The sequence below is a fragment of the Serratia sp. GW822-FHT06D09 genome (assembly GCF_058799515.1).
In genome coordinates, this window is sequence record NZ_JBXALO010000002.1 from 396,402 (window position 1) to 511,744 (window position 115,343).

Sequence of the window (115,343 nt, forward strand, 5' to 3'; positions counted from 1 at the left end):
TCTGGCCCATGGCTGCATCCCGCTGACGCTGGGAGGCGATCACACGCTGACGTTGCCGATCCTGCGTGCCGCCGCCGGCCGTCATGGCCCGGTCGGTTTAATTCACGTGGATGCGCATTCAGACACCAATGAGGAGATGTTTGGCGAGCAACTGGCGCACGGCACCACTTTCCGTCGCGCTTTTGAAGAGGGGCTGTTGGCACCCCAGTGGGTTGTGCAGATTGGGCTGCGGGGCAGCGGCTATGAAGCTGCCGATTTCGACTGGTCGCGCCGGCAGGGGTTTCGCGTGGTGCAGGCGGAAGAGTGTTGGTATCGCTCTTTAGCGCCGCTGATGGCCGAAGTGCGCGAGCAGATGGGCAGTGGGCCGGTTTATCTCAGCTTCGATATCGATGGGCTGGATCCGGCGTTTGCTCCGGGTACCGGCACGCCGGAAGTTGGCGGGTTGTCGGTATGGCAGGGCCTGGAAATTGTCCGAGGATGCCGGGGGCTGAATCTGATCGGCGCCGACGTGGTGGAGGTCTCACCGCCTTACGATCGTTCCGGTAATACCGCGCTGCTGGCGGCCAACCTGCTGTTTGAAATGTTATGCGTGCTGCCTGGGCGATAAGACGTCGCCATACCTGACCGGCGGAGCCGTTGCGCCTGGATCCAATAACAATAATAAACATGCGGAGTGACTCATGAATCTCGATCTGCTGGTAGTGGTGTTTTACTTTTTGGTGATAGGAGCGGTGGGTTGGTTAGGCGTTCGCCGGGCGACGACCAAAGAGGATTATCTGGTTGCCGGACGTAATCTGGGGCCCTGTTTGTATCTGGGCACCCTGTCTGCGGTGGTGCTGGGCGGGGCGTCAACCATCGGCAGCGTCAAACTGGGTTATACCTACGGCATCTCTGGCGTGTGGCTGTGCGGTGCGCTGGGGGCGGGCATCGTGGTGCTGAGCATGGTGTTGGCAAAGCCGTTGCTTAAGCTAAAGCTCTACACCGTCAGCCAGGTGCTGTCGCGTCGTTATCACCCAGCGGCCAGAGTCACCAGCGGCGCTATTATGTTGGCCTACGATCTGATGGTGGCGGTGACGTCGATCATTGCCATCGGCAGCGTGATGCAGGTGATGTTCGATCTGTCGTTTATCACGTCGATTTTGCTCGGTGGCGGTTTGGTGGTGCTGTATTCAACGTTGGGCGGCATGTGGTCACTGACGCTGACCGACATTATCCAGTTTATCATCATGACCGTTGGCATGATGTTGGTGCTGATGCCGATGAGCATCGTCAAAGCCGGGGGTTGGACGGCGTTCAGTAGCCAACTGCCGGATAGCTACTACCGGCTATCATCCATCGGGCTGGATACTATCGCGGTGTTCTTCCTGATCTACTTCTTCGGCATTTTGATTGGTCAGGATATCTGGCAGCGGGTATTTACCGCCCGCAGCAACACTATTGCTCGTTATGCCGGATTAGGGGCCGGCGTGTATTGCGTGCTGTATGGCGTAGCCGGTGCGTTGATCGGCATGGCCGGCAAGCTGGTGCTGCCGCAGTTGGCTAATACCGACGGGGCTTTTGCCGCCATTGCGCAGGCGGTGCTGCCGCCGGGCGTCAGCGGATTGGTGGCCGCCGCCGCACTGGCTGCGCTGATGTCGACCGCCAGCGCCTGCCTGCTGGCGTCATCGACCATCGCGCTGGAGGACGTATTGCCGGCGATTCGCAAGCGCCCCTCGGGCGGACTGGCCGCCGGGCGATTTACTACGCTGATCATGGGCTGCATCATGCTGGGGTTGGCGTTTGTGGTGCGGGACGTGATGGCGGCGCTGACGCTGGCTTATAACCTGCTGGTGGGCGGCATGCTGATCCCGCTGATTGGCGCGATTTTCTGGCAGCGGGCCACCAGCACCGGCGCTATCGCCAGCATGCTGACCGGCAGCCTGAGCGTTTTGGGGCTGATGTATTATCAGGGTATTGAAGCCAACAGCCCTATCTACGGCGGCTTGCTGGCGGGCGGCGCGGCCTTCGTGATGGGCAGCTTATTGACCCGGCCAAGCCCACAGCCGCAGGTACAGCCCGAGTAACCGGTAATCAGGGGCTGCCATGCGCAGCCCCATCCTCGTTTAAAGCCAGCCGGAGCGCTTCAGCTTCTGGTAGAGGAAGAAGCAGCCGACGACGGTGACCCCCAGCGTGGCGTGGTAGGCCCAGGGGAACTTCAGCTCTGGCATGTCGGCGAAGTTCATGCCGTACAGGCTGAAAATCACCGTAGGGATCGCCAGGATCGCCCCCCAACCGGCCAGGCGTTTCACCACTTCGTTCTGTTTTACGGTGACCAGCGCCAGATTGACGTGCATCGCGTTGGTCAGCATTTCGCGCATATCGTCGATATTGCTGACCACCTGATGCGCATGGTCTTGCACGTCGCGTACGTAGGCGCGCAGCTCTTTCGGGATCACTTCTTCATGCAGGCGGATCAACTGATTGCAGATTTCGTCCATCGGCATCGCGGCATTGCGCAGCGCCAGCAGGTGCCGCCGCAGGGTGTAGACGTTCTCGATGGCGGCCTGATCAAATTCCGATTTGAACATGTTGGCTTCAATGCCTTCAATGGTCGCCTCGAACTTCGCCACCACGCTACGGTAGTTATCTACTACAAAGTCCAACACCGAATACAAGGCAAAGCCCGGGCCGCGGCACATTTGCTTATGGTTCTCTTCGGCCTTGGCGCGGATTGGGGCGTAGCTCGGTGATTCGCCGTGGCGTACCGTGATCAGGAAGTTCTTGCCCACGAAGAAGTGTGTTTCGCCGTACTCAATTTCGTCATTGCCCCATTGCGCGGTTTTGACCACGATAAACAGCGAGTCACCGTAAGCTTCAAGCTTCGGTCGCTGGTGGGCGCACAGCGCATCTTCAATCGCCAGATCGTGCAGCCCGAACTCCTCTTGCACTTTGCGCATAAAGGCGTCTTCCGGCTGCCACAGCCCGAGCCAGACGAAGGTATCCGGCTGTTTGACCACCTCGCTGATATCATCAATGGTCACTTCGCCCAGCCGTTCACCGGCCTTGTATGCCACGCAATTCACAACCATGGTTGCGGTTTCCATCAGGTCACCTGCTATTCAATTAGGGTTTTGGTGAGAAAGTAACATTCATGTTCCACCGGGTAATTCTGCAGCGTCATCTGCAGTTGATAACCGAGTTTTTCGTAGAACGGCCGCGCCTGAAAACTAAAGGTATCCAAACGAACATAGCGGCAGCCGCGTGCTTTCGCCTCCCGTTCCGCCGCCAGCAATACTTTACGCCCCAGGCCGCTGCCGCGTTGCGAGTCCGCTACCCATAGCCATTCAACGCTCAGCCAGTTGCCCCAGGTCTCGCCGGTCAGGCCGGCGACCACCTGGCCGGCGGTGTCCCGGGCATAAATGCCAAGCGGCTTACGCAAGCTGGGATCCACATAGGGGCTGTTGTGGGCTCTAAGCCCCTGACGAATAACGTCGAGGGTGTCTTCATTGAGCGTCTCGGTTACGGTGATGTTCATCTTTCCTCCTTGGTGAACCCTTAACTTAAGCACAGTCTGACTAAAAGGCAACACGTTGAAATTTAAAACAAACGTCAAAATCAGCCTGCTGGGCTACACTGAGTAGGTTGTTTTTTGTCCAGGAGGACGCTATGCACCGATTGACTATGATAGCCGCTTTGCTGTTGTTCAGCGGCTTGCTGCACGCCGCGCCGACGGTAACGCAATTGCAGGACAAGTTGGAACACCCGTGGTCGCTGGCATTTCTGCCCGGCGAACAGGGAATGTTAATCACCGAACGGCCGGGGCGTTTACGGCTGTGGCAGCCGGGCCAGGGGCTTTCGGCCCCTATTGCCGGTGTGCCGCAGGTATATGCCGAAGGCCAGGGCGGTTTGCTGGAAGTGTTGCTGGCGCCCGATTTTTCCACCAGCCGACGAGTTTACCTCAGCTTCTCCGAAGCGGGCGATGAGGGTAAAGCGGGGACGGCGGTAGGCTACGGGCAACTTAGCACCGACAACCGACGGCTGGAGAGTTTCAAGGTGATTTTCCGCCAGCAACCCAAGCTGTCGGTCGGCAATCATTTTGGAGGCAAACTGGCGTTTGATCGTCAGGGGAATCTGTTTATCGCGCTCGGGGAGAATAATCAGCGGCCGACGGCGCAGGATCTGGACAAGTTACAGGGCAAAATGGTGCGCTTAACCGCCGACGGCGCGGTACCGCCGGATAATCCTTTTGTCGGCCAGGCCGGCAAGCGGCCGGAAATTTGGTCATACGGTCACCGCAATCCTCAGGGGCTGGCGTTGAATCCGTGGAGCGGGGTGATGTGGGAGAACGAACACGGTCCACGCGGTGGCGATGAGGTTAATATTCCGCAGGCAGGGAAAAACTACGGCTGGCCGATAGCCACCTATGGCATCAATTACTCCGGGCTGGCGATCCCGGAGGCGAAAGGGCAGAAGGTCGCGGGCACCGAACAACCCCTGCATTATTGGCCGGTGTCGCCGGGTATCAGCGGCATGGCATTCTATGATTCGCCGCGTTTCCCTGCCTGGAAGCATTCGCTGTTTATTGGTGCGCTGGCCCAGGAAGCGCTGATCCGCCTGACGCTGCAGGGAGACAACGTGGTTTCTGAAGAAAGGCTGCTGGAGGATCGCGGTGAACGCATTCGCGAAGTGCGGGTCGGGCCTGACGGTTATCTTTACCTGTTAACCGATGCAAGCAACGGCAAGCTGCTGCGGGTAGGGCTCCAGGAGAGGATTGCGCCCCAGCGGATGCGGGGCGCAGGAAACTCAGGTTAACTCACTCATCACACCGCGCTGATAGGCTGGCCGCTCGGTCAGTTGCTTATACCAGCGCTCCATGTTCGGGCGAGCTTGGCGCTTGATCGGCATGGAGAACCAGGCGTAGGCGAAACTGCCCAGCGGGATATCGCCGATGCCGAAGTCTTCACCGGACAGGTAAGGCTGATGACCCAGGGTGTCTTCCACAATGTCGAAATGCTTTTCCAGTGTGGCAATCGCCGCTTCGATCTTCGCCATGTCACGCAGTTCCGGCTTGGTACGCACCAAACCCCAGAACACCACGCTAAAGTGACTGACAATGGTGGCCGTGGTCCAGTCCATCCATTTTTCGGCACTGGCACGCGCCTGCAGATCCTGCGGGTAGAAAGGTTCGCTACCAAACTTCGCGGCCAGATAGCGCACTATGGTGTTGGACTCCCACAGCACAAAGTCATCGTCTTGCAGCAGCGGCACCAGGCCATTCGGGTTCAATGAACGGTAGAGTTCGTCGTTCACCTTGCCGAAAGCGCCTCCGGCGTTGATATGGCTGTAACTCAGCTCCAACTCTGCGGCGCACCACAGCACTTTCCTGACGTTGTTCGAATTTTCACGACCCCAAATGGTCAGCATAGAACGCCTCTTTTACGTGGGTTAATCAACCTAACTAATTATTCCTACTCCACAATTCAGCGCTTGTCACACTGGAAGGCATTTTTTGCCGACGTGGGCGACACATTCAGCGCTCCCAGCGGCAGATCTCCCAACCATTCTCCAGCGCCAACGCGTTGAGCTCGCTGTCGGGGTTGATCACCGTGGCGCTGTCGACGTATTCCAGCATCGCCTTGTCGTTGAGGGAGTCGCTGTAGCCGTGGCTGTGCTCGAAGCTCAGTTCCGGATGTTCAGCCAACCACTTTTTCAGGCGGATAACCTTGCCCTGTTGGTAGGTCATGGTGCCGTAGGTGTTGCCGGTGAAGCGGCCGTCTTGCACTTCGACGCCGATGGCCAGCGCGCCGTCGGCGCCAAGCTGGGCGGCAATGGGGGCCACCAGGTGCTCGCCCGTGGCGGAAATGACCAGAATGCAATCACCACGCTCGCGGTGCCACAGCAGCCGCTCGCGGGCGGCAGGGTAGACTCGCGGCAGGATATCGCGGCGAATATAGCGCTGCACCCAGCCGGCCACCGTTTCGGTACTCAGGCCGGCCAGCGGCGCCAGCGTGGCCTGCATGTAGTCCTCCATGGACAGCTTGCCCTGATAATAGTGCTGCATCAGTTGCTGTTCCTGCTGTTCCAGTTCCGCCGGTGCAAACCCTTCAGTGACCAACCAACGCATCCACAGGCTGGCGCTGTCTTCATCAATCAGGGTTTCATCCAGGTCGAATAAGGCTAAATCCATCAGTATTTCTCCGGCAGGCAGGGAGGGGGAATGGGTTGTTTATAGAATAGCGGATAGCGTTAGTCGCCAGCCAGTGGCGACAACGAAATTGCGCAGAGCATAAGTCGCATTGATGACAGTTTTGCGACGCTTTGTTGAAGGTTTGCATAACTTAGAACGCAACAATATTGGCTGACGCTTGAGCCGCAGTGGTAACTATAGGGGTAATACGCTGGCTATCCAGGAGTTGAAGATGCTGATAATTCGCCTTTATACCGGCCCGATTTTTGTCGGGGATGAAGAGGAACAGGATGATGACACCCCCACTGACGCTGAAGAAGCTGCCGCTGCTGGATCTTTCGCAGCTTGATGGCGACGCCGGGCAGCGGCAGGCGTTTCTTGACGGTTTGCGTATTGCGGCGCGTGACGTCGGCTTTTTCTATTTGCGTGGCCACGGCGTTGATAGTGCCCTGAATGCACAGCTGCAACGGTTGGCGAGGCAGTTTTTCGCCCTGCCGGAAGCCGACAAACTGGCGGTGCAGATGGTGCATTCGCCGCATTTTCGCGGCTATAACCGTGCGGCGGCTGAATTGACCCGCGGCCAGCCGGACTGGCGCGAACAGTTTGATATCGGTGCAGAGCGAGCGGCGCTACCGTTGGCTGAAGCAACCCCACGCTGGGCGCGTTTGCAAGGGCCGAACCAATGGCCGGAGGCATTGCCCGAACTGAAACCGCTGTTATTGCAATGGCAGCAGGCGATGACCGCCATGTCGCTGCGGCTGTTGCGCGCCTTTGCCCTGTCGCTTTCACTGCCGGAACAAGCATTTGATTCGCTCTACGGCGACAAACCCAATGAACATATCAAACTGATCCGTTATCCAGGGCGTGAAGCGACCGCGAGCGGGCAGGGGGTTGGCGCCCATAAAGACTCCGGTTTTCTCAGCTTCCTGCTGCAGGACCGGCAGAAAGGTCTGCAGGTTGAAGTGGATGAAGGGCGCTGGGTTGACGCCGAACCGCTTGAGGATACCTTTGTGGTCAACATTGGCGAATTGCTGGAGCTGGCAACCAACGGCTACCTGCGCGCCACGGTACATCGGGTGGAGACGCCGCCGGCGGGGAGCGATCGACTGTCGATTGCTTTCTTCCTCGGGGCGCGACTGGACGCGGTGGTGCCTGTATATCAGCTGCCTGAACATCTGGCCGCGGAAGCCCATGGCCCAACCAGCGATCCGCATAATCCGCTGTTGCGCGACGTAGGCTTTAACTACCTGAAAGGACGCATCCGTTCCCATCCGGATGTGGCGCAGCGTTATTACCAGGATGTGGTTGCTTAAGGGAGGAGGCCGCATACCGCGCCCAACCGGGTGAGTCGGGTCGAACATGTTCGACCCGATTGTTTTGAATTACTCTGCCAGTGCCTGCTGCAGATCGGCGATCAAATCTTCCGCATCCTCAATCCCTACCGACAGGCGCAGCAATTGCGGCGTAATACCGGTTTTCATCCGCTGTTCCAGCGGGATAGAAGCGTGAGTCATGCTGAACGGCTGACTGATCAGGCTTTCCACGCCGCCGAGGCTCTCTGCCAGGGTAAACAGCTGTGAACGTTTGATCACCCGGCGCGCATAGGCATCATCGCCTTTCAGCCGTACGGAAATCATGCCGCCAAAGCTGCTCATCTGCCTGGCCGCCAACGCGTGCTGCGGGTGGCTCGGCAGACCAGGGTAGTAGACTTCTTCTACCTGAGGTTGGCCTTCCAGCCACTGGGCAATACGCAAGGCGCTATTGCTGTGACGCTCCATACGCAATGCCAGGGTGCGGATGCCGCGCAGCGTCAGGAAGCTGCTGAACGGATCGAGAATGCCGCCCACCGCGTTTTGCAGGAAGCCGAGCTGCTCGGCCAACTCTGGGTTATTCCCCACCGCAGCGACACCGGCGACCACGTCGGAATGGCCGTTGAGGTATTTGGTGGCGGAATGCACTACCACATCAAAGCCGAGATCCAGCGGACGCTGGATATAAGGCGAGGCAAAGGTGTTGTCCGCTACGCTGATCAAACCGTGTTTTTTAGCGATGGTGGCGATGGCGCTCAGATCAGCCAATTTCAGCAGTGGGTTGGTCGGCGTTTCAACCCAGATCATTTTGGTATCCGGTTCGATTGCCTGTTCCAGCCCGGCAAGGTCCGCCGGGGAAACATAGGTGACGCGCAGGCCTGCGGTACGGCTGCGGACCTTCTCCAGCAGGCGATAGGTGCCGCCGTACAGGTCGTCGACCGCCACCAGATGGCTGCCCTGATCGAGCAGCTCCAGCACCGTTGAACAGGCGGCCAGGCCAGAGGCAAAGGCATACCCACGGCTGCCGCCTTCCAGTTCGGCAATGGCGCTCTCCAACGCGGTGCGCGTTGGGTTGGCACTGCGTGAATATTCATAACCGGTATGCTCCCCCGGCGCCGGTTGGGCGTAGGTGGAGGTCGCATAAATGGCCGGCATTACCGCACCGGTGGCATCTGGCGTGTAACCGGCATGAACCGTCAACGTATCAAACTTGGCCATACAATCATTCCTTATTAACGTAATTTTTGGCGCCAGGCGTTAAGCACGTCTGTGCGGGTAATCAAACCGAGGAAACGCTCACCGTCGAGGACGACCGCTACGTGGCCGTGATTGAAGGTGGCCAGTAAATCCTGATAGCTGGCTTCTTTTTGCAGCGTATTGACCGAATGGGTCATGGCACGGGCGGCCGGCAGACTGAAGTGGCTGGCGTCCGCCTGCACGGCATTGAGCAGATCCCACTCGTCGATCAGGCCGACAACCCGATCGCCTTCCAGCACCGGCAGCTGCGAGATGTCATACAGCCGCATACGGGCATGAACGATAGCCAGCGTGTCTTCCGGTGCGACCGAAACGGCGGCCCCTTCGTCATGACGGTAGGCGATCAAATCGCGTAAATCCTGATGCTGCGGCTTGCTCAGCAGGCCTTGTTCCAGCATCCAGTGGTCGTTATACATTTTAGACAGGTATTTGTTGCCGCTGTCGCAGACGAAGGTGACCACGCGTTTCGGCTCTGTTTGTGCCTGGCAATAGCGCAGCGCTGCCGCCAGCAGGGTGCCGGTGGATGAGCCTGCCAACACGCCTTCTTTACGCAGCAGATCGCGCGCGGTGGTGAAGGCTTCGGCATCGCCGATACGATAGGCATTGCGCACCTGGTTAAAGTCGCTCAGCGGCGGAATGAAATCTTCGCCGATCCCTTCCACCAGCCAACTGCCGGCCTCGCCGATCTGGCCGTTATCAAGATAGTCCGCCAGGATCGAGCCGGCCGGATCCGCCAACACGAACTCGGTTTGCGGCGAGACTTCGGCAAAATAGTGGCTCAGGCCGCCGAGTGTGCCGCCGGAACCGACGCCAACCACGATGGCATCGACCTGATGCTCCATCTGCTGCCACAGTTCCGGCGCGGTGGTGCGGGTATGGGCCGCCGGGTTGGCGGGGTTGTTAAACTGATCGATATAAAACGCACCGGGGATTTCGTCGGCCAGCCGTTTGGCGTAATCCTGATAGTAAGCCGGGTGCCCCTTGCCCACGTCGGAGCGGGTCAGCACCACTTCTACCCCCAGGGCGCGCAGATGGAAAATCTTCTCGCGGCTCATCTTGTCCGGCACCACCAACAGCAGCTTATACCCCTTCAGGGCCGCCACCAGCGCCAGGCCCAAGCCGGTGTTGCCGGCGGTGGCTTCAATGATGGTGCCGCCGGGCTGCAGGCTGCCGTCGCGTTCCGCTTGCTCGATCATCGACAGCGCTACGCGGTCTTTGATGGAGCCGCCGGGGTTTTGATTCTCAAGCTTGACGAACAGGCGGCAGGGGCCGGTATCGAACTGAGTCAGTTCCAGCATCGGGGTGTTACCGATCATATCGATGACGGAATGCGGTATTGCCATGAGGATCTCCAGAATAATTCGGTTTAAAGCCGTTATCTGGATGATAGCGCTGTCAATAAGCCCATTAAAAAGAACAAATAACCACTCAATATGCTTTTTTGGAATATATTAATTCAATTTGGACGTATGGAGGCATGGATGTTCAGCGGTGCAGATGTTCAGCCGTATGGCCGTGGGCCGTTTAAAAAAACGACGCACCGTCGGCTTTTTATCCAATTTACGCGTAACAGCGTACAGTTATGTAAAAATGCTGAAAATTCGCGCTAAACCCTGCAAAAATAAGATGAATCTAATAAACTCACAGCAAGGGCATTTTCGGTACGCCGCTCAACCCGTCATGGGGCCGCAGGGAGTTTGCGGTTGGAAAACGCGTATCGGGCCACTCTCGCTGGTTGGCTGAAAACGTGAATATGTTTGAAAGTTAACGCTATTTCAATGATTTGAATGGATACTCTGGCGACGTCATGATGAAAAAAAACTTTTCCACTACCCTGAAAAAATTAACCTTTAGCGTCAGCATCCTGTTCTTGGCTGCGCCTGTCGTACAGGCGGCAGAAGCACCGGCAGCCCCGCAGGTTGATGCCAAAGCTTTTGTGCTGATGGATTACAACAGCGGCAAAATTCTGACGGAGGGCAATGCCGATACCCGGCTCGATCCCGCCAGCCTGACCAAGATCATGTCCAGCTACGTGATTGGCCAGGCGATCAAGGCCGGCAAGATCAAGCCGGAAGACATGGTCACCGTAGGTAAAGATGCCTGGGCAACCGGTAACCCGGCGTTGCGTGGCTCCTCGCTGATGTTTATCAAGCCGGGCGACCAGGTGCCGGTGATGGAGCTCAACAAAGGCATCGTCATTCAGTCGGGTAACGACGCCAGCATCGCGCTGGCCGATTATGTCGCGGGTAGCCAGGATTCGTTTGTCGGCCTGATGAACAACTACGCCAAATCGCTGGGCCTGCAGAACACCCATTTCCTGACGGTGCACGGTCTGGATGCGGAAGGGCAGTACAGCACTGCGCGTGATATGGCGCTGCTGAGTCAGGCACTGATCCGCGACGTGCCGGATGAATATGCGCTGCATAAAGAAAAAGAGTTCACCTTCAACAAGATCCGCCAGGTTAACCGCAACCGTCTGTTGTGGAGCTCCAACCTGAACGTTGACGGCATTAAAACCGGTTACACCGGTGGCGCCGGTCATAACCTGGTGGCCTCGGCCACCGACGGCCCGATGCGTTTGATCTCGGTAGTGCTGGGCGCGCCGAGCGATCGCGTCCGCTTTAGCGAAAGTGAAAAGCTGCTGACCTGGGGCTTCCGCTTCTACGAAACCGCCACCCCTATCAAAACCGACAAGCCGTTTGTTACCCAGAAAGTGTGGTTTGGCGACGTTGGCGAGGTGCCGTTGGGCGTAGCGAAAGATGCGGCGGTTACTATCCCGAAAGGGCAAATGAAAAACCTGAAGGCCAGTTACAAGCTGAACCAGCCGACGCTGGAAGCGCCATTGGCAAAAAATCAGGTGGTTGGCACCATCGATTTCCAGCTTGACGGCAAAACCATCGAGCAATATCCGCTGGTGGCGATGCAAGAGGTGAAAGAAGGGAACTTCTTCAGCCGTATCTGGGACATGGTGATGATGAAACTGACCCAGTGGTTCGGCAGCGTGTTCGGCTAGTTATCACGAGGGTTCAAAGACCACGTTATTATCAAACAGAGGGCGCATGATGGCGCCCTCTGCTTTTATCAGTTACAGGCGACCACCTTGATCGCCAGACCGCCCTGCGACGTCTCACGGTATTTGGCGTTCATGTCCTTGCCCGTCTCATACATGGTTTCAATCACCTTATCCAGGCACACCCGCGGCTCGCTGGTACGACGCAGCGCCATACGTGCTGCATTGACCGCTTTCACCGCGGAAATCGCGTTACGTTCGATACAGGGCACCTGAACCTGGCCAGCCAATGGATCGCAGGTCAGCCCCAGATGGTGCTCCATGGCGATCTCCGCCGCGATGCAAACCTGAGCTGGGCTGCCGCCCATCAATTCCGCCAGACCTGCCGCCGCCATGGAGCAGGCGACGCCCACTTCCCCCTGACAGCCCACTTCTGCACCCGAAATAGAGGCGTTCATCTTGTACAGCGCGCCAATGACGCCGGAGGTCAGGAAGTAACGGCTATAGGAATTAGGGTTCACCGGACGAATAAACTGGTCGTAATAGGCCAGTACCGCCGGGATGATGCCGCAGGCACCGTTGGTTGGGGCGGTCACCACACGGCCACCGGCGGCGTTTTCTTCATTCACGGCGAAGGCGAACATATTAATCCAATCAACGACGTTCATCGGATCGATGTTGTTCTTGTCGCCGGTCACCAGAATACGGCGCAGAGCTGCGGCGCGGCGCTGAACCTTCATTGGGCCGGGCAGCAGGCCTTCGGTATTCATGCCGCGTTCAATACCGGCACGCATCACTTGCCAGACTTCGGCGAAGTGCGCGTCGATCTCGGCCTTGCTGTGCAACGCCAGCTCGTTTTGCATCACCAGACCGGACAGCGAAAGACCGGCGTCCTTGCAGTGCTGTTGTAAGTCACGCGCCGAATTGAACGGGAAGGGCACCTGAACCGGATTCGCCTCCGACAGGCCAAAATGTTCCTCATCGACGATAAAACCGCCGCCGGTAGAGTAATAGGTTTTGCTGTGCAGCAGACGTTCGTCGGCGAAGGCGCTGATGCGCATGCCGTTTTCATGCAGCGGCAGATTATTGCTGTGGAAGTTCATGCTGGTTTGCAGCGGAAAATCCACTTCGTGATGACCCTTGGCCATCAGCAGGCGACCGCGTTGCTCAACGTCACGGATAAAACCGGCGATACCGTCGATATCCACGTCGTGCGGCAGGTTACCCGCCAGGCCCATAATGATGGCGATATCGGTGTGGTGTCCTTTGCCGGTCAGAGACAGCGAACCGTAGACGTCCACCACGACGCGGGTGGTATCCATCAACTGCTGGCTGGCGATCAACTCATCGGCGAACAGCTTGCCGGCTTTCATCGGACCGACGGTGTGGGAGCTGGATGGGCCAATACCAATTTTAAAAATATCGAAAACGCTGACCATGGTTTCGCCTCCTTCTTCAGGTGTTAGGCGTTAATGCAGGAAAGGGGGCCGTGCAGAGAAGCCGGCGCACAGGGCGCCGGCCGGGCTGGATTAGAGGCTGTACAGGATTGCGGAGATGGCGATCAGGCCCATCACTACCACGAACACGTTACTGATGTGGCCGCTGTACTTGCGCATGGCAGGCACTTTACGGATAGCGTACATCGGCATCAGGAACAGCAGCATGGCGATGATTGGACCACCCAGGTTCTCGATCATGCCGAGGATGCTTGGGTTCAGGGTCGCAACAATCCAGGTAGTCACCAGCATGAAGATGGCGGTGATGCGGTTCAGCTTGTTGGTGCTGATGGTTTTACCGCGGCTCTTCATCGATTTGGCGATCAGACCGTTAAAACCTTCACGTGCGCCCAGGTAGTGGCCCAGGAACGATTTGGTGATGGCGATAAAGGCGATAACCGGCGCGATGTAGGCGATCATCGGGTTGTTAAAGTGGTTGGCCAGGTAGGACAGAATGGAGATGTTCTGTGCCTTGGCTTCCGCCAGGTTTTCCGGCGACAGGCTCAGCACGCAGCTGAACACGAAGAACATAACGGTCAACACCATCATGATGTGAGCGAAGCCCAGAATGCGAGAGCATTTCTTCTCGGCTTCTTCCTGGCCGTATTCTTCACGTTTGGCTACCGCAAAGGCGGAGATGATCGGCGAATGGTTGAAGGAGAACACCATGACCGGGATCGCCAGCCACAGGGTGATGATCAGGCCGTGGCCCATACCGGTACCGGCGCCGGACAGGGAAACGTTGTCGAAGATGGCGGTGGACCAGTTAGGGATCAGGTACAGGGCCAGCAGCATCAGCACGCCAACAAACGGGAACACCAGGATGCTCATGGTCTTCACGATAGCTTGCTCACCGAAACGAACGATGGTCATCAGGCCCACGATCAGGATCAGCGACAGAATGGCGCGCGGTGGTGACGTCATACCCAACTGGTGAGTAATGAAGCTGTCGACGGTGTTGGTGATCGCCACGCTGTAAACCAGCAGGATTGGGTAGATGGCGAAGAAGTAGAGCAGGGTGATCAGCTTACCGGCGCCGATACCAAAGTGTTCTTCAACTACTTCGGTGATGTCTTCACCGGCATTTTTACCGGAGAGCACGAAACGGCACAGGCCACGGTGGGCGAAGAAGGTCATCGGGAAAGCGATGATGGCCATGATGATCAGGGGAATCAAACCACCGATACCGGCGTTGATTGGCAGGAACAAAACGCCTGCGCCGATCGCGGTGCCGTACAGGCCCAACATCCACATGGTGTCGGTTTTACGCCAGGTACTGGTAGAGCCAGAAGCCGCAGAGGCAATGGTGCCGGTCTGTGTAGTGTCCATAAATATCTCCGAAGTGAACACGTTAATTTAAAATTAAAGGCAAAACTTAAGGTTAAAACCGAATGTCGCAAGAGCAGATGGCGGCATCGGTAAGAATCAGGTGTTGCTTGCGGGGATAATTGGCGTCCCCCTGGTTGTTTATTATGCTAATTACCGTTGGCCAGTGTGGCGGATAATTAATCAAATGATATTCCGCTCCCGAAGGGCCTCACATCGATACTGCTGCCGGAAGGTCATGGCCTGCCGATTTTCGTTGGCGGCAAGATAACGATTTACAGTAGAAACAACCGTGATCATGCTCTCAAATGCGTAATATGTGCGGTTAATTGCTTTTTTATTGGTTTTTCATGCATATGTTGCGCACTTGTGTAAGATTTCATGCTGAAAACGCTCTCATGGATGTTTCAGGATTTATCCGGTGTGGACGATCTGTAACCAGATAAAACGCTGCCGTTGTCAGCAAGCCGAGCAATATATTTTAAGCGTGGGTTTGGATCTAGCTAAAAACCCGGAATAAGCGGTTTTAGTGACGTAGATCACATTGTGATTTTAAGTGAATTAACTTTTAATTAATTGTTTTATATGGTTTTATTTAAAATATCCCGCTAATAACGAAGGTAAACTACTTAACTGGATAGCGGATAAAAATGCTTAACCATTCATCATATAAATAAACCAAATTGGTTATATTTAAACCGAATTGGTTGCGCAATTGTTGATATTTATCTTGTAGATGTTATTGCGATTTATCATATAAAACCCCGCAGATACCGGGCATGAAAGTAATATTGTGTGGGATTTATCCGTGCTAAAGGAATAAGCAGGAAGAACTGTTGCAATTTATTAACCTGAGATTGGCTGTGGATAAAGAGTTTTACGTATCAATCGAAGATTATTTGTTCAATTTTTGCAAAGAGAAGGGAGCCAGTGAAGGGCACCGTCGGCTGGAACCGACGGTAAAATTCAGCTTAAAAACGAATGGCGATCGCGTTTTCACTGAAAAAGTCCGCAAACTGCGGCTCGGGCTGACGATCGGTAATCACCCGGTCGAACTGCGTCAGCGGACCAATGCAGGCGGGCTTGGTTTTACCGAACTTGCTGTGATCGGCCACCAGGATTTTTTGCTGTGCCATGGCCATTGCCCGGTGCTTCATTTCCAGCTCGTCAAAATTAAAGCAGGTGGCGCCATGCTGCAGGCTCAGACCGGCGGCGGAGATAAAGGCGATATTCGGGCAGATATGATCCAGCTCGTTGTGCTGGCCGACGGCGGTGAAAATGTAGTTGTTCGGCTTGAATTCACCGCCGCACAGGATCACTTTGCAGTTCGGTTTGTCCTGGAGCGCCAGAAAGGTATTTAGCGAGTGGCATACTGCGGTGAACACCAGATCGTCGGCAATGGCATCGATGATCGCCGGGGTGGTGGTGCCGCAGTCGAAAAATACGGTGTCGTTTTCGTTGATCAACGCTGCGGCCAGCAGGCCGATACGACGCTTTTCCGTGACCTGTTTGGCCTTTTGATCGGAGACAAAATAGTTGGTGACGCCATTGCTGCGGGGATCGGCGACCACATAGCCACCCAACAGCACCACGGCGGCCGGTTCCGCGCTGAGATCGCGGCGGATGGTCATTTCTGAAACGCCCAACAGCACGGCGGCTTCTTTTAAATGGATCTTGTCAGAGCGCTTTAACGCCTGGACTAACCGGTTGATTCGTTCTTCGCGCCGAGTTTCCATCTGTCTTCCCACAGGGTTAAGAGCCATTCTCCAGGGCCGAACACACAAATGCGGGGTAATAGTTGACCAGCCTAAGGCTGGACACATTACCCCGCATCAGATTATCACGGCGCGCGCCCGGTACTGAGGCGCCTCAGTTTATCAGTAGCTGCCGGCGGCAGCCTGATCACCGGAAACGATTGCTACGCCAGAGCTGGTGCCGATACGAGTAGCGCCTGCTTTGATCATCTTCTCGGCGGTTGCGCGATCGCGCACGGCGCCGGATGCTTTAACCCCCATCTCACTGCCTACTGTCGCACGCATCAGCTTGACGTGCTCTTCACGAGCACCGCCGGTGCTGAAGCCGGTAGAGGTTTTAACGAAGGCCACATCAAGTTCGCGACACATTTCACAAACCTGAACGATCTGCGCATCGCTGAGCAGGCAGGTTTCCAATATTACCTTCAACGGGATCGCCGCGCAAACCTCGCGCACGGCGGCGATGTCGGCTTTGACTTCATCCAGCAGGCCGCTTTTCAGCCAGCCTACGTTGATCACCATGTCAATTTCCTGCGCGCCGGCTGCAATCGCCGCTTTGGCTTCGAAAGCTTTGGCTACGGTCAGGCCGGCACCCAGAGGGAAGCCGATCACCGAACAGATTTTCACTTCGCTTTCCTGCAGCAGATGCGCAGCCAGCGGCACATAGCCGGAGTTAACGCAAACGGCGTAGAAGTTGTGCTGCTGCGCTTCTTCACAGAGTTTGGCGATTTGCTCTTCGGTGGCATCCATCGCCAGCAGGGTGTGGTCGACATAGCGGGCGTAATCAATGTTTTCAGTCGTCATTTCGATTCCTTGTTGAGGTTTGATCAAAGCACAATGTGAATAATGTTAGAATAATAACATTCATCTGACGGTTAGGATAGCGTGATTTTAAAAAATGAAGGACAGATCATCGTTTTTAGGCTGTGTGGTGTATAACATTGGCAGTGATGATATGTTATTTAAATAACATTTTGGTGCTGAATGCAGGTTTGACCTGCGAGAACACCCAGGGGAAAAACTATGGATATGCTAATAAATCTGGTGCCACAGCGGTTTGGGACACAACCAGATGAAGTTTTCCGCAATGCGGATTTTGTGGTTACCGCTGTTGATTGTGCTCAGGCAGGACCGATGCTGACGTTGGAAAATAGCCGCGGCTTGCTGCGGGTATTGCCCTACAGTGGGATGACGATTTGGGATGCTGATTTTGACGGCTACTCGCTGAAGTCGGGCCGTCGTAGTGTCAAGGCGGCCCGTTGCCATCCTCATAGCGGCGTTGCTTTCCATTCACCCTGGCCGTATGAGGATGGTTCATCATCAGAATTAAACATGCAGCGTGTAGCGTTGCAGCTAGAGGGGAATACCCTGACGCTGTACGGCAGTGGCGAACTTGCCGATCGGCAGTGCAGGTTGCGCCCGGCGGTGAGCTTGACGGCGGACAGCGCACAATTTTCCATTGATATGCAAATCACTAATCTCGCCGAAGCGCCTTTACCGCTGAGTTATGTCTGCCAATTAAATTATGGCTGCATCCCAGCAGCCATTTTCCGGCAGAATTTACCGGCACCGGCCTTGATGCCAACGGGGAGCATCGCCGATCGGGGCGTGCTGTGTTCGGACGATTTGTCGTTGTATGTCGATCAGGCCGAGTTTTTTATGTTGGCCTCAAAGGGCAGACGATACGTCACGCGTTTTTCCACCGCACAATTTAACTATGGTCTGCGCCCCGTCACACAACAGGGCAGCCAGCGTTTGTTCAGGTTTATCCAACCGGCCACCGGTAAGGGCGACAAACTGCCTGCAATGGTGATAGAGGCGGGGAAAATGAGAGCCTTCAGTGTCACCACCGGGGTGGTGTGAAACAGGGGCGGAGCCGCCCCTGTCTGAAGAGAGATTACTCTTTAACCCACCCTTTACGGATCGGGAAGGCGAACAGGAAACGGTACAGGCGCGTCAGTTTGGCGGCAATGATGTCGCCGAACAGGTTCCACACCAGTTGGGCAAACAGGCAGCCTACCAGACCGAGCAGGAAGCCACCCACCATGTCCAACGGCCAGTGCACACCCAGATAGACACGGGACCAGGCGATGCCAGCCGCCACGATTAACAATAAAATCCCCGACCAGACACGGTGCCAGAACAGGAAAGCCAGTGCGAAAGTAAAGATGGCGGTACCGTGATCGCTGGGGAATGAACTGTCCGGCGCATGCGCCAGGAAGGTATACCCCACACCGGCGACGAATGGCCGTTCATGTGGCAGCAGCATGCCGATAGTGGCGGCAGAAAGCATGGCAAACAGCAGAGCAATTGTCGTCTTGGCCACCACTTCACGTTGCGACACCAATTGGTTCTGCGGCCCCCACAGCCATAGTCCGATAATCAGCATCGGCACGATAGCGATCAGATCGCGCGCCAGAAAGGTGGCGACATCGATCGATCCTTCGGGGGACGCCGGGGTCGCGTTGATCCAGGCGAAAAGAAGATAATTCAACTGCTCTATCATAGTTACCTCGTCTTGCGGCGGACAAACCCGCTCGCCATGCAATAAACAGCCAGTTGGCTGAGCCAGACCCACCAACCCGCCCACAGGTTATGGGTAAGAAAATGTGCGCCGCGCATGACCTGACCAAAACCCATCAGCATGCCGAGCACAATGCCGCCGAACCAACACCAGTAAGCCAGGCGTGGGCGTTGCGGATAAAACAGGAAAAACAGCGCCATCACGGCAAAGCCGCTGGAGGCATGACCGCCGGGGAAGCAGCGCCCTGGTCCAGGTACTGCCGGTATTGCGCCGAACAGAGGGTAGGACATCGCCTTACCGCCGTATTCGATTAAATCCCAAGGGCAGGAATGTGCGCTGGTGGCTTTAAGAATCCCGACCACCAAGGGACCAATGCCGATCAGCAGCATGGTGACAATCATGCGCGGGTTACGGCGATAAATGCCCCAGAACAGCGCCAGCACCGCACCGGTAATCACGCCGATTTTCAGCAGGCGGTGGTTAATCAAGTCCAGCCAGTGATTGTTCTGCCACGGAAAATGCCCGCTGGCGGCGTCGAACCAGTAATTGCTGATGGCCCAGTCCAGCTGTTCATTGCGCGACAGCCAAAGGAACAGCAACCCACTGGCTATCAACCCAAAAACCTGCCAACGGTAAAAGGATGCCGGCAGCGAGTAAAGGGCGTTAGTCTGAATTTGGGGTGTTGTTGAGGATTGATTTAGTGAAGGTTTTGGATTCACGCAGGGCTCAGATTCAATCAGAGAGATAGAGATCCCCACTGTAATAATTCTGTCTTAAGAAAACCTTAATGCCCGAGCAAGCCTGCTGCGAGAAAGGGATAGGCGAGCTATCGGCTTTCAGTTAAGGTAATCGTTTGCTTTTTATTGGGAAGATGTGGCGATGACAAAAAAATTGAATCTTGTGCTGTTGGCGGTCTGTGGCGCGCTGTTTTCTCCTCTGACGGTGGCGCAGCAGGGTGTTGTCCCCGGGCCGATTGTGGTTCAGGGCGCAATGCCGGTGGAGGCGGAACGTTTCGCCCAACGTCTGGACAACCCGCGTGAAGAACAAATTGGCGGCTGGCGCTTCTGGCGCGGCACCGTGGACGGTTATCCGGTCGTGGTGTCGGAAACGCTGAAAGGCATGTCTAACGCGGCGGCGGCTACGGCGATCGCCGCGACCGAGTTCCGCCCGGTGGCGATCATCAATCAGGGCACTGCCGGCGGCCACGATCCTGCGCTGAAAGTGTATGACATCGTGCTGGGAAAATATTCGGTTAGCCTGGGCGCGTTTAAAACGCCGAAAAAAGCACAGGGCGAAGGCAGTGATTCACGGCAGTGGCAACCTATGGATTTGCTGGCTTCGAAAGGCAGCGCCGGTGAGGATAAAAATCCCCATACGATCCGTCAATTCCCGGCAGACGCTAAACTGTTGGCGATAGCGGAGAGCGTTAAGGGCAGCTACGCGCAGGGCAAGGTCGTTGAAGGAGTGATTGGCTCCGCCGACGTCTGGAACAGCGAACTGGATCGCATTCGTGACTTCCGCGAAAAATATCATACCTCGGTAGAAGAGATGGAAACGGCTTCCGCCGCTCAGATAGCCGCGGCTTTCAATATTCCTTTTGTCGGCATTCGCGTCCTGTCCAACAATATTACCAACCAGGGTAAATACGATCCGCAGACCGGGCTTGCGTGTCAGGATTATGTCTACCAGGTGGTGAAGGCTTATATCGCTGAAAACGCATCTCGCTGATTGCTTATCCTGATTTTTGGTCGGCATTCTGGTTGTTGTTGCTGACCATTGTCCATTGTAAAGAAGATTAAACTGCTGGCGAGCTTGTCAGGAGTGTATTAGCTTATGGGCGAAGCATTTAATCATTGTAGGGATAAAACATGAACAAGGCATCCGTCGTATTTTCCGGCCTGCTGATGGCCGTTTCCGCCAGCGCCATTGCTGCCACCTCTGCCGAAGACACCGATATCAGCAAACAGCCGCTGGAAAAGGTCGCGCCATACCCTAAAGCGGAAAAAGGTATGAGCCGTCAGGTGATTTACCTGCCTAAACAGGAACACGAAGAGAACTTCAAGGTGGAACTGCTGATCGGCAAAACGCTGGAAGTGGACTGCAACCACCACATGATCGGCGGCACGCTGGAAAGCAAAACCCTTTCCGGCTGGGGCTATGACTATCTGGTGTTGGAAAAACTGTCCGATCCGGCCTCCACCTTGATGGGGTGCCCAGACAATAGCAAACAGCAGAAATTTATCGCTGCCAATTTGGGTGACGCGTCCATGCAGCGTTACAACAGCCGCTTGCCGATTGTGGTCTACGTGCCGAAAGACGTGGAAGTGAAATACCGCGTGTGGAAAGCCGAAGAGACGGTGAACAAGGCCGAGCAGAAATAATATCGATGCGTGCTAACCATTAGCACGGCTAAGTCATTACCGGATAAAAGCCCGTTTAGGGGAGTGCATTGCGCCGTTGGCCATAGCCCCCCAAACGGGCTTTTTTTGTGTGTCGCACAGTGGGGTATAGCAATAGAAAACGGCAGTAAAAGTATGTAGTTTGGTGTCGATACACAGCAACGCAATCTACCTAACTGGGCCAACATGACAAAATTAATTGAATTTAACGCCATCATTGAAGCAGCGGAGCGTTTATCTGGGAAAGTGATTCGCACGCCGGCCATTCCCGGTTCGAAACTGGCTGAAAAAATCCTGCGGCCCGTCTTCCTGAAGCTGGAAAACACCCAGCTTGGCGGTTCTTTTAAAGCCCGAGGGGTGCTTAACAAATTTTTGAAACTGGCGGATGAGCTTAAAGATAACCGGTTTGTTGCGGTGAGCGGCGGTAATTTTGGTATTGCGATCGCCGAGGCTGCGAAAATCTTTGGCGCTGACGTCACCATTATTATGCCACCCAGCGCACCCTCCACCGCTATCGACCGGGTCCGTCTGTTGGGCAGTAGCGTCATGATAGAAACGGATGTTCATGCGGCGTTTGAGCGAGCGAAGGCCTTGGCAGCCGAAGGTTATATAGTTATCGATGACTGTAACGATTCGCTGATAGCCGAAGGGCATGGCACCCTGGCACTTGAGTTTATCGCCGATTGTCCTGATTTAACTGATGTTTTTGTTGCTGTAGGTGGCGGTGGCATGCTGGCCGGTGTGGCGACGGCGCTGAAAACCATCAAGCCGGAGATCAGAATTTGGGGTGTTGAAACTGCGGGCGCCAATTCAATGCATCAGGCGCTTGGCGCCGGGAAACCTGTCGAGATTGAGGTCACGTCCATTATTTCCACGCTGGGGGTGCCCATCATTGACGAAATGATGCTTGCGCATGCTCAAGCTTATGTCGAAGACATAGTGGTTGTTTCAGATAAGGCTGCCATCGAAGGGATGATCGCTTTTGGCGAAGAGGCTAAGCAGTGGGTCGAATTGGCTTCCGGAACGCTCATTCCCGCTGTGCTGGCCATTGCGCCCAAGCTGCCCGCCAATGCGGTGATCGGGATGGTGGTGTGCGGTGGGAATATATCCCATCAAGACATGGCGAAATGGGTGAGTTATTCGCGCAATCTTTGAGTTCATCGCAATTTTCGGATGAGTGACGCCTGCTTATAAGTCACGTCTGAGTATCAATGAATTTAATGGTTTTGTTGGGCCGAACCACCGGCTCACTTTATTTCAGGCAACAAAAAACCCGATAGTCTTGAACCTAAAAAGGCGGGACTAACGGGCTCCACAAAATGGGGACATCAAAGAAAAGCAGTGGCACTAATTCAGACTACCCCCGGCAAGGAAAGTTCTCACCGGGGATAAAAATTTCAAAATATTTTTGCCACGGATTCATCTTCATTGCTTATCGTTTAGCCGAGGATCCCCGGCCACAGCACCACAATCAGCGAACCGGCCAGGGTTAACAATACGTTAGCGATAGCATAGGTACCGGCATAGCCCAGGGCAGGGATATTGCTGCGTGCGGTGTCGCTGATAATCTCCATCGCCGGCGCACAGGTGCGGGCCCCCATAATGGCGCCAAACAGCAGGGCACGGTTCATGCGCAGCACGTAAGCGCCGAACAGGAAGCAGATCACCACCGGCACCAAGCTTACGATCAGTCCGGCAATCAGCATCTGGCCGCCAACGGCACCCAGGCTGTGGCCAATACCGGCACCGGCGCTCAGGCCAACACCGGCCATAAACACCATCAGGCCGAACTCTTTCACCATATTGAGCGCGCCCTGCGGAATGTAGCCAAAGGTCGGGTGGTTGGCACGCAGGAAGCCGAGCATGATGCCGGACATCAGCAAGCCAGCGGCGTTACCGATGCCGAACGAGAAGTTGCTGAACTGGATGGTGATCTGGCCAATCAATAGCCCGATGATAAAGAAGGCGCAGAATGCCAACAGGTCGGTGACCTGACTGTGGATCGAGATAAAGCCAATCTTCTCCGCCACGCTTTTCACCCGGCGAGCGTCGCCGCTGACCTGCAGTACATCGCCTTTGTTGAGCACGATACTGTCGTCGATAGGCATTTCAATCTGGCTACGGATCACCCGGTTGAGGAAGCAGCCATGATCGGTCAGCTTCAGCTGGCTCAGGCGCTTGTTCACCGCATTGCTGTTCTTGACCACAATCTCTTCGGTGACGATGCGCATGTCCAGCAGATCGCGGTCGAAGACCTCTTTGCCGTTGCGGAAGCTGGGATCCAGCCGTGCATGGGCATCGGGGTAGCCAACCAGCGAGATTTCATCGCCTACCTGTAGCACCGCGTCACCGTCCGGGTTTGCCAAAATACCGTTACGACGAATGCGTTCGATATAGCAGCCGGTCTGGCGATAGATGCCCAGTTCGCGCAGGTTTTTGCCATCGGCCCAGGCCACCAGCTCCGGTCCCACGCGGTAAGCGCGGATAACCGGCAAATAAACCTTGCGTTGGCTGTCCGTGTCCAGGCCACGTTCGCGGGCAATTTGCTGAGCGGAGGTGGAAAGGTCCTGGTGTTGCAGCTTAGGCAGGTAACGTGCGCCGAAAATCAGACTCACCAGGCCAATCAGATAGGTCAGGGCATAGCCGAGGCTCAGATGATCCTGTGCCGCCAGCAGCGCCGGGCCGTTGGTGATGGTATTGCGCAGCGTATCGCCAGCGCCTACCAGGACTGGGGTTGAGGTCATGGATCCGGCGAGCATGCCGGCGGTCAGGCCAATATCCCAGTGGAAAAGTTTGCCGAGACCGATGGCGATCACCATCGCGGAACCGACCATTACCAGCGCCAGCATCAGGTAATTTTTACCGTCGCGGAAAAATATCGAGAAAAAGTTGGGCCCGGCTTCCACGCCAACGCAGAAAATAAACAGCATAAAGCCGAGATTTAGCGCTTCGGTGTTAATGGCGAAATGTTGTTGGCCAAGCAGCAGCGAAACCACCAAAACGCCAATGGAATTACCGAGTTGAACGGAGCCCAGACGGACTTTACCGAGGCACAGCCCCAGTGCGAGTACCACGAACAGTAACAGGATGTAGTTACCGTTTAACAAACTAGCGACGTTTATGTTCACGGAGGATAACTTATTGTTTACCAGTAAGTACTTGATATAGATAACTATAAGATATAAATTCAGTCAAAAATCGACGTCATAAATAACTAACCAGCGGAAGGCGATTCGAACCATCGATCGGCGGCGTTTATTCTAGTCGCTATGGCGCATGACAGCCAGCATAAAGCTGAGTTCCTGCGCCGCCGAACGCATTTTTACCCGTTGTATTTCAAGCCGCAACGCCGTCGTCTGCAGCCAGAGACGTGCTCTGCCCAACGGCATAGCCGCCGGGGCCGAGGATGCGCAGCCTGAAATTTAGCGGGATAGCTCTCTTTTAGTAGCCAAGGAAAAAGTTCAGTTCAGCGTTGCCGTTCTTCGGCAAGGCGTCACCGGCTTTGTGACACGGCTGATTTCTACGGTGTGGTAACAGATTAAGGGGGAGTAGGGTATGGCGAGCGAACGGTATTGGTGGGGTATTTTGAGCTGTTTCCTGCTGTTCAGCCTGGTGTATCTCGGCCAGCAGAGCGGAGTCTTTGGCAGTACCGATCATGAGCATCGGGGGGAGACCGGCCTGTTGCTGTTCGTGATACCCGGCGTGGTTGCCAGTTATCTGTCGAGTAAAAAACGCATTCTCTGCCCGTTACTGGGTGCGCTCTATGCACTGCCGCTGTGCCTGATCATCCGCCACTTTTGGTTAACACCCTCTTATTCGTTCTGGCAGGAATTGGCTTACGCCACCAGCGCGGTATTCTGGTGCATGTTTGGCGCGCTGCTGGCGCTGTTTATCGGCGGCTTGTTGCAGGCTTATCTGCAATGTCACCGCCGCGAACGGCAATAAAAAAAGGCGCTTTGAGCGCCTTTTTTTATTGCCTGAAACTTACTGGAACAGGTTCAGGTTTTCTTTGGCATAAGCTTCGAAATCGGTGCAGCCGCCGATGTGTTTCTCATCGAGGAAGATCTGCGGAACGGTTTCTACCGGTTTGCCAACGGTTTTTTCCAGATCGGCTTTGGTGATGCCTTCAGCGTGGATATCAACATAACGGAAGTTGAAATCGTCACGTTCTTCAGTCAGTTTTTCCGCCAACTCTTTCGCACGGACACAATAAGGACAGCCTGGGCGCCCGAAGATAACTGCAAACATGCAACACTCCTTAGATTGATATTCAATAATTTAATCGCAACTGCAATGACATTCTGTCAGTCAAAAAAGACTTAAGGTTGAGCATTACCCGCATTGATGGCGCCTACTATGCCCGTTGGGTCAGCGAAAAAAAAGCAGGAATTACCTGTTAATCTGATTCATCTAACCGATTAAGCCGCCGGGGCTGTCGCCATCGGGGGGAATTCACTACACTGGAGGCAGAGCTTCTGGAGAAGAAAAATATGCGTTCATTCGGTGACTTACCCCGTACGGTGTTGGTTTTGGAAGGCCTGGGCATGCTGTCATTAGTGCTGGCTTATCTGAGCATTCACGGTCACGTTCAATTGCCAGGCTGGTTGGCTTCCCAGCAGGCAGCGGTGGGCATGATTTTCCTCGGCGTGGCGCTGATGGTCCCGGCGGCGGCCTTTTTGGTTTGGCGCGTGGTGCAAGGATTCGGCCCGCTAATGCGCGGCGGTCAGCCGCCGCAGAACGATCGGCATAAGCCTCATTCGCCGGTCGATAAAAACGACAGTGAGCCGCGCGCCTGAGTGACGGCCGTCGGTGCAGGCCTGCCTGGCAGGTGATTGCCTTTTTGGGGTGACGAGTGAAAATTGCCATTCTTTCGCGCGATGGAACGCTGTACTCATGCAAGCGTTTGGTGGAGGCGGCAGAGCAGCGCGGCCACAGCGTGGATATTATCGATCCGCTTTCTTGCTATATGAACATTAACCCGGCCGCGCCGACCATTCACTATCGCGGCCGTCAGTTGGAACGCTACGATGCGGTGATCCCGCGCATCGGCTCCGCCATCACCTTTTATGGTACCGCCGTACTGCGCCAGTTTGAGCTGCTGGGCAGTTACCCGCTGAATGAGTCGGTGGCGATCACCCGTGCACGCGACAAACTGCGTTCGCTGCAGTTGCTGGCACGCCAGGGGATCGATCTGCCAATCACCGGTTTCGCCCATTCGCCGGACGATACCGGTGATTTGATTGAGCTGGTCGGCGGTGCGCCACTGGTGGTGAAACTGGTGGAGGGGACGCAGGGTATCGGCGTGGTGCTGGCGGAAACCCGCCAGGCGGCGGAAAGCGTGATTGACGCCTTTCGCGGCCTTAACGCCCATATCCTGGTGCAGGAATATATTCGCGAGGCACAGGGCAGTGACGTGCGTTGTCTGGTGGTCGGCGGTAAGGTAGTGGCCGCGATTGAGCGTCAGGCCAAGCCCGGGGAGTTCCGGTCCAATCTGCACCGTGGCGGTACCGCCCGCAAAGTAAGCATCACCGCCAAAGAGCGAGCTGTTGCGGTTAAGGCGGCCACCACGCTGGGACTGGACGTCGCCGGGGTAGATATTTTGCGAGCGACTCGCGGCCCGCTGGTGATGGAAGTGAACGCCTCACCGGGGCTTGAAGGGGTGGAAACCACCACGGGATTGGATATTGCCGGCATGATGATCGAGTATATCGAGCCGCGCGCCAGAGCGGGATTTCGTCTCAAGTCGGGCGGCTGATGTTGCCGACCAAAATCGGCTTTGCAATCGCCAGCTTTGCGGTTTTTTCCCGGCGATATTTGCCCAAATAGCGAATTAAGCCGCATTGATCGTGGCATCGCGGGGGAATATTCCGTAAGCTATGCGCCTTTTCGCGTTTTGAATATTGTGAGGCTGGTATTATGGATTCACTCATTGTCCCTGATTTGGCGTTGTTGCGACGCTGGCTGGATCAATCGGGCATTTCATTCTTTGAGTGCGATTCCTGTCAGGCGCTGCACCTGCCGCACATGCAAAACTTCGACGGCGTATTTGACGCCAAACTCGATCTGGTGGACAACGTTATTCTGTTTTCCGCCCTGGCCGAGGTGAAGCCGACCGCGCTGATCCCTCTGGTGGCCGATCTCAGCCAGATCAACGCCAGTTCGCTGACCATCAAAGCCTTTGTCGATATCCAGGATGATAACCTGCCGAAGCTGATCGTCTGTCAGTCACTAAGTATCGCCGTGGGCGTCACGCTGGAACAGTTCACGCACTTTATGCAGCAGGGCGAAGAGCAGATCTCCATGGTGATCCTCGAGGCGCGGGCGAACGATCTGCTGTTTATGGCTGACGAAGAAGAGAACCCGGCTAGCGCCGAACGCCTGCCAATGTTGCACTGATCCCCGCTGTAGATTATGCATGTCGCCCTTCTGGCGGCATGCTGCCGTTATTCCCTTCCACGATAATATATTCTGCGTTTTACCCTCTTTTGCCCGATATTTCTCGCCGTTTATGCCATTAATGGCGTATCACATAGAGAGAAACTGCATAAAAAATCGATAAAAGCCGTTTTTGCCCCCGGAGGCTGGTGCGTTTTGGCAACAGCGGTTATGCTGCTGATTCTGCTAAGGGCTTGCGATTCCCCAGGTGACCATGCGGGCTGGGCAGTTGAAAAAGGTGTCTGCAATCAACTGCATAGCTATTCAATCCGCGGTTGCAACGATTGCGCTCGATCAGGAAAGGTTTTGTATCAGTTTGCGATACAAGTTCAATTCTATGATTCACCCCTGTTTTGGAGGAAGTTACGGATGGTCACCCAACGTAAAAAGTGGTTATCGGGTGTTGTTGCCGGCCTGCTGATGGCCGCGTCCGTCACGGCGTCAGCCGAGGAAAAAACGCTGCACGTCTATAACTGGTCCGACTATATTGCGCCGGACACCTTAGCCAAATTCCAGAAAGAAACCGGCATTAAAGTGGTGTACGACGTCTTTGACTCCAATGAAGTGTTGGAAGGCAAACTGATGGCGGGCAGCACCGGTTATGATCTGGTAGTGCCTTCATCCAACTTCCTTGAGCGCCAGTCGAAGGCCGGTATTTTCGAGCCGCTCGACAAGAGCAAGATGCCGAACTACAAAAACCTTGATCCCGAAATGCTGCAGTTGGTGGCACATAATGACAAGGACAACAAGTACGGTATCCCTTACCTGATGGTGACCACCGGCATCGGCTATAACGTCGACAAGGTGAAGGCGGTGCTGGGCAAAGATGCGCCGGTCGACAGCTGGGATCTGATCCTCAAGCCAGAGAACCTCGAGAAGCTTAAAAGCTGTGGTGTTTCCTTCCTGGATGCGCCGAGCGAGGTTTACGCTACCGTACTGCACTACCTGGGCAAGGATCCCAACAGCACCAACGCAGCGGATTACACCGGTGCGGCCAACGATCTGCTGCTTAAGCTGCGGCCGAACATCCGTTACTTCCACTCTTCTCAATACATCAATGACCTGGCGAACGGCGATATCTGCGTAGCGATAGGCTGGTCCGGTGATGTGATGCAGGCGGCCAACCGCGCCAAAGAGGCGAAGAACGGCGTGAACGTGGCCTATGCCATTCCTAAAGAAGGGGCGCTGACCTATTTTGACATGTTTGCCATGCCGGCAGATGCCAAAAACAAGGACGCCGCCTACCAGTTCCTGAACTTCCTGATGAAGCCCGATGTGATGGCCGGCATCAGCAACTACGTCTATTACGCCAACGCGGTGAAGGACTCCACTCCGCTGGTGAAAGCGGAAGTGCGTGATAATCCGAACGTCTACCCACCGGCCGATCTGCGTGCCAAGCTGTTCACGCTGAACGTGCAATCGCCGAAGTTGGATCGTGTGATTACCCGCGCCTGGACTAAAGTTAAAAGCGGACGCTAGTACTCAGGGCCCAAAATGCCGGGCCCGGCTTTCAGTGTTGTCTTGACCAGCAGGCGGGGCTACCCGCCTGCATTGCCATTTTGGGCCATGGCAATCGCCGTGGTTTTTTGTACTGTTTGCACCGGAGAGCACCCCGATTGAACGACGCTATCCCTCGTCCTCAAGCCAAGTCGCAGAAGGTCTTCACCCCTCTGCTGGAAATCCGTAACCTCACCAAAACCTTTGACGGCCAAAATGCGGTCGAAGACGTTAGCCTGACCATCTACAAAGGCGAAATATTTGCCCTGCTGGGCCCCTCCGGCTGCGGCAAGTCGACGCTGTTGCGCATGCTGGCCGGTTTTGAACAGCCGACGGAAGGGCAAATCGTGCTCGATGGGCAAGACATGTCGCACGTGCCGCCATACCAGCGGCCGATTAACATGATGTTCCAGTCCTACGCCCTGTTCCCGCACATGACGGTGGAGCAAAACATCGCCTTCGGCCTGAAACAGGACAAGATGCCGCGTGGGGAAATCACCGAGCGGGTAGCGGAAATGCTGTCGCTGGTCCATATGCAGGAGTTTGCCAAACGCAAGCCACACCAGCTTTCCGGCGGCCAACGCCAGCGTGTGGCGCTGGCGCGCAGCCTTGCCAAGCGGCCAAAGCTGCTGCTGCTGGATGAACCGATGGGCGCGCTGGATAAAAAACTGCGTGACCGCATGCAACTGGAAGTGACGGACATTCTTGAGCGCGTCGGCGTGACCTGCGTGATGGTCACCCACGATCAGGAAGAGGCGATGACCATGGCAGGCCGTATCGCCATCATGAATCGCGGCAAGTTTGTGCAGATCGGCGAGCCGGAAGAGATCTACGAACACCCGAACAGCCGTTTCAGCGCCGAGTTTATCGGTTCGGTCAACGTATTTGACTGCGTGCTGCAAGAGCGTCAGGACGATGCCCTGATCCTGCAAAGCCCCGGTTTGCGTCATGCAATCAAGGTAGACTCCGACGCCTCGGTGGTGGACGGGGTGCCGATCCAGGTTGCGTTGCGACCGGAAAAAATCATGCTGTGCGAAGAGATCCCGGAAGATGGCTGCAACTTTGCCGTGGGGGAGGTGGTGCACATTGCCTACCTTGGCGATTTGTCGATCTACCACGTGAAGCTGCTCAGCGGCCAGATGCTCAGCGCCCAATTGCAAAACGGTCACCGTTTCCGCAAAGGGATGCCGACCTGGGGCGACGAAGTGCGGCTGTGTTGGGAAGCCGACAGCTGTGTCGTGTTAACGGTGTGAATGGCGAAGGTGAGGAATAATCATTATGACAATGCTTGCTGAACGCACGCCGCCGGAACCGCCGGCCAACGGGCCCGGCCCGCTGAAAGCTTTTTTCCAGCGCCTGCAAATGGCCCACGGCCGCAAACTGGTGATTGCGGTGCCGCTGCTGTGGCTGACGTTGCTGTTCCTGCTACCGTTCCTGATTGTGTTCAAGATCAGCCTGGCGGAGCTGGCGCTGGCGGTCCCGCCCTACACTGACCTGATGAGTTGGGCTGACGGCAAGTTGGACATCGCGCTCAACTTCGCCAATTACCTGCAACTGACCGACGATCCGCTGTATCTGGACGCCTATCTGCAGTCGCTGCAGGTGGCGGCGGTGTCAACGGTGTGTTGCCTGATCATTGGTTATCCGTTGGCTTGGGCAGTGGCGCACAGCAAAGCATCAACCCGCAATATTTTGCTGCTGTTGGTGATCCTGCCATCGTGGACCTCATTTTTGATCCGCGTTTATGCCTGGATGGGCATTTTGAAAAACAACGGCATCCTTAACAATTTCTTGCTGTGGCTTGGGGTTATCGATCAGCCGCTGGTGATCCTGCATACCAATCTGGCGGTCTATATCGGCGTGGTTTACTCCTACCTGCCGTTTATGGTGCTGCCGATTTATACCGCCTTGACGCGGCTGGATTATTCGCTGGTGGAGGCCTCGCTGGATCTGGGCGCCAAACCGCTGAAAACCTTCTTCAGCGTGATTGTGCCGCTGACCCGCGGCGGTATCATTGCCGGTTCGATGCTGGTGTTTATTCCGGCGGTCGGCGAGTTCGTGATCCCGGAACTGCTGGGCGGGCCTGACAGTATTATGATTGGCCGGGTACTGTGGCAGGAATTCTTTAATAACCGCGATTGGCCGGTAGCTTCGGCGGTTGCCACCGTGATGCTGCTGCTGTTGATTTTGCCGATTATCTGGTTCCACAAGCACCAGAACAAGGAAATGGGGGGGCAGGGATGAACAACTTGCCGGTAGTGCGCTCACCGTGGCGTATCGCTATTTTGGTGCTTGGTTTCACCTTCCTGTATGCGCCGATGCTGATGCTGGTGATTTACTCGTTCAACAGTTCAAAACTGGTGACGGTGTGGGCGGGTTGGTCGACGCGTTGGTATACCGCGTTATTCCATGATTCGGCGATGATCAGCGCCGTCGGGCTCAGCCTGACCATTGCTGCCGCTTCAGCGACCGCCGCCGTAGTGCTTGGCGCGATTGCTGCGGTGGTGATGGTGCGTTTTGGCCGTTTTCGTGGTTCAACCGGCTTTGCCTTTATGTTAACCGCACCGCTGGTTATGCCGGATGTGATTACCGGTCTGTCGCTGCTGCTGCTGTTTGTGGCGATGGGGCATACCTTGGGTTGGCCGTCGGAACGCGGCATGTTCACCATCTGGCTGGCGCACGTCACCTTCTGTACTGCCTACGTTTCAGTAGTGATCAGTTCGCGCCTGCGTGAATTGGATCGCTCGATCGAAGAGGCCGCGATGGATTTGGGCGCGACGCCGTTGAAGGTGTTTTTCGTGATCACGCTGCCAATGATTGCACCGGCGCTGGTTGCCGGCTGGATGTTGGCATTCACACTGTCGCTGGATGACCTGGTGATTGCCAGCTTTGTCGCCGGGCCGGGCGCGACCACCTTGCCGATGCTGGTGTTCTCCAGCGTGCGTATGGGGGTTAATCCGGAAATCAACGCCCTGGCCAGTTTGATCCTGCTGGTGGTGGGGATTATCGGTCTGATCGCCTGGTGGTTTATGGCTCGCTCGGAAAAACAGCGATCGCGCGAATTACAAAAGGCCGCCCGTAGCTGAGTCTGATTAAACCTGCTATTTTTGCAATTATTGGTATTGCAATTGATTACCTGACTTTATATATCTCGTTTGAATATACCCTACAGCTTTAGATTTATAGCCAGGCGGCCAGCTCGCTCTTCCCCAGGCGCTTACTTAAGTAACTGGGGTGTGAGCGCAGGTAACCACGCTGCAACTTGAAAGATGAGGGTATAGACGGCGTTTTCGTTGCGGAACATGGACATGGCAGACATGCTGAACAGCAGGCAGGGAATGAGAACGACTTCAGATGCGCCAGTACCGGTGATGGTGGCCGGTACGGCGATGGTGGCTATCAAATGCATCAGCGTGCTGTTGCTGTTGGGTGAACTGGGCGTCGATGGCGCTCAGGAGTTTGTCAGCACCAGCGCCCAGGCCTGGGATTCCACCCTGATATTTTTGGCTGGTCTGGTGCTGCTGTGCCTGCAAATCAGCTGCGGTTTTGCGGTAATGCGCGGTCGCAATTGGGGGCGTTGGGTCTATGTGGCCTGTCAGTGTGCGGTGGTCGGTTATTTGCTGTTGGCGACCATCGGCAGCTTTTTGCCCGAAGTCTTTACCGTGGAGGGCGAGACCAGCGGCCAAATTCTGCACGTGTTAATCCTGCAGAAAATCCCCGATGTCGTCATCCTGGCCTTATTGTTCGTTCCTGCCACTAGCCGCCGCTATTTCGCCGCGCGCAATTGAGATTTTAAGGGCGTAGAGTGATAAACTCTGCGCCCTTAATTATTCACCCCGAACTCAGAGTCAACTTAATGCATTGCGCTTTGTATACGGCGGGCACCTGCCGTTCTTGTCAGTGGCTGGAAAAGCCTTACCCGCAGCAGCTGGCAGACAAACAGCATCACCTGCAATCCCTGCTGGCCGAACGCGACGTCGCGCATTGGCTGGCGCCGATTGCCGGCGAGCAGAGCGCATTTCGCAATAAGGCCAAAATGGTGGTCAGCGGCAGCGTAGAGCGCCCGTTGCTCGGCATGCTGCACCGCGATGGCACACCGGTTGATCTGAGTGGCTGTCCACTGTATCCCGCCAGTTTTGCGCCCATGTTCGCGGTGTTGAAAAGTTTTATCGCCCGCGCCGGTTTGACGCCCTATAACGTGGCGCGTAAGCGCGGGGAACTGAAGTACCTGCTGTTGACCGAAAGCACCCACAGCGGCGGCGTGATGCTGCGCTTTGTACTGCGTTCAGAGGGGAAATTGGCACAGCTGCGGGCGGCGTTGCCCTGGTTACAGCAGCAATTGCCACAACTCAGGGTGATCTCCGCCAATATTCAGCCGGTGCATATGGCGATTATGGAAGGAGAGCTGGAGATCCCACTGACCGAACAGCAGGCGCTGGAAGAGCAATTTAATCAGGTGCCGTTGTATATCCGCCCACAAAGTTTTTTCCAGACCAACCCAAAGGTGGCGGCTGAACTGTACGCTACCGCTCGTGACTGGGTTCGTGCATTGGGTATTGAAAGCATGTGGGACCTGTTCTGCGGTGTGGGAGGATTTGGCCTGCACTGTGCGCAGACGGATACCCGCCTGACCGGTATTGAGATCAGCGCCGAGGCGATTGCCTGTGCGCGTCAGTCAGCGAAAACGCTCGGTCTGCAACAGGTTAACTTCCAGGCGCTGGATTCCACGAAATTTGCCACCGCTGAGGGTAGCGTCCCCCAATTAGTGCTGGTCAATCCGCCACGGCGCGGCATCGGCAAGGATTTGTGCGACTATCTGAATCAGATGGCGCCCGGCTATATTCTCTATTCGAGTTGTAACGCCGAGACGATGGCGAAAGACATTGGGATGTTGCCGGATTACCGCATTGAACGCGTGCAACTGTTCGATATGTTCCCTCATACCGCCCACTACGAAGTGCTGACTCTGCTGGTGCGCCACTAAAGGCGTTTTGGGCAATAAGGATACAGTTTGAAATAGGGCGTGCATACCACGCCCTGGAGAGACTTACTGCGGGAACCACTTGTCGTTGATGGCTTTGTAGGTGCCGTCGGCCTTGATGGCGTCCAGAGCGGCATTCAGCTTGGCCAGCAGCGCCTGGTTGTCCGGACGCACAGCAATGCCCAGGCCGGTGCCGAAGTATTGGGCATCGGTAACGTGCTCGCCGACCGGCGCCAATTGCGGGTTATTCTTCAGCCACTCGTTGACTACCGCGGTATCACCGAACACGCCGTCAATACGGCCATTTTTCAGTTCGAGAATGGCGTTCTGGTAGCTGTCATAAGAGACGGTGTTAATCTCTGGGTGCTTATCCTGCATGTATTTTTGATGGGTGGTGCCGTTCTCCATGCCGATCTTTTTGCCTTTCAGATCCGCCAGCGAGCTGAATTTGCCTTTCTGCGCGATGACGATCGCCGAGTTGGCGTAGTAAGGTTGGGTAAAGGAAACCTGCTTGCTGCGCTCTGGCGTGATGTCCATACCGGAAATCACCGCGTCGTATTTTTTGAATTTCAGGGCGGCGATCAGGCTGTCGAACGCCTGATTGGTAAAGGTGCATTCGGCTTTCATTTGCTTGCACAGCGCGGTAGCCAGATCGATATCAAACCCGACAATCTTGTTGCTGGCATCCAGCGATTCGAAGGGGGGATAGGTGGCGGAAGAGGCGAAGCGAATGGTCTCAGCTGCACTGGCGTTGAAGGCGATGCCCGCCAATACCGTAGCGGCAAGTAATAGTTTTTTCATGCGTAAAGCTCCTGTCTGCAAGTCTGCGTGTTTTTATCTCTTCACCGCTTGATTTTACTGACAATAACCCAAAGGTTTTGGCGGCTGTTTATCGACGTTTACCCTGACATTTAATGCATTAATATGCAATATAAATGATTAAAAAATTACGACGAAAATAAAAAAGCCCTGCACGATGGCAGGGCTCCGAGACCTGAGGGAGCGGGCTCAGTTGCGGCGCTCGAATGCCAACGCCCGACGCTCGACCATGCGCATCAACAACGTCAGCAGGCCGTTGACGCACAGATAGACCAACCCGGCAGCACCAAACACCATCACGTCATAGGTACGGCCATACATCAGTTGGCTGTATCCCATCACTTCCATCAGGGTAATGGTGTAGGCCAGCGAGGTGCTCTTGAACACCAACACCACTTCATTGGAGTAAGACGACAGTGCGCGCTTGAAGGCAAAGGGCAGCAGGATACGCAACGACTGGGCACGCGACATGCCAAGCGCTTCGCAAGATTGCCACTGACCGGCGGGGATCGCCCGCACCGCACCGTAAAACAGCTGGGTAGTGTAGGCCGCGCTGTTCAGCGCCAATGCGATCATCGCACACAGCCACGGCTGCGACAGCAGATCCCACAACCACGGATATTCGCGGATCGCCGGGAACTGGCCGGGGCCGTAGTAGATCAGGAAGATCTGCACCAGCAGCGGCGTACCGGTGAACAGGGTGATATAGATTTTCACCAGCGGCGTCAGGATCGGCGTTTTCAGCGTCAGGATCACCGTCAGCACCAATGACAGCAGCAGTGCCACGATCAGCGCGGTAACGGTCAGCGTCAGACTGGTGTGCAGCCCTTTGATAATTTCCGGCAAGAACTCAAACATCAGGCTGGCCCCCGCTCAAAACGCGTGGTGCGCAGTTCAATGCGTTTGATGATGTACTGGCTAAACAGGGTCACCACCAAATAGATGGCCGCCGCGATCACATACCAGGTAAAAGGCTCCTGGGTGCGAGTGGCGATGCTCTTGGTCTGCAGCATCAGATCGTTAACGCTGATCAGCGACACCAGCGCGGTATCCTTCAGTAAAACCAGCCACTGGTTGCCTAGCCCTGGCAGGGCGTGGCGCCACATCTGCGGCATGATCAGGCGAAAGAAAATCGCTGCGGTACTCATCCCCAGTGCCTGGCCGGATTCCCATTGCCCCTGTGGCACCGCTTTGAGCGCCCCGCGCAATGTTTGTGACGCATAGGCGGAATAGAGCAGGGCGAGGGCAATTACGCCACACAGGAACGGGCTGACTTCAAAATTATCAATCGCCAGCTGGACGGGCAGCTGGAACAGGCCAAAGTTCAGGGTGAAGCCGTCGGACAGCATCAACAGCAGCTGCGATGAGCCGAAATAGATGAACAGCACCACCAGAATTTCCGGCAGGCCGCGCAACAGCGTAACCCAGGCGGTGCCTAGCCAACTGACCACTTTCCAGCGCGATGACTCCCAGACGGCAAACAGCATCGCCAGGATCAACCCGAGGATAAGGGCACAAACGGCAAGGCCGACGGTCATCCCGGCGGCGCTTGCTAGAGGTTGAATTTCATTCATGGGGATAGATTACTGCTGGAACCATTTTTTGTAGATGGTTTCGTAAGTCCCATCCTGTTTGATCTTGTCGAGGGCGGCATTGAACTTGCCCTGCAGATCGGTATTTTTCTGACGAACGGCAATGCCCAGCCCGGTACCGAAGTAGTCTTTGTCGGTCACCTTATCGCCTACCGCGGCCAGAGCGGCATTCTGTTTCAGCCATTCGTTGACCACTGCGGTGTCACCAAATACCGCGTCAACGCGACCATTCTTCAGATCCAAAATGGCGTTCTGATAGCTGTCGTAAGGCACGGTGGTGATTTCAGGGTGCTTATCGGTCAGGTATTTCTGGTGTGTCGTACCGTTCTGCACGCCCACTTTTTTGCCTTTCAGCGCCGCTACGTCGGCAACTTTGCCCTTCTGGGCGACAAACAGCGCGGAGTTGTCGTAATACGGTTTGGTAAACAGCACCTGTTTTTCACGTTCAGGCGTGATGTCCATACCGGCCATGACCGCGTCAAAACGCTTGAACTTCAGGCTTGGGATCAGGCTGTCAAAAGCCTGATTGGTGAAGCTGCACTCGGCCTGCATCTCTTTACACAGGGCATTGGCCAGATCGACGTCAAACCCCTGGATCTTGTTGCCGGCGTCAATAAATTCAAACGGAGGATAAGAAGCTTCGGTAGCGAAACGGATCGTTTCGGCTGCAGAGGCGGAAACGCTGATGCCAGCCAGAACGGCGGCGATTATTAGTTTTTTCATCGCAAACTCCCCAAATTACAGCAAGTAAAATTGTTAGTGTGATAAGTAATTGGCAAACTCGGTGGTCTGCGGCTGCGCAAAGTGGCTGGCATCGCCTTGTTCCACTACGTGGCCGTTTTCCATGTAGACCACGCGGCTGGCGGTTTTGCGCGCCACTTCCACTTCGTGGGTGACGATCACCTGGGTGATCCCGGTGCCGGCCAGCTCGCGAATGATGCTGACGATTTGGGCGGTGATTTCAGGATCCAGCGCGGCGGTCGGTTCGTCGAACAGCAGCACCTGCGGCTCCATCATCAGCGCACGGGCAATGGCCACGCGTTGCTGCTGGCCGCCGGAAAGGTGCAGCGGGAAACGGTCGGCAAAATCGGTCAGGCGCAAACGCTTCAGCAACTTGTCGGCACGCTCCATCGCCTGAGCCTTGGTCAGGCCAAGCACGCGACACGGCGCTTCGATCAGGTTTTGCACCACGGTAAGGTGAGGCCAGAGATTATATTGTTGGAATACCATGCCGACGTTCTGACGCAGCTCACGAATGGCTTTCTCGCCAGGGGCCTGCTTGAAGTCGAATTGATTGCCGGCGATCTGCAACTGACCCGAGCGCGGCATTTCCAGCAGGTTCAACACCCGCAGCAATGAACTTTTCCCCGCGCCGCTTGGACCCAGCAGCACTAAAGTTTCCCCTGCTGGGCAATCCAGCGTGATGTCAAACAGCGCCTGATGTGCGCCGTAATAGCAGTTGATACCGTTAAGTTGAATGCTCATGCGCCAGAATTGAATAGATATTGATGCCGCGAATGTTAACTTCCACAGAATACTTATGCAATCTTTGTGCGTTAAAATTTATTACTGCGCGGCAGGATAGTAAAAGAATAGCACAAGATACCGCGAGTCAGGTTCGAAGGGGGGATTTGTCGTGCACGCTGTGAGGTATGTAGCGAAAATTCTCAAAGTGAACGAATGTTGAGCGGAATCAAGGCATTTTTTTACCCACCGGCATCAAGCAGATGACGGTGGGGCGTGTGAGCTTACTGGTTTTCCAATACCTGACGCAGCGTCCCGCTGGCGGCATGCGGCGGCACGTTCAGATAGCGGATATCATCCACCACCCAACAGGTGCCTTCACGCACCATCAGCACCTCATCCTGCCAGTTGACCGCGCTGCCGCCGTCCTTCTGGTAGCTGAGCTGTACGCGCAATGGAATATTTTTTGCGTCGGTATTCGGGATGGTAGAAGCGCTGGCGACGGTGGCGCTGGTCGGTCCCTGCGCGTTGCCGGTAAACAGATCGCCAGTGACCTGATGTTTGCCCGGGTTCTGGTTGGCGGTCACCAGATCCTGATACAGCACTTTACTCAGGTAAGGTTGCAACTGCGCCAGACGGTTGCTGTCGGGCAGGGTGGTAGCGGCGCCCTGTTGCAGGCGTAGATCGTAAAATTTCTGTGCGACCGTATCCGGGCCGCCTTCCACACAACCGCCGGTACGGGAGCCGATATCCTTGAATGCCGGTTCGACGGTGGTGCAGGCACTCAGTAACAGCGCTAAGGGCAAAACAGCCGCAATCGTTTTTGTTTTCATCTCATTACCTTATGTGAAAGTCTCTACCATGAAGACCATTAGCCTACAGTATAAATGCGATTTCTGGCCTTGCATTCGTACTGCGTGCCATTTCAATACAGAACATAATGCCAAATCAATGGTCAGATAAGTGCGATGAATCAATCAAGCAAGGAGTTTTCATGCAGCTTTCCACTACCCCGACCCTGGAAGGGTTTACTATTACCGAGTACTGCGGCGTTGTCACCGGCGAGGCCATTTTGGGCGCGAATATTTTCCGCGATTTTTTTGCCGGCGTGCGCGACATCGTGGGCGGCCGTTCGGGCGCTTATGAGAAAGAGCTGCGTAAAGCGCGCCTGATTGCCTTCCGGGAATTGGAGGAGCAAGCGAAAGAATTGGGCGCCAATGCGGTGGTCGGCATTGATATCGATTACGAAACCGTGGGTAAAGACAGCAGCATGTTAATGGTGACCGTCAGCGGTACCGCGGTGAAAGTCAGCCGCTAATCCTTTCTTTGCCCCCGGCCAAGGCCGGGGGCATTCGTTTATCCTACTTTGTGTTCTTCCACTTTTAGCGGGCGATGTTCCTGCGGTTTGGCCGCTGGGGCAGGGTGATGCTGTGCCTGTTGAATCTGTGGCTGATGGAACGGCGTTGGTGCGCTATGTGACATCATGGCATTTGGCCGTGGTTGAACCGGCTGTGGGCGAATAACGTTAGCCTTGGGCGCGACGTGTTCGACAGGTTCAACGGCCGGCAACTGCGCCCTTTGCTGTACGCTGACAGGTGTCGGTAGATGTTGTTCAGGCGTACGAGCCGGTCGCATCTCGGCCTGATGAACGGGGGCCGTGACTGTCGCTGGGTGCGGGCGCACGGCTGCCGGTGTTGAATGAGCGAAACTCGGCAGGGTCATTGGCTGCTGAACATGGGCGACCGGTGTCATCGCATGGGGCGCTGGCGTAGCTGCATGGGCAAAGTTCGGCGCCGTCATCGGCTGGCGTTCATTGGCTGCGACGGGCGGCGTAAAATGTGGCTGTTGCAGGTTGGCAACCTTAGGGGCTGCATAAGGCGTTGGTGCGGCAAAATGCGGCACCTGATTGACTGGCGCATTGTGATAGTTATTCACCGTGGTGCTGCGATTCACATTATTGTATTGGTTGATATTGGTGACACGGTTAATCACCGTGGTGGAGTGCGAGATATAAGGCGCATTGTTATAGACCACCGGTTGACGCCGATCGTTCCAGCGCACGTCCCAGCTATGCCAGTTGTCATGATGCTGATTGATCAATGCCCCGACCGCGACGCCCACGCCAAAACTGATCACGCCTGCCGCCAGCATATCGCCACTGCTATAGCCTGAGGCACTCTGATAGTGATAGCTCGGGTAGGCCGGGACAGGTTCGCCATAGGCCACCCAGGGATCGTAACGCGGCACGTAAACCACATCCGGTTGGCTGGGCTCGATGACAATGGTTTGCGCCGGCGCAACCACGACGCTTTGCGGATAGGGTTGCGGTTCAACGTAACGGGTTGCAGGCGTGATGACCACCCTTTGTTGCGGCGACGTTTTCAGCGTGCCTTTGGCGGCGGCACGTTGGCGCATGACCTGAATGGCGTTCATCACGTCGGTAGGGTCGTTGAGATAAGCGCTGCCCAGCGCGGTGGTCCAGGGAATATTTTTAGCCATCTGATCCAGCACGTCAGGAAATTGTACCAAACCGCGCACGCTGGGGTCCCAGGGTTGAGCGCCAGCGGCTGCGGTGAGCGCGGCCGGTTGCAGCCCCCTGTTTTGCGCCAGCCAGTTATCCACCGCGCTGATTTGATCGGGATAACCCGCACCGGCCAGCACCTGCGCCAACAGTTTGTCAGGAAAAAGCGCCACCGGGCTGACCAGTTGATACAATTGATCGGCACTCAGTGGCGTATAGGTTGATGCTGCCGCGGGCGTGGCCACAGCAGGCGCGCTTCCCCCCATGGTATTGGCCACCGTTTTTTGGTCACAGCCGCTGAGCGGCAGCATGGCGATGCAGATCAGCCAGGCGACAGGGTTGAGCTTGAACATGAGCGACTCACTTTTATCAGCGCAGGTAATACTATGAAGCTATCATCTGCCATGGAGTCCGCCAGCGCGGCGCAACACTCACTTGCATATCTGGCCTCTCTGTCATCATTTATTGATTAACTTGATTATTGGATACAGATTAATCAATTTGAGTTACAAATTTGAGCCGCTCGACGGCAGGAGGGATTCGTGAAAATTTGGCCAGGGATATTTGCTGCCGCATTGCTTGCCGGCTGCCAAAGCGCACCGCAAAGCACCACCATAGACCGGGGCGACTATCAGTTGGAAACCCTGCATCAGGCGCAGGGAGCAGACCAGCGCATTCGTTTTCTGGTGATGCATTACACCGCAGAAGATTTCCATTCCTCGCTTAAAACCCTGACGGATGAACACGTCAGCGCGCACTATCTGCTGCCCGCACACCCACCGTTGGTACAGGGTAAACCGGTGGCGTTTCAACTGGTGCCTGAAGCCCTGCGCGCATGGCATGCCGGGGCCAGCACCTGGCGCGGCAGAACCAACCTGAACGATACCTCGATAGGGATTGAAATAGTCAATCGCGGGTTCAACCGCACCCTGTTGTTTACCCATTGGCAGCCCTATACGCCACAGCAAATAGCCCTGTTGATCCCGCTGAGCCGCGATATCATCCAACGCTATGGCATTCAGCCGACAGACGTAGTGGGGCACAGCGATATAGCGCCCCAACGCAAACAGGACCCGGGCCCGTTATTCCCCTGGCGGCAACTGGCGCAGGCCGGTATTGGCGCCTGGCCGGACGAGCAGCAGGTGCAGAAGCTACTGGCCGGCCGCGACAAGCAGGCGGCCGTGCCCCTGGCCCCCTTGATCGAAAAGCTGGCGCGTTACGGTTATGGTATTGACGCTCGGTGGGATGTCAGGCAGCAGAAGAACGTGCTGGCGGCGTTTCAGATGCATTTCCGGCCCAGCGATTATCGCGGTGAGCCGGATGCGGAGACGGAGGCGATCGTTGATGCCTTGCTGTTGAAGTACGGGGCAGCTCGCTAATTAAAGGCCGTGCAGTTTACCGTGTTCTTTTAGCCAGCGAGCGGTGCGGGAAATGCCTTCATCGAGCGAAACTATCGGCCGGTAATCCAACTCCTGCTGGGCACGAGTGGTGTCCAGCGTCAGATCAAAATTGAGCTTGGCGACCCCATAGTGGGTCAGTACCGGCTCTTTCTCGCTTTTGCTGCCGAGTTTCTCCATGCCGCGCGCCATCATATCGAGCATGGGATAGGGCACAGAGCGGATCCGGCACTTCATCCCCAACTCGTCAATTAACTGCTGCACCACGCTGTGCAACTGACGTGGCTGCTGATTGGTGATGTTATAAGCGCGGCCGGACGGGGTATTTTCTTTCTGGGTGGCCAGCCACATGGCGTGCACCGCGTTTTCCAGATAGGTCATGTCTACCAGAGCCGCGCCGCCGCGTGGCAGCAGCAGGTTGCCGTAGCGTTTGATCATCTGCAACAGGCGCGGCAGCATCACTTTGTCATGCGGCCCGAACAACCCCTGAGGACGCAGGATGGTGAAGTGGGTTTGCGGGTTGGACATCGCCAACTGCTGGATCACCTGTTCACCGGCGGCTTTGCTGCGCGCAAACTCGTTGGCATAGCGCGCGGGGCGGAAGTCTTCGGTAATGTTGCGATGGTGATGGTAATCGAAGTAGATCGCCGGCGAAGAGATATGGATAAACTGTGAAACGCCGTAGGCCGCTGCCCACTCGCCCAAGCGACGGGTAGCACGCACGTTGGCCAGTTCGAAGGCTTCTTCGGTGCCCCATGGCGAGGTGAAGCTGGAACAGTGCCACAGCACGTCCACGTCGGCCAGCATGGCTTTGGCCTGCGATGAGATCAGGTTGGTGAGATCGGCATGAATGAATTCCGCGCCCATTTTTTCCAGCAGACTGCCCATGGCCTGGTTGCGGCCGGTGGCACGCACTTTAATGCCCTGGCGGCGGAGATATTCAACGGCGTTACGGCCTAACCCACTGGTTGCACCGGTGACCAATACCTTCATAACGAACTCTATTCTCACCAAAAATCAGAATGCTGACGGCCTTCAGCGGCGTTCCAGCAAATAAGATGCCATTCTTCCGTTATTTCGTGCGCTATGCAATCGGAAAGGCCCTAACCGCAGCAGTAAACTGTGCGGTTGATCGACAAATAAGCGATGGTCAGGACATATTGCGCGGGTTCTCTTCGGCCAGCCTGGCGATACGGCGCGCCATACCGCGAAAAATGAACAGGTGAGCGGGCATCATGGCGAACCAATACAGCAGTCCGCTAAAACCGGCAGGGTGCCACCAGGCACGCACATCCAGGGTGCGGTGGTCGCCATGATCTTTGATGGTGAACACCAGCCGGCCCAACCCCGGTGCTTTCATGCCGAACAGCAACGCCAACTGCCGCAGTGGTTTAATGGTGATGACCTTCCAGCCATCGACCAGGTCGCCAATGGCCAACGTCTCACGCTGGGGGCGGCCATAAACCACGCGATTGCCGATCATATCGTCCATGCGGGCACGGATTTTCCACAGGATATTGGCGTAAAAATAGCCCTCTTTCCCGCCCAGTTGCTGCACCGTATGCCACAGCGCCTGGCTGGAGGCCTGGGTTTCCAGCGAACAGCCCGCCTGTTTCGGGTAGAAGCCATAGCCTGGTCGCCAGCGGGCTCGTGCTTCCGGATCGTAGCCCCAGTCGGCGGAGTCGACCACTTCTTCCTCGCGCCGCAGGGTAGCTGTCACCGCCTGATCGAAGGTTTGCAGCGTCTGCGGGATCAGAGCCTGTAGCGGTTTACCGTCGGCGGGAAGATCGTGGTTCAACCCCTGGATCAACGCATTGGCGATCGAGGTGGGCACCGAGGTGATCATGCTGATGAACCATACCGAGATAAACCGGGTGGGCAAGGGTATGGGGATCAGCCAGCGTTTTTTGCCGCTGATGGCAATGAAGCGTTCAAACATTGTTTGATAACTGATGTACTCCGGGCCGGCGACGTCAAAAATGCGGTTTTCTTCCGCCGGGTGCGCCAGCAGATCGGCCAGATACACCAGCAGATTTTCCAACGCGACCGGCGAAGATTTGGAACGCACCCAGCGCGGCGGGGTTAGCACCGGCAGGTTGTAGACCATATCGCGCATAATTTCGAAGGCCGCCGAACCGGGGCCGACAATGATACTGGCGCGCAGTTCGGTGACCGGTACGCCGCTCTGGCGCAAGATCTCCCCGGTCAGCTTGCGTGCCACCAGGTGCGGTGAACTCTCGCCTTCCGGTTGCAGCGCACCGAGAAAAATGACCTGTTTTACGCTGGCGTTGCGTAGCGCATCGCGCAGATTCTCCGCCGCCTGGCGTTCTTTTTCGATAAAGTCATCACCGTCGCCCATACCGTGGATCAGATAATAAACGGCGTCGATCTCCCACAGCGCGGCGGTCAGGGTTTCTGGTTGGTAGACATCCACATACTGGCAGTTGACCTGCGGCCAATGCTGCTCCTGAAGCCATTCAAGGCGGCGCGCGGCGGCGGTAATGCCGTGTCCCTGTTCGATCAGGTGAGGGATCAGGTTCTGGCCAATATAGCCGCTGGCTCCAAGAACCAATACGCGTTGAGGTGTCATTAGCGCTGCCTTATGCAGTGGAAGTCGATGACAGCATGCCAAACTCAGGGTTTAAATGCACTTTTTGTGTGGTTATGCGGGCATTGCATCCACCTTAAGGCAGCGTCACACTACGCACCGTTTGTCTGTGCTAAGCCGAAAAAATATGAAACTCAATGCCGTTTGTTATGCCCTGTTAGGTCTGGCGCTGATCGCCAGTTTATTTTTCCTGCATCCGATTTGGATGTGGTGGCTGTTGGCTAACCTGCTGACGTTATTGGTGTACGGTGTCGATAAACTGGCCGCGCGCAAGGGGTGGCGTCGGGTGCCTGAAAGCACGCTATGGGTGTTCGGGCTGGTGGGTGGCTGGATTGGGGCGATCGTTGCGCAGCAATTGTTCCGTCACAAAACCCAAAAACAGCCGTTCAAAAGTTGGTTTATCTTCAGCGTGGTGTTGAACGTCGTGGCAACGTTGGCGATCTGGTATTGGGTTTACGGCCGCTGGATCCTCTAAAACACGGGGCGTGTTAGCGCCCCGTTGAGGCATGCATCAGGCATGCTGCTTGAGGAATTGTTGCCACAAATCGACCACGTGCTGTAAATCCTGACGGCTGACGTCGAGGTGGGTCAAAATACGCGTCAGCGGACCGCTGCTGATCAGCACGCCGCGCTCGCGCATCCAGGGGCCCAGTTTTGCCGCCAATTCAGGGGACTGACGCAGGTACAGTACGTTGGTTTGCGCGCCCGGCTCGGCGATCTCCACGCCAATGTTTTGCAACTGCTGTTCCAGCCACTTGGCGTTATCGTGATCTTCCCGCAACCGTTCGACATTATGCTCCAGCGCATAGAGTCCCGCGGCGGCCAGAATACCGGCCTGACGCAGGCCGCCGCCGGTCATTTTGCGCCAGCGTATCGCCTGCTGAATAAAGGCTTCGCTGCCGCACAACAACGAGCCTACCGGTGCGCCCAGCCCTTTCGACAGGCAAATGGTGAAGGTGTCGCAATACTGCACGATCTCTTTCAGCGGCACATTCAGCGCAACTGCGGCGTTGAAGATGCGCGCCCCGTCGATATGCAGTGCCAGCTTGTGTTCACGGCTGAATTGCCAGGCCTGTTGCAGGTACGCCAACGGTAACACGCGGCCGCTGATGGTGTTTTCCAGGCTCAGCAGACGGGTTCTGGCAAAGTGGATATCATCGGGTTTAATTGCCGCCGCAACCTTGTCCAGCGGCAGGGTACCGTCCGGGTTGGCTTCAATCGGCTGCGGTTGGATGCTACCCAGTACCGCGGCACCGCCGGCTTCGTATTTATAGTTATGCGCCTGCTGGCCGACGATGTATTCGTCACCGCGCTGGCAATGGCTCAGCAGCGCTACCAGGTTTGCTTGGGTGCCGCTTGGCAAGAACAGCGCCGCCTCTTTACCGGACAGGCGAACCGCTTCCGCCTCCAGTGCGTTGACCGTGGGGTCATCGCCATAAACGTCATCACCGACTTCGGCCTGGGCCATGACTTCACGCATAGCGGCGCTGGGGCGGGTTACTGTGTCGCTGCGTAGATCAATAAGCATAAAAATTCCTTATCCCATTGATCTTTCAAGCTGCAGCGTTGTTGGCTGCAACTTGAAATCTATTGGGGATAGCTAATGTGAAAGAGAATGCGGTTTTCATCATAGCCAGATTTTCTGATGACAAAAGAGAAAAAATACCGGGAACAGCGATCGTTGTTCCCGGGATGGGTCATTAACGCAACCAGTTGGTTTTCGCCAGTTCGACCACTTCGTCGCCACGGCCGTTGATGATCGCCCGCAGCATATACAGGCTAAAGCCCTTGGCCTGCTCGAATTTGATCTGCGGCGGCATCGCCAGTTCCTGCTTGGCGGTGACGACATCGAGCAATGCCGGGCCGGGGTGCGCCAGCATTTCCTGCAGTGCGCCGTCCAGATCCGACGCTTTCTCCACGCGAATGCCCTTGATGCCGGCGGCATTGGCTATCGCCGCAAAGTCAGGGTTATGCAGGTCAGTGCCGTCGGTCAGGTAGCCCCCGGCCTTCATTTCCATGGCCACGAAGCCCAAAACGCTGTTGTTGAAGATCACAATCTTGACCGGCAGTTTTAGCTGGGCCAACGACAGGAAGTCGCCCATCAGCATAGTGAAACCGCCGTCGCCGCACATGGCTATCACCTGCTTGTTCGGTTCGGTTGCCTGTGCGCCAATCGCCTGCGGCATGGCGTTGGCCATCGAACCGTGGTTGAACGAACCGAGCAGGCGGCGCTTGCCGTTCATTTTCAGATAGCGGGCCGCCCATACCGTCGGCGTGCCGACGTCGCAGGTGAAGATGGCGTCGTCGCTGGCGTACTGGCTGAGTTGTTGCGCCAGATACTGCGGGTGAATAGGCTGATCGTCATTGGCGGTGGCCAGGCCGTCCAGATCTTTGCGCGCGTTGCGGTAGTGCTCCAGGGCCTTGTCGAGAAAGGCACTGTCGCTCTTGGGTTCCAACTGCGGCAGCAGGGCGGTCAGGGTGGTGTTGATGTCGCCCACCAGCGCCATATTGACCGGGCAGTGCGCCCCGATACTGCCTGGGTTGATGTCGATCTGAATGATATTGGCGTTGGTAGGATAGAAGGCGCGGTACGGGAACTGGGTACCGAGCAGCACCAGGGTATCGGCGTTCATCATGGCGTGATAGCCGGAAGAGAAACCGATCAGACCGGTCATGCCGACGCTATAGGGGTTGTCCCACTCGATATGCTCCTTACCGCGCAAAGCATGCACCACCGGTGCCTGCAACAGTTCGGCCAGCTTGACCACTTCATCATGAGAACCGGCACAGCCGCTGCCGCACATCAGCGTAATATTTTTTGCTTTGTTAAGGGTTGCGGCCAGCTTGTTCAACTCGCTCATGGGCGGCTGCACCAGCGGCAATGCCGGAGTGTGCCACACCATGCTGGCGTCTTCCGGTGCCATGCGCAGCGCCACGTCCCCCGGCAGCACAATCACCGACACCCCACGATTGAGGATCGCTTTGCGCATGGCAATCTCCAGCACCCGCGGCAGCTGTTCCGGGTTGGAAACCAGCTCGCAGTAGTGGCTGCATTCGCGGAACAGTTCTTGTGGGTGAGTTTCCTGGAAATAACCGCTGCCAATCTCGCTGGAGGGAATATGGGCAGCAATGGCCAGTACCGGTACGTGGTTGCGGTGACAGTCGAACAGACCGTTGATCAGATGCAGGTTACCTGGCCCACAAGATCCGGCGCAGACCGCCAGTTGGCCGGTAAGCTGAGCTTCCGCACCGGCGGCAAAGGCAGCGACCTCTTCGTGGCGCGTACCCAGCCATTCGATGGTGCCCATACGGTGCAGGCTGTCGCTGAGGCCGTTAAGTGAATCGCCGGTGACGCCCCAAATGCGTTTCACACCGGCCTGTTCCAGAGTTTTGGCGATCAGCGTGGCTACGGTTTGCTTCATACTTCCCCCAAACATGATAGAAATACCCTTGATTTTCAATCGTCTGAATTCCTCGGGTATGGCTTATTGATTATTGAGCAGATGAACGTAATAAAAGCGCGCAACCGGGAAAGTGTAGAAGGGGAGTGCCAAGCCTGCTTGCCGATAAATGCCCCATCATTGGCGATGGGGCGGTAAGCGTCAGGCGAGGGTAACGTCGCCCTGCAGTTGGCAACTGCAGGCCAGCACATAGCCCTGGGCGATTTCAGCCGGTGTGAGCGTCATGCTGCTGGTGGTGGTGTAGTCGCCTTCGAGGATGCGCGTTTTGCACGAGCCGCATACCCCGGCGCGACAGGCCGCATTGACCGGCAATGCGTTGGCTTCCATCGCTGCCAGCAGCGTGCTGCCTACCGGGACGTGGTATTCACCCAACGGCCGGGCGGAGCGTAGCATTAAAGTTGCACCTTGCCCGCTATCGGTTTCCGCCGGGGTATGAAACTGTTCTTTGTGAAAGCGGGAAGCCGGCACGCCAAGCTGCAGGCACAGTTGCTCCGCCTGGGTCATATAAGGCGCAGGACCGCAGGTCATCACTCTGCGTTCGGTGATATCCGGCGCGACCTGGCGCAGCACTTCGGCACTGATCCGCCCGCTGAGATACCCTGGCTGGATATCTTGTTCGGCCATCAGCGTCAGCCTCAGTTGCGGATGAGCGGCACAAAGCTCGCGCCACTGCTCGGCGAAAATGGTATCGGCAGGGGTACGTACGTTAAAGATTACGGCGACATCACAGGCCGGACGATTGGCCACCAGCCAGCGACACATGGAGATGATTGGCGTGACGCCACAGCCGGCAGCCAACATCAGGTAGCTGTCGGCCGGGTGTTGTTCACAGCTGAACTCGCCTTGGGCGTCAGACAGCCACAGGGTGTTGCCGGGTTTAACCTCACGCGTCAGCCAACGGGAGCCGATGCCGTCCGGCAGGCAACGTACGCTGATGCTGAGAAAACGGCTTTGGCCGGGGGAAGAAGACAAGGTATAGGCGCGCAGCGTCTCTTCGCTATTGCGAATGCTGACCAGCGCAAACTGGCCGGCTTGATAAGGGTAAAAAACGTCGCAGATCAGGTTTAACGTCCAGACGTCGGCGGTTTCCTGTCGGATCGAATGGACCTGCATACGGTTAGGACAAAGTGGGCTGGGTTGGGTCATAGGGCACCTCAAAAGCAAAGGGGCCGGCATCTGCGGCCCCAAAAAACGGGATCAACCAAGCAGGGCGTGCAGGTCCTGCTCAACGGTAGTAATCGGACGCATGCCGAACTTGTCGTTGAGGATCGCCATCAGGTTCTCGGTCAGGAAACCCGGTGCCGTCGGGCCGGTGACAATATTTTTCACCCCTAACGACAGCAGCGTCAGCAGGATGACGATCGCTTTCTGCTCAAACCAAGACAGGACCAGGCTGAGTGGCAGTTCGTTGACGGTACAACCGAGCGTATCGGCGAGTTTGACCGCCAGCATGATGGCAGAATAGGCGTCGTTGCACTGGCCGACATCCAGCAGGCGCGGCAAGCCTTCCAGGGTGCCGAAATCCAGCTTGTTGAAGCGGTATTTGCCGCAGGCCAACGTCATGATCAGGCAGTCTTGCGGGACGCTGCGGGCAAAATCGGTGAAATAGCTGCGTTCATCGCGGCTGCCGTCACAGCCTCCCACCAGGAAGACGTGACGCAGTTTCTTTTGCGCCACCAAATCGATCACCGTATCGGCAGCGTTGAGCAGCGTCTGACGGCCAAAGCCGACGGTGATCATATGTTCGATTTCGGTATACGGGAACCCCTTAATGCCTTGAGCCTGGGCGATCACCTGGGTGAAGTCATCCCCTTCCAGATGGTTGACGCCCGGCCAGCCGACGATGCTGCGCGTCCAGATGCGATCGCCGTAGTTGCCGACGTTAGGATCGATAATGCAGTTGGAGGTCATCACGATAGGACCGGGGAATTTGGCAAACTCGGTCTGCTGGTTCTGCCAGCCGCTGCCGTAGTTCCCCACCAGATGTTTGAATTTTTTCAGCTCCGGGTAGCCGTGTGCCGGCAACATTTCGCCGTGGGTATAGACATTCACGTCCTGCCCTTCGGTTTGCTCGAGCAACATGCGCAGATCTTTCAGATCGTGACCGGAGATCAAAATGGCTTTACCCGCCACCGGACGGACGTTAACCGCGCTTGGCAGCGGATCGCCATAGGCCTGTGTCTCGCCGTGATCGAGAATGGCCATCACGTTGAAGTTCATCTTGCCGATGCCCATCGCGTTGTTGAGCAGGGTATCCACATCGCGCGGCTGGGTGCCGAGCCAGGCCATAAAGGCGTGATAGTCGGCGTAAATCTGGTCGTCATATTGACCCAATACGTGGGCGTGCTCCATATAGGCCGCCGCGCCTTTCAGGCCGTACAGGCAGAGCATGCGCAGGCCGTGCACGTCGTCGCCGACCTCGGCTTTATCGGTATTCAGAGCGAACTGAGCCGCCTGTTGCAGCAGAGTAGGCATATCGTCACCGGCCAACTGCAACGTGGCTAGTGGATGATCGACGCTTACGCCGGCATCCAGCAGGCGGCAACGTGCCGCCAGTGATTCGCGCAGGGTGATAGTTTCGCGTGCATAACCGATGATGCGGTCAGAATCGAAGTTGACGTTGGTCAGGGTGGAGAAGAAGGCGCGCGGGGCAAAACTGTCGATATCATGATCGACGATCCCGAGAGCCCGTGCCTGCAGCGCCCAGGCTGACAGCCCTTGTAACGCTGCTACCAGCAGATCCTGCAGGTCCGAAGTTTCCGCCGTTTTACCACACATGCCCTGGGCATAAGAGCAGCCGTTGCCTGCCGGGGTACGAATGGTTTGTTCACACTGCACACAGAACATAATCGCTTCCTTTTTTAAAGTTGCATTTTAAATGCTTGTTTAAGAGCATAGATCGGCAACCGAGGCTTAAAAAGGTTTTTATGGTGTAACCAAAGGGAAGTTTGATTTAGCGCAATTTCGCTGTGCGGATGGGAATTATTACGCTTTCCGGGGGCGGTGCCCCCGGAAAAGAGGTCAGGAGAACAGGGCGATCAGTACCGGTGCCAGCAGGCTTAGCAGGAAGCCATGCACAATCGCCGGTGGCACCATTTCCAACCCGCCGCTGCGTTGCAATACCGGCAGGGTAAAGTCCATGGAGGTGGCACCGCACAGGCCCAACGCAGAGGAACGGCTGCGTCTTACCAGGCTTGGGATCAGCATAATTGCCACCAGCTCGCGTGCCAGATCGTTAAAGAAGGCTGCGCTGCCCAATACCGGACCGTAGGCATCGGTGATCAGAATGCCGGAAAGCGAATACCAGCCAAAACCTGAGGCCATGGCCAGCCCGGCTTTGATCGGCAACCCCAGCAGTTGCGCTGCCAGCGCACCGCCGGCCAGCGCACTGACCGTCACCACCACGGCCACCATCATGCCGCGTCGGTTAAGTACGATTTGGCGCAGGGTCATGCCGCTGTTGCGCAATTGGATGCCGACCAGCAACAGCAGGAAAATTAACGCGTATTCGCTGCCTTTATTGGCAAACTGCAACCATTGCCACTGGGTCAGGCCGAGCAGGAAGCCGCCGAGTACCACACCGCAGAGTTTGAGCGATTCCAGCGCCATATGCAGGCGCGAGGGCAGCTTTTCCTGTTTATGGCTGTTCCGCCACGGCATTTTATGTTCCAGCAGCGCCAGCATCAGCAGGCTGGCAGCGAGAATGCACAGGAAGAACACCGAGGCATACTGGAAAATTAGCACCAGATTACTGCTCAGATCCTCCAAAAACGCCAGGCTGATACCCATGAAAAACAGGATCACGTAAACCATCCAGCTCAGCAGACGGTTAATGGTTTGCAGTAACGTTCTGCTGCGTAATGGAACCAGGTAACCGGCAATCAGCGGTAAGAGAATAATCAGCAGTCCTGAATACATGGTGAAGCTTACGTCCTTTGTTCGGCAGATGGCGCCAGGATGACCGGCGAGGCACCACACGCTAACCAAAACGGCGACCGGAGTAAAGCGGCAGATTTGACGTCGTCCTCTTGACCTGCAAGGGGTTTTTTGACCATGCTCAGAGAAGGTCACCCCATTAAGGACGGTGGCAGCGCGCACGGGAGGCGACAGATGTTCTTAGAGCGTATCGAGATTGCAGGTTTTCGCGGCATTAACCGGCTGTCGCTGATGTTGGACGACAACACGCTGCTGCTGGGTGAAAACGCCTGGGGTAAATCCAGCTTGTTGGACGCCTTGACCCTGCTGCTGGCGCCGGAGCAAAAGCTGTACCGTTTTGAAGGGCATGACTTTCATTTCCCTCCTGGCGAGGAAGAGGCCAAAGAACGGCATTTACAGGTGGTCTTTACCTTCTGTGAGAAAGACATCGGCCATGCTCATCTCCCCCGTTACCGCCACCTTTCGCCGCTGTGGGTCAAAGGCGAAGATAACCTCAACCGAATTTATTACCGCTGTGAAGGCGAACTGGCCGATGACGGCACGGTTTGTACCTGGCGAGGCTTCCTGGATGCCGACGGTAACGCGATGCAGTTGCATCATATTGAGCAACTGGCACATGCCATTATTCGCATCCATCCGGTATTGCGCCTGCGCGATGCGCGTTTCATCCGCCGTCTGCGGCCCAGCACGTTGAACGATGAAAACCCGGCTGACAATAAGGCCCTGTCCCAGCAGTTGGATCAGTTGACGCGAGAGTTGGTACGCAACCCGCAAAAGCTGACTAACGCCGAGCTGCGGCAGGGGTTGGCAGCAATGCAGCAACTGCTGGAGCATTACTTTGCCGAGCAGGGTTCGCAGGTCTCCCGGCCGCGTCGGCAACGGTTGGATCAAGATCAGGATCAGCAGGCATGGCGCTCCCTGGACAGCATCAACCGTATGGTGGCAGAACCTAACAGCCGTAGCATGCGGCTTATCTTGCTGGGAATGTTTTCTACTCTGCTGCAGGCCAAGGGCAGCATCAAGCTGGATCCGCACGCCCGGCCACTGCTGCTGGTGGAGGACCCGGAAACCCGTCTGCATCCGATTATGCTGTCGGTGGCCTGGGGGCTGCTTAACCAGTTGCCGTTGCAACGGATCACCACCACCAACTCCAGTGAACTGGTGTCGCTGGTGCCGGTAGAGCATGTTTGTCGGTTGGTGCGTGAGTCCGGGCGCGTCGCCACTTACCGCCTGGGACCGCGTGGGCTGAGCCCGGAGGATGGGCGCCGCATTGCTTTTCATATTCGTTTTAATCGGCCATCTTCGCTGTTTGCCCGCTGCTGGTTGCTGGTGGAAGGCGAGACCGAGGTCTGGCTGTTGAGCGAACTGGCGCGCCAGTGCGGATATCACTTTGAGGCAGAGGGCGTACGCGTGATCGAGTTCGCCCAATGCGGATTAAAACCTTTGCTGAAGTTCGCCCGTCGCATGGGCATTGAATGGCATGCTTTGGTGGACGGTGATGAAGCGGGGAAAAAGTACGCCAATACCGTACGCAGCATGTTGGATAACCACGACGATAACGAGCGTGACCGACTGACCGCGTTACCGGCACCGGATATGGAGCATTTTATGTTCCGCGAAGGCTTTAGCCCGGTCTACTACCGGGTGGCCTCGGTGCCGAAGAATACACAGATGCCGGTGCGTAAGGTGATCCTCAAGGCGGTGCATCATTCCTCGAAACCCGATTTGGCGATCGAAGTAGCGATGCAAGCCGGCCAGTGGGGCACGGACTCGGTGCCGCCACTGCTGAAGAAAATGTTTTCGCGTGTGACCTGGCTGGCGCGTGGCCGCGCCGATTAGACCGAAGTAAAACGGGGCTGGGCACGAAAGTGCTCTGCCATTCCCAGTTCCAACTCGTCCAGTAGTTGATAGCGACGGCGGTATTCAGCGCGTTTCTTGCTGGCCACTTCTTCGATCGGTTTGCGGGTGATGCTCTTCGGCAATAAAAAATAGCCGCTTTCAAGCATCTGGCCGCCCATGGATACCCAAAACTGATCGTAATCGGCATGCAGCTTGTCTTTCTTTTTACTGTGATAACGCCAGTTCTGGTAGATATGGGTGGCGTTGCCGACCGCCACGATTTGCTGAATGCCCAAATGGTGGGCCAGAGCGCAAATCCCTTCCAGTGCCAGGCGTTTCGGGAACAATCCGTGACACTCCTTGGTGGCCTGCTGGATTTCAGCATGCGGTACCTGATGATTAGCTCCCTGTAACCCGCCGATAAACAGCGTCGGTTTCTGCTGATAGTGCATCAGCGAAAAGGTGATTTCCGCCAACATAATACCGTTGGCGTTACGCAGCAGCAGGGTGGCTTCGCCTTCCTTGTTCAGGTTGTCGATGGCCGCCAGTTCGAGTGACACCGCGGCGCCACTCTTGCCTTCGGCGCTGGCGAGCACAAAAGGCTTTTTCAGATGACCGAGCAGCATTTTCATTGGCATGCGTTGGGTGCTGAGATCGTAGTGGTCGCGCAGGGCAAATAAGCACTCGATTTTACTCATGTTGGCTGCCAGATACGGACGATGCAGTTTGCACGGCAGATTGGGTTGCGCGTTCAGGATCTCATCCAGCAGGGGATTGGACGCCAGCGTGCTGAGCAGGCCGCTGGTGGTGCGCCAGCAAAATAACGAACGGCCGATAAACTTCAAGCGGAATGACGTTTTTTTCCAGGCTTTACTCGGCGTCTTTTCGCCATTGATCAGCGCCGTCATCAGTTGCCAGCTGTTAAGCGGACGTGCAGATACGAGTGGGTAGCTGAGCTGTGACATGATGAAATCCTTGACTGTATTGAATGGTGCTATTTCATCAAGGCTTCACTAAACGAGAGGTCAATGCCCAACTGTAACCAAGCGTGTCTCCACATTGTGTTGAGCTAAGGTTTAGTTATTCCGCATCGTGCGTGATAATTTAGCCCCGCTGCCGCTATTGGCAGTATGAATTGCAACAGGCAGGAACCTATTTTGACGTGGTTTAAAGGACACAAACGACGCTGGATAATCGCGCTGATCGTAGCGGCGGTTATCGCTGTGCCGGCGGTCTGGCACTTTGGGCACCCGACGCCAACCCAGTTTAAAACGGTGAAGGTCACCCTGGGCAGTCTGCAGCAAAACGTACTGGCGACCGGTCAGCTCGACGCGGTTCGCAAGGTGGACGTGGGTGCGCAGGTCAGCGGGCAGTTGGAAAGCCTGTACGTCGAAATTGGCGACCGGGTGAAGAAAGGCCAGTTGCTCGGCGTGATTGATCCGCAACAGGCGAAAAACAGCATCCGCGAGGGCGAAGCGACGCTGCGTGAGCTCCATGCCCAGTTACAGCAGGCGCAAGCGGAACAACAGCTGGCGGCGGTTACGCTGCAGCGCAATCAGGCTTTGGCCAAACTGCAGGCAGTCTCGCGTCAGGATCTGGATCAGGCCGCCACGCAACTGGCAGTGAAGAAGGCGCAGGTAGGCACCATTCATGCGCAAATCGCCAAAAACCAGGCCAGCCTGGACACGGCAAAAATCAATCTGGCTTTTACCCGCATTGAAGCGCCGATGGATGGCGACGTGGTGCAAATCACCACGCTTCAAGGCCAGACGGTGATCGCGGCGCAACAGGCGCCGAACATTTTGACGCTGGCAGATCTCAGCACCATGTTGGTAAAAGCCCAGGTGTCGGAAGCGGACGTCATCAGCCTGAAGCCGGGGCAAAAAGCCTGGTTTACCGTGCTGGGCGATCCTAATCGACGCTTTGATGGCGTGCTGAAAGATATCCAACCAACGCCGGAAAAGGTCAATAACGCTATCTTCTACTACGCGCGCTTTGAAGTGCCGAACCCCGAGGGGTTACTGCGTTTGCAAATGACGGCGCAGGTGCATATTCAACTGGCGGGAGTCAATCAGGCGCAAATTATCCCTTTGGCGGCCCTGGGCGATCAAATTGCGGATAACCGCTATCAGGTTTCGATCCTCAAGCAGGGCAAGGAGGAAAAGCGCGAAGTGGCGATAGGCCTGCGTAATAATATTGACGTGCAAATCCTCAGCGGACTGAATATCGGCGACGAAGTGATCGTCAGCCGCGGCGGCGCGGAGCCTCTCTAATGGCCGCATTGTTGGAACTGAGCGGCATCAGCCGTAGCTATCAGTCGGGCGATCAGACGGTGGCGGTGCTGAAGAACGTGAGCCTGAGCATCGAGGCCGGCGAAATGGTGGCCATTATGGGCGCCTCCGGCTCCGGTAAATCGACGCTGATGAATATTCTCGGCTGCCTGGATAAGCCCAGCGCCGGCGTGTATCGGGTGGCCGGTCAGGACGTGGCGACGCTCGATAGCGACGCATTGGCTCGGCTGCGGCGTGAACATTTCGGCTTTATTTTCCAGCGATATCATTTGTTGCCGCATTTGAGCGCGGCGCATAACGTCGAAGTGCCTGCGGTATATGCCGGGCTGGGCAAGGCGGCACGACGTGAGCGTGCGGTGGCGCTGTTACAGCGCCTGGGGCTAAGCGAGCGCGTCAGTTACCGACCTAGCCAGCTTTCCGGCGGTCAGCAGCAGCGGGTCAGTATCGCTCGTGCGCTGATGAATGGCGGTCAGGTGATCCTGGCGGATGAACCGACAGGTGCCCTCGACAGCCATTCCGGTGAAGAGGTGATGACCATCCTCAAGCAGCTGCGCGAGCAGGGGCATACGGTGATTATCGTGACCCACGATCCGGCCGTGGCCCAGCAGGCTGAGCGGATCATTGAAATCCGCGACGGCGAAATCATTGCCGATTCACGCCCTGATGGGCAGAGCAACCCGAACGCCAAACCGCTGGAGATGGTTACGCCGGCGCCGTCCTGGCAGCAAACTATCGGACGTTTCCGCGAAGCCTTGGTGATGGCCTGGCGGGCAATGGCGGCAAGTAAGATGCGCACTGCGCTGACCATGCTCGGTATTATTATCGGCATCGCCTCGGTGGTTTCGATCCTGGTGATCGGCGATGCAGCCAAACAGATGGTGCTGGCAGATATCAAATCCATCGGCACCAATACGGTAGATATCTATCCCGGCAAGGACTTTGGTGACGACGATCCGACTTTCCGCCAGGCATTGAAGTACGACGATCTTGCCGCGTTGCGCGAGCAGCCTTACGTCAGCGCATTGTCGCCCAGCATCGCCAGCAGTATGCGGCTGCGGCTGGGTAACGTTGATGTTGCAGCCAACGTTAACGGCGTCAGCGAACAGTTTTTCCGCGTGTACGGCATGACCTTTACTGAGGGCGTCGGCATTGATCAACTGCAGGTGCAATCACAGTCGCAGACGGTGGTGATCGACGCCAACACCCAGCGCCGCCTGTTCCCGAATCAGAAAGAGGTGGTAGGCCGGGTGATCCTGGTGGGCAATATGCCGGCGACGGTAGTGGGGGTAGCGAAGGAAAAGCAATCTATGTTCGGCAGCAGCAAGACGCTGAACGTCTGGGTGCCCTACAGCACCATGGCCAATCGGCTGATGGGGAACGCCTATTTTGATTCGATTACCGTGCGCATTCGTGATGGTTACAACAGCCAGGAGGCGGAGCAACAGCTGACGCGCTTGCTGACGCTGCTCCACGGCAAGAAAGACGTCTTCACCTATAATATGGACAGCCTGGTGCAGACCGCAGAAAAAACCACGCGTACGCTGCAGCTGTTTTTGACGCTGGTGGCGGTGATATCACTGGTGGTCGGCGGTATCGGCGTGATGAACATCATGTTGGTATCGGTGACGGAGCGCACGCGTGAGATAGGCATCCGCATGGCGGTGGGGGCACGCTCCGGCGACGTACTACAGCAGTTTTTGATTGAAGCGGTGCTGGTGTGTCTGGTCGGCGGTGCTTTGGGAATTACGCTGTCCTTTGCCATCGGCCTGTTGGTGCAGTTGGTGTTGCCAGGTTGGCAAATCAGCTTCCCTCCGGCGGCCCTGTTGAGTGCGTTTGTCTGTTCCACCGCTATCGGCGTGGTGTTCGGTTATCTTCCGGCCCGCAGCGCGGCGCGGCTTAACCCGATTGACGCGCTGGCACGCGAATAATCAGCGAATAAAAAATGCCAGTCACACGGCGGCTGGCATTTTTTAGCGGGGTGTTTCAAACTGACTCTGTGGATGCGCGTTAGGCCAGGGCCTCGCTTTCCAGTGGCACAATAAGACTCGCATGGTTCCCTTTTGGCCCTTGGTGCACATCAAAACTGACCTGCTGGCCGGCTTTGAGTGTCCGGTACCCATCCATCTTAATCGTAGAATAATGGGCGAATATGTCTTCGCCGCCGCCTTCAGGACAGATAAACCCAAACCCTTTGGCGTTGTTGAACCATTTAACAGTACCCGTCTCCATGCTTTTACATCCCTCGCAACGCTATTTTTAGGTGAGATGAATAACTGAATTCGCACCCGCCAGAAGCAGGTAGCAGATGAGCCTGAAAGTGGTTAAAACACCACCAGCTCACGAATTTACACTCTAGAGCAAATGATCATCACGTCAAGGGATCGGCTTTTGTCGGCAGGGAGCAGTTCATCAAAGTTTGAAGCAGGTAACGATCTTGACATTGTTTGGTAACAATTCGTCAGAGATTTTTGCGCACGTTCCAGTGCGGCGGGATGATGGCGAAGATGATAAAATAGTAATGATACCCCACTTTGAATAACCGGAACCTGTCCCCATATTAAAGGACAGAGCAGAGAAGATGAGCAGCGATGGGCAATAACAACGGTTGGCTAAATTTCGAACATTTGGCCGAGGAAAAACAAATCGATGCGGTAAAACCGCCGTCTATGTATAAAGTTATACTTAACAACGACGATTACACACCGATGGAATTTGTGATTGACGTTCTGCAAAAGTTCTTTTCTTATGATATTGAACGCGCAACGCAACTGATGCTCACGGTCCACTATCAAGGCAAGGCGATCTGCGGTGTCTTTACCGCCGAGGTGGCGGAAACCAAGGTCGTCCATGTGAACCGTTATGCGAGGGAGAACGAGCATCCGTTGCTTTGTACGCTAGAAAAAGCCTAGATTTAGGCAACTATTGGGGAGGTGCTTATGCTCAATCAAGAACTGGAACTCAGTCTCAACATGGCTTTCGCCAGAGCGCGTGAGCACAGACACGAGTTTATGACCGTGGAGCACCTGTTGCTGGCGTTACTCAGCAACCCTGCCGCGCGAGAAGCGCTAGAGGCATGTACGGTGGATCTGGCCGCGTTACGCCAGGAGCTGGAAGCCTTTATTGAACAAACCACGCCGACGCTGCCCGCCAGCGAAGAAGAGCGCGACACTCAGCCGACGCTCAGCTTCCAGCGCGTACTGCAGCGTGCGGTATTCCATGTGCAATCTTCCGGCCGCAGCGAAGTCAGCGGCGCCAACGTACTGGTAGCGATTTTCAGCGAGCAGGAGTCGCAGGCGGCTTACCTGCTGCGCAAACACGACGTCAGCCGTCTCGACGTAGTGAACTTCATTTCACATGGCACACGTAAAGACGAGCCGGGCCAAGCGCCGAATGCGGAAAACCCGGTGAATGAAGAGCAGTCCGGAGGGGAAGACCGTATGGAAAACTTCACCACCAACCTCAACCAGTTGGCACGGGTAGGCGGCATCGATCCTTTGATTGGCCGTGACCCTGAACTGGAGCGTGCTATTCAGGTACTGTGCCGTCGTCGCAAAAACAACCCGCTGCTGGTGGGGGAATCCGGCGTCGGTAAAACGGCGATTGCCGAAGGCCTGGCCTGGCGCATTGTGCAGGGCGACGTTCCGGAAGTGATGGCGGACTGCACGCTGTATTCATTGGATATCGGTTCATTGCTGGCCGGTACCAAATACCGTGGCGACTTCGAAAAACGTTTTAAAGCGCTGCTGAAACAGTTGGAACAGGATAAGAACAGCATTCTGTTTATCGATGAGATCCACACCATCATCGGCGCCGGTGCAGCTTCCGGTGGGCAGGTAGACGCCGCCAACCTGATAAAACCGCTGCTCTCCAGCGGCAAGATCCGGGTTATCGGCTCCACTACTTACCAGGAATTCAGCAACATTTTTGAAAAAGACCGTGCGCTGGCTCGTCGCTTCCAGAAAATCGACATTACCGAGCCGACGCCGGAAGAGACCATTCAGATCATCAACGGCCTGAAGACCAAGTACGAAGCGCACCACGACGTGCGTTATACCGCCAAAGCGGTGCGTGCGGCGGTCGAGCTGTCGGTGAAATACATCAACGACCGTCATTTGCCGGACAAGGCTATCGACGTTATTGACGAGGCGGGCGCCCGCAGCCGGTTAATGCCGGTAAGCAAACGCAAGAAAACCGTCAACGTGGCCGACATCGAATCTGTGGTGGCGCGTATTGCGCGTATCCCGGAGAAAACCGTGTCGGCGAGCGATCGCGACGTACTGAGAAGTCTGGGCGATCGTCTGAAAATGCTGGTATTCGGGCAGGATCAGGCGATTGAAGCGCTGACTGAAGCGATCAAGATGAGCCGTGCTGGTTTGGGGCACGATCGCAAGCCGGTCGGTTCCTTCCTGTTTGCCGGGCCAACCGGCGTCGGGAAAACCGAGGTGACGGTGCAACTGGCGAAGGCGATGGATATTCAGCTGCTGCGTTTTGATATGTCCGAGTATATGGAACGTCATACCGTCAGCCGTCTGATTGGCGCGCCTCCGGGCTACGTCGGTTACGATCAGGGCGGTCTGCTGACCGACGCGGTGCTCAAGCATCCGCACTCGGTGGTGCTGCTGGATGAAATCGAGAAGGCGCATCCGGACGTGTTCAACCTGTTGTTGCAGGTTATGGACAACGGTACCCTGACCGATAACAACGGCCGCAAAGCGGACTTCCGCAACGTGATCCTGGTGATGACTACTAACGCCGGGGTACGTGAAACCGAACGTAAATCGATTGGTCTGGTGCAGCAGGACAACAGCACCGATGCGATGGAAGAGATCAAGAAAGTGTTCACGCCGGAATTCCGTAACCGTCTGGACAACATTCTTTGGTTCAACCATCTGTCGACCGAGGTGATCCAGCAGGTTGTCGATAAGTTTATCGTCGAACTGCAGGCGCAGCTGGATGCGAAGGGCGTGTCGTTGGAAGTGAGCGATGAAGCGCGTGACTGGCTGTCGGTGAAAGGCTATGACCGTGCAATGGGCGCTCGTCCGATGGCGCGTGTGATGCAGGAAAACCTGAAGAAACCGCTGGCCAACGAATTGCTGTTTGGTTCACTGGTGGACGGCGGCTCGGTGAAAGTCGAGCTGGACAAGGACAATCAGAAACTGACTTACCACTTCCTCAGCGCGTCGATGCGTAAAGCGGATGAAGGTGCGGTGCACTAAGGCCGGGTCAGATAAAGAAAAAGCGATGCTTCGGCATCGCTTTTTTTATGGGTGAATTTCACCACAACAGAAATGATTGAGCCCTCTCAGTTTACCTGCGCTCTCGCAACTCGATGTTGAACGTTGCTACGGGGGTAAACGGAAAGGGCTCCGGAGGCATTACATCCTCGGTGCCGCCATCGGCTGGCGACGAGTGAGCCGATTAACGGCTACGGAAGACAATGCGGCCTTTGCTCAGGTCGTACGGGGTCAGCTCTACAGTGACTTTGTCGCCCGTCAGGATGCGGATGTAGTTCTTACGCATTTTACCGGAGATATGTGCGGTTACCACGTGCCCGTTTTCCAATTCAACGCGGAACATGGTGTTCGGCAGCGTATCAAGAACGGTGCCCTGCATTTCAATATTGTCTTCTTTGGCCATCGAATCCTCTAGGTCTAACTACCTTAGTTTTTAACCGGCAAGATAATGCCGAAAAACCCACATTATGTAAAGAAGTGTCGGCGAACATTGCACCGTTTCCGCAAAATTAGTTTGTTGGGGAGGGTGGTTCAACCTGCTGTGGGGGTAACACTTGCGGTGCCCAACACTCTGGCGCTAATGGCTTGCGCTGAAGTTGGCTGAGCTGCTGCAAAAATTGTCTTCGGGGGATCTCTTTCGCTCCCAGCGTGGCAGTGTGAGCGTTAAGCACCTGACAGTCAATCAATTCTCCGCCATAAGCGGCAAAATGACGGCAAAAAGCAATCAAAGCGCATTTGGACGCGTTGGGGGTACGGCTAAACATGGATTCGCCGCAGAACAGGGCGCCCTGGGCCACGCCGTACATGCCCCCCACCAGCTTGTCATCCTGCCACACCTCTATCGAATGGGCGAAACCGAGGCGGTGCAGGTGCAGATAAGCGCGCTGCACCTCCGGGCCTATCCAGGTGCCTTCCTCCGGCCGATCGGCACAGGCGGCGATCACCGCCGCAAAGTCGTGATTTAGCGTGACGCGGAAGGGGTTGCTGCGCAAAAAGCGTTTCAGACTGCGGCTGATATGGCGTTCGGCAGGAAACAGCACCGCCCGTGGGTCGGGCGACCACCACAAAATGGCCTCCCCGGGGGAAAACCAGGGAAAAATGCCGCGCTCATAGGCAGCCAATAGACGAGGCGCTGTCAAATCACCGCCGATAGCCAGCAAACCGTTAGGATCGCGCAGTGCGCCCTCAGGAGAGGGGAACACCAGCGACTGCGATGACAGCTTAACAATGCGCATATAAGGTCTCAGCGTCCTCTACAGGCCCTTTTACAGCGGTATACCGCTGATACGTTGACGGAACTGGGCATAACGCCCCTGCTGACGCATCAGGCTGAGGTGATCGCCTTGCTCAACGATGCGCCCACCGTCCATCACGCAAATTCGGTCAAGGTGTTCCAATCCATACAGGCGGTGGGTCACCAGGATCAGCGTTTTTCCCTGGCAATGTCGGCGCAGCAGCGCCAGGATCTGCTGTTCGGTTTCGGCATCCAGACCTTCGGTCGGCTCATCGAGCAACAACAGCGGCGCCTGATGCAGCAATGCGCGAGCAATGCCCAGACGGCGCTGCTCGCCGCCGGAAAGCTGTCGGCCACCGTCTCCCAGCCAGGCGTTGAGCCCCTCGTTTTCCAGCAGCTTGTCCAACCCGACCTGCTGCAACACTTCGCGCAACTGTTCGTCGGTCGCCGTTGGGGCGGCGATGCGCAAGTTTTCGCGCAGCGTATCGCTAAAGATGTGTACTCGCTGACTGACGACGGTGGTCATCTGACGCAGCGTGGTTTCATCGTAAGCGGCCAAGGGATGGCCGTTGAGCAGCATCTGCCCGCTGTCGGCGTTCCAGGCGCGGGTGAGCAACTGCAGCAGGGTCGATTTACCGCACCCGGTGCGGCCGAGCAATGCAATATGTTCACCGGCGGTAATCTCCAGCGTGACGTCCTGCAACACCGGCTGCGGCTGGCCGGGATAGGTAAAGGTAACCTGTTGCAGACTTAGCATGGCACCGTTTTCGGCAGTTGGACCATCGGCAGGGAAGGTCACTTCCGGTTGTCGATCGATGACCTGCTTCACCCGCGTGGCGGAAGCTATCACCTGTCCCAGGTGCTGGAAGGCGCCGGCTACCGGCATCAAGGCTTCAAACGAAGCCAGGGCGGCAAACACGAACAACGCAATCAGCGCGCCGGGTTGGCTGTCGCCACCGATACCGGCAGCGGTGAGCCACAACATCAACGTCACGGTCAGGCCGCTGGCCAGGATCATCAAAGCCTGTGCCATGCCGCCCAACGAAGCTTGCTGCCACTGACGGCGCTGCCACTGTTTTTCAGTGGCATCCAGAGCCGCGCGGAACTGATCCACGGCACCGAATACCACCAGCTCAGCCTGACCCTGCAGCCAGGCAGTCAGATCGGTACGGTACTGGCCGCGCAGGGCGGTCAACTGGCCGCCAATCGGCTTGCCGGCACCGTAAAATACCGGCGGCACCAGCAGCAACAGCAACAGCAGGATGCCGCCCAGCGTCAGGGCCAGTGAAACGTCCAGCCAGCTCAGGCCGTAAGTCACCACGACAATCACCACGGCGGCGCTGACCAGCGGTGAAATTACCCGCAGATACAGATGATCCAGCGTATCGACATCCGCCACCAGTCGATTCAGCAAATCGGCCTGTCGGAAGCGGGCAATGCCTCCCGGCGACAGCGGCAGGATCTTTTTAAAGGTGAAGACCCGTAGATGAGACAGCACACGGAAGGTGGCGTCGTGGCTGACGACCCGTTCGGCATAGCGCCCGGCGGTGCGGAAAATGGCGGCACCACGCACGCCGGCCGCCGGCAGCATGTAGTTGAAGGTAAACAGGCCCGCCAGCCCGGCCAGGGCGGAGGCGGCGAGGAACCAACCGGACAGAGCCAGCAGGCCGATACTGGCCAGCAGCGTGATGATGGCCAGCAGAATGCCCAGACAAATCAGCAGGCTGTGACGACGGTACAGCGCCAGGAACGGCAGCAAAACGCGCATGATTATAGATCCCCGCGGCGGTGAGCGATCAGGTTGGCAAACAGGCCCGGTTGGGCGCTCAGCGTGGCGTAATCACCTTGCTGGACGATGTGTCCGCCTTCCATTACCCAAATCTGGTCGTAATCTTCGGTATCTTCCAACTGGTGAGTCACCAGCAGCGTGGTTTGTTGATGCGAAGCCGCATTCAGCGCCTGCATGACTTGCCGCTCGCTGTGGGCGTCGAGACTTGCGGCCGGTTCATCCAACAGCAGCAAACGGCGCGGGCTGATCAACGCCCGGGCGACTGCCACACGTTGCGCTTGCCCGACGGACAGGCGCGCGGCGTTATCGCCGACTTCGGTATCCAGACCCAGCGGCAGATACGGCAGGATCTCGCCGACATAGGCGTCCTCCACGGCCTGTTGCAGTTGGGCTTCGCTGGCCTGCGGATTGCCCAACAGTATGTTGGCGCGCAGCGTTTGCGCCGGTAGGTGCGGATTTTGTCCTACCCAGCCGAGTTGTTGGCGCCAGCCTTCGGCGGCCAGTTCGCGCAGTTCGATACCATTAATCCGCAGAGAACCGCGATAGGGTAAAAACCCGAGCAGCAGGTTCAGCAACGAACTTTTCCCTGCACCACTTAACCCGACCAAGGCAATGCGCTGGTTGGCGGGCAGAGTGAAGCTCAGCGGCCCGGCCAGCAGCACGCCATTGGGCGACAGGATCTCCAGATCCTGCGCTTGCAGCTCAAGCGGCGCATTGGCGTCGAGGATTTGTGTGCCATTGCCCATTTGTTCGCCCTCGGCGCAGAGAAAGGTTTCCAGCGCTTCGGCGGCACCCACGGCTTGCGCCTTGGCGTGGTAGAAAGTCCCCAGGTCGCGCAACGGCTGGAAGAACTCCGGTGACAGGATCAGCACCAGGAAGCCGGCAAACAGCGTGACGCCGGTGCCATAACTGCCGAAATTAAGTTCGCCAAGGAACGAGAAGCCAAAATAGACCGCCACCACGGCGATAGAAATGGAGGCAAAGAACTCCAGCACCGCCGATGACAGGAAAGCCAGACGGAGCACCTCCATGGTGCGGCTACGGAAGTCTTCAGACGATTTGGCAATCTGCTCGGTTTCCGCCTGCGCCCGATTGAATAAGCGCAGCGTGTCTAACCCACGCAGGCGGTCGAGGAAGTTACCACTCAGGCGTGCCAGCGCCACGAAGTTGCGTCGGTTGGCATCGGCGGCACCCATGCCGACCAGCGCCATAAACATGGGGATCAGCGGCGCGGTGGTCAACAGAATCAGACCGGCGGCCCAGTTGATCGGGAATACGGTGATCAGGATCAGCAGCGGGATAAACACCGCCAGATACATCTGCGGTAAATAACGGGAATAGTAGTCCTGCATATCCTCGATCTGTTCGATGATGATGCTGGCCCAACTGCCGGCCGGTTTTCCCTGGATCCAGGCGGGGCCGAGTTGTTGCAGTTTATCCAGCACCTGCTGGCGCATGCGCTGGCGGATCACTTGTCCGCAGATAAAGCCGACGCGTTCACGCAGCCAACTCAGCACGGCCCGCAGCGCGAAGGTGGCAGCCAACCAGATAAACGACGCAATCAACTGTTCACGTGGCGCCTGTTCGATAATCAGGGCGTGGAGCAGGGCGGCCAACAGCCATGCCTGAGCGACAATAAGCATGCCGCTGATTAGCCCCAACAACATGGAAAGGCGCAACCAACGCTGCGCCAGGGTGCTCTGAGTTTTGAGCCAACGGGTTAATTGCTGCTGTCTGGTTTTTTTCATCAGATATGAGTCTGCGTCGCCGGTGCCTATTGTTACAGGCAAGGTTAACGTACTGTTAAAAAAAGTGTTTGCCCCAACCTGAAGCGAACAAGTGAAGGCCAATGTTACCTCTTCACCCGGCAGACTGAAAATAATAAAGCGGTCAAATATCGCTATAACAGACCGCGACAGCAGGATTAGGGCACCGCTTGACTGGCTGCTTCCGCCGCCAGGGCGGTTTGCACGGATCTGCGCTGGCTAATCAGCGACATATAACGGGTTATCGATGGCCAGTATTTTAGGTCGATGGAAAACTGATCCATCCAGCGCAGTACGGTAAACAGATAGGCATCCGCGACGCTGAAAGTTTCTCCCAATAGAAACGCCGGTTCGTCCAGCGTCTGAGCAACAAAATCGAGGCGGCGTCGCAGCTTGTCGCGAAACAGCGTTTTGACCTCTTCCGGCAGAGTTGAGTTGAACAGCGGGCTGGATCCCGCGTGGATCTCGCAGGTAATGAAGTTCAGCCACTCCTGCAAGCGCACCCGTTCGAAGGTCGAGTTTGGTGGGGCCAGCCTGGCCTCAGGGCGCAAATCCGCCAGATACTGCACGATGGCAGTGCCTTCGGTGATCACCTGTCCGTCGTCCAGCATCAGCGCGGCGACGTAACCTTTGGGATTAACCCGATAGAAGTCTCCGCCGTCGGCGCTGCGCTTGGTGCGGTTATTGACGCGGATCAGTTCGAATGGCAAATCCAATTCCCGCAGCACGATATGTGGCGAGAGGGAGCAGGTATCGGGCGCAAAATAGAGTTTCATCGGCATATTCCTGAGGCAAAAAGCGACATCGCTTGGCCGTCAGAATGCCGTCGGTGCCGCCGGCAGAAAAATTAGAATCTCAGAAACCCGGTATCAGCTCAGCTACTGACGGGCAACGGCAAATGATCCTGTAGAAAGTGCAACAGAGTTTGCACTGGCGCGGAGCTTGCACCGGCGAATGAACAAACCAGGCCAAAATGGCGATAAAGTGGCGCGCTCAGCGGCAGGGCGCAAATGCCTGGCGTATCGGCCGGTATCACCGATGCGGGCACCAGCGATACGCCGATCCCTTCACGTACCAGCGTCAGCGCGGTGTTCCAGTCACTGACGGTGACGCGGACATCCGTCAGCGCCAAACCTGCCTGCTGCGCCAGCAACTGAGCATTGAGCTGGCAACCTCCGGTAGCCAAGACAAACGGCTGTTTGACCAGTTCATTGAAATCTATCGGCTGGCGGTTTCTGGCAAGCTTATGATCAGTGGCCGTCACGGCAAGCCATAGGTCTTTTCCCAGCGGGTGGCTTTGCCGTTCCGGTTTCGGATTCAACACTATGCCCACGTCGGCAGCTTCCAATGCCAGCCAGTTTTCGACCTCCAGATCGGTGCCTTCCAACTGCACCAGTTCAATGGCGGGAAAGCGGCGGTGAAATTTGCGTAGCAAAGGGGGTAACAACAGCGCAAATGCTGAAGGGAAACTGGCCAGGCGTATTTTGCCGGCGTGTGAACTTTGCGCCTGCTGCGCGCAGTGTTGGATTGCATTGAGTTCGGCCAGCATGGTGCGGGCATGGCTGACAATCTGTTCACCACTTTGCGTTAGCGTAACGCTGTGCGGTAGTCGAACCAACAACGAAGTGTTCAACGCCTCTTCCAACTGAGCGATAGCCTGACTGGCGCCAGACTGTGTCATGCCGCATTGACTTGCCGCCAGGGTGATCTTGCCGCTGTCGGCTACGGCAACCAACAGACGCCAGTGGAGAAGATTCTGCATCGAAGACCCGCCTGATGATGTTTGAGATACAAAAAAAGCGGCTAATAAATAGCCGCTTTTCAGGGTAACAGTCTGTGCCGTTACAGAACTTCTGCGTCGGCAATACCGTCCAGATAACGCTCTGCGTCCAGCGCAGCCATACAACCGGTCCCGGCGGAAGTGATCGCCTGGCGGTAGATGTGGTCCATCACGTCGCCAGCGGCGAATACGCCCGGAATGGTGGTTTGGGTGGCATTGCCGTGAATGCCGGACTGCACCTTGATATAGCCGTTTTCCAGTTCCAGTTGGCCACCGAAAATGCTGGTGTTCGGGCTGTGGCCGATGGCAATAAATACGCCGGCCAGCGCCAGTTCACGCGTTTCATTTTCCGCTTTGGTGCTGCGAATGCGTACGCCGGTAACGCCCATTTCGTCACCCAGCACTTCGTCCAGAGTGTGGTCGGTGTGCAGCACGATATTGCCGTTTTTCACTTTTTCCATCAGCCGGTTGATCAGGATCTTCTCTGAACGGAAGCTGTCGCGACGGTGGATCAGGTGAACTTCGGCCGCGATGTTGGACAGATACAGCGCTTCTTCTACTGCCGTATTGCCACCACCTACAACGGCGACTTTCTGATTACGGTAGAAGAAACCGTCGCAGGTAGCGCAGGCGGAAACGCCTTTGCCTTTGAAGGCTTCTTCTGTCGGCAGGCCAAGATAGCGGGCTGATGCACCGGTGGCGATAATCAGCGCATCACAGGTGTATTCGCCACTGTCGCCAAACAGGCGGAATGGACGGTTCTGCAGATCAACGCTGGTGATATGGTCAAACACGATTTCGGTCTGGAATTTTTCTGCATGCTCACGCATACGCTCCATCAGCGCCGGACCGGTCAGGTCTTCGGCATCACCCGGCCAGTTTTCCACTTCGGTGGTGGTGGTCAACTGACCCCCTTGTTCCATACCGGTAATCAGCACCGGGCTCAGGTTGGCGCGCGCTGCGTAAACCGCGGCGGTGTAGCCAGCCGGGCCGGAGCCCAGAATCAATAATTTGCTGTGTTTAGCCGTGCCCATGAATAACCTCTTTTCCCACAATGGCGGACAATGGATTCGATTGTAGGGAAAATGCGGCATTAAAAAAAGCGTCAGGGGATGTTGTTAACGATTTGTTTGATAGTCATTGCCTATTAATTATTGTTTTGCTGCTTAAGCGAGCGCAAAACGCAGCAATTTAACTTATGGAAGCCGCTTGCGGGCGTTTGGTACTCAAACGGCCGGAAACAGCACATCAAGCGGGTTTAAGTGCCTTGCCCACGGCGTTTTTAAGCCAGCGATTCATAACTAAAAACGGGGTGCTAACTTTTCATGACGGTACGTTCTTCTGATTTTGCTTCTTTTACTTTGACAATCCGCTGCGCATTTGCGAAAACATCATAGGAAGAAGAAATTATCCTCCCACCTGCAGTAAATCGTACGTATTTGCGGCGTTGGCGCAGGATTTTGCGCCGCTGCCGGATCTGCGTGCGGCAGGGGAGGAACATCGCGCAAGCGGATGGCACCTTTCTTCTTGCTTAAAACACCTTGTGCAGAGTTTGACAGACAGGCTGCACAGCGGTGAATGATGGTAGTGAAGCATATGACAGGCATCGGGTCTTCGCTTGGAACGAGCCCTTACACATTGACGTTGGCTAGGGTGTGGCAAGTGCAGGGAAGAAAATAAGAGAGACAATAATAATGGCAGACAATAAGAAACGCCCGGGTAAAGATCTCGATCGTATCGACCGCAACATCCTCAACGAACTGCAAAAGGATGGGCGTATTTCGAACGTTGAACTTTCGAAGCGCGTGGGGTTATCCCCAACCCCATGTTTAGAACGCGTGCGCCGCCTCGAGCGCCAGGGTTTTATTCATGGTTATACCGCGTTGCTCAACCCGCATTATCTGGATGCGTCCCTGTTGGTCTTCGTGGAAATCACGCTGAACCGCGGTGCGCCGGATGTGTTTGAGCAATTCAACTCAGCAGTTCAGAAGCTTGAAGAAATTCAGGAGTGTCATCTGGTGTCCGGTGATTTCGACTATCTGTTGAAAACCCGCGTGCCGGATATGTCCGCTTACCGTAAGTTGCTTGGCGAAACCTTGCTGCGTCTGCCGGGGGTTAACGACACCCGTACGTACGTGGTAATGGAAGAAGTGAAACAGAGCAACCGTCTGGTTATCAAAACACGGTAGGGTGCAGGTGCAAAACCTGATTAAATTGGTTACACTCCTGTTTATCCATACAGTTTCAGCGCCGGGGAAGCTTCTCGGCGCTGTTGCTATGTCAGCTAACAGGAACCTGGAGAGCCTTTCTTGAGCCAGGAATATACAGAAGATAAAGAAGTTACCTTGAGAAAACTCAGCAGCGGTCGCCGTTTGCTCGAAGCTGTGTTGATTGTGGTAGCCATATTTGCCATTTACCTCATGGCTGCCTTGGTCAGTTTCAATCCCTCTGACCCAAGCTGGTCGCAGACCGCGTGGCATGAGCCTATTCATAATCTGGGCGGTGGCGTCGGGGCCTGGTTGGCCGACACGCTGTTCTTCACCTTCGGGGTACTCGCCTATGCGATACCGCCGATCATGCTGGTGTTGTGCTGGGCGGCTTATCGTCAGCGCGGCAGCGGCGAATACATCGATTACTTTGCGCTTTCACTGCGCCTGATCGGCACATTGGCGCTGGTGCTCACTTCGTGTGGCCTGGCGGCACTGAACGTCGACGATCTCTATTACTTTGCCTCCGGCGGCGTTATCGGCAGTTTGCTGAGCAACGCCATGCTCCCCTGGTTCAACGGCATTGGCGCAACCTTGGCGCTGCTTTGCGTTTGGGCGGCGGGCCTTACGCTGTTTACCGGCTGGTCATGGCTGGTAATTGCCGAGAGGATCGGCGGCGTGGTGCTGGGGACGGCCACCTTTATGACCAACCGTTCGCGCCGTGACGATCGTTATCACGACGATGACGACCGTTATGTCGAAGATCAGCCAGAATCGGCAGAGAAAGGAGCAGCGCTTGCTGCGGCCTCGACGGCGGCTGTGGCCAACGCGGCGGAAGACGACGTCTTGTTCTCAGCGCCTTCGGTGACGGAAACCGCCAAAATTGCGGCGGAAGAGGCTGAGGATCCATTGCTCAGCGGCCTGCGGGCGAATGACGACGAAGATGCCGATGTCGCGCCTGTCGCGCCAGCGGTGGCTCGTGAACCTGTTACCGCAGCCCCGGTTGTGGCACAGGCGCCGTCGGTTACGGTAGCTCCAACGGCTCCGGCCTCGGTGAACCAGAGTCCGATGAGTACGCCAGCGGAAAACAGTGCTCCACCGCTGTATTCATTTGAAATTCCTGAAGAGACGCCGACGCCGAAGGTAACGCGTCCGGCCGATCCTTACCAGGATGATGACGAACCGCGTATGGGGAACTGGGACGCGCCGGCAGCATCACCGTCGCACGATCGTTCTCCGTTTGATTTCTCCGCCGCTCAACGCGATAGCGCTGACGTCAGTGCTCCGGCCGGTTTCAGTGCCGGTGAGCCAGCAGTGCCATCGTTCGGCAGCGTGAAACCTCAGGCGCAGGCTGCAGCAACGGCAGCTGCCGGCGCTGTTGCCGCCAATACCTTTATGCCGGCCTTTACGGCCACCAGCGACGCTAACTCGCAGGTCAAACAAGGCCTGGGGCCTGAGTTGCCGCGTCCGAATCCGGTGCGCATCCCAACCCGACGTGAACTGGCTTCTTACGGCATCAAGCTGCCTTCGCAGCGCATGGCCGAACAGGAACAGCGTAACCGTGGGGACGACGAGCCATTGCCGAATGCCAATGCTCTTCCGTCAGATCAAGACGATGAAGCTTTGCAGGAAGCGGCGCTGCGTCAGGCGTTTGCCGAGCAGCAAAACCAACGTTATGGCGAGGAGTACGCGCAGGATAACCAGGATGATGAGGCTGCTCTGCAAGAGGCCGAACTGCGTCAGGCGTTTGCCGAACAGCAGAATCAGCGCTATGGGCAGCAAGAGGCTGCGCCTTCGGTACAGCCAACTACGCCAGTAGATACTCGTAATGCGTTCGGCTTCTCGCCGATGGATGATTTGGTTGACGATGGCCCGGTTGAGCCATTGTTCACTCTGTCGCCACAGCTTGAAGATCGCATTGAGCAACAAAGCGAACGCGAGGATGATGTGCCTTTCGGCCAGTTTGAGCCAGCCGCGCCGGCTTATGCGCCGCCAACGCAACCTCAGACTCCGCCGGCACAAGCATATCAGCCTGCTCAACCTGCTTATCAGCAACCGGCAGCGCAACAGCAACCACCGGCCTATCAGCAGCCTGTAGCGCAACCTGCGCCGACGGCCCCGCAGCAGCCGGCAATGGACAGCCTGATCCACCCGTTCCTGATGCGCAACGATATGCCGTTGCAAAAACCGACCACGCCTCTACCGACGCTTGATCTGCTGACCGAAGCGCCGAAAGAGGTTGAGCCGGTGGATTCCTTCGCGTTGGAACAGAAGGCGCGTTTGGTCGAAGCCAGCCTGGCCGATTATCGGGTGAAAGCCGATGTGGTAGACATTTTGCCAGGCCCGGTCATTACCCGTTTCGAACTGGATCTGGCGCCGGGCGTTAAAGCAGCGCGTATTTCCAACCTGTCGCGTGACCTGGCGCGTTCACTGTCAACTTCCGCGGTGCGTGTGGTTGAAGTGATCCCCGGCAAGCCCTACGTCGGCCTGGAATTGCCTAACGTTAAACGTCAGACGGTTTATCTCCGAGAAGTGCTGGATTGCCCGGCATTCCGCGATAATCCATCGCCGTTGGCGATCGTTCTGGGTAAAGACATCTCCGGCGAGCCGGTGGTGGCCGACTTGGCGAAAATGCCACACCTGCTGGTGGCGGGGACCACCGGTTCCGGTAAATCGGTTGGGGTCAATGCCATGATCCTGAGCATTCTGTATAAGGCCACGCCGAAAGAAGTGCGCTTTATCATGATTGACCCGAAAATGCTGGAGCTGTCGGTCTATGAAGGTATTCCGCACCTGCTGACGGACGTGGTTACCGACATGAAAGACGCCGCCAATGCCTTGCGTTGGTGCGTCGCCGAGATGGAGCGTCGCTACAAGCTGATGTCTGCGCTCGGCGTGCGTAACCTGGCAGGTTACAACGAACGTGTCGATCAGGCCGAGGCGATGGGACGTCCAATCCCGGATCCGTTCTGGAAACCGACCGACAGCATGGACATCACGCCGCCGGTTCTGGAGAAAGAGCCTTACATCGTGGTGATGGTCGACGAGTTCGCTGACCTGATCATGACGGTTGGTAAAAAGGTTGAGGAGCTGATTGCTCGTCTGGCGCAGAAAGCGCGTGCGGCGGGTATCCACCTGGTGCTGGCAACACAGCGTCCTTCGGTGGATGTGATCACCGGCCTGATCAAGGCCAACATCCCGACCCGTATCGCCTTTACCGTGTCGAGCAAGATTGACTCGCGCACTATCCTCGATCAGGGCGGTGCTGAATCGCTGCTGGGGATGGGCGACATGTTGTATCTGGCCCCTAACTCCTCCATTCCGGTCCGTGTACATGGTGCATTTGTGCGCGATCAGGAAGTGCATGCGGTAGTTAAGGATTGGAAAGCGCGTGAGCGACCTCAATATAAAGAGGGTATCCTCAACGGCGGTGAGGACGGTGAGGGTGGTGCTGGCGGCGGTCTGGAAGGTGATGAAGAGCTGGATCCGCTGTTTGACCAGGCGGTGGAGTTTGTGGTGGATAAACGCCGCGCCTCCATTTCCGGCGTACAGCGTCAGTTCCGTATCGGCTATAACCGTGCCGCGCGCATCATCGAACAGATGGAAGCGCAGGGCATTGTCAGCGAGCAGGGGCACAACGGCAACCGCGAGGTGCTGGCACCGCCACGGCATGACTGATGAAGCTTTAGTCGTTGTTATTTAATAATAAAGGGCCGCTTAGCGGCCCTTTAGACTGATGACAAACACCCGAAAAACGTGGTTTTCGGATGTTTGGGATAAACCTGAAGACATAATCCTTTGTTTTATTAGTGCATAAAACCTAACTTTTGAGTACAGAGGACTTTGTCAGCACTCTGAAGGGCCGCTTGGCGGCCCTTGTGCAAAGAAGCGTAAACCCTCGGCTTCTCAGAACATTGGCCTATCTGCCTGCGGATAGCTTCGGGTAGAGTAAGGGTGTTAAGGGTTAATTTGACCCGCACGGCACCGCCTTGCGGTAAACGCATTTCATAAGGTATCTGGAATAATGAAAAAACTGTTAGTTGCCTGTTGTCTGCTTTCGGGATTCGCTTCCACCTCTGTGCTGGCCGACGCTGCGCAGGATTTGCAAAGTCGCCTGGCGAAAGTGAACAGTTTCCACGCCAGCTTCGCCCAGACCGTGACCAGCAGCGATGGTGCTGCGGTACAGCAGGGGGAAGGTGAACTCTGGGTGAAACGTCCGAACCTGTTTAATTGGCATATGACCTCGCCGGACGAGAGCGTGCTGGTGTCGGATGGCCAAACCTTATGGTTCTACAATCCTTTTGTTGAGCAAGTCACCGCGACCTGGTTGAAAAATGCGACCGGCAATACGCCATTTATGCTGATTACCCGCAATAACGCCAACGACTGGAAACAGTACAACGTTAAGCAGAAAGGCGATGATTTTGAGCTGACGCCAAAATCCAGCAGCGGCAACCTGAAGCAGTTCGCCATTACCGTGACCAACAGCGGCACCATCCGCAGTTTTGCTGCGGTTGAGCAGGATGGTCAGCGCAGTTCTTACGCGCTGAAAAGTCAGCAGAACGTTGCGGCTGATGCCAGCAAATTCAAATTTACCCCGCCGAAGGGGGTGACGCTGGACGACCAGCGCCAGTGAGGTCTGCGTGAGTAACATGTCGCTCGATTTTTCCCAGAATGAGTTCCAGCCATTGGCCGCGCGGATGCGGCCAACCACGCTGGCGCAATACATCGGCCAGCAACACCTGCTGGCTGCCGGTAAGCCTTTGCCGCGCGCCATCGAGGCGGGGCAACTGCATTCGATGATTCTGTGGGGGCCGCCGGGCACCGGGAAAACGACGCTGGCGGAGCTGATCGGCCGCTACGGCCAGGCGGACGTCGAGCGAATTTCCGCCGTGACATCGGGCATCAAAGAAATCCGTGAGGCGATTGAGCGGGCACGACAGAATCGTGACGCCGGTCGTCGCACCATTTTGTTTGTCGATGAAGTACACCGTTTCAACAAAAGCCAGCAGGATGCCTTTCTGCCGCACATTGAAGACGGCACCATTACCTTTATCGGCGCGACAACCGAAAACCCGTCCTTTGAGCTTAACTCGGCGCTGTTGTCCCGCGCCCGCGTGTATTTGCTGAAAGCGTTGACGGCAGAAGATATCAGCCAGGTGCTTGATCAGGCGATGCTGGACAACAGCCGGGGGTTTGGCGGCCAGAATATCGAGCTGCCGGAAGAGACCCGCCGCATGCTGTCGGAACTGGTGGGCGGCGATGCGCGCCGGGCGTTGAACAGCCTGGAGATGATGGCGGACATGGCGGAGATCGACGCCAAAGGCATTCGCGTGCTGACGCCGGAATTACTGAAAGAAGTCTCCGGCGAACGCAGCGCGCGCTTCGACAATAAAGGCGACCGTTTTTACGATCTTATTTCGGCGCTGCATAAATCGGTGCGAGGTTCCGCCCCGGATGCTGCGCTGTACTGGTATGCGCGTATTATTACCGCCGGAGGCGATCCGCTGTATGTGGCGCGCCGGCTGCTGGCCATTGCTTCGGAAGATGTCGGCAATGCCGATCCGCGCGGTATGCAGGTGGCGATCGCCGCCTGGGACTGCTTTACCCGCGTTGGTCCGGCCGAAGGTGAACGTGCGATTGCTCAAGCGATCGTTTACCTGGCCTGCGCGCCAAAAAGTAATGCCGTTTATACCGCCTTCAAAGCGGCGATGCGCGATGCTAAAGAGCGGGCGGATTATGATGTGCCCGAACATCTGCGCAATGCGCCAACCAAGCTGATGAAGGAAATGGGGCTGGGTGCAGAGTATCGTTACGCTCACGACGAACCCAATGCCTATGCCGCCGGCGAGGACTATTTTCCAGCTGAAATGGCCAAGACGCGTTACTATCATCCAACCTCACGCGGGCTGGAAGGTAAAATCGGCGAAAAGCTGGCATGGCTGGCTGAGCAGGATCAAAATAGCCAGACAAAACGCTACCGCTAGCGTTGCCGTTGCGGTAAGGTTAGCGGGTACCACTCTTCCTTTATGCGGCTTTTAAACAGCCGCATAAAACAACAAATTTTCTTTCAATAACAATAAGCACAGGATTAGCATGCTCGATCCCAATCTGCTGCGTAATGAGCTAGACGCAGTCGCCGTCAAACTGGCTCGCCGAGGCTTTAAACTCGATCTGGATCTGCTGCGTTCTCAAGAAGAGCGTCGCAAAGTTCTGCAGGTAGAAACTGAAATGCTGCAGGCAGAACGTAACTCCCGATCGAAATCCATCGGCGCGGCTAAAGCGCGCGGGGAAGACATTGAGCCGCTGCGTCGCGAAGTCAACGAGCTGGGTGACAAGCTGGATATTGCCAAGGCCGCTCTGGATCAGTTGCAGACTGAAATCCGCGATTATGCGTTGGCGATCCCGAACCTGCCGGATGATGCAGTGCCGGATGGCAAAGACGACAGCGATAACCAGGAAGTCAGCCGCTGGGGCGAGCCGCGCCAGTATGATTTCCAGGTACGCGATCACGTGGATCTGGGCGAAATGGCCGGTGGTCTGGACTTCGCCGCCGCCGTAAAACTGACCGGTTCACGCTTTGTGGTGATGAAAGGGCAAATCGCCCGCATGCACCGTGCGTTATCCCAGTTCATGCTGGATCTGCATACCGAACAGCACGGCTACCAGGAAACCTACGTGCCTTACCTGGTTAACCACGCCACGTTGTACGGTACCGGCCAGTTGCCGAAGTTTGGTGAAGATCTGTTCCACACCAAACCGCTGGAAGAGGAATCCGACAGCAGCAACTACGCGCTGATCCCAACTGCAGAAGTGCCGTTGACCAACCTGGTACGCGACGAGATCCTGGAAGAAGAATCACTGCCGCTGAAGATGACCGCGCATACGCCATGTTTCCGTGCCGAAGCCGGTTCTTATGGTCGCGATACCCGCGGTCTGATCCGCATGCACCAGTTTGACAAGGTCGAGATGGTGCAAATCGTCCGTCCGGAAGACTCCATGGCTACGCTGGAAGAGCTGACCGGTCATGCGGAGAAAGTGCTGCAGCTGCTGAACCTGCCGTACCGTAAAATGTTGCTGTGTACCGGCGACATGGGGGCAGGCTCATGCAAGACCTACGATCTGGAAGTGTGGCTGCCGGCGCAGAACACTTACCGTGAAATCTCATCTTGTTCCAACATGTGGGATTACCAGGCACGCCGCATGCAGGCTCGCTGCCGTAGCAAAACCGAGAAGAAGCCGCGCCTGGTGCATACGCTGAACGGTTCTGGTCTGGCAGTCGGCCGTACGCTGGTTGCCGTGCTGGAAAACTACCAGCTGGCCGATGGCCGTGTTCAGGTGCCGGAAGTATTACGTCCGTATATGGGCGGCCTGGAATATATCGGCTAACTTATTGCCTGTTCTATGAAAAGCGCCTGCGGGCGCTTTTTTTATAAGAAAATTATTATCCTTTTGTTCGAAAGGACTTTTTCTTTCATCTCCTTCCCCCGCTTTATTGATAGCAGACAAAGTTCACTACCCACTTCTGAGTAATATCCCTGTATAGAGGAGGGTTTTTACTCAAGCTCATCAGCAGACATCAGTTCTGTCTCCTCTGCTCGCCGCCTTGAGTCAAAGGCATGACGTTTATCAATACCAGGGTAAAACGTGGAGTGAGTTATGTCGGAAAACAAAGAAAACAGCCAAGTGTCTGCAGGCGTCAGCCGTCGCACCTTGGTAAAGTCCGGCAGTATCGTCGGGCTGGCTATGGCCGTGGGGGGTATAGCCTTACCGTTTAGTCGCCGCGCATTGGCGGATTCAATCAGCGAAGGTGTGCAAAAAAACGCGCAGGATAAAGTGGTTTGGGGGGCTTGCTCGGTCAACTGCGGTAGCCGCTGCGCCTTGCGTTTGCACGTGCGTGATAACGAAGTCTATTGGGTCGAAACCGATAACACCGGGCTGGACGCATATGGCGACCACCAGGTTCGGGCCTGTTTGCGTGGCCGTTCTATTCGCCGCCGCATGAATCATCCCGATCGTCTGAATTACCCGATGAAACGCGTTGGCAAGCGGGGTGAAGGCAAGTTCAAGCGCATCAGTTGGGAAGAAGCTTTTGATAGCATTGCCGACAACCTAAAACGCATCGTCGAACAGTACGGTAACGAAGCGGTATATATCAATTACACCTCGGGCATCGTCGGCGGCAACATTACCCGTTCGTCACCGAATGCGTCGCTGGTCGCTCGGCTGATGAACTGCTATGGCGGTTACCTCAGCCAGTACGGCACCTACAGCACAGCGCAAATCGCCTGCGCCATGCCCTATACCTATGGCAGCAACGAAGGCAACAGCACGTCTGACATCGAAAACAGCAAGCTGGTGGTGATGTTCGGTAACAACCCGGCGGAAACGCGGATGAGCGGCGGCGGCATTACCTATTATCTGGAGCAGGCGCGTGAACGTTCTCATGCGCGCATGATCGTTATCGATCCTCGTTACACCGATACGGCCGCCGGACGTGAGGACGAATGGATCCCTATTCGTCCCGGCACGGATGCGGCATTGATTGCCGGGCTGGCGCATGTATTGATCAGCGAACAGTTGGTCGACCAACCGTTTCTGGATCGGTATTGCATCGGCTATGACGAAAAAACCTTGCCAGCCGATGCGCCGGTAAATGGGCATTATAAGGCTTACATTCTTGGGCAAGGTGAAGACGGCGTTGAAAAAACGCCGCAGTGGGCGGCGAAAATTACCGGCATTCCGGCCGAACGTATTATCAAACTGGCGCGGGAAATAGGCACGGCGAAACCAGCCTACATCTGCCAGGGCTGGGGGCCACAGCGACAGGCCAATGGCGAACTGACCTCGCGTGCAATCGCCATGCTGCCTATCCTGACCGGCAATGTTGGCATCAATGGCGGCAACAGCGGGGCGCGTGAATCAACCTACACCATTACCATTGAGCGGATGCCGGTATTGGCAAACCCGGTCAAAGCGCAAATCTCCTGTTTTAGCTGGACCGATGCCATCGTGCGCGGTCCGGAGATGACCGCCAAACGCGACGGGGTTCGTGGGCAGGACAAACTGAATGTGCCGATCAAGTTCATCTGGAACTATGCCGGTAACACCATCACCAACCAGCATTCCGACATCAACAAAACCCACGATATTTTGCAGGACGAATCCCAGTGCGAAATGATCGTGGTGCTCGAAAACTTTATGACCTCGTCGGCCAAATATGCCGACATTTTACTGCCGGATCTGATGACCGTCGAACAGGAAGACATTATTCCCAACGACTATGCCGGCAACATGGGGTACCTGATCTTTATCCAGCCTGCAACCCCCGCCAAATTTGAACGCAAGGGCATCTATGAGGTGCTGAGTGAAGTGGCGCGTCGGCTGGGGCCAGAGGTGCATCAGAAGTTCACCGAAGGGCGTACCCAGGCGCAATGGCTGCAACATTTGTACGCCAAAATGCAGGACAGGGATCCGCTGTTGCCGGGTTATGAAGAGTTGCGCAGTATGGGGATTTATAAGCGCAAAGATCCCAATGGGCATTTTGTCGCCTACAAAAAATTCCGCCAGGATCCCGAAGCGAATCCATTAAAAACGCCGTCCGGCAAAATAGAAATCTATTCCTCCAGGCTGGCTGAGATAGCCGACAGCTGGCAGTTGGAAAAAGATGAAACCATCAGCCCGTTGCCAATTTACGCCTCTACTTTTGAAGGTTGGGACGATCCTCTGCGCAACACTTACCCATTGCAAATGTTTGGCTTCCATTACAAGGCCCGTACCCACTCGACCTACGGCAACATCGATGTGTTGCAGGCGGCCTGTCGTCAGGAGGTGTGGATCAACCCACTGGACGCCCAGTCGCGCGGCATTATCGGCGGCGACAAGGTGCGGGTATTTAATGGGCGTGGCGAAGTGCGTGTCGAAGCCAAAGTGACGCCGCGGATCATGCCTGGCGTTGTCGCGATGGGGCAGGGAGCCTGGCATCAGGCCGATATGCGCGGTGACCGTGTCGACCATGGTGCCTGTATGAATACCCTGACCACCCACCGGCCTTCGCCGTTGGCCAAGGGTAATCCGCAGCATACCAACCTGATTCAAATCGAAAAGGTATAACCCTGCGTACTTGAAGCCGCATCTTTGTTGGCCGCCTGCGCTTACCCCAGTCACGTACTACCTGTACGCATCCTGGGGATGCGCTTAGTTGCCGCCGCGATGCAACTCCAACTACCTCGGGTGTAAGGGAGGACCAAATGACTCAGCAATATGGATTCTTTATCGATTCAAGTCGTTGCACTGGCTGCAAAACCTGCGAACTGGCCTGCAAAGACTATAAAAATTTGACGCCGGACGTCAGTTTCCGCCGCATCTATGAATATGCCGGAGGAGATTGGTTCCAGGATGGCGACGGCTGGCAACAAAATGTATTCGCTTATTATTTGTCGATTGCCTGCAACCACTGTGAAGATCCCGCCTGCACCAAAGTGTGTCCGACCGGCGCGATGCACAAGCGGGAAGACGGCTTTGTGGTGGTGAATGAAGAGGTGTGTATCGGCTGTCGCTACTGCCATATGGCCTGCCCATACGGCGCACCGCAGTACAATTCGACCAAGGGCCACATGACCAAGTGCGATGGCTGTTATAAGCGGGTAGCCGAAGGCCATAAACCTATCTGCGTGGAATCTTGTCCACTGCGGGCCCTGGATTTTGGCCCGATTGAGCAACTGCGGCAGCAGCATGGTTCTCTGGCGCAGGTGGCCCCCTTGCCGGCGGCGCATTTTACCCGACCGTGCCTGGTGGTAAAACCCAATGCCAACAGCCGCCCAAGTGGCGACACCACTGGCTATTTGGCCAATCCAAAGGAGGTTTGATATGGGCATGGGATGGCAAGAATGGCCGCTGATGTTGTTTACCGTATTGGGACAATGTGTGGTAGGAGGGGTTATCGTCATGGGGCTCGCCATAATTGGCGGTAACCTGAACGAACAGCAGCGCAGGGCAGTTCACCGCGCGATGTTCTTCCTGTGGTTGTTGATGGGCATCGCTTTCATGGCTTCCACGCTGCACCTCGGTTCGCCGTGGCGGGCGTTCAACTCGTTGAACCGCATTGGCGCTTCGGCATTGAGTAACGAAATAGCCGCTGGCGCCTTGTTCTTCGCCGTCGGCGGTTGTTATTGGCTGTTGGCGGTATTGGGCAAAATACCGCCGTTATTGGGGCGCGTGTGGTTGTGGGTGACCATGGCACTGGGCCTGGTCTTTGTTTACATGATGACGCGGGTATATCAAATCGATACGGTGCCAACCTGGCATAACGGTTACACTACGCTGAGCTTTTTCCTGACGGTACCGATCGGGGGGCCAATGCTGGGCGTTTTGTTGCTGCGTTTTGCGGGGCTGGATGTTACAACCCGGCATTCACTGGCTACTCTGGGCGTGGTGGCGCTGTTGGTTAGTCTGGGGACCGTTATGATGCAAGGCTACGAACTGGCCAGCATCAGCAGTTCGGTACAGCAGGCATCAGCGCTTATCCCACAGTACGGGCAATTAATGGTTGGGCGTTTGGTGCTGGTGGTGCTGGGGTTCGGCTGCTGGATCTGCCCGCTGTTGCGCCGTGGTAACGCTAGCGTGATGGGAATGGCTTTAGGTTTGATTCTGGTTATCGCCGGTGAGCTGGTTGGGCGGGGCGTGTTCTACGGCCTGCATATGACCGTCGGCATGGCGGTGGCCGGTTAATATTGTAGTGAGGCGCAGTGATAAACTGCGCCCTTAAAAGGATCCTTGATTTATGACGCTTGAAAATATCGCTTTAACGGGGCGGGTGCTGGGTGTGTTGCTGTACGCGCCGCCAGAAAGTGAAGACGGCCAACAGCTGTTGGCAACCCTGTCTGAATCTGAGTGGGTCAAAGAGTGGCCGTATGGCGATGCTGATCGGTTACAGACGGCGGCTGCGCTGATTGCGACCGGTATTGAAGATCAACAGGATGAATCCCTGGCGGAAGCTTACCAACGTCTGTTTGTGGGGCCTGATACCTTACCGGCGCCATTATGGGGTTCGGTGTATCTGGACAAAGAGAACGTGCTGTTTGGTCATTCGACCCTGCGGTTGCGCAAGTGGTTACGGGCCAACGGCATTGAAGCTCAGCACGATCGCAATGAGCCGGAAGATCATATTGGCACTTTGCTGATGATGGTGGCGTGGCTGGCCGAAGAACGTCAGGGCGGGTTGGTCGAGCAACTACTGACGAAACATTTGTTGCCATGGGCACCACGCTATCTGGAACTGCTGGAAGCCAATGCGCAGCATCCTTTCTATCAGGGACTGGCGCAATTAGCGCAAATCACCCTGGGTGCCTGGGGCGCGGAATGTACGACTGAAGTTGAATCTTTAGAACTGTATTTCTGATAAAAAATGAATGGCCGTCAGGTGCCTAAAATTGCAGGCGCCGGCGGTCACTCCGCCGTTAAATAGGCCGCGTAATACAAATTGTGCGGTATACATATAAGAGCTGATTGACTTTTTTATCGCCAGTGGCATGATGCGCGCACTCTCATTGCGCGTTCGGTTTCAATCTCACTATGTCCGCATACTCCCGCCCAGTGCTCCTGCTGCTCTGTGGCTTGTTGCTGCTCACGGTCTCTATCGCCGTATTGAATACGCTAGTCCCTCTTTGGTTGACTCATGCTCAGTTGTCAACCTGGCAGGTAGGAATGGTAAGTTCCTCTTACTTTACCGGCAATCTGGTCGGCACGCTGATTGCGGGCAAACTCATCCAGCGCATTGGTTTTACCCGCAGCTATCATCTTGCCTGTGTGGTATTCGCCGTGGCGACTGCCGGTATGGCATTGTCGCTCGATTTTTGGAGTTGGATGGGCTGGCGTTTCTTTGCCGGCATCGGCTGTGCCTGGATCTGGGTGATCGTCGAAAGTGCCTTGCTGCGGAGCGGTAATCTGTCTAACCGTGGGCAATTGCTGGCGGCTTATATGATGGTTTATTACCTGGGTACGGTTGTCGGCCAACTGTTGTTGAGCATGGTATCGACCGAACTGTTGAATGTGGTGCCATGGGTCACGGCCATCGTGCTCAGTGCCACGCTGCCGATGCTGTTTGCACGGGTTAACAGTCGGCACGACGAACCCCAACAGGCTGCGGTTTGGCCAATGTTGAAGCGCCGTAGCGCGCGGTTGGGGATTAATGGCTGTGTCATTTCCGGCATTGTACTCGGCTCGCTATACGGCCTGATGCCGCTGTACCTGTCCCATCAGGGCATGAGTGATGCCAACGTGGGTTACTGGATGGCATTGCTGGTCAGCTCAGGCATTGTCGGGCAATGGCCGGTCGGGCGTCTGGCAGACCGCTATGGTCGTTTGCTGGTGCTGCGCATTCAGGTGTTTGTGGTGATCCTTGCCAGCATCGCCATGCTTGGCAACTATGCGATGGCACCGGCGTTGTTTATTCTCGGTTGTGCCGGGTTCACCTTATATCCGGTGGCGATGTCCTGGGCTTGTGAAAAGGCGTTGCCGCATGAGCTGGTGGCGATGAACCAGGCATTGTTGATGAGCTATACCATTGGCAGTCTGCTTGGCCCGTCGATGACGGCGCTGCTGATGCAAAATTATTCCGACCGCCTGTTGTTTGTGATGATTGCCGCCGTTGCCCTGGTCTATCTGATGATGCTGCTGAGAAAGCCGGATCGTCACCACACTCCGTTGGCTGCCGCCTGAGCATAAAAAACCCGGCCATCGTGTGCCGGGTTTTTTTGTTGTAGCTAACGGGCTCAGTAAATGACTTTGTGGCCGTAGCTTTCCAGAATGCTTTTCACGCGATCCATGGTTTCCGCTTTCGGCGGATGGACGCCGTCCAGCTTGTACTCTTCACCCATCGCCACCCATTTGTGCTTACCCAGTTCGTGATAGGGCAGCAGTTCGATTTTCTCGATGTTGGTCATGTCTTTGGTGAACTCACCCAGCATATGCGTCGACTTGTCATCGTCTGACCAGCCCGGCACTACCACATAACGGATCCAGGTGCGTTGATTACGTTTCGCCAGATAGCGGGCGAAATCCAGCGTGCGGTGGTTGGAAACGCCGACCAGGTTCTGGTGAATGTCGTCGTTCATCTGTTTGAGATCCAGCATCACCAAATCGGTGGCATCCAGCAGCTCATCGATCACCGGATCGTAGCGGCGCACAAAACCGTTGGTGTCCAGACAGGTATTGATCCCTTCTTCATGGCAGGCGCGGAACCAATCGCGGACGAATTCTGCCTGCAGTATGGCTTCACCACCGGAGGCCGTTACGCCACCGCCGGAGGCATTCATAAAGTGACGATAAGAGACGGCATCTTTCATCAACTCTTCAACGGTCACTTCTTTCCCGCCGTGGGTATCCCAGGTGTCACGGTTATGGCAATACAGGCAGCGCATCAGGCAGCCCTGGAAGAAGACGATAAAGCGGATCCCCGGACCGTCTACGGTGCCACAGGATTCGAAGGAGTGGATGCGACCTTTCACTGACATTGCGGGGTTTTCTCCAATATTGACTGTCAAACGCAGTCTAAAAGTAGGCTCATAACCGCCAGCCAGGGATCAGCGATGCAGCAACCGGGCAAGGCCCGACGACTGGGGTGAAACGATGCCTGTTGGCCGGTTATTACGCCGGATAACTGTTTTGCCGGATATCCACCAATTCCATTCAGTATAGCTATCTGGCAAAACAGACTCTGAGTGAGTCAGGGTAGTGCATTTGCTAAAAAGGCCGGAAAGATCCGGCCCCGAATTTCAGCTTGACTACCGGGCGGGAAACCCCGCCCGGATGGGGCAATTACATCGACTGAGTGAAAGTACGAGTAATGACGTCTTGCTGTTGTTCTTTGGTCAGCGAGTTGAAGCGAACGGCATAACCGGATACGCGGATGGTCAGCTGAGGGTATTTCTCAGGGTTTTCCATCGCGTCCAGCAGCATTTCACGGTTCATCACGTTAACGTTCAGGTGTTGACCACCTTCGATAGACGCTTCGTGGTGGAAGTAACCGTCCATCAGACCCGCCAGGTTGGCTTTACGCACGTCGTCGTCTTTACCCAGCGCGTTTGGCACGATGGAGAAGGTGTAGGAGATCCCGTCCTTCGCGTAAGCAAACGGCAGTTTGGCTACGGAGGTCAGGGAGGCTACAGCACCTTTCTGGTCGCGACCGTGCATTGGGTTAGCACCTGGACCGAATGGCGCGCCAGCGCGGCGACCGTCTGGAGTGTTACCGGTTTTCTTGCCGTAGACCACGTTAGAAGTGATGGTCAGTACGGACTGAGTCGGTACCGCATTACGGTAGGTACGCAGTTTCTGAATTTTCTTCATGAAACGTTCTACCAGGTCACAGGCGATGTCATCAACGCGAGCATCGTTGTTACCGAACTGCGGATATTCACCTTCGATTTTGAAGTCGATAGCCAGACCGTCTTCGTCACGGATGGTGGAGACTTTAGCGTACTTGATGGCGGACAGGGAGTCAGCCGCAACCGACAGACCAGCGATGCCGCAGGCCATGGTGCGATAAACGTCACGGTCATGCAGTGCCATCAGTGCAGCTTCATAGCTGTACTTATCGTGCATGTAGTGAATGATGTTCAGCGCGGTCACGTACTGTTTGGCCAGCCAATCCATAAAGTGGTCCATGCGTTCCATGACTTTGTCATAGTCCAGCACGGTGTCCATCATTGGCGCTTCTTTCGGGCCTACCTGCATTTTCAGTTTTTCATCAACGCCGCCGTTGATAGCGTACAACATGGTTTTCGCCAGGTTGGCACGGGCACCGAAGAACTGCATTTGTTTACCGACAATCATCGGGCTGACGCAACAGGCGATGGCATAGTCATCGTTGTTGAAGTCTGGGCGCATCAGGTCGTCATTTTCATACTGTACGGAAGAGGTGTCGATAGACACTTTCGCCGCGTATTTTTTGAAGTTCAGAGGCAGTTTTTCAGACCACAGGATGGTCATGTTCGGTTCCGGAGACGGCCCCATGGTGTACAGGGTGTTCAGGAAGCGGAAGCTGTTTTTGGTTACCAGAGTACGGCCGTCAACGCCCATACCTGCCAGGGACTCGGTCGCCCAGATTGGGTCACCGGAGAACAGCTCATCATACTCAGGGGTACGCAGGAAGCGCACCATACGCAGTTTCATTACCAGGTGGTCAATCAGTTCCTGCGCTTGTTCTTCAGTCAGTTTGCCTGCATCGATGTCGCGTTGAATGAACACGTCAAGGAAGGTAGACACGCGGCCAAAGGACATTGCTGCGCCGTTCTGAGATTTCACCGCGGCCAGGTAGCCGAAGTAAGTCCACTGTACAGCTTCTTGTGCGGTGGTAGCAGGACCAGAGATATCGCAGCCGTATTTGGCAGCCATTTCTTTGATCTGACTCAGAGCGCGATGCTGTTCAGCAATTTCTTCACGCAGCTGGATGGTCATTTCCAGATCTTCGCCGTTTTCCAGCTTGGTCTGCAGTGACTTGAACTGGTTCAGTTTGTCGGCCATCAGGAAATCGATGCCGTACAGGGCTACGCGGCGGTAGTCACCGATGATACGACCACGGCCGTATGCATCTGGCAGACCAGTCAGCACGCCGGATTTACGGCAGTTCAGGATGTCTTTGGTGTAAACATCGAATACGCCCTGGTTGTGGGTTTTGCGGTATTCGGTGAACACTTTTTTCAGCTGTGGATCCAGTTCGCGGCCATAGACCTTACAAGAACCTTCGACCATTTTGATGCCGCCGAATGGGATCAGCGCGCGTTTCAGAGGGGCGTCAGTCTGCAGACCTACGATGGTTTCCAGCTCTTTAGCGATGTAGCCAGCGTCATGGGAAGTGATGGTCGCGGCAACGTTGGTGTCGAAATCAACTGGCGCATGGGTGCGGTTTTCCAGTTTGATCCCTTCCATAACCTTTTCCCACAGGGTGGAGGTGGCCTGAGTTGCGCCAGCCAGGAAGGATTCATCACCCTCGTAAGGAGTGTAGTTTTTCTGGATGAAGTCACGAACGTTGACTTCGTTCTGCCAGTCACCTTTGCTGAAACCTTCCCAAGCTTTGGCTAACTTCTCGTTAAGTTCGGTCATTATACACCTACCTTTAATTGTGGAGTTCTAACTCGGCGCGCGATAACTAACAGCTTAGTGCTGTTGTTCACCACCGCGCAGATAAATTACCCAGTAAGTCAACCCAACCAGTAAACCGCCGCCAATGATGTTGCCAATGGTGACTGGGATCAGATTGTCGATGATAAAGTTGCTTACGGTCAGATGAGCAAACTGCTCGGGTGCTGCCCCTATGGCTTGCCAGAATTCCGGCGTGGCGAAGTTTTTAACCACGATACCCATAGGGATCATAAACATGTTGGCGATGCTGTGTTCGAAACCGCTGGCGACGAACATGCCGACCGGCAGGATCATGGCGAACATTTTGTCCATCAGGCTGCGGCCTGAGTAACTCATCCACACGGCCAGGCAAACCATCAGGTTAGCCAGGATGCCGAGGCAGACGGCCTCAACAAAGGTGTGATGCAGCTTGTGGTCAGCGGTTTGCAGGACGTTCAGTCCCCATTGGCCGTTGGCCACCATGTGTTCGCCGGAGAACCAGATGAGCGCGACGAAGAACAGGGCGCCGATCAGGTTGCCGATATAGACATTTAGCCAGTTGGCAGCCAACTGGTACCAGCTGATGCGGCCGCTGGCTTTGGCGATGACAATCAGCACGGTGGAAGTGAACAGGTCGGCGCCTGAAACCACGACCAGCATTAACCCCAGAGAGAAGCAGATGCCGCCGACCAGTTTTGCCAGGCCGAAAGGCACACCGGCAGTGCCGGTAGTCGCAGTGATATAAAATACGAATGCGATTGAAATAAAGACGCCGGCAGTGATCGCCAAATAAAACGTTTTCAGCGGGTGCTTGGTGGCTTTATACACACCTGCATCTTCAGCGATTTTCGCCGTTGCTGCAGGTAATATCAGATCGAAGGGGTTGTCAGCTTTCACACTAACTCTCGCTTTTAAGGGTTAAAACAACGCAATGAGATACTAGCAAAGCAGTATAGGGTAAAAATTGATTTGGATCATAAGGCGGGAAACTAAAACGGCCAAAAACCAGATAAATCGCAAGGTTTATTTGGTTAATTTATTGATTTTTAAAGAAAAACATTTTTTTAATGTTTGCAAATAATTTTGAATTTGCGACCGCGCCAACCTTGAATAGGTTAAATTTTAGCGCATTTTGTCACTTTCAGAGCGGCAAGGTTTAATTATCGGTTAATTATTATTTTACCGGTCCGTAACAACTGCTGTTTTATTTATCTTGTTTACCGTTAAGTGCGTAATTAGGCAAAAAAATAAAACAAAAAAAACGGCTATTTAACCGTCAAATAATTCTTAGTTATTTTTTCTATCTTGGTGTTGCGCCGGCAGAAGGCCGCCGGCGCACAGATACTGAGATTATGCCTGCGCCCAATGGCGACGCTTGGCGGTCTGCAGTTTTTCATAGGCCGCTAGCAGCGCCTGATGTGCCGGTAAGGCTTTCAGATCGCTATCGACAGCGAACAGGCCGTTAAAGCGTTCTTCACCGCTGATGGCCGCAGAGGCGGCATCCACTGTTTCCTGGCCGTACATTTTCACGAAGGCGGAATAGTATTGTGCCGGATCGCGTTCAGGCTCCTGCGTCAGCAGCAGCAGGGTTTGCAAACAACGGTAGTAGTTGCTGCGCGCCGGGCTCAACACGGAAGAGTTGAAGTCCTGCGTCCATTCGGCCCAGATCAGCGCCTGATCCAGATCGCCGCCGGCCAGCGCCAGCATTGACTTCAACTCGCCGATACGCAGGGTAGACCAGGCGTTGTCTTTGCCGGAAGCAATCCCCAGCAGCTCGCGCACGCGGGTGAAGTCGTCCAGGCCTTCGTCGTCCAGGCGCTCTAACAGCGCCAGATACTCTTGCGGCTCCCACTCGCTGCCCGGCAGCGCCAGCAACGTATCGCGCAGGTGCGCCCCCATGCTGTTGTTGGCCAGCAGCAGGTCTTCCGCCGGGTAGATGTCGGACATGCCCGGCACGATGATGCGACAGGCGTAGACATCCAAATGTTCATAGTCGGCGATATACACTTCAGCGCCTTCTTTGTCGAAGATGCTCATCAACGTCGCGAATTCTTCCTGCGTGCTGCCGCTGAAGCTCCAGTCGACAAACGGGTAATCCGCGTCCTGCTTGAACATATCCCAGGAGATCAAACCGCTGGAGTCGATAAAGTGGGTTTCCAGGTTAGTGTGCTCCGCCACTTCTTCGTCGTCGAAGGTCGGTGCGGTGAACACGTCCAGATCTTTCAGGCTACGGCCCTGCAGCAGCTCAGTGACGGTACGCTCAAGCGCCACGCCGAAATCAGGATGGGCACCGAACGAGGCAAAACAGGTGCCGTTAGCCGGGTTAAACAGCACCACGCAGATCACCGGATAATTACCGCCCAGCGACGCGTCGTAAGACAGGATCGGGAAGCCTTCTTCTTCAAGCTTGGCGATAGCTTCTACCACGCCAGGATAGCGGTTCAGTACCTCGGCCGGGATCTCTGGCAGGCTGATGGATTCGGCGATGATGCGATTTTTCACATAACGCTCAAACACTTCGGACAGGCCTTGTACGCGCGCTTCGTTGGCGGTATTACCCGCGGACATGCCGTTGGACACGTACAGGTTACCGATGATGTTCATCGGAATGTAAACGGTCTGCTGGTCTGACTGGCGAGAGAACGGTAGGGCGCAAATGCCGCGATCGCCATTACCGGACTGCAGATCGATCAGATCGCTTGCGTTGACTTCCTGATCCGGATTGTAGAAAGCATGCAGACGCTCATCGAGAATACCGGCCGGCAACGAGTCATCGGCTGGGATCGGGAACCACTTCTCGTTCGGGTAATGCACGAAGTCACCTTCGGCAATCTGTTTCCCCAGATAGAAGTCGGCAAAGAAGTAGTTGGTGGAAAGGCGTTCGAAGTATTCGCCCAAAGCGGAGGCCAGAGCAGCTTTTTTGCTGGCGCCTTTGCCGTTGGTGAAGCACAGCGGGCAATCGCGATCGCGGATATGAACCGACCATACATGAGGTACCGGATTCAGCCAGGAGGCCTCTTCGATATTAAAACCCAGGTCGCTTAATTTCTGTTGGAAACGGGCGATAGAGTCTTCCAGCGCGGCGTCTTTGCCAGGGATAAAAGTTTGCGTCATTGTCTTCACTTTTTGAGCGTACTAAAAACGCGCAATGATACGGGGTTTTACGCTCAAGCTCCATGTATTCCTAAAGCGGTGGCAAAGTCACAGTTTTTTTAGGGATAAGGGCCATAATTCAGCGGGTTATCTATCATGGAGAAACTCAATGAAATCAGTGAAACTCAGCGCCGTGGCGCTACTGTTGGCGGGGGCGAGCGGTTCGGCGTTGGCTTTGCCTACCATTACCTTGTTGGCGACCGGCGGCACCATTGCCGGCGGTGGCGAATCGGCGACGAAATCCAACTATACGGCGGGGAAACTGGGCGTTGACGCTTTAGTGAGTGCTGTGCCTGAGCTAAAAAACCTCGCCAACGTGCAGGGCGAGCAGGTGGTGAACATCGGGTCGCAGGACATGAACGATGAGGTGTGGCTGAAGCTGGCGAAGAAAATCAACGCCGACTGCGCCAAAACTGACGGCTTTGTCGTTACCCACGGCACAGATACGCTGGAAGAGACCGCCTATTTTCTGGATCTCACGGTCAAATGTGACAAACCGGTGGTGATCGTCGGGGCAATGCGCCCGGCAACGGCGATGAGCGCTGATGGTCCGTTCAATCTGTATAACGCAGTGGTGACGGCGGCAGATCCGCAATCGGCGAAACGCGGGGTGTTGGTGGCGATGAACGACAGCGTGTTGGATGCACGCGATGTGACAAAAACCAATACTACGTCGGTGCAGACTTTCCAGTCGCCTAACTTCGGCCCGCTTGGTTACATCCACAACGGCAAGGTTGATTACCAGCGTGCGCCGCAGCGCAAGCACACCACCGAGACCCCGTTTGACGTGTCTAACCTGACAGCGTTGCCGAAGGTGGGCATTATCTACAATTACGCCAATGCTTCCGATGCCCCTGCGAAGGCTTTGATCGCCGAAGGGTATCAAGGCATCGTCAGTGCCGGGGTCGGTAACGGCAACCTTTATAAAACGGTGTTCGATACGCTGGCGACGGCCGCACATAACGGTGTCGCCGTGGTGCGTTCTTCCAGAGTGCCCACTGGCTCCACCACCGAAGACGCTGAAGTGGATGACGCGAAGTTCGGCTTTGTCGCCTCCGGTACGCTGAACCCGCAGAAGGCGCGGATCCTGCTTCAACTGGCGTTGACGCAGACCAAGGACGCCAAACAGATCCAGCAGATGTTCAATCAATACTGAGTGCATTTTCCTCATTCGGGGGCCCTGGAGCCCCCTAGCCATGTTGGCTGAATACAGCATAAAAAACCGCGTTAACCCACTGAATTGGCCACCTTCACAGCGTTTTATTGCAGAAAATACCGGTGATTTGGCAGAGCCTGTTATCGTCACGTTCAAGGCTTTCCCGGCATCGGGCGAATAACCATTGCAGGCGGGGGGCGTGAGTGATAAAACCGATGGGTTACTTCGGGCGTATTTCGGTAGGCCAGTATCATTGGCGAATAGTGAATGTGGTGAGGGGAAATGACTCAGGTTTATAATTTTAGCTCTGGCCCGGCAATGCTGCCGGTTGAAGTGTTGCGTCGTGCAGAACAGGAGCTGTGCAACTGGCACGGCCTCGGTACCTCGGTGATGGAAATTAGCCATCGCAGTAAAGAGTTCATCGAAGTTGCCCAGCAGTCCGAGCAGGATCTGCGCGATCTGCTGAAGATCCCCTCCAATTATAAAGTGCTGTTCTGCCACGGTGGCGCTCGCGCACAGTTTGCTGCGTTGCCGTTGAACCTGCTGGGTGACAAAACCACCGCGGACTATATCGACGGCGGTTATTGGGCGCACAGCGCCATCACCGAAGCGCAAAAATACTGCTCGCCAAACACCATTGACGTGAAAACCAACGTCGACGGCCTGCTCGGCATCAAACCGATGAAAGAGTGGCAGTTAAGCGATGACGCGGCCTATGTGCACTATTGCCCGAATGAAACCATCGACGGTGTAGCGATCGATGAGTTACCTGACTTTGGCGATAAAGTGGTGATTGGCGATTACTCCTCCACCATTCTGTCGGGTCCGCTGGACGTCAGCCGTTTCGGCGTAATTTACGCCGGGGCGCAGAAAAACATTGGGCCGGCCGGCCTGACCCTGGTGATCGTGCGTGAAGATCTGCTGGGCAAAGCGCGTCGCGAAGTCCCGTCCATCCTCGATTACACCGTGCTGGCCGAAAACGATTCCATGTTCAACACACCGCCGACCTTTGCCTGGTACCTGTCCGGCCTGGTGTTCAAATGGCTGAAAGAGCAGGGCGGCCTGGTAGAGATGCACAAACGCAACCAGGCCAAGGCCGAATTGCTGTACGCGACCATCGACAGCTCTGACTTCTACCGTAGCCGGGTGGCGCATGCCAACCGCTCCTGGATGAACGTGCCGTTCCAACTGGCGGATTCTGCGCTGGATAAAGTCTTCCTCAGCGAAGCAGAAGCCATTGGCCTGCAGGCGTTAAAAGGTCACCGGGTGGTTGGCGGCATGCGTGCTTCTATTTACAATGCAATGCCGTTGGCCGGGGTGAAGACCTTAACCGACTTTATGGTCGACTTCGAACGTCGTCACGGTTAAGTCCGGCGCCTGCCGTGAGCAGGTAGCCTTCGCTGTTGTCCTTTTGCGTTAAAGCGGCTCCGGCATTATCCCGGGGCCGTTTCGTTTATCAGATTTTGGAGATTTTTGTTCACATGGTGGATTCCCTGACGTTACAACCGGTTGCCTTGGTCAATGGCACCGTCAACTTACCTGGCTCCAAGAGCGTGTCCAACCGTGCTCTGCTGCTGGCTGCGCTGGCGGAGGGGACGACGACGCTGACCAATCTGCTGGACAGCGATGACGTGCGCCATATGCTGAATGCGCTACAGGCATTAGGGGTGAGTTACCAACTGTCAGACGATCGTACCACCTGTACAGTCGAAGGTGTTGCCGGCCCGCTGGTGGCTAATCAACCGCTTGAGCTGTTCCTCGGCAATGCCGGCACCGCGATGCGCCCTTTGGCGGCTGCGCTGTGCCTGGGCAGCAATGATGTGGTGTTGACCGGCGAACCACGGATGAAAGAGCGCCCAATCGGTCATCTGGTGGATGCCCTGCGTCAGGGGGGCGCGCAGATTGATTATCTGGAGCAGACCGATTACCCGCCATTGCGCCTGCGCGGTGGCTTCCAGGGCGGTGATGTGACCGTGGACGGCAGCGTATCCAGTCAGTTTCTTACCGCATTGCTGATGACGGCACCGCTGGCCAAACAGGACACCCATATCCATATCAAGGGCGAGCTGGTTTCCAAGCCGTACATTGATATCACCCTGCATCTGATGCGCACTTTCGGCGTTGAAGTCAGCCACGACAACTATCGCGTGTTCCACATTAGCGGTAGCCAAACCTATCGCTCACCGGGTGATTATCTGGTGGAAGGGGATGCCTCTTCCGCGTCTTATTTCCTGGCGGCGGCGGCGATTAAAGGCGGTACTGTCCGCGTTACCGGCATTGGTAGAAAAAGCGTTCAGGGCGACACCAAGTTTGCCGACGTGCTGGAAAAAATGGGTGCACGTATTACCTGGGGCGATGACTATATTGAATGCAGCCGCGGTGAACTGCGCGGTATCGACATGGACATGAACCATATTCCTGATGCGGCAATGACCATCGCAACCGCAGCCCTGTTTGCCGAAGGCCCGACCACCATCCGCAACATCTACAACTGGCGGGTTAAAGAGACCGATCGCCTGGCGGCGATGGCGACGGAGCTGCGTAAAGTGGGGGCTGAGGTGGATGAAGGGGAAGACTACATTCACGTAGTGCCACCGGCCAAGCTGAAATTTGCCGATATCGGCACCTATAATGACCACCGTATGGCGATGTGCTTCTCGCTGGTGGCGTTATCGGACACCCCAGTGACCATTCTCGATCCGAAATGTACCGCGAAAACCTTCCCGGATTACTTCGAACAGCTGGCGCGCATCAGTCAATTGGCATAATTCCACAGTCAGATGCTTTTTTTTAAGGCCCTTAATTGGGCCTTTATCGTTTTTAACGCCCGCAGGCTGCGGGCGTCCACTATACTTTTGCGCGGACGTACGCTTATTTTCAACAACCAGACAGTTCCAGGGTAACAGTTAGTCGTTTGGCAGCGTATAATACGCCACCGTGACTGCCCCGACTGGGCAGGCGGCAGGGACGCTTTTAATTATGCTTTCGCATTGTGCTGACGGCAGGTTATGTCCCTGTGAGGTTTTCTACCTGAAGGAGAGAGAAATGACGGCTACAGCTCCGGTGATAACCGTTGATGGACCAAGTGGCGCAGGCAAAGGTACTTTGTGTAAGGCGCTGGCCGAATCCCTTGGTTGGCGTTTGCTGGATTCCGGTGCGATCTATCGCGTACTGGCACTGGCGGCACTGCATCATCAGGTTGATATCACTTCTGAGGAGGCGCTGGTTCCCCTGGCCGCACATCTCGATGTTCGCTTTGTTGCCGAAGGTGGCAAACTGCAGGTGATTTTGGAAGGTGAGGATGTCAGCAATGAGATCCGCACTGAAACCGTCGGCAATACCGCTTCGCAGGCAGCGGCTTTTCCGCGCGTGCGTGAAGCCTTGTTGCGGCGCCAGCGTGCATTCCGCGAGGCCCCGGGCCTGATTGCCGATGGGCGCGACATGGGCACCGTGGTATTCCCCGATGCGCCGGTAAAAATTTTCCTGGATGCCAGTTCTGAAGAGCGTGCGCACCGCCGCATGCTACAGTTGCAGGAAAAGGGCTTTAATGTTAACTTTGAACGTCTTTTAGCCGAGATAAAGGAACGGGATGACCGTGACCGTAATCGGCCTATCGCGCCACTGGTGCCGGCCTCCGACGCCCTCGTGCTGGATTCAACCAGCATGTCGATCGACGAAGTCATCCAGCGTGCGCTGACATATGCACATGAAGTTTTAGCGTTGCCGCAGCAGTAAGCGCGGCGGCGTTATTGGCTTTTTGTCATATTTGTCATGGCAGTATCGAACTATATCGGGTAAAATTTTACCCCTGTAACCTAAACCCTGTCGGCATGGAGCCAATGGCGGGGTATGTGAAACAACCCCATTCGGCGGGATGCTAAATGGACGTTAAACTATAGAACCCTGAAGATTAAACATGACTGAATCTTTCGCTCAACTCTTTGAAGAATCCCTGAAAACAATCGAAACCCGTCCGGGTTCCATCGTTCGTGGCGTTGTAGTTGCTATCGACAAAGACGTAGTACTGGTTGACGCCGGTCTGAAATCTGAGTCTGCCATCCCGGCTGAGCAATTCAAAAACGCACAGGGCGAGCTGGAAATCCAGGTAGGCGACGAAGTTGATGTTGCGCTGGACGCTGTTGAAGATGGCTTCGGTGAAACTCTGCTGTCCCGTGAGAAAGCTAAGCGTCACGAAGCTTGGATCACGCTGGAAAAAGCTTACGAAGAAGCTGAAACTGTCGTCGGTGTTATCAACGGCAAAGTTAAGGGTGGCTTCACTGTAGAGCTGAACGGTATTCGTGCGTTCCTGCCAGGTTCCCTGGTTGACGTGCGTCCGGTACGTGACACTCTGCACCTGGAAGGCAAAGAGCTTGAGTTCAAAGTCATCAAGCTGGACCAGAAACGCAACAACGTTGTAGTTTCTCGCCGTGCGGTTATCGAATCAGAGAACAGCGCAGAACGTGATCAACTGCTGGAAAACCTGCAGGAAGGCATGGAAGTTAAAGGTATCGTTAAGAACCTCACTGACTACGGTGCATTCGTTGATCTGGGCGGCGTAGACGGCCTGCTGCACATCACTGATATGGCTTGGAAACGCGTTAAGCATCCGAGCGAAATCGTCAACGTTGGCGACGAAATCACTGTTAAAGTGCTGAAGTTCGACCGCGAGCGTACTCGTGTTTCACTGGGCCTGAAGCAACTGGGCGAAGATCCATGGGTCGCTATCGCGAAACGTTACCCAGAAGGCACCAAGCTGACTGGTCGTGTAACCAACCTGACTGATTACGGCTGCTTCGTAGAAATCGAAGAAGGCGTTGAAGGCCTGGTACACGTTTCTGAAATGGATTGGACCAACAAAAACATCCATCCGTCCAAAGTTGTTAACGTGGGCGATGTAGTGGAAGTTATGGTTCTGGACATCGATGAAGAGCGTCGTCGTATCTCCCTGGGTCTGAAGCAGTGCAAAAACAACCCATGGCAGCAGTTTGCAGAAACCCACAACAAGGGCGACCGCGTTGAAGGTAAAATCAAGTCTATCACTGACTTCGGTATCTTCATCGGCCTGGACGGCGGCATCGACGGCCTGGTTCACCTGTCTGACATCTCCTGGAACGTTGCAGGTGAAGAAGCAGTTCGTGAATACAAGAAAGGCGACGAAATCGCAGCGGTTGTTCTGCAAGTTGATGCAGAGCGCGAGCGTATCTCCCTGGGCGTGAAGCAACTGGCTGAAGACCCGTTCAATAACTACCTGTCTATGAACAAGAAAGGTACTATTGTTACTGGTAAAGTCACTGCAGTTGACGCCAAAGGTGCTACAGTTGAATTAGCAGGCGGCGTAGAAGGTTACCTGCGTGCATCTGAAGCCTCTCGCGACCGCATTGAAGATGCAACTCTGGTTCTGAATGTGGGTGACGACGTTGAAGCTAAATTCACCGGCGTTGACCGTAAGAACCGCGTAGTAAGCCTGTCCGTACGTGCTAAGGACGAAGCTGACGAGAAAGACGCAATCGCTACTGTTAACAACAAACAGGAAGAGAGCAACTTCTCTAACGCTATGGCTGAAGCTTTCAAAGCGGCTAAAGGCGAGTAATGACGGGGGGCGGTTTTTTAATCGCCCCGATACGGTAGTTTAGCTGCAAAGCTTGGAGGAACTATGACCAAGTCTGAACTTATTGAAAGACTTGCTGGCCAGCAATCTCATGTACCGGCGAAAGCCGTTGAGGATGCAGTGAAAGAGATGCTAGAACATATGGCTGCTACGTTAGCCGATGGTGAACGCATTGAGATCCGCGGATTCGGCAGTTTTTCTCTTCACTACCGTGCTCCGCGTGTGGGTCGCAACCCGAAAACTGGTGATAAAGTTGAGTTGGACGGCAAGTACGTTCCTCACTTCAAGCCAGGCAAAGAGCTGCGTGACCGCGCCAATATCTATGGTTAGTCACTGACTTCCATAGAGTTGTTGCTTGTACTGAAATATAAAACGGCGCCCCAGGGCGCCGTTTTTTTTTGGCCTGAACGCTGAGATTGACCGGTTGATTCTGCACTTTTCTGCTTACCACGTCGCAACATGTTGCCCCTGAAGGTAACGGTCATCGTTATTGTGCGGCGCCTCGCGCACGTCTTTAGATTATGGCTGGTGGAACCTGGTCTTGATGTGAACAATCCCGTGATGTTGGCGGCTTGAATAGCTGCCCCAAACCGGGAGAAACCCTATCAAGACCTCGCTGGATTTGGCGATCATCGCGATTATCTGCGGCACTCTGCCCCTGCTTTTCATGCCGCATCTGCCTGACGCACGAATAATGCTATGCGTCATTTTGCCCATCTGTTGTTACCTGTGGTGCAGGAGCTCCCTATGCCGATTTATGGCATGGGGGGCGTTGGGCTTTCTGTGGGCGGTATTCACTGCCGGAAACCTGGTCGATCAAATCAACCGCCTGAGCCAGGGGCCTGTAGTGCATGCCGTGGTCAAGGTTAGCGGCATTGCGCTTGCGGCTACAGCACGCAAGCAGACGGTAATGCATATAGAACAGATTAATGGCAGGTGGTTGGTGCCATCCATTGCGTTTTCCACACTGTGGCAACCCAAAGAGCAACCTTTGTGCGCCGGACAGCGTTGGCAGATGCAACTGCGCCTGCGACCGATGCATGGCAATTTAAATGAAGGGGGCTTCGACAGCCAACGTTGGGCTATCTCGCAGCGTCAACCATTAACGGCGCAGGTAAAGAGCGCCACACTTTTGGATCCCGCCTGTAGCTGGCGACAGCGTATTATCCGCCATGCCGAAAACAATATTGGTACGGTTCGTTATCAGGCCGTTTTACTGGCTTTGGCATTTGGTGAACGCGGGGCACTAGAGCCTTCACTGCGTTCGCTAATGTTAAAAACCGGTATTGCTCACCTGATGGCCATTTCAGGGCTGCATGTGGCGATGGTGGCCATTTTGATTTGGTCTTTGCTGCGGGTAATCCAGTTTTGGTTACCTGCCCACCGAATCGGCTACCGTTTCCCTCTGATTGCCAGTTGGCTCGGGGCGCTAGGTTATATCTGGTTGGCTGGCGCGCACCCGCCGGCGGTAAGAACCGGCCTGGCGTTGACGCTCTGGATGCTGTTGCGCATACGGGGTATTCATTGTTCTTCTTGGCAAGTTTGGTTGTGGTGTATCGGCTTGATACTGATTTGCGATCCGCTGGCGGTGTTGTCCGACAGCTTTTGGCTCTCGGCGACGGCGGTGTTGTGCCTGATATTTTGGTTTGAATGGGTCCCCCTCAGTCCCCGTTTTCGCGTGGGATGGTATTGGGCACCGCTGCGTTGGCTGCATATTCAGTTTGGTATCACATTGTTGCTGGTGCCGATGCAAGCAGGCTTGTTTCTTGGCCTCAGTATGACCTCAATACCGGCCAATCTTTGGGCCGTACCCTTGGTTTCCCTGGTGACGGTTCCGCTGATCCTTCTCGCCGTGGTACTGGGGATTTTCCCTCCGTTGAGTACCGGGTTGTGGTGGGCAGCAGACCTCACGCTGGCGTGGGTTTTCACCCCATTACACTACCTGAAAAACGGGTGGCTTGACCTTGGCGCAGCATCGCTGGTTTTCAGCATTATGGGCTGGTTGATGGTGATTTTCTGGCGCTTTCATTGGTGGCTGCGCTATGTCTCGGTGCTGGTAACGCTGGCAGTGTGCTGCTTGCTGTGGCGGGAGAAAGCCCCGTCATATCGCTGGCGCGTAGATATGCTCGATATTGGTCATGGCTTGGCCATGGTGGTTGAAAAGAATGGCCGGGCGATATTGTACGATACTGGACCCCGTTGGGGGACGGGCAGCGCGGCCACGCGCAATATCGTCCCCTTTCTTAACTGGCGTGGGCTGCCGGTGGATCAAATCGTCATTAGCCACGATCATTTGGACCATATCGGTGGTCTTGAGGAATTGCAGCAGGCATTCCCGCTGGCGACGGTGAGAAGTCCGCGGCTTGGCGCTGGCCACTTACCCTGTGTCGCGGGGGAAAGTTGGCAATGGCAATCGCTGCAATTCCAGGTGCTGTGGCCACCGAAAGCAGTAAAGACCGCGGGAAATGACGATTCTTGCGTTATCCGTATCGATGATGGCAAATACAGCCTGTTGCTGACCGGTGATGCAGAGAAAAGGTCGGAAGCACAGCTGGTACGGCATCAGCGCCATTTGTTGCGCGCGACGATATTACAGGTTCCCCATCATGGCAGTAAAACGTCATCCACTCCGCCATTTTTACGTGCTGTAGCGCCGGAAGCGGCAATAGCTTCCGCATCGCGTTACAATAAATGGCGATTACCTGCGGTTAAAGTGGTCGCCAGATATCGGGAAAATGGCATCATATGGCGCGATACATCGCGCTCCGGTCAGTTATCCGTACTTTTTTTCGACAACGATTGGCAAATTAAAGGCTTTCGTGAACAAATAATGCCCCGTTGGTACCATCAGCGGTTTGGCGTAGAGGGTGATAATGAGTAAAATGGGCCGCTATTTCTTCCGATGCTGGTATTTGCATGATGAATGATAAAGATCTCTCCACCTGGCAGACTTTCCGTCGCCTCTGGCCGATGATCACACCTTTTAAGACCGGGCTGATCGTGGCCGCCATTGCGTTGGTAATGAACGCAGCCAGCGACGCCTTTATGCTGTCTTTGCTTAAACCTTTATTGGATGACGGTTTTGGGAAAACGGAAAGCACTATCCTGCTGTGGATGCCATTGGCCGTTATTGGCCTGATGGTGGTGCGCGGGGCGACGGGCTTTGTTTCCAGCTATTGCATTTCATGGGTTTCCGGCATGGTGGTGATGCACATGCGTCGTCGTCTGTTTGGCCACATGATGAGAATGCCGGTGTCCTTCTTCGACCAGCAATCTACCGGTACATTACTGTCTCGCATCACTTATGATTCCGAGCAGGTCGCTTCATCCTCGTCCAGTGCACTGGTGACCGTGGTGCGTGAAGGGGCGTCGATCATCGCGCTGTTCACCATGATGTTCTATTACAGCTGGCAGCTTTCGGTGATCCTGATCGTCCTGGCCCCGATTGTCTCTATTGCGATCCGCATCGTTTCCAAGCGCTTCCGTAATATCAGTAAAAACATGCAGAACACCATGGGGCAGGTGACTACCAGCGCCGAGCAGATGCTGAAAGGCCACAAGGAAGTTCTGATTTTCGGCGGCCAGCAGGTTGAAACCGATCGCTTCAATTCGGTCAGCAACCGCATGCGTCAACAGGGCATGAAGTTAGTTTCCGCTTCCTCTATCTCTGACCCTATCATTCAGTTGATCGCTTCACTGGCTCTGGCCTTTGTGCTGTATGCCGCCAGCTTCCCAAGCGTGATGGAAACCCTGACTGCCGGTACCATCACCGTGGTGTTCTCTTCGATGATCGCTCTGATGCGTCCGCTGAAGTCACTGACTAACGTCAACGCGCAGTTCCAGCGTGGGATGGCCGCGTGCCAGACCCTGTTCTCGATTCTGGACATGGAGCAGGAAAAAGACACCGGTACCCGCGAAGTGACTCGTGCGAAAGGCGACATCGAATTCCGCAATGTTACTTTCTACTATCCAGGCAAAGAAACCCCAGCGCTGCGTGATATCAATCTGAGCATTTCAGAAGGTAAAACGGTGGCGTTGGTGGGCCGTTCAGGATCGGGCAAGTCGACCATCGCCAATTTGCTGACCCGGTTCTATGACGTTCAGGAAGGCGAGATCCTGATGGATGGTCACGATCTGCGCGAATACACGCTTGCGTCGTTGCGCGATCAGGTAGCCCTGGTTTCGCAAAATGTGCATTTGTTCAATGACACCATCGCCAACAACATCGCTTACGCGCGTGAGGAACGCTATACCCGCGAAGAGATAGAGAAGGCCGCGCGCATGGCTTACGCCATGGATTTCATTGAGAAAATGGAAAATGGTCTGGATACGGTAATTGGCGAGAATGGCGTAATGCTTTCCGGCGGTCAGCGCCAGCGTATCGCCATCGCCCGTGCCTTGCTGCGCGATTGCCCGATTCTGATCCTCGATGAAGCCACCTCGGCACTGGACACCGAATCAGAGCGTGCTATTCAGGCCGCACTGGATGAATTGCAGAAAAACCGCACTTCGCTGGTGATTGCGCACCGTCTGTCGACGATTGAGAAAGCCGATGAAATCCTGGTGGTTGAGGATGGCCGTATCGTCGAGCGTGGCGAGCATACCGTATTGATCGAAAAGCAGGGCGCCTATGCCCAGCTGCACCGTATGCAGTTTGGTCAATAATGATCGAACGCATCTGGTCAGGCAGTTCGCTGGTTTATTTGCTGTTGTTACCGCTGTCCTGGCTGTATGGCCTGGTCAGCGGACTGATTCGGCTCAGCTACCGTTGCGGCCTGCGTAAAAGCTGGCGTGCGCCGGTACCGGTAGTGGTGGTGGGAAATCTCACCGCTGGCGGCAATGGCAAAACCCCGATGGTGATCTGGCTGGTGGAGCAGTTGCAGCAGCGTGGTTACCGGGTGGGTGTCGTTTCGCGCGGTTATGGCGGTAAAGCTGAGGCGTATCCGCTGTTACTCAATGCGAGTACTACTACCCGGCAGGCCGGGGATGAGCCGGTTCTGATATATCAACGTACCGCCGCGCCAGTCGCCATCTCGCCGAACCGTGTCGAAGCGGTTCAGGCGCTGCTTAAGCAGCACCGACTTGATATTGTGATTACCGATGACGGTTTGCAGCATTACGCCTTACAGCGCGATTTTGAATTGGTCGTGATCGATGGTGTACGCCGCTTCGGGAACGGTTGGTGGTTGCCTGCGGGCCCGATGCGCGAACGCGTTTCGCGTTTGAACAGCGTTGATGCATTGATTACCAACGGTGGCGTGGCGCAACCGGGTGAAATTGCCATGCGATTGCAGGCGCGCGAAGCGGTGAATGTTGCCACTGGCGAACGCCGGCCCGCGGTTGAATTGCCGCATGTGGTGGCGATGGCCGGCATTGGCCATCCGCCGCGCTTCTTCGCCACGCTGGAAAAGCTGGGTGTGGATGTTGAAAGAGAAGTGGCGTTTGCCGATCATCAGGAATACCAACATGACCCGCTGGCGGCGCTGGTAACCCCTGGACAAACGCTGCTGATGACTGAAAAAGATGCGGTCAAATGCCGTGCCTTTGCCCAGCCTAACTGGTGGTATTTACCGGTTGATGCGGTACTTCCCCCCGATCAGGCTGAGCAACTGCTGCAAAACATCGAAGCCCTGCTGAAGCAATAATTCAAACCGCTAGCGCGTGCAGCCCCAAGGCTTGCGCGCAGGCATCTATCGAGCGTTGCTGTGTTTGCTGATACAGCGATAGCTCATCGATCACCTCGGCTCCTAAAGCCAGTTCAAACGCCGCTTTGCTTGACGTTGCGTTGTATTGCGCTTTGCTGGTATCGCCGAGATTCGACTGGAAAATACCCGCGGCACTGACCGGCAAGAAATCTTCATACACCAATGGCTGGAAGCGGATATATTCCTTGGCAATCAACTGTTCCAGCGTGCTGTGCTGATCCAATGAGTCTTTGGCTGCCAGCCCGCATTCGGTCGGGAAATAGCGGAACCAGGCCAACTGCTGCTCTCGCAGGGTGGCATAATCATCCGGAAACGCCTGAAAATTTTGCGCCAGCAGTTGATTGTAGCGATCTGCGTTTTTCTCGTTGGGTGGTGCCTGCAGTGCATCGTTGGTAGCCTGCAGCAGACGATCGTAGAGTGCGCGGCCTTTCGTCGTCAACGCAACGCCGCGCTGTTCTATTTCACCGAAGCGGGCAGTATGGTGCCCGTGAACGGCGCTGCCGTCATGCTCAACGAAATCGACGTTTTCCTCTAGCGCTTTAAAGCTGGTTTGGCGCAGCAGGATAGGGCGGCGACGCGGCGGTGGCCCTTCAATCACCGCTTTGGGAGTGATGCCTCGGCCAGGCATTGCCTGTTGAACCAGGTCGATATTAAGGGTGCGCGGCGTCAGGTGGTTAATGTGCGGGCCTTTGAACGCGACCACGTCAGCAATCAAACGGTGTTGGTCGTGCAACTGCTGATATTCGGCTGCGCTGACCGTCGCCCGGCTGTGCCAACGGAAGGTTTCCAGCGCTTGCTCGACAAATTCGTCGGCCTGGTTCTCGTCCAACCCACCCAGGGCTTCCTGCAAGGCGATCAGCTCCAGTGCGCGCTCGGTAAATATTCTACGACGCGCCAACAGTTGTTGCGCCAGTTGACGTAGTTCCGGATTATCAATCAGCTCGAGTCGCAAGAGCGAAGTGAACACGCGAAAGGGGCTGATTTGCAGCGCGTCTTCATGCACCGCACGAAATGCGGTGGAGTGGACCGGAACGCCTGCCACGGCCAGATCGTAATAACCGACCGGGGACATGCCCATAACGTTAAACAGCCGTCGCAGGGTCGCCAGTTCTTGCTCAGTTCCCACCCGGATAGCGCCGTGACGCTCCATGGCCAGCCGTTCGATTTCGCCGGTAATTTGTAATTGATGAGCCAATGCGGCATCTTCGCGCAGGACCTGTCTGTTAGTTTCCGCTACCAGTTCGAGCAAATCGCCGTACAGAGGTACCTCTTTTTGGTACATCTCTGACATGGCGTGGGAGAATCTGGCGCGGATTTCATTCGGTGAGACGAACTGCTGGGCGGTCATGCGCATAGCTCCTTGATTCAGTATAATCTGAAAAATTATTTTTTTGACGGCATAAGTGCTGGCTGAAAGGCCATCTGCCTTGTTTTCACCTCAAGTTTAGCCATGTCGATTGGGTTTTGTTATAGCTTGAGCAAGCATATTAGATTTTTATGCGTTAGCTCTCATTTGAACAGTACAGGGCGGTAACATTGGCCGTCCAGAAGGCAATAACGCCAAGATTTTTACATAAAAAAAGATAAATTAACTCATGCACAATCATAGACATAAAAACAAATTCGAAGTAATGATAAAAATAAGGCAATAAACCTCTTGTGCAAAGAATAGATTTATGAGTAAATGCAAGTCGGCCTGTGATACAGACCTATTTATGTTCGAGTATAGAGTTAAGCAGTTCCTCCAAAAACGTTATCATCTGATTCCGCTTCAAAGACGAACCTTCTAAGTACCTCCCATAAGTAATGTTTCTAAAAACGGCCTAAATTGCCTTATGGCAGGTTTTGTATATATATTTAAAAGGTAAATGTGTAATGTCTAAGAAGACTGGTCAGGTGAAGTGGTTCAACGAAAGCAAAGGTTTTGGTTTTATTGAACAGAACGACGGTGGAAAAGATGTATTCGTACATTTCTCTGCAATCGCGACCGACGGTTTCAAAACTCTGGCTGAAGGCCAGCGTGTTGAGTATACCATCCAGGACAGCCCGCGCGGGCCGGCTGCCGCCAACGTTGTTGCTCTGTAAGAAAACAGGGAATAGCGTAAAACGATCTTAATACAACCATGATGATGCGTTAATGCTGATTCATTGCGGAAGATATTAAGTTCAACAAGCCCGCCATAGTGCGGGTTTTTTATTTTTTGCTCACGAGAGGTTTGTTACGAAAAACTTTAGGATGGGCTGGTAGCGTCCAACAATAATAAAAAAGACGTTGTTATGGATGCTCAAGTAAAAGGATATAAGTTATGTTTAAAAATACTGTGTTACAAATGGGCCGTGTGAAATGGTTTGATCAAGCCGCAGGCTATGGTTTTATTTCACCGGTAGACGGTAGCGACGAAATTTATGTAAGCCGTCGTTCTATCGCCAATACTAAAAATAAATCATTGAACGAAGGTCAGAACGTTGAGTTCTCGATCTATCGCAGCTCTCATGGGCTGTCAGCGGCAGACGTTATCGCGTTCTGACCCACCCCTTCCTCGCCAGTGCCGGTGCCGCCACCCCAAGCACTGGCGAAGATAAATTCCCCGATATCCACTATTATCAAGCGATTGTTCAGTCACTTCGGATATCAGGATGAACACCCCCGTTATTTCTCTTACTGCCGCCCGTGCGCTCCACCTTGCCGCACAGGGGTTGTTAACCCCGATAAAACGTAAAGCCAAGCCCGACGATGTGGTTGCCGCCATTCAGCGTATGGGCCTCCTGCAAATCGATACCATCAGCGTTGTCGCGCGCAGCCCCTATTTGGTGCTGTTCAGCCGCTTGGGTGATTATCAGCCCGAATGGCTGGAACAGGCGCTGGCCGGTAGACAGGTGTTCGAGTACTGGGCACATGAAGCCTGCTTTTTACCCATTGAAGATTTTGGCCTGCTGCGACATCGTATGCTGCAGCCGCAGGGTATGGGCTGGAAGTATTCCGAAGAGTGGATGCAGGACCATCGCACCGCAATTGATGCACTGCTGCAACATATTGAAGCCACTGGCCCCGTACGTTCGGCGGATTTTAGCGCCGAGAAGAAAGGTAACAGCGGTTGGTGGGATTGGAAGCCGGAAAAGCGGCATCTCGAGATCCTGTTTACCGCCGGCAAACTTATGGTGGCCGAGCGACGCAACTTCCACCGCGTTTATGATCTTACTGAAAGGTTAATGCCCCATTGGGATGATAACAGGCACGTATTGGCGGCCGATCATGCGCGGCATGAGATGCTGAAGCGTACCTGTCGCTTCCTTGGGATATTCAAGGCTGAATGGCTGGCAGATTACTACCGACTGAAGCGAGTGGCGCCGAAGGCACTCCTGGCCGGGTTACAGCAGCAGGGGGAAGTGCTGCCGGTGTTGATCGACGGATTGGACGGGGAATTTTACGTACACCATTCGCTGGCCGCAGAACTGTACCTGGCGGAGCAAGGAAAGCTGAAATCAAGCGTAACCACTCTGCTTTCTCCCTTCGATCCAGTGGTTTGGGATCGCCGCCGCGCCCTGGAGTTGTTCGATTTCGATTACCGGTTGGAGTGTTACACGCCAAAAGAAAAACGGCAGTATGGCTATTTCACCCTTCCCGTGTTGCAACGTGGAGAACTGATTGGTCGCATTGATGCAAAAATGCATCGTCGGCAGGGTATATTTGAAATCATCAGTTTCCATCCGCAGACCAAGGTTCGCTTTGGTAAACAGCGTATGCAGGACATTCGGCAAGCCATCACCCGTAGTGCAAAATGGCACGGTGCAAATCAGGTTATTTTGGGTGATATTCCGGCACCGCTGGCGACCGAATGGCGCGAGGGTTGGGAAGTGGAATAACGAACGGCGTTGTCGGCGTGGGTAAAACGAATTCCAGCGCCGCTCGTTACAAGGGGGGGCCTCAGTTGCTGAAGTTGGCAAACATGGCGATGATCTTATGAATACGTTTGATCATGAGAAATATCTTTTTGTGATATGAATCACAAAATTCTACGCCTGCGCCATTGCCAGTTCAATCCCTGCAGCAGATTAAAACGCAACAGCAAGGCAGCCGGTGATTAACCTGACGTATAGCGTTGTGCTATCCTCATCCACTTTCCTTACGTAAGATCTCCACCCTGGAGGAAGCATGGACCACCGTTTACTCGAAATCGTTGCCTGTCCGGTCTGCAACGGCAAGCTCTATTTCAACAAAGAAAACCAGGAACTGGTGTGTAAAGTGGATGGCCTGGCCTACCCGCTGCGTGATGGCATTCCGGTTCTGCTGGAAAATGAGGCGCGGGCGCTTTCATTGGATGAGAAACACGCATGAGTTTCGTCGCTATTATTCCAGCTCGTTATGCTTCAACCCGTTTGCCTGGAAAACCACTGGCCGATATTCACGGTAAGCCGATGGTGGTGCACGTCATGGAACGTGCGCGCGAGTCCGGTGCCAGCCGCGTCATTGTGGCGACCGACCACCCAGCCGTCGCCGAAGCGGTGAAAGCGGCCGGTGGTGAAGTTTGCATGACCCGGGCCGATCACAATTCGGGCACCGAACGTTTGGCTGAAGTGATCGAGCATTATGGCTTTAATGATGACGAAATCATCGTTAACGTTCAGGGTGACGAACCTCTTATCCCTCCGGTCATAGTACGGCAGGTGGCTGAAAACCTGGCGGGCAGCCAGGCTGGTATGGCTACCTTGGCAGTGCCGATCGACAGTGCGGAAGAAGCCTTCAACCCTAATGCAGTTAAGGTGGTTATGGATGCGCAGGGCTATGCGCTCTACTTTTCGCGCGCCACCATTCCGTGGGATCGTGAACGTTTCGCCCAATCCAAAGAGAGCATCGGCGACAGCCTGTTGCGGCATATCGGCATTTACGCCTATCGCGCCGGCTTTGTACGCCGTTATGTCACCTGGGCACCAAGCCAACTGGAACAAATTGAGCTGCTGGAGCAGTTGCGGGTGCTGTGGTACGGCGAAAAAATCCACGTGGCGGTTGCCAAGGCAATGCCGAGCGTGGGGGTTGATACGCCGGAAGACTTGCAGCGTGTCCGTGACAGCATGAAAAGCTGATCATTGAACGCCGGTGCGCCACACGGCGCGCCGGCGGCATTATCATTTCCCTTCTTATATCCCCATTTTGTTGATCTGCGTTGAAGAATTTATCTGCTTAGCGTTCGATGATAGCTGCGTCTCTTCCTATCTCTTGAGGCTATTTCCTTATGGAGCAGTTACGCGCTGAACTGAGTATTGTGCTGGGTGAGTCTATCAGCCGACTGGAACGCGTCAGCGAGCAGCCTTATGCACACATGTATTCACTGTACGACCAACAGGGGTACGCTATTCCGCTGATGGCGAAAAGCTTTGTCTGCCAAGGGATTGCCCAGCAGGAGGCCTATAAGCTGTCGATGCTGGCGCGCGAAGGCGATATTCGTTTGCCGACGGTGTATGGCGTGGTCTATACCCAGCAATCACCCTATAAAGAGATCTTGCTGATAGAACGTTTGCGGGGCGTATCCGCAGAAGCGCCGACGCGCACACCGGATCGCTGGAATTCGTTGATGGAACAGGTGGTCGACGGCGTATTAGCCTGGCACCGTATCGACAGCCACGGCTGCGTCGGCACGGTCGACAGCACTCAGGAAAACGACTGGTTCTGCTGGTATCAACAGCGGGTGGAAGTGCTGTGGTCAACGGTCAGCAACCTTAATTCGCCGCAGCTGACGATGGCAGACCGTCGCTTGCTGTATCGCACACGTGAAGCATTGACCCATTTTTTTGTCGGATTCGACGATCCCTGCGTGCTGGTGCACGGCAACTTGTCGCTACGCAGTATGTTAAAAGACCCCAAAAGCGATCAATTACTGGCGATGTTGAACCCTGGAATGATGCTGTGGGCGCCACGGGAATATGAGCTTTTCAGGCTGTGTGAGGCAGGAATGCCCAGTCAGTTGCTGTTTTATTATTTGCAACGTGCGCCGGTGGCGGAATCTTTCCTGGTGCGGCGCTGGTTGTATGTGGTGTGGGAGGCGGTGGGGCGGTTGATTCATACCGGCAAGCTGGATCGGCAACCGTTTGATTATGCTTCCAAACAGCTGCTGCCCTGGCTTGCCGGTTAAGCTTGTTTAGTCGACAGAAATCTCATCGGCCCCTTTAAGCCATTGCCACAGGCTGCCGAGCGTTTCATACCAGGCGCGTTCGCTGTGGCCAAGGAACATAGCCGATGGCACCACGCGATCCCAGATATTCAAACGTGAGCTGATGGCCAATTGGTTGGCCGGTGCCGGGATAGGGTGCAGCCCCTTGGCTTCAAAGAAGCGCATCGCCCTTGGCAAATGGTTAGCCGAGGTCACCAGAATAAAGGGCTGCTGCCCGACCAGCTTCGACACCTGCAACGCCTCTTGCTCGGTATCCATCGGGCGATCCAACAGCACCATGTCGCTGCCTGGCACTCCCAGGCTTTCCGCTACCTTCGCCGCCGTCGCCGCGTTACTCAGAGTATTGGGCCCCCCGGCTCCGGTGAATACCATTTTTGCCCCGGGATGCGCGAGATACAGGCGCACGCCTTCCGTGACGCGTGGCAGGCTGTTACCGATCAGGTTGGAACTGGGGGCCCAATCGGGATTAAAGGTATAACCGCCTCCCAGCACCACGATATACTTTACCGGGTCAGTGCCGCGATAGGTGACATACTCCGATTCGATTGGGCGTAGCAGCCTGTCGGCCACCGGCTGCAGGCTGAAAAGCAGTAAAAACAGCCAGCTCAACGTCAAAATGACCCTGCCGCTTTTTTGCCAACGGGTGAACCACAGCAGCAACAGCGCCAGTCCCATCAACAGCAGCAGTGCAGGTAACGGCATTAAAATGGCGCCAATGAACTTTTTCAGGTTAAACAGCATCAAAAATCAGGTCCTTTTGGGCGAAAAAACGACATCCGGGCACATTCAGGCCGCAAGAAGATTCATTCTAAGCCAGTCTGTGCCAAAATAGCAGGTTTGAATGGGCTGGCGCTTTGCCCCCAACAGAATAAGATCAGCGGAGCCGTTGTCCATGCAGGATCGCAATTTTGACGATATTGCTGAAAAGTTTGCGCGTAATATTTACGGCACCACCAAAGGGAAAATCCGTCAGGCGGTAGTCTGGCAGGATCTGACCACGCTGTTGGCCCAGTTGCCGCAGCGGCCGCTGCGCATTCTGGATGCCGGCGGCGGCGAAGGCCATATGGCCTGCCAATTGGCAGAATTAGGACATCAGGTGTTGTTGTGCGATCTTTCTGGTGAGATGATCCAACGCGCCGCATTACTGGCTGAGCAGAAAGGTGTGAGCCAGAACATGCAATTCATACAAAGTTCAGCACAGGATATTGGCCAACATTTGGAACAGCCGGTTGATCTGGTATTGTTTCATGCTGTGCTTGAATGGATTGCCGAACCTGAAGCGGCACTGCGGGCGTTGTTCGACTGCCTGCTCCCAGGTGGCGCACTGTCATTGATGTTCTTTAATGCCAATGGCCTCTTGATGCGTAACGTGGTGTTGGGTAATTTCCAACTGGTGAACCCCGAGGTCAGAAGACGCAGAAAGCGTTCGTTGTCACCGCAATATCCACATAGTCCGCCGCAGGTATACGGCTGGCTGGAACAATTGGGCATGCGCATCAGCGGGAAAACCGGCGTGCGGGTGTTCCACGATTACCTGCAAAGCAGGCAGTTACAGACGCAAAAATTTGAAGAGTTACTGGCGCTTGAACAGCACTATTGCCGGCAGGAGCCGTACGTGAGTTTGGGGCGCTATATTCACGTCATGGCGCATAAACCAAACCTGAAGGACGAACTATGAGTGAATTTTCCCAGACAGTACCCGAACTGGTCGCCTGGGCACGGAAAAATGATTTCTCTATTTCGCTCCCTACGGAGCGTCTCGCGTTTTTGCTTGCTATCGCCACATTGAACGGCGAGCGGCTGGACGGCGAGATGAGCGAAGGTGAGCTGGTTGATGCATTTCGCCATGTCAGCAAGGGTTTCGAACAGACGCATGAAACGGTGGCGGTCCGCGCCAACAATGCGATTAACGACATGGTGCGCCAGCGCCTGTTAAACCGCTTCACCAGCGAACTGGCGGACGGTAACGCAATTTACCGTTTGACGCCGCTGGGGATCGGCATTACCGATTACTATATTCGTCAGCGCGAATTCTCCACGCTGCGTCTGTCGATGCAGCTGTCGATCGTGGCGCAGGAGCTGAAACGCGCCGCCGACGCCGCCGAAGAGGGCGGTGACGATTTCCACTGGCACCGCAACGTATTTGCCCCGCTGAAATATTCGGTAGCGGAAATCTTCGACAGCATCGACATGACCCAACGGGTGATGGATGAACAGCAGCAGGGCGTAAAAGATGATATCGCTGCGCTGCTGAACCAGGACTGGCGGGCAGCCATTTCCAGCTGTGAGATGCTGCTGTCCGAAACCTCAGGCACCCTGCGTGAACTGCAGGATACTCTGGAGGCGGCAGGCGACAAGCTGCAGGCCAACCTGCTGCGCATTCAGGATGCTACACTGGGTGGCGCGGAGCTGGGCTTCGTCGATAAGCTGGTGTTCGACTTGCAAAGCAAGCTCGACCGCATCATCAGTTGGGGCCAGCAGGCGATCGACCTGTGGATTGGCTACGACCGCCACGTGCACAAATTTATCCGTACCGCGATCGACATGGACAAGAACCGGGTGTTCGCCCAGCGTTTGCGTCAGTCGGTGCAGAACTATTTCGACAATCCATGGACACTGACCCATGCCAACGCCGATCGCCTGCTGGATATGCGTGACGAAGAGCTGGCCTTGCGCAGCGAGGAAGTGACCGGGGAATTGCCGCCGGATCTGGAATTCGAGGAGTTCAGCGAAATTCGCGAGCAACTGGCGGCCATGATCGAACAGGCGTTGAAGATTTATCAGGAACAACAGATGCCGCTCAATTTAGGGGCGGTGATGCGCGATTATCTGGCGCAATATCCGCGTGCCCGTCATTTCGATGTGGCACGTATAGTGGTCGACCAGGCAGTGCGCCTTGGTGTGGCTGAAGCAGATTTTTCAGGGTTGCCGGCACAATGGCAGGCAATCAATGATTACGGAGCCAAGGTCCAGGCCCATGTCATCGACAAATATTGAACAAGTAATGCCAGTCAAGCTGGCCAAGGCATTGTCTAACGCGCTGTTCCCTGCGCTGGACAGCCATCTGCGCGCAGGTCGTCACATCGGTATCGATGAGCTGGACAACCACGCCTTCTTAATGGATTTCCAGGATGAACTGGAAGAGTTTTACGCCCGCTACAGCGTGGAGTTGATCCGCGCGCCGGAAGGGTTCTTCTATCTGCGTCCGCGGTCCACTACCCTGATCCCGCGTTCGGTTTTATCCGAACTGGACATGATGGTGGGGAAAATCCTGTGCTATCTCTACCTCAGCCCGGAGCGTCTGGCGCATGAGGGGATCTTCAGCCATCAGGAGCTGTACGACGAGTTGCTGAGCCTGGCGGACGAAACCAAATTGCTGAAGTTCGTTAATCAGCGCTCTACCGGTTCGGATCTCGATCGCCAGAAGCTGCACGAAAAAGTGCGCACTTCACTGAACCGCCTGCGTCGTCTGGGCATGATCTACTTCATGGGCAATGACAGCAGCAAGTTCCGCATCACTGAAGCGGTGTTCCGCTTTGGCGCCGATGTGCGCAGCGGTGACGATCCGCGTGAAGCGCAGTTACGAATGATCCGTGACGGCGAAGCGATGCCGGTTGAAAACAGCCTGTCGCTGACTGATGAAAGCGATGCTGAAGATTCGCAGCTTGATACCACACCGGACAGTGCAGAGGATGAACAGGAATGATTGAACGCGGTAAATTTCGCTCGCTGACGCTGGTCAACTGGAACGGCTTCTTCGCCCGCACCTTTGATCTCGATGAGTTGGTGACCACGCTGTCCGGCGGTAACGGGGCAGGGAAATCCACCACCATGGCGGCTTTCGTCACTGCGCTTATCCCCGACTTGACGCTGTTGCACTTTCGTAACACCACCGAAGCCGGCGCCACCAGCGGCTCGCGCGACAAGGGTCTGCACGGTAAGCTGCGTGCCGGGGTGTGTTATTCCACTCTCGATGTGATCAACTCACGCCACCAGCGTGTGGTGGTGGGCGTGCGCCTGCAACAGGTGGCCGGCCGTGACCGTAAAGTGGACATCAAGCCATTCACCATCCAGGGCCTGCCAACGGCAGTACAGCCGACAGAACTTTTGACCCAAACGGTGGGCGAGCGCCAGGCGCGCGTGCTGACACTGCAGGAGTTGAAAGAGCGCGTTGAAGAGATGGAAGGCGTGCAGTTCAAGCAATTCAACTCCATCACCGACTACCACTCATTAATGTTCGATCTGGGCGTGATCCCGAAACGCTTGCGTTCATCGTCCGATCGCAGCAAGTTCTATCGCCTGATCGAAGCTTCACTGTACGGCGGTATTTCCAGCGCCATCACCCGCTCATTGCGCGACTATCTGTTGCCGGAAAACAGCGGCGTGCGCAAGGCCTTCCAGGACATGGAAGCGGCGCTGCGTGAAAACCGCATGACGCTGGAAGCGATCCGCGTGACCCAAAGCGATCGCGATCTGTTCAAGCACCTGATTTCAGAAGCCACCTCCTACGTGGCGGCGGACTATATGCGCCATGCCAATGAGCGGCGTATTCATCTGGACGGCGCGCTGGCATTGCGCAGCGATCTGTTGGGCAGCCGCAAACAGCTGGCTGCTGAGCAGTATCGCCATGTGGAAATGGCGCGCGAACTGGCGGAGCAGAGTGGCGCAGAATCCGATCTGGAAACGGATTATCAGGCCGCCAGCGATCACCTTAACCTGGTGCAGACGGCGATGCGTCAGCAGGAAAAGATCGAGCGCTATGAAGGCGATCTGGAAGAGCTGACCTACCGTCTGGAAGAACAGAACGAAGTGGTGGCGGAGGCCAGCGAACAGCAGGCGGAAAACGAAGCGCGCGCCGAGGCGGCCGAACTGGAAGTGGATGAGCTGAAAAGCCAACTCGCCGACTACCAGCAGGCGCTGGACGTGCAGCAGACCCGCGCCATTCAATATCAGCAAGCGTTGCAGGCGTTGGAACGTGCGCGAGCACTGTGCCAACTGCCGGAGCTGACCGCCGAAAATGCCGAACAGTGGCTGGATACTTTCCAGGCGCGCGAGCAAGAGGCGACGGAAGCCTTGCTGATGCTCGAGCAGAAACTGAGCGTGGCCGATGCCGCGCACGGTCAGTTTGAACAGGCTTATCAGCTGGTGGGGAAAATCGCCGGCCAGGTCAGCCGCAGCGAAGCCTGGCAGTGCGCGCGCGAATTGCTGCGCGACTGGCCATCGCAACAACACCTTGCCGAACGCGTACAGCCATTGCGCATGCGCCTGAGCGAGCTGGAACAACGTCTGCGCTCCCAGCAGGATGCCGAACGCCTGCTGCAGGAATTCTGCAAGCGCCATGGTCAGCAGTATCAGCCGGATGAACTCGATGCTCTGCAACAAGAGCTGGAAGAGCGTCTGGAGTCGCTGTCGCAAAGCGTCAGCGAGGCCGGCGAACGCCGGATGGAAATGCGCCAGGAACTGGAGCAAATTCAGCAACGCATTCGTGAGCTCACCACCCGCGCCCCTGTCTGGTTAGCGGCGCAGGACGCCCTGAGCCAGCTCAGTGAGCAGAGTGGCGAACCGCTGGAAAGCAGCCAGCAGGTGACTGAGTACATGCAGCAACTGCTGGAGCGCGAACGTGAAACCACCGTTGAGCGTGACGAAGTGGCTGCCAGCAAGCGTGCGGTTGAAGCGCAGATCGAACGTCTCAGCCAGCCGGGCGGGGCCGAAGACCAACGCCTGGTTACGCTGGCCGAACGTTTTGGCGGCGTGCTGCTCTCCGAAATTTACGACGATGTCACTATCGACGATGCGCCTTACTTCTCCGCATTGTATGGCCCGTCGCGTCACGCGATCGTGGTGCCGGATCTGTCGCTGGTCCGCGAAATGCTGGAAGGGTTGGAAGATTGCCCGGAAGATCTCTATCTGATCGAAGGGGATCCGCAGTCATTCGATGACAGCGTGTTCGCCGTTGAAGAGCAGGACCGCGCGGTGTTGGTGAAAACCGCCGATCGCCAATGGCGTTACTCCCGTTATCCGGAAGTGCCGCTGTTTGGTCGCGCTGCCCGCGAAAACCGCCTTGAAGTGCTGCACGCCGAGCGTGAAACGCTGGCCGAGCGTTACGCCACGCTGTCATTCGACGTGCAAAAGACCCAGCGTTCGCATCAGGCCTTCAGCCGCTTCATCGGCTCTCATCTGGCGGTGGCGTTTGACGCCGATCCGGAAGCGGAAATCCGCAGCCTCACATCCCGTCGCGGTGAAGTAGAGCGTGCGCTGAACAACCATGAAGCGCAGAACCAGCAGCAACGCCAGCAATATGAGCAGGCGAAAGAAGGCATCTCCGCGCTGAACCGCCTGATGC

General features: G+C 55.6%; 99 protein-coding genes (2 of these 99 cut by a window edge). 56 read left to right on the forward strand and 43 right to left on the reverse strand.

The window, feature by feature from the left end; all coding sequences use genetic code 11:
- On the forward strand, positions 1-607 hold the 3' portion of the coding sequence (gene speB / locus AC1RKG_RS05640) for an agmatinase (RefSeq protein WP_493182328.1). Its footprint begins 326 nt before the window's first position; 607 of the gene's 933 nt are visible here — the last part of the coding sequence; its start codon lies beyond the left edge, outside the window; it ends in the stop codon at positions 605-607.
- Between the two features lie 73 nt (positions 608-680).
- Positions 681-2,063, forward strand: coding sequence for a sodium:solute symporter family protein (locus AC1RKG_RS05645; RefSeq protein ID WP_020826052.1), 1,383 nt, complete (start codon positions 681-683; stop codon positions 2,061-2,063).
- Between the two features lie 39 nt (positions 2,064-2,102).
- Here the strand turns inward: AC1RKG_RS05645 and corA are convergent, their stop codons facing one another.
- Positions 2,103-3,083: a magnesium/cobalt transporter CorA gene (gene corA, locus AC1RKG_RS05650; RefSeq protein WP_122077970.1), complete on the reverse strand. Its 981-nt coding sequence runs from the start codon at positions 3,081-3,083 to the stop codon at positions 2,103-2,105.
- Between the two features lie 11 nt (positions 3,084-3,094).
- Positions 3,095-3,514: a GNAT family N-acetyltransferase gene (locus AC1RKG_RS05655; protein WP_115059333.1), complete on the reverse strand. Its 420-nt coding sequence runs from the start codon at positions 3,512-3,514 to the stop codon at positions 3,095-3,097.
- A gap of 131 nt (positions 3,515-3,645) precedes the next feature.
- Here AC1RKG_RS05655 and AC1RKG_RS05660 point away from each other — a divergent pair, with 131 nt between their 5' ends.
- Positions 3,646-4,791 carry a PQQ-dependent sugar dehydrogenase gene (locus AC1RKG_RS05660; protein ID WP_493182330.1) on the forward strand — a complete coding sequence of 382 codons (1,146 nt, stop codon included), beginning with the start codon at positions 3,646-3,648 and terminating at the stop codon, positions 4,789-4,791.
- Here AC1RKG_RS05660 and AC1RKG_RS05665 read toward each other — a convergent pair.
- Complete coding sequence (locus AC1RKG_RS05665; RefSeq protein WP_129940202.1) at positions 4,783-5,403, reverse strand: glutathione S-transferase family protein; 621 nt, start codon at positions 5,401-5,403, stop codon at positions 4,783-4,785. The genes AC1RKG_RS05660 and AC1RKG_RS05665 overlap by 9 nt on opposite strands.
- Positions 5,404-5,509: 106 nt before the next feature.
- Complete coding sequence (locus tag AC1RKG_RS05670) at positions 5,510-6,166, reverse strand: HAD family hydrolase (RefSeq protein WP_020826057.1); 657 nt, start codon at positions 6,164-6,166, stop codon at positions 5,510-5,512.
- Positions 6,167-6,459: 293 nt separating this feature from the next.
- Between AC1RKG_RS05670 and AC1RKG_RS05675 the strand changes: the two genes are divergently transcribed.
- A complete protein-coding gene (locus AC1RKG_RS05675) occupies positions 6,460-7,479 on the forward strand; it encodes an isopenicillin N synthase family dioxygenase (protein WP_048761773.1) in 1,020 nt (339 codons plus the stop codon).
- Positions 7,480-7,548: 69 nt separating this feature from the next.
- Here the strand turns inward: AC1RKG_RS05675 and AC1RKG_RS05680 are convergent, their stop codons facing one another.
- Positions 7,549-8,694, reverse strand: a complete 1,146-nt coding sequence (locus AC1RKG_RS05680) for a trans-sulfuration enzyme family protein (RefSeq protein ID WP_046374031.1) — start codon at positions 8,692-8,694, stop codon at positions 7,549-7,551.
- 14 nt (positions 8,695-8,708) lie between these two features.
- Positions 8,709-10,076 (reverse strand): pyridoxal-phosphate dependent enzyme, encoded by a 1,368-nt coding sequence (locus AC1RKG_RS05685; protein WP_115059325.1) that lies wholly within the window; start codon positions 10,074-10,076, stop codon positions 8,709-8,711.
- A 464-nt stretch (positions 10,077-10,540) separates the two neighbouring features.
- Between AC1RKG_RS05685 and AC1RKG_RS05690 the strand changes: the two genes are divergently transcribed.
- Complete coding sequence (locus tag AC1RKG_RS05690; RefSeq protein WP_165366431.1) at positions 10,541-11,746, forward strand: serine hydrolase; 1,206 nt, start codon at positions 10,541-10,543, stop codon at positions 11,744-11,746.
- Between the two features lie 68 nt (positions 11,747-11,814).
- Here AC1RKG_RS05690 and AC1RKG_RS05695 read toward each other — a convergent pair whose 3' ends face one another.
- The 4 genes from AC1RKG_RS05695 to deoC form a co-directional block, all read right to left on the reverse strand.
- Positions 11,815-13,182 (reverse strand): L-serine ammonia-lyase, encoded by a 1,368-nt coding sequence (locus AC1RKG_RS05695; RefSeq protein ID WP_020826063.1) that lies wholly within the window; start codon positions 13,180-13,182, stop codon positions 11,815-11,817.
- 90 nt (positions 13,183-13,272) lie between these two features.
- A complete protein-coding gene (locus AC1RKG_RS05700; protein WP_020826064.1) occupies positions 13,273-14,568 on the reverse strand; it encodes an HAAAP family serine/threonine permease in 1,296 nt (431 codons plus the stop codon).
- A 968-nt stretch (positions 14,569-15,536) separates the two neighbouring features.
- The gene (gene deoR / locus AC1RKG_RS05705) at positions 15,537-16,301 is read right to left on the reverse strand and encodes a DNA-binding transcriptional repressor DeoR (RefSeq protein WP_046374028.1); all 765 of its coding nucleotides are present in this window, start codon (positions 16,299-16,301) and stop codon (positions 15,537-15,539) included.
- Between the two features lie 141 nt (positions 16,302-16,442).
- Positions 16,443-17,123 carry a deoxyribose-phosphate aldolase gene (gene deoC / locus AC1RKG_RS05710; RefSeq protein ID WP_020826066.1) on the reverse strand — a complete coding sequence of 227 codons (681 nt, stop codon included), beginning with the start codon at positions 17,121-17,123 and terminating at the stop codon, positions 16,443-16,445.
- Positions 17,124-17,342: 219 nt separating this feature from the next.
- On the opposite strand from deoC, the gene AC1RKG_RS05715 reads away from it, so the two are divergent.
- Positions 17,343-18,182 (forward strand): aldose epimerase family protein, encoded by an 840-nt coding sequence (locus AC1RKG_RS05715; protein ID WP_493182334.1) that lies wholly within the window; start codon positions 17,343-17,345, stop codon positions 18,180-18,182.
- A 34-nt stretch (positions 18,183-18,216) separates the two neighbouring features.
- Here AC1RKG_RS05715 and ybjG read toward each other — a convergent pair whose 3' ends face one another.
- Together ybjG and AC1RKG_RS05725 are read right to left on the reverse strand one after the other, a co-directional pair.
- A complete protein-coding gene (ybjG, locus tag AC1RKG_RS05720) occupies positions 18,217-18,822 on the reverse strand; it encodes an undecaprenyl-diphosphate phosphatase (protein WP_041415284.1) in 606 nt (201 codons plus the stop codon).
- Between the two features lie 5 nt (positions 18,823-18,827).
- Positions 18,828-19,562 (reverse strand): phosphatase PAP2 family protein, encoded by a 735-nt coding sequence (locus AC1RKG_RS05725; RefSeq protein WP_046375060.1) that lies wholly within the window; start codon positions 19,560-19,562, stop codon positions 18,828-18,830.
- A gap of 160 nt (positions 19,563-19,722) precedes the next feature.
- Between AC1RKG_RS05725 and AC1RKG_RS05730 the strand changes: the two genes are divergently transcribed.
- The 3 genes from AC1RKG_RS05730 (at position 19,723) to AC1RKG_RS05740 (ending at position 22,397) form a co-directional block, all read left to right on the forward strand.
- Positions 19,723-20,571, forward strand: a complete 849-nt coding sequence (locus AC1RKG_RS05730; protein WP_493182336.1) for a 5'-methylthioadenosine/S-adenosylhomocysteine nucleosidase — start codon at positions 19,723-19,725, stop codon at positions 20,569-20,571.
- Positions 20,572-20,711: 140 nt separating this feature from the next.
- Positions 20,712-21,224, forward strand: coding sequence for a serine protease inhibitor ecotin (eco, locus tag AC1RKG_RS05735; protein ID WP_046374026.1), 513 nt, complete (start codon positions 20,712-20,714; stop codon positions 21,222-21,224).
- Between the two features lie 204 nt (positions 21,225-21,428).
- A complete protein-coding gene (locus tag AC1RKG_RS05740) occupies positions 21,429-22,397 on the forward strand; it encodes a threonine ammonia-lyase (RefSeq protein WP_493182338.1) in 969 nt (322 codons plus the stop codon).
- 284 nt (positions 22,398-22,681) lie between these two features.
- Here AC1RKG_RS05740 and AC1RKG_RS05745 read toward each other — a convergent pair whose 3' ends face one another.
- Positions 22,682-24,370 (reverse strand): aspartate:alanine antiporter, encoded by a 1,689-nt coding sequence (locus AC1RKG_RS05745; protein ID WP_041414378.1) that lies wholly within the window; start codon positions 24,368-24,370, stop codon positions 22,682-22,684.
- A 427-nt stretch (positions 24,371-24,797) separates the two neighbouring features.
- Between AC1RKG_RS05745 and AC1RKG_RS05750 the strand changes: the two genes are divergently transcribed.
- A complete protein-coding gene (locus AC1RKG_RS05750) occupies positions 24,798-25,187 on the forward strand; it encodes an inner membrane protein YbjM (protein ID WP_048761796.1) in 390 nt (129 codons plus the stop codon).
- 39 nt (positions 25,188-25,226) lie between these two features.
- Here AC1RKG_RS05750 and AC1RKG_RS05755 read toward each other — a convergent pair whose 3' ends face one another.
- Positions 25,227-25,490, reverse strand: coding sequence for a GrxA family glutaredoxin (locus tag AC1RKG_RS05755; protein WP_012006074.1), 264 nt, complete (start codon positions 25,488-25,490; stop codon positions 25,227-25,229).
- 242 nt (positions 25,491-25,732) lie between these two features.
- On the opposite strand from AC1RKG_RS05755, the gene AC1RKG_RS05760 reads away from it, so the two are divergent.
- From AC1RKG_RS05760 to rlmC, 9 genes are all read left to right on the forward strand, one after another.
- The gene (locus tag AC1RKG_RS05760; protein ID WP_020826075.1) at positions 25,733-26,038 is read left to right on the forward strand and encodes a YbjC family protein; all 306 of its coding nucleotides are present in this window, start codon (positions 25,733-25,735) and stop codon (positions 26,036-26,038) included.
- Positions 26,039-26,094: 56 nt separating this feature from the next.
- Positions 26,095-26,997 (forward strand): 30S ribosomal protein S6--L-glutamate ligase, encoded by a 903-nt coding sequence (gene rimK, locus AC1RKG_RS05765; protein WP_046374023.1) that lies wholly within the window; start codon positions 26,095-26,097, stop codon positions 26,995-26,997.
- A 161-nt stretch (positions 26,998-27,158) separates the two neighbouring features.
- The gene (locus AC1RKG_RS05770) at positions 27,159-27,638 is read left to right on the forward strand and encodes a type III secretion system chaperone family protein (protein WP_493182340.1); all 480 of its coding nucleotides are present in this window, start codon (positions 27,159-27,161) and stop codon (positions 27,636-27,638) included.
- A gap of 408 nt (positions 27,639-28,046) precedes the next feature.
- The gene (potF, locus tag AC1RKG_RS05775) at positions 28,047-29,156 is read left to right on the forward strand and encodes a spermidine/putrescine ABC transporter substrate-binding protein PotF (protein ID WP_020826078.1); all 1,110 of its coding nucleotides are present in this window, start codon (positions 28,047-28,049) and stop codon (positions 29,154-29,156) included.
- 137 nt (positions 29,157-29,293) lie between these two features.
- Positions 29,294-30,427 (forward strand): putrescine ABC transporter ATP-binding subunit PotG, encoded by a 1,134-nt coding sequence (potG, locus tag AC1RKG_RS05780; protein WP_020826079.1) that lies wholly within the window; start codon positions 29,294-29,296, stop codon positions 30,425-30,427.
- A 25-nt stretch (positions 30,428-30,452) separates the two neighbouring features.
- Positions 30,453-31,418, forward strand: coding sequence for a putrescine ABC transporter permease PotH (gene potH, locus AC1RKG_RS05785; protein WP_020826080.1), 966 nt, complete (start codon positions 30,453-30,455; stop codon positions 31,416-31,418).
- Positions 31,415-32,260, forward strand: coding sequence for a putrescine ABC transporter permease PotI (potI, locus tag AC1RKG_RS05790; protein WP_020826081.1), 846 nt, complete (start codon positions 31,415-31,417; stop codon positions 32,258-32,260). The genes potH and potI overlap by 4 nt, the downstream gene beginning before the upstream one ends.
- A gap of 222 nt (positions 32,261-32,482) precedes the next feature.
- A complete protein-coding gene (locus tag AC1RKG_RS05795; RefSeq protein WP_116691166.1) occupies positions 32,483-32,962 on the forward strand; it encodes a YbjO family protein in 480 nt (159 codons plus the stop codon).
- 68 nt (positions 32,963-33,030) lie between these two features.
- Positions 33,031-34,158: a 23S rRNA (uracil(747)-C(5))-methyltransferase RlmC gene (gene rlmC / locus AC1RKG_RS05800; protein ID WP_493182341.1), complete on the forward strand. Its 1,128-nt coding sequence runs from the start codon at positions 33,031-33,033 to the stop codon at positions 34,156-34,158.
- Between the two features lie 63 nt (positions 34,159-34,221).
- Here the strand turns inward: rlmC and artJ (AC1RKG_RS05805) are convergent, their stop codons facing one another.
- The 6 genes from artJ (AC1RKG_RS05805) to AC1RKG_RS05830 form a co-directional block, all read right to left on the reverse strand.
- Positions 34,222-34,956 carry an arginine ABC transporter substrate-binding protein gene (artJ, locus tag AC1RKG_RS05805; protein WP_115059312.1) on the reverse strand — a complete coding sequence of 245 codons (735 nt, stop codon included), beginning with the start codon at positions 34,954-34,956 and terminating at the stop codon, positions 34,222-34,224.
- A 207-nt stretch (positions 34,957-35,163) separates the two neighbouring features.
- Positions 35,164-35,832 carry an arginine ABC transporter permease ArtM gene (gene artM, locus AC1RKG_RS05810; protein ID WP_129940212.1) on the reverse strand — a complete coding sequence of 223 codons (669 nt, stop codon included), beginning with the start codon at positions 35,830-35,832 and terminating at the stop codon, positions 35,164-35,166.
- A complete protein-coding gene (gene artQ / locus AC1RKG_RS05815; protein WP_041414381.1) occupies positions 35,832-36,548 on the reverse strand; it encodes an arginine ABC transporter permease ArtQ in 717 nt (238 codons plus the stop codon). The genes artM and artQ overlap by 1 nt, the downstream gene beginning before the upstream one ends.
- Before the next feature lie 9 nt (positions 36,549-36,557).
- Entirely contained in the window at positions 36,558-37,289 is a 732-nt protein-coding gene (gene artJ, locus AC1RKG_RS05820) for an arginine ABC transporter substrate-binding protein (RefSeq protein WP_020826087.1), read from the reverse strand.
- A 33-nt stretch (positions 37,290-37,322) separates the two neighbouring features.
- A complete protein-coding gene (gene artP / locus AC1RKG_RS05825) occupies positions 37,323-38,051 on the reverse strand; it encodes an arginine ABC transporter ATP-binding protein ArtP (RefSeq protein ID WP_020826088.1) in 729 nt (242 codons plus the stop codon).
- Between the two features lie 263 nt (positions 38,052-38,314).
- Positions 38,315-38,863, reverse strand: a complete 549-nt coding sequence (locus AC1RKG_RS05830) for a lipoprotein (protein ID WP_020826089.1) — start codon at positions 38,861-38,863, stop codon at positions 38,315-38,317.
- A gap of 161 nt (positions 38,864-39,024) precedes the next feature.
- Here AC1RKG_RS05830 and AC1RKG_RS05835 point away from each other — a divergent pair, with 161 nt between their 5' ends.
- Positions 39,025-39,348: a heavy metal-binding domain-containing protein gene (locus tag AC1RKG_RS05835; protein ID WP_020826090.1), complete on the forward strand. Its 324-nt coding sequence runs from the start codon at positions 39,025-39,027 to the stop codon at positions 39,346-39,348.
- A 38-nt stretch (positions 39,349-39,386) separates the two neighbouring features.
- On the opposite strand, the gene AC1RKG_RS05840 is transcribed toward AC1RKG_RS05835, so the two are convergent.
- A complete protein-coding gene (locus tag AC1RKG_RS05840) occupies positions 39,387-40,904 on the reverse strand; it encodes a DUF3300 domain-containing protein (protein WP_493182343.1) in 1,518 nt (505 codons plus the stop codon).
- Positions 40,905-41,093: 189 nt separating this feature from the next.
- Here AC1RKG_RS05840 and AC1RKG_RS05845 point away from each other — a divergent pair, with 189 nt between their 5' ends.
- On the forward strand, positions 41,094-41,930 hold the full coding sequence (locus AC1RKG_RS05845; protein ID WP_046374018.1) for an N-acetylmuramoyl-L-alanine amidase: 837 nt from the start codon (positions 41,094-41,096) through the stop codon (positions 41,928-41,930).
- On the opposite strand, the gene AC1RKG_RS05850 is transcribed toward AC1RKG_RS05845, so the two are convergent.
- Both AC1RKG_RS05850 and AC1RKG_RS05855 read right to left on the reverse strand, forming a co-directional pair.
- On the reverse strand, positions 41,931-42,941 hold the full coding sequence (locus AC1RKG_RS05850; RefSeq protein WP_020826093.1) for a 3-beta-hydroxysteroid dehydrogenase: 1,011 nt from the start codon (positions 42,939-42,941) through the stop codon (positions 41,931-41,933).
- A 157-nt stretch (positions 42,942-43,098) separates the two neighbouring features.
- Positions 43,099-44,538, reverse strand: coding sequence for a DUF2867 domain-containing protein (locus tag AC1RKG_RS05855; protein WP_493182345.1), 1,440 nt, complete (start codon positions 44,536-44,538; stop codon positions 43,099-43,101).
- Positions 44,539-44,683: 145 nt separating this feature from the next.
- On the opposite strand from AC1RKG_RS05855, the gene AC1RKG_RS05860 reads away from it, so the two are divergent.
- Positions 44,684-45,031 carry a DUF1294 domain-containing protein gene (locus AC1RKG_RS05860; RefSeq protein WP_122078084.1) on the forward strand — a complete coding sequence of 116 codons (348 nt, stop codon included), beginning with the start codon at positions 44,684-44,686 and terminating at the stop codon, positions 45,029-45,031.
- A gap of 36 nt (positions 45,032-45,067) precedes the next feature.
- Here AC1RKG_RS05860 and ltaE read toward each other — a convergent pair whose 3' ends face one another.
- From ltaE to AC1RKG_RS05885, 5 genes are all read right to left on the reverse strand, one after another.
- Positions 45,068-46,084 (reverse strand): low-specificity L-threonine aldolase, encoded by a 1,017-nt coding sequence (gene ltaE, locus AC1RKG_RS05865; RefSeq protein ID WP_493182346.1) that lies wholly within the window; start codon positions 46,082-46,084, stop codon positions 45,068-45,070.
- 172 nt (positions 46,085-46,256) lie between these two features.
- Positions 46,257-47,978, reverse strand: a complete 1,722-nt coding sequence (poxB, locus tag AC1RKG_RS05870) for a ubiquinone-dependent pyruvate dehydrogenase (protein WP_020826097.1) — start codon at positions 47,976-47,978, stop codon at positions 46,257-46,259.
- Between the two features lie 180 nt (positions 47,979-48,158).
- Complete coding sequence (hcr, locus tag AC1RKG_RS05875) at positions 48,159-49,163, reverse strand: NADH oxidoreductase (protein ID WP_116690830.1); 1,005 nt, start codon at positions 49,161-49,163, stop codon at positions 48,159-48,161.
- A 51-nt stretch (positions 49,164-49,214) separates the two neighbouring features.
- Positions 49,215-50,864: a hydroxylamine reductase gene (gene hcp / locus AC1RKG_RS05880; RefSeq protein ID WP_493182347.1), complete on the reverse strand. Its 1,650-nt coding sequence runs from the start codon at positions 50,862-50,864 to the stop codon at positions 49,215-49,217.
- Positions 50,865-51,038: 174 nt separating this feature from the next.
- Complete coding sequence (locus AC1RKG_RS05885) at positions 51,039-51,935, reverse strand: LysO family transporter (RefSeq protein ID WP_048761828.1); 897 nt, start codon at positions 51,933-51,935, stop codon at positions 51,039-51,041.
- 192 nt (positions 51,936-52,127) lie between these two features.
- Between AC1RKG_RS05885 and AC1RKG_RS05890 the strand changes: the two genes are divergently transcribed.
- The gene (locus AC1RKG_RS05890) at positions 52,128-53,792 is read left to right on the forward strand and encodes an ATP-dependent endonuclease (RefSeq protein ID WP_020826101.1); all 1,665 of its coding nucleotides are present in this window, start codon (positions 52,128-52,130) and stop codon (positions 53,790-53,792) included.
- Here AC1RKG_RS05890 and AC1RKG_RS05895 read toward each other — a convergent pair.
- Complete coding sequence (locus AC1RKG_RS05895) at positions 53,789-54,757, reverse strand: VirK/YbjX family protein (RefSeq protein ID WP_176983796.1); 969 nt, start codon at positions 54,755-54,757, stop codon at positions 53,789-53,791. The two genes, AC1RKG_RS05890 and AC1RKG_RS05895, sit on opposite strands and share 4 nt — an antisense overlap.
- Before the next feature lie 192 nt (positions 54,758-54,949).
- On the opposite strand from AC1RKG_RS05895, the gene macA reads away from it, so the two are divergent.
- Positions 54,950-56,065, forward strand: a complete 1,116-nt coding sequence (gene macA / locus AC1RKG_RS05900; protein ID WP_232807774.1) for a macrolide transporter subunit MacA — start codon at positions 54,950-54,952, stop codon at positions 56,063-56,065.
- On the forward strand, positions 56,065-58,011 hold the full coding sequence (gene macB / locus AC1RKG_RS05905; protein ID WP_046374009.1) for a macrolide ABC transporter ATP-binding protein/permease MacB: 1,947 nt from the start codon (positions 56,065-56,067) through the stop codon (positions 58,009-58,011). Before macA ends, macB begins: the two co-directional genes overlap by 1 nt.
- Before the next feature lie 79 nt (positions 58,012-58,090).
- Here macB and cspD read toward each other — a convergent pair whose 3' ends face one another.
- Positions 58,091-58,312 (reverse strand): cold shock-like protein CspD, encoded by a 222-nt coding sequence (gene cspD / locus AC1RKG_RS05910; RefSeq protein WP_004942590.1) that lies wholly within the window; start codon positions 58,310-58,312, stop codon positions 58,091-58,093.
- 359 nt (positions 58,313-58,671) lie between these two features.
- Here cspD and clpS point away from each other — a divergent pair, with 359 nt between their 5' ends.
- Together clpS and clpA are read left to right on the forward strand one after the other, a co-directional pair.
- Entirely contained in the window at positions 58,672-58,992 is a 321-nt protein-coding gene (clpS, locus tag AC1RKG_RS05915; RefSeq protein WP_020826105.1) for an ATP-dependent Clp protease adapter ClpS, read from the forward strand.
- 27 nt (positions 58,993-59,019) lie between these two features.
- The gene (clpA, locus tag AC1RKG_RS05920) at positions 59,020-61,299 is read left to right on the forward strand and encodes an ATP-dependent Clp protease ATP-binding subunit ClpA (RefSeq protein ID WP_020826106.1); all 2,280 of its coding nucleotides are present in this window, start codon (positions 59,020-59,022) and stop codon (positions 61,297-61,299) included.
- Positions 61,300-61,501: 202 nt separating this feature from the next.
- On the opposite strand, the gene infA is transcribed toward clpA, so the two are convergent.
- The 7 genes from infA to trxB form a co-directional block, all read right to left on the reverse strand.
- Positions 61,502-61,720, reverse strand: coding sequence for a translation initiation factor IF-1 (gene infA / locus AC1RKG_RS05925; RefSeq protein WP_002211347.1), 219 nt, complete (start codon positions 61,718-61,720; stop codon positions 61,502-61,504).
- Between the two features lie 106 nt (positions 61,721-61,826).
- Positions 61,827-62,552, reverse strand: coding sequence for a leucyl/phenylalanyl-tRNA--protein transferase (gene aat, locus AC1RKG_RS05930; protein WP_493182349.1), 726 nt, complete (start codon positions 62,550-62,552; stop codon positions 61,827-61,829).
- 30 nt (positions 62,553-62,582) lie between these two features.
- Positions 62,583-64,319, reverse strand: coding sequence for a heme ABC transporter ATP-binding protein/permease CydC (gene cydC, locus AC1RKG_RS05935; RefSeq protein ID WP_128864110.1), 1,737 nt, complete (start codon positions 64,317-64,319; stop codon positions 62,583-62,585).
- Positions 64,320-64,321: 2 nt separating this feature from the next.
- Positions 64,322-66,088: a heme ABC transporter permease/ATP-binding protein CydD gene (gene cydD / locus AC1RKG_RS05940; protein WP_493182351.1), complete on the reverse strand. Its 1,767-nt coding sequence runs from the start codon at positions 66,086-66,088 to the stop codon at positions 64,322-64,324.
- A 176-nt stretch (positions 66,089-66,264) separates the two neighbouring features.
- The gene (gene gstA / locus AC1RKG_RS05945; protein WP_493182352.1) at positions 66,265-66,882 is read right to left on the reverse strand and encodes a glutathione transferase GstA; all 618 of its coding nucleotides are present in this window, start codon (positions 66,880-66,882) and stop codon (positions 66,265-66,267) included.
- 98 nt (positions 66,883-66,980) lie between these two features.
- The gene (locus AC1RKG_RS05950) at positions 66,981-67,868 is read right to left on the reverse strand and encodes a LysR family transcriptional regulator (RefSeq protein WP_261107997.1); all 888 of its coding nucleotides are present in this window, start codon (positions 67,866-67,868) and stop codon (positions 66,981-66,983) included.
- A gap of 80 nt (positions 67,869-67,948) precedes the next feature.
- Complete coding sequence (trxB, locus tag AC1RKG_RS05955) at positions 67,949-68,920, reverse strand: thioredoxin-disulfide reductase (RefSeq protein ID WP_020826112.1); 972 nt, start codon at positions 68,918-68,920, stop codon at positions 67,949-67,951.
- Between the two features lie 660 nt (positions 68,921-69,580).
- On the opposite strand from trxB, the gene lrp reads away from it, so the two are divergent.
- The 10 genes from lrp to AC1RKG_RS06005 all read left to right on the forward strand — a co-directional run bounded on the left by lrp (position 69,581) and on the right by AC1RKG_RS06005 (position 83,812).
- Positions 69,581-70,075, forward strand: a complete 495-nt coding sequence (gene lrp / locus AC1RKG_RS05960) for a leucine-responsive transcriptional regulator Lrp (protein ID WP_004928318.1) — start codon at positions 69,581-69,583, stop codon at positions 70,073-70,075.
- Positions 70,076-70,195: 120 nt separating this feature from the next.
- Entirely contained in the window at positions 70,196-73,771 is a 3,576-nt protein-coding gene (locus tag AC1RKG_RS05965; RefSeq protein WP_493182353.1) for a DNA translocase FtsK 4TM domain-containing protein, read from the forward strand.
- A gap of 346 nt (positions 73,772-74,117) precedes the next feature.
- A complete protein-coding gene (gene lolA / locus AC1RKG_RS05970; RefSeq protein WP_020826114.1) occupies positions 74,118-74,729 on the forward strand; it encodes an outer membrane lipoprotein periplasmic chaperone LolA in 612 nt (203 codons plus the stop codon).
- 7 nt (positions 74,730-74,736) lie between these two features.
- Positions 74,737-76,080 carry a replication-associated recombination protein A gene (locus AC1RKG_RS05975; protein WP_493182355.1) on the forward strand — a complete coding sequence of 448 codons (1,344 nt, stop codon included), beginning with the start codon at positions 74,737-74,739 and terminating at the stop codon, positions 76,078-76,080.
- Positions 76,081-76,189: 109 nt separating this feature from the next.
- On the forward strand, positions 76,190-77,482 hold the full coding sequence (gene serS / locus AC1RKG_RS05980) for a serine--tRNA ligase (RefSeq protein WP_020826116.1): 1,293 nt from the start codon (positions 76,190-76,192) through the stop codon (positions 77,480-77,482).
- Between the two features lie 270 nt (positions 77,483-77,752).
- Positions 77,753-80,206 (forward strand): selenate/tellurate reductase subunit YnfE, encoded by a 2,454-nt coding sequence (ynfE, locus tag AC1RKG_RS05985; RefSeq protein WP_493182356.1) that lies wholly within the window; start codon positions 77,753-77,755, stop codon positions 80,204-80,206.
- Between the two features lie 137 nt (positions 80,207-80,343).
- On the forward strand, positions 80,344-80,961 hold the full coding sequence (locus tag AC1RKG_RS05990) for a DMSO/selenate family reductase complex B subunit (RefSeq protein WP_046374000.1): 618 nt from the start codon (positions 80,344-80,346) through the stop codon (positions 80,959-80,961).
- 1 nt (position 80,962) lies between these two features.
- Positions 80,963-81,823 (forward strand): dimethyl sulfoxide reductase anchor subunit family protein, encoded by an 861-nt coding sequence (locus tag AC1RKG_RS05995; RefSeq protein WP_493182358.1) that lies wholly within the window; start codon positions 80,963-80,965, stop codon positions 81,821-81,823.
- A gap of 52 nt (positions 81,824-81,875) precedes the next feature.
- Positions 81,876-82,493, forward strand: a complete 618-nt coding sequence (dmsD, locus tag AC1RKG_RS06000) for a Tat proofreading chaperone DmsD (protein WP_187962605.1) — start codon at positions 81,876-81,878, stop codon at positions 82,491-82,493.
- Between the two features lie 173 nt (positions 82,494-82,666).
- On the forward strand, positions 82,667-83,812 hold the full coding sequence (locus tag AC1RKG_RS06005; protein WP_122078121.1) for an MFS transporter: 1,146 nt from the start codon (positions 82,667-82,669) through the stop codon (positions 83,810-83,812).
- 53 nt (positions 83,813-83,865) lie between these two features.
- On the opposite strand, the gene pflA is transcribed toward AC1RKG_RS06005, so the two are convergent.
- From pflA to ycaO, 4 genes are all read right to left on the reverse strand, one after another.
- On the reverse strand, positions 83,866-84,606 hold the full coding sequence (gene pflA / locus AC1RKG_RS06010; protein ID WP_020826121.1) for a pyruvate formate lyase 1-activating protein: 741 nt from the start codon (positions 84,604-84,606) through the stop codon (positions 83,866-83,868).
- A 304-nt stretch (positions 84,607-84,910) separates the two neighbouring features.
- Positions 84,911-87,193: a formate C-acetyltransferase gene (gene pflB / locus AC1RKG_RS06015; RefSeq protein WP_493182361.1), complete on the reverse strand. Its 2,283-nt coding sequence runs from the start codon at positions 87,191-87,193 to the stop codon at positions 84,911-84,913.
- A 54-nt stretch (positions 87,194-87,247) separates the two neighbouring features.
- Entirely contained in the window at positions 87,248-88,108 is an 861-nt protein-coding gene (gene focA / locus AC1RKG_RS06020) for a formate transporter FocA (RefSeq protein ID WP_020826123.1), read from the reverse strand.
- A 453-nt stretch (positions 88,109-88,561) separates the two neighbouring features.
- The gene (gene ycaO / locus AC1RKG_RS06025) at positions 88,562-90,325 is read right to left on the reverse strand and encodes a 30S ribosomal protein S12 methylthiotransferase accessory factor YcaO (RefSeq protein WP_128864115.1); all 1,764 of its coding nucleotides are present in this window, start codon (positions 90,323-90,325) and stop codon (positions 88,562-88,564) included.
- 148 nt (positions 90,326-90,473) lie between these two features.
- Between ycaO and ansB the strand changes: the two genes are divergently transcribed.
- The 9 genes from ansB to lpxK all read left to right on the forward strand — a co-directional run bounded on the left by ansB (position 90,474) and on the right by lpxK (position 102,773).
- Positions 90,474-91,520 (forward strand): L-asparaginase 2, encoded by a 1,047-nt coding sequence (ansB, locus tag AC1RKG_RS06030; protein WP_020826125.1) that lies wholly within the window; start codon positions 90,474-90,476, stop codon positions 91,518-91,520.
- Positions 91,521-91,802: 282 nt separating this feature from the next.
- Positions 91,803-92,888: a 3-phosphoserine/phosphohydroxythreonine transaminase gene (gene serC, locus AC1RKG_RS06035; protein ID WP_020826127.1), complete on the forward strand. Its 1,086-nt coding sequence runs from the start codon at positions 91,803-91,805 to the stop codon at positions 92,886-92,888.
- 113 nt (positions 92,889-93,001) lie between these two features.
- Positions 93,002-94,288, forward strand: a complete 1,287-nt coding sequence (gene aroA, locus AC1RKG_RS06040) for a 3-phosphoshikimate 1-carboxyvinyltransferase (RefSeq protein WP_142815555.1) — start codon at positions 93,002-93,004, stop codon at positions 94,286-94,288.
- A gap of 277 nt (positions 94,289-94,565) precedes the next feature.
- The gene (gene cmk / locus AC1RKG_RS06045; protein ID WP_020826129.1) at positions 94,566-95,255 is read left to right on the forward strand and encodes a (d)CMP kinase; all 690 of its coding nucleotides are present in this window, start codon (positions 94,566-94,568) and stop codon (positions 95,253-95,255) included.
- A gap of 181 nt (positions 95,256-95,436) precedes the next feature.
- Positions 95,437-97,110 (forward strand): 30S ribosomal protein S1, encoded by a 1,674-nt coding sequence (rpsA, locus tag AC1RKG_RS06050; RefSeq protein WP_020826130.1) that lies wholly within the window; start codon positions 95,437-95,439, stop codon positions 97,108-97,110.
- Positions 97,111-97,173: 63 nt separating this feature from the next.
- Positions 97,174-97,458, forward strand: a complete 285-nt coding sequence (gene ihfB, locus AC1RKG_RS06055) for an integration host factor subunit beta (protein WP_004942652.1) — start codon at positions 97,174-97,176, stop codon at positions 97,456-97,458.
- Between the two features lie 250 nt (positions 97,459-97,708).
- Complete coding sequence (locus AC1RKG_RS06060) at positions 97,709-100,009, forward strand: ComEC family protein (RefSeq protein WP_493182571.1); 2,301 nt, start codon at positions 97,709-97,711, stop codon at positions 100,007-100,009.
- 35 nt (positions 100,010-100,044) lie between these two features.
- A complete protein-coding gene (gene msbA / locus AC1RKG_RS06065) occupies positions 100,045-101,793 on the forward strand; it encodes a lipid A ABC transporter ATP-binding protein/permease MsbA (RefSeq protein ID WP_122078243.1) in 1,749 nt (582 codons plus the stop codon).
- Positions 101,793-102,773 carry a tetraacyldisaccharide 4'-kinase gene (gene lpxK, locus AC1RKG_RS06070; protein ID WP_493182363.1) on the forward strand — a complete coding sequence of 327 codons (981 nt, stop codon included), beginning with the start codon at positions 101,793-101,795 and terminating at the stop codon, positions 102,771-102,773. Before msbA ends, lpxK begins: the two co-directional genes overlap by 1 nt.
- Before the next feature lies 1 nt (position 102,774).
- Here lpxK and hglS read toward each other — a convergent pair whose 3' ends face one another.
- Positions 102,775-104,181 (reverse strand): 2-oxoadipate dioxygenase/decarboxylase HglS, encoded by a 1,407-nt coding sequence (gene hglS, locus AC1RKG_RS06075; RefSeq protein ID WP_493182364.1) that lies wholly within the window; start codon positions 104,179-104,181, stop codon positions 102,775-102,777.
- 527 nt (positions 104,182-104,708) lie between these two features.
- Between hglS and cspE the strand changes: the two genes are divergently transcribed.
- The 6 genes from cspE (at position 104,709) to AC1RKG_RS06105 (ending at position 108,961) form a co-directional block, all read left to right on the forward strand.
- Positions 104,709-104,918, forward strand: a complete 210-nt coding sequence (gene cspE, locus AC1RKG_RS06080) for a transcription antiterminator/RNA stability regulator CspE (RefSeq protein WP_020826136.1) — start codon at positions 104,709-104,711, stop codon at positions 104,916-104,918.
- A 221-nt stretch (positions 104,919-105,139) separates the two neighbouring features.
- On the forward strand, positions 105,140-105,361 hold the full coding sequence (locus AC1RKG_RS06085) for a cold-shock protein (protein WP_006320799.1): 222 nt from the start codon (positions 105,140-105,142) through the stop codon (positions 105,359-105,361).
- A gap of 109 nt (positions 105,362-105,470) precedes the next feature.
- Positions 105,471-106,697 (forward strand): winged helix-turn-helix domain-containing protein, encoded by a 1,227-nt coding sequence (locus AC1RKG_RS06090; RefSeq protein WP_493182365.1) that lies wholly within the window; start codon positions 105,471-105,473, stop codon positions 106,695-106,697.
- Positions 106,698-106,986: 289 nt separating this feature from the next.
- A complete protein-coding gene (locus AC1RKG_RS06095; RefSeq protein WP_006320791.1) occupies positions 106,987-107,169 on the forward strand; it encodes a Trm112 family protein in 183 nt (60 codons plus the stop codon).
- On the forward strand, positions 107,166-107,915 hold the full coding sequence (kdsB, locus tag AC1RKG_RS06100) for a 3-deoxy-manno-octulosonate cytidylyltransferase (protein ID WP_142815551.1): 750 nt from the start codon (positions 107,166-107,168) through the stop codon (positions 107,913-107,915). Before AC1RKG_RS06095 ends, kdsB begins: the two co-directional genes overlap by 4 nt.
- A gap of 149 nt (positions 107,916-108,064) precedes the next feature.
- Entirely contained in the window at positions 108,065-108,961 is an 897-nt protein-coding gene (locus AC1RKG_RS06105) for a YcbJ family phosphotransferase (protein WP_262255213.1), read from the forward strand.
- Positions 108,962-108,967: 6 nt separating this feature from the next.
- Here the strand turns inward: AC1RKG_RS06105 and elyC are convergent, their stop codons facing one another.
- The gene (gene elyC / locus AC1RKG_RS06110) at positions 108,968-109,741 is read right to left on the reverse strand and encodes an envelope biogenesis factor ElyC (protein WP_493182572.1); all 774 of its coding nucleotides are present in this window, start codon (positions 109,739-109,741) and stop codon (positions 108,968-108,970) included.
- 151 nt (positions 109,742-109,892) lie between these two features.
- On the opposite strand from elyC, the gene cmoM reads away from it, so the two are divergent.
- The 4 genes in view from cmoM to mukB are tightly spaced (each overlapping or abutting the next) and all read left to right on the forward strand, a layout consistent with a single transcriptional unit that may run on beyond the window.
- Complete coding sequence (gene cmoM, locus AC1RKG_RS06115; RefSeq protein ID WP_020826142.1) at positions 109,893-110,678, forward strand: tRNA uridine 5-oxyacetic acid(34) methyltransferase CmoM; 786 nt, start codon at positions 109,893-109,895, stop codon at positions 110,676-110,678.
- Positions 110,675-111,997, forward strand: a complete 1,323-nt coding sequence (gene mukF / locus AC1RKG_RS06120) for a chromosome partition protein MukF (RefSeq protein ID WP_020826143.1) — start codon at positions 110,675-110,677, stop codon at positions 111,995-111,997. Before cmoM ends, mukF begins: the two co-directional genes overlap by 4 nt.
- Positions 111,978-112,706 carry a chromosome partition protein MukE gene (gene mukE / locus AC1RKG_RS06125; protein WP_041414390.1) on the forward strand — a complete coding sequence of 243 codons (729 nt, stop codon included), beginning with the start codon at positions 111,978-111,980 and terminating at the stop codon, positions 112,704-112,706. The genes mukF and mukE overlap by 20 nt, the downstream gene beginning before the upstream one ends.
- Positions 112,703-115,343 carry the 5' portion of a chromosome partition protein MukB gene (mukB, locus tag AC1RKG_RS06130; RefSeq protein ID WP_020826145.1) on the forward strand. 1,811 nt of this gene lie beyond the right edge of the window, so the window shows 2,641 of its 4,452 coding nt (coding positions 1-2,641); it begins with the start codon at positions 112,703-112,705; its stop codon lies off the right edge, out of view. Before mukE ends, mukB begins: the two co-directional genes overlap by 4 nt.

Excerpts from the sequence above, each read along its gene's own strand:
- AC1RKG_RS05950 (WP_261107997.1), bottom strand. The coding sequence starts at position 67,868 with ATGCAGAATCTTCTCCACTGGCGTCTGTTGGTTGCCGTAGCCGACAGC.
- serC (WP_020826127.1), top strand. The coding sequence starts at position 91,803 with ATGACTCAGGTTTATAATTTTAGCTCTGGCCCGGCAATGCTGCCGGTT.
- AC1RKG_RS05675 (WP_048761773.1), top strand. The coding sequence starts at position 6,460 with ATGACACCCCCACTGACGCTGAAGAAGCTGCCGCTGCTGGATCTTTCG.
- trxB (WP_020826112.1), bottom strand. The coding sequence starts at position 68,920 with ATGGGCACGGCTAAACACAGCAAATTATTGATTCTGGGCTCCGGCCCG.
- AC1RKG_RS05990 (WP_046374000.1), top strand. The coding sequence starts at position 80,344 with ATGACTCAGCAATATGGATTCTTTATCGATTCAAGTCGTTGCACTGGC.
- ycaO (WP_128864115.1), bottom strand. The coding sequence starts at position 90,325 with ATGACGCAAACTTTTATCCCTGGCAAAGACGCCGCGCTGGAAGACTCT.
- serS (WP_020826116.1), top strand. The coding sequence starts at position 76,190 with ATGCTCGATCCCAATCTGCTGCGTAATGAGCTAGACGCAGTCGCCGTC.
- cmk (WP_020826129.1), top strand. The coding sequence starts at position 94,566 with ATGACGGCTACAGCTCCGGTGATAACCGTTGATGGACCAAGTGGCGCA.
- eco (WP_046374026.1), top strand. The coding sequence starts at position 20,712 with ATGAACAAGGCATCCGTCGTATTTTCCGGCCTGCTGATGGCCGTTTCC.
- hglS (WP_493182364.1), bottom strand. The coding sequence starts at position 104,181 with ATGACCGCCCAGCAGTTCGTCTCACCGAATGAAATCCGCGCCAGATTC.
- deoC (WP_020826066.1), bottom strand. The coding sequence starts at position 17,123 with ATGACGACTGAAAACATTGATTACGCCCGCTATGTCGACCACACCCTG.
- artJ (WP_115059312.1), bottom strand. The coding sequence starts at position 34,956 with ATGAAAAAACTATTACTTGCCGCTACGGTATTGGCGGGCATCGCCTTC.
- potH (WP_020826080.1), top strand. The coding sequence starts at position 30,453 with ATGACAATGCTTGCTGAACGCACGCCGCCGGAACCGCCGGCCAACGGG.
- AC1RKG_RS05750 (WP_048761796.1), top strand. The coding sequence starts at position 24,798 with ATGGCGAGCGAACGGTATTGGTGGGGTATTTTGAGCTGTTTCCTGCTG.
- clpA (WP_020826106.1), top strand. The coding sequence starts at position 59,020 with ATGCTCAATCAAGAACTGGAACTCAGTCTCAACATGGCTTTCGCCAGA.
- AC1RKG_RS05890 (WP_020826101.1), top strand. The coding sequence starts at position 52,128 with ATGTTCTTAGAGCGTATCGAGATTGCAGGTTTTCGCGGCATTAACCGG.
- cmoM (WP_020826142.1), top strand. The coding sequence starts at position 109,893 with ATGCAGGATCGCAATTTTGACGATATTGCTGAAAAGTTTGCGCGTAAT.
- AC1RKG_RS05700 (WP_020826064.1), bottom strand. The coding sequence starts at position 14,568 with ATGGACACTACACAGACCGGCACCATTGCCTCTGCGGCTTCTGGCTCT.
- gstA (WP_493182352.1), bottom strand. The coding sequence starts at position 66,882 with ATGAAACTCTATTTTGCGCCCGATACCTGCTCCCTCTCGCCACATATC.
- AC1RKG_RS05690 (WP_165366431.1), top strand. The coding sequence starts at position 10,541 with ATGATGAAAAAAAACTTTTCCACTACCCTGAAAAAATTAACCTTTAGC.
- AC1RKG_RS05895 (WP_176983796.1), bottom strand. The coding sequence starts at position 54,757 with ATGTCACAGCTCAGCTACCCACTCGTATCTGCACGTCCGCTTAACAGC.
- artM (WP_129940212.1), bottom strand. The coding sequence starts at position 35,832 with ATGTTTGAGTTCTTGCCGGAAATTATCAAAGGGCTGCACACCAGTCTG.
- rpsA (WP_020826130.1), top strand. The coding sequence starts at position 95,437 with ATGACTGAATCTTTCGCTCAACTCTTTGAAGAATCCCTGAAAACAATC.
- elyC (WP_493182572.1), bottom strand. The coding sequence starts at position 109,741 with ATGCTGTTTAACCTGAAAAAGTTCATTGGCGCCATTTTAATGCCGTTA.
- artQ (WP_041414381.1), bottom strand. The coding sequence starts at position 36,548 with ATGAATGAAATTCAACCTCTAGCAAGCGCCGCCGGGATGACCGTCGGC.
- lpxK (WP_493182363.1), top strand. The coding sequence starts at position 101,793 with ATGATCGAACGCATCTGGTCAGGCAGTTCGCTGGTTTATTTGCTGTTG.
- AC1RKG_RS06005 (WP_122078121.1), top strand. The coding sequence starts at position 82,667 with ATGTCCGCATACTCCCGCCCAGTGCTCCTGCTGCTCTGTGGCTTGTTG.
- infA (WP_002211347.1), bottom strand. The coding sequence starts at position 61,720 with ATGGCCAAAGAAGACAATATTGAAATGCAGGGCACCGTTCTTGATACG.
- clpS (WP_020826105.1), top strand. The coding sequence starts at position 58,672 with ATGGGCAATAACAACGGTTGGCTAAATTTCGAACATTTGGCCGAGGAA.
- lrp (WP_004928318.1), top strand. The coding sequence starts at position 69,581 with ATGGCAGACAATAAGAAACGCCCGGGTAAAGATCTCGATCGTATCGAC.
- AC1RKG_RS06085 (WP_006320799.1), top strand. The coding sequence starts at position 105,140 with ATGTTTAAAAATACTGTGTTACAAATGGGCCGTGTGAAATGGTTTGAT.
- ansB (WP_020826125.1), top strand. The coding sequence starts at position 90,474 with ATGAAATCAGTGAAACTCAGCGCCGTGGCGCTACTGTTGGCGGGGGCG.
- aat (WP_493182349.1), bottom strand. The coding sequence starts at position 62,552 with ATGCGCATTGTTAAGCTGTCATCGCAGTCGCTGGTGTTCCCCTCTCCT.
- AC1RKG_RS05885 (WP_048761828.1), bottom strand. The coding sequence starts at position 51,935 with ATGTATTCAGGACTGCTGATTATTCTCTTACCGCTGATTGCCGGTTAC.
- lolA (WP_020826114.1), top strand. The coding sequence starts at position 74,118 with ATGAAAAAACTGTTAGTTGCCTGTTGTCTGCTTTCGGGATTCGCTTCC.
- AC1RKG_RS05665 (WP_129940202.1), bottom strand. The coding sequence starts at position 5,403 with ATGCTGACCATTTGGGGTCGTGAAAATTCGAACAACGTCAGGAAAGTG.
- mukF (WP_020826143.1), top strand. The coding sequence starts at position 110,675 with ATGAGTGAATTTTCCCAGACAGTACCCGAACTGGTCGCCTGGGCACGG.
- cydC (WP_128864110.1), bottom strand. The coding sequence starts at position 64,319 with ATGCGCGTTTTGCTGCCGTTCCTGGCGCTGTACCGTCGTCACAGCCTG.
- AC1RKG_RS05715 (WP_493182334.1), top strand. The coding sequence starts at position 17,343 with ATGGATATGCTAATAAATCTGGTGCCACAGCGGTTTGGGACACAACCA.
- poxB (WP_020826097.1), bottom strand. The coding sequence starts at position 47,978 with ATGAAGCAAACCGTAGCCACGCTGATCGCCAAAACTCTGGAACAGGCC.
- aroA (WP_142815555.1), top strand. The coding sequence starts at position 93,002 with ATGGTGGATTCCCTGACGTTACAACCGGTTGCCTTGGTCAATGGCACC.
- macB (WP_046374009.1), top strand. The coding sequence starts at position 56,065 with ATGGCCGCATTGTTGGAACTGAGCGGCATCAGCCGTAGCTATCAGTCG.
- ihfB (WP_004942652.1), top strand. The coding sequence starts at position 97,174 with ATGACCAAGTCTGAACTTATTGAAAGACTTGCTGGCCAGCAATCTCAT.
- AC1RKG_RS06090 (WP_493182365.1), top strand. The coding sequence starts at position 105,471 with ATGAACACCCCCGTTATTTCTCTTACTGCCGCCCGTGCGCTCCACCTT.
- pflA (WP_020826121.1), bottom strand. The coding sequence starts at position 84,606 with ATGTCAGTGAAAGGTCGCATCCACTCCTTCGAATCCTGTGGCACCGTA.
- AC1RKG_RS05660 (WP_493182330.1), top strand. The coding sequence starts at position 3,646 with ATGCACCGATTGACTATGATAGCCGCTTTGCTGTTGTTCAGCGGCTTG.
- artP (WP_020826088.1), bottom strand. The coding sequence starts at position 38,051 with ATGAGCATTCAACTTAACGGTATCAACTGCTATTACGGCGCACATCAG.
- AC1RKG_RS05655 (WP_115059333.1), bottom strand. The coding sequence starts at position 3,514 with ATGAACATCACCGTAACCGAGACGCTCAATGAAGACACCCTCGACGTT.
- mukE (WP_041414390.1), top strand. The coding sequence starts at position 111,978 with ATGTCATCGACAAATATTGAACAAGTAATGCCAGTCAAGCTGGCCAAG.
- AC1RKG_RS05860 (WP_122078084.1), top strand. The coding sequence starts at position 44,684 with ATGAAACTCAATGCCGTTTGTTATGCCCTGTTAGGTCTGGCGCTGATC.
- corA (WP_122077970.1), bottom strand. The coding sequence starts at position 3,083 with ATGGAAACCGCAACCATGGTTGTGAATTGCGTGGCATACAAGGCCGGT.
- AC1RKG_RS05995 (WP_493182358.1), top strand. The coding sequence starts at position 80,963 with ATGGGCATGGGATGGCAAGAATGGCCGCTGATGTTGTTTACCGTATTG.
- msbA (WP_122078243.1), top strand. The coding sequence starts at position 100,045 with ATGATGAATGATAAAGATCTCTCCACCTGGCAGACTTTCCGTCGCCTC.
- potF (WP_020826078.1), top strand. The coding sequence starts at position 28,047 with ATGGTCACCCAACGTAAAAAGTGGTTATCGGGTGTTGTTGCCGGCCTG.
- AC1RKG_RS05770 (WP_493182340.1), top strand. The coding sequence starts at position 27,159 with ATGGATTCACTCATTGTCCCTGATTTGGCGTTGTTGCGACGCTGGCTG.
- AC1RKG_RS05730 (WP_493182336.1), top strand. The coding sequence starts at position 19,723 with ATGACAAAAAAATTGAATCTTGTGCTGTTGGCGGTCTGTGGCGCGCTG.
- AC1RKG_RS05695 (WP_020826063.1), bottom strand. The coding sequence starts at position 13,182 with ATGGTCAGCGTTTTCGATATTTTTAAAATTGGTATTGGCCCATCCAGC.
- hcr (WP_116690830.1), bottom strand. The coding sequence starts at position 49,163 with ATGACCCAACCCAGCCCACTTTGTCCTAACCGTATGCAGGTCCATTCG.
- artJ (WP_020826087.1), bottom strand. The coding sequence starts at position 37,289 with ATGAAAAAACTAATAATCGCCGCCGTTCTGGCTGGCATCAGCGTTTCC.
- AC1RKG_RS05645 (WP_020826052.1), top strand. The coding sequence starts at position 681 with ATGAATCTCGATCTGCTGGTAGTGGTGTTTTACTTTTTGGTGATAGGA.
- kdsB (WP_142815551.1), top strand. The coding sequence starts at position 107,166 with ATGAGTTTCGTCGCTATTATTCCAGCTCGTTATGCTTCAACCCGTTTG.
- AC1RKG_RS05740 (WP_493182338.1), top strand. The coding sequence starts at position 21,429 with ATGACAAAATTAATTGAATTTAACGCCATCATTGAAGCAGCGGAGCGT.
- AC1RKG_RS06105 (WP_262255213.1), top strand. The coding sequence starts at position 108,065 with ATGGAGCAGTTACGCGCTGAACTGAGTATTGTGCTGGGTGAGTCTATC.
- AC1RKG_RS05840 (WP_493182343.1), bottom strand. The coding sequence starts at position 40,904 with ATGTTCAAGCTCAACCCTGTCGCCTGGCTGATCTGCATCGCCATGCTG.
- ynfE (WP_493182356.1), top strand. The coding sequence starts at position 77,753 with ATGTCGGAAAACAAAGAAAACAGCCAAGTGTCTGCAGGCGTCAGCCGT.
- ltaE (WP_493182346.1), bottom strand. The coding sequence starts at position 46,084 with ATGCTTATTGATCTACGCAGCGACACAGTAACCCGCCCCAGCGCCGCT.
- potI (WP_020826081.1), top strand. The coding sequence starts at position 31,415 with ATGAACAACTTGCCGGTAGTGCGCTCACCGTGGCGTATCGCTATTTTG.
- AC1RKG_RS05680 (WP_046374031.1), bottom strand. The coding sequence starts at position 8,694 with ATGGCCAAGTTTGATACGTTGACGGTTCATGCCGGTTACACGCCAGAT.
- cydD (WP_493182351.1), bottom strand. The coding sequence starts at position 66,088 with ATGAAAAAAACCAGACAGCAGCAATTAACCCGTTGGCTCAAAACTCAG.
- cspD (WP_004942590.1), bottom strand. The coding sequence starts at position 58,312 with ATGGAGACGGGTACTGTTAAATGGTTCAACAACGCCAAAGGGTTTGGG.
- dmsD (WP_187962605.1), top strand. The coding sequence starts at position 81,876 with ATGACGCTTGAAAATATCGCTTTAACGGGGCGGGTGCTGGGTGTGTTG.
- AC1RKG_RS05850 (WP_020826093.1), bottom strand. The coding sequence starts at position 42,941 with ATGAAGGTATTGGTCACCGGTGCAACCAGTGGGTTAGGCCGTAACGCC.
- hcp (WP_493182347.1), bottom strand. The coding sequence starts at position 50,864 with ATGTTCTGTGTGCAGTGTGAACAAACCATTCGTACCCCGGCAGGCAAC.
- pflB (WP_493182361.1), bottom strand. The coding sequence starts at position 87,193 with ATGACCGAACTTAACGAGAAGTTAGCCAAAGCTTGGGAAGGTTTCAGC.
- AC1RKG_RS05795 (WP_116691166.1), top strand. The coding sequence starts at position 32,483 with ATGGCAGACATGCTGAACAGCAGGCAGGGAATGAGAACGACTTCAGAT.
- AC1RKG_RS05755 (WP_012006074.1), bottom strand. The coding sequence starts at position 25,490 with ATGTTTGCAGTTATCTTCGGGCGCCCAGGCTGTCCTTATTGTGTCCGT.
- rlmC (WP_493182341.1), top strand. The coding sequence starts at position 33,031 with ATGCATTGCGCTTTGTATACGGCGGGCACCTGCCGTTCTTGTCAGTGG.
- AC1RKG_RS05670 (WP_020826057.1), bottom strand. The coding sequence starts at position 6,166 with ATGGATTTAGCCTTATTCGACCTGGATGAAACCCTGATTGATGAAGAC.
- AC1RKG_RS06095 (WP_006320791.1), top strand. The coding sequence starts at position 106,987 with ATGGACCACCGTTTACTCGAAATCGTTGCCTGTCCGGTCTGCAACGGC.
- AC1RKG_RS05855 (WP_493182345.1), bottom strand. The coding sequence starts at position 44,538 with ATGACACCTCAACGCGTATTGGTTCTTGGAGCCAGCGGCTATATTGGC.
- AC1RKG_RS05835 (WP_020826090.1), top strand. The coding sequence starts at position 39,025 with ATGCAGCTTTCCACTACCCCGACCCTGGAAGGGTTTACTATTACCGAG.
- cspE (WP_020826136.1), top strand. The coding sequence starts at position 104,709 with ATGTCTAAGAAGACTGGTCAGGTGAAGTGGTTCAACGAAAGCAAAGGT.
- AC1RKG_RS05760 (WP_020826075.1), top strand. The coding sequence starts at position 25,733 with ATGCGTTCATTCGGTGACTTACCCCGTACGGTGTTGGTTTTGGAAGGC.
- deoR (WP_046374028.1), bottom strand. The coding sequence starts at position 16,301 with ATGGAAACTCGGCGCGAAGAACGAATCAACCGGTTAGTCCAGGCGTTA.
- AC1RKG_RS05830 (WP_020826089.1), bottom strand. The coding sequence starts at position 38,863 with ATGAAAACAAAAACGATTGCGGCTGTTTTGCCCTTAGCGCTGTTACTG.
- AC1RKG_RS05685 (WP_115059325.1), bottom strand. The coding sequence starts at position 10,076 with ATGGCAATACCGCATTCCGTCATCGATATGATCGGTAACACCCCGATG.